The following is a 115,343-nucleotide window of genomic DNA, read 5'->3' as shown; positions in this document are numbered from 1 at the left end:
TTTTCTTGTACCCAAGAGACTTAAGCTAGCAAACTTCTCTCATTACTGCAGTTTTTAACCAACTGACTGGCAGAGCTTTTCTAGTTCAATACCAAAACTGCTTAGCCCTGTATTTTTTAGGGTTAGCCTCGTTTTAGAGGTAAGGAGGGGAATATCTATAAATTTAACATTAGTCCCAATAGCACCAATGAGGCCGTTTTCATTAACAATGCGTACCGACTCTTTTGCATCTCCTTCAGTCGATAGGGTTGCCTCAAGACCTGCTGAAAGTATGTCTAAGTTTTGTTCACGCGCGTTAAGTACTCCAAACATCGCTTTCACTGGCGAGGCATAGGTAGATTTTTTTATCGCCGTTTCAATCTGATGGATCAGTTTGACGAAATTCTTATCGCTAGCCTGATGAGAACGAAGGAACTCATTGAAGAATGCGCGGATCATCAAGGTGGTAGCAGTACCGTTTTTTCCTGCAGATGAGGAATCGACGACATAGAATGCAAGCTTACCGTCTATCATCCACATGTAGTCGATGACAATCGGGCTGGTATCTGCAGATTGGAGTGAATGGTAGGACAACTGCCAATCACCTTGGCGGGACACAGGGTCTGGCATCAGTCCGAGCAGCAAATCGCGCGCACTTTCAGGGTCTTCCAATAATTCGTCAAGATGCCACTTCAGTTCTTCATTCAATGGCTTCTCATCATCATTCCCAACCTGAAACCATTGCTGACTAAAATCGTTGTTCGCGTTCGCCGCTAGCTTGTCATCTTTTAGCACATTCAGGATGGATGACTTAACAGTCATCACGTCTTCAATGGGCTTTATCAGAAAATCTTTCACACCATAGCGAAGAGCCTGCGCCACATCTGACATTCCACCCGTGCCAGAAATTACAATTACTGGCACCATAGGGTATTCACGGCTTATCTCTTCCACAAACTCTAAGCCTGTCATTACGGGCATAGAAAGATCGCTGATGAGGAGATCAGGGATGGCTTCCCGTAGAGATCGAAGTCCCTCGAGACCGTTTTCTGCAGTCCTCACAATACAGCCTTCTTTATTTAGGAAGCCCGCAACAATAGTGCTGAAAACCGGGTCATCCTCAACAATCAGTATCTCTTTGCCTTCAAGCACCACGCTCTCCCCTACTCAACGGATATTGGCCAGCCAAACTGCCTGTATTTTCTGCTCTTAAAGCATAGTTTGGTTTGTAAAAACAAGAATTAATGACCAATAAAAAAGGCAATGCATATCACTATAACTCTGATATACCTTCACTTTTATCCATTACGAAGACGAAAATGCGCACTTTTATATACAGTCATGCAGATACACTACGTGGTCTATTCTACTCTAACTTAATGAAAACAAAGTAAAGATAAGCGATAAAATTTAAAATGTTTTCGATTTAAGACCCACGTTTACTCGCTGCAACCTTTTGGTAATTTCAAATATTAGATGCTTTTGGTAAGTGCAAAGATGCCCGGAATACGGCTCATACAAAGACCAGAGACCGACACCTCAGTTTCACTTACACCTAAAAGAAACAAAAACCCGTATCACATCACATTTTAAGACTCATCAAACGAATGAATAACGATCAAATGTTAATGGTATGTAATTATTTGGTTCTATATTGATTACAATTCAGTCAGGCAGTGACCAAGCATAATAACAGGAGCAATTATGATTCTGGGGCATTTAGTGGGTCTGTATGTTCAGCCAAAAGAAGAATGGAAGAATATAGATAGACTCCATGAAGGGGCATCAAATAGTCTTATTCACGCATTGATTATGGCAATGATACCGCCAGTCTGTGCTTACTATTCAAGTGTTCACATAGGATGGAAGATTGGTGTTGGCGACCCGATATTTATTACAGGTGATAGTGCGCTGATGATTGCAATTGCAATGTACTTTGCGCTCATTATCGGCGTTTGTGCTTTGGCCTACTTGACTCTCTGGATGAGTAGGACATTTGGTTCGTCACCAAGTTATACGCAGGCACTAGAGTTAGCTGCCTACACAGCCACGCCAATATTTATGGTTGGCTTATCCGCACTCTACCCTGTCGTGTGGTTTGTTATGCTCGTTGGCTTAGTAGGTGTCGCGTACTCGGTATACCTCCTGTATACGGGCGTGCCGATTATCATGCACATTCCTGAAGAGCGAGGTTTTATTTACGCCAGTTCAGTAGTCACTTGTGGGTTGGTGTTATTGGTCTCTATTCTCGCTGCTTCTGTCATTCTCTGGAATAGCGGACTGGGGCCAATATTTGTTCAATAACTCTCGAGCTCATACAAAACAAACGCGGCTACTAGCCGCGTTTGTTTTTTGCGAAAACCAACCGTGCGTTAGCTTTCGTTATGAATTTCTAAGTTAGCCAATTCCTGCTGCTGTTCTCGGACAGTCTTAGCATCATCGCTTCTCAAACTTTCCAAGTAATCCAGATAAGACTGATCGATGTCATCTGTCACGTACTGACCACAGAATACCGAGCTTTCAAAACTCGCAATATCGGGGTTACCTTCGCGAACAGCATTCTCAAGATCCTCTAGGTTTTGGAATATCAGACCATCAGCACCAATGATTTTACTGATTTCATCGACATCACGACCATGAGCAATGAGCTCGTTAGCGCTTGGCATATCGATACCGTAGACATTTGGGAAGCGAATTTCAGGAGCCGCAGATGCCATGTAGACTTTCTTCGCACCTGCCTCGCGTGCCATCTCAATGATTTGTTCTGACGTGGTTCCTCGAACAATCGAGTCATCCACCAGCAGTACGTTTTTACCTTTGAATTCAGAACGGATCGCATTGAGCTTGCGGCGAACAGATTTTCTGCGCTGCTGTTGACCAGGCATGATGAAGGTTCGGCCAACATAACGGTTCTTAACAAAACCCTGACGATAAGGCTTGTTGAGGACCTGAGAGATCTCTAGCGCGATATCCATGGACGTTTCTGGAATAGGGATAACGACATCTATATCCATGTCTTCCCATTCTTTGCGAATTTTCGCACCCAACATCTTGCCCATGTTCAGGCGAGCTGCGTAGACAGAAATCTTATCGATGAATGAGTCAGGACGAGAGAAATAGACAAACTCAAAAATGCATGGCGTCAGTGATGGAGAAGCTGCGCACTGGCGAGTGTAAAGCTTACCGTCAAATGTTGCATAGATAGCCTCACCTGGCGCCACGTCGCGGATAAAGTCAAAGCCTACGGCATCCAGAGCTACAGATTCAGACGCAACCATGTACTCTTCCTGTCCATTTTCGTTGACGCGCTTGCCAAGGCACAGAGGACGAATACCATTTGGATCACGGAAGGCGATTAAGCCATGACCGATAACCATAGCAACAGCCGCATAACCACCCGAGACTTGCTCATGTACTGCACTTACTGCTTTGAAGATATCTTCTTCAGTAAGCGGGTGATTCCCTGCTTTGTCTATCTGGTGGGCAAGAACATTAAGAAGTACTTCAGAATCAGACGTCGTGTTGAGGTGACGCTTATCTTGTTGGAAGAGGGATTCTCTGAGGTCGTTAGCGTTGGTTAAGTTACCGTTGTGGGCGAGAGTAATACCGTAAGGAGAATTCACATAAAACGGTTGCGCTTCAGAAGCACTTGAGCTTCCCGCGGTAGGATATCGATTGTGTCCGATTCCCACCGTTCCTTGCAGTCGTTGCATGTGCTTAAGTTGAAAAACATCCTTCACTAGTCCGTTGGCTTTTCTGAGCCGGAAGCGGTTTTCATCAATGGTGACAATACCGGCTGCATCCTGGCCGCGATGCTGTAATACAGTCAAAGCATCATAAATCGATTGATTTACAGGCGTCTGACCTACGATCCCAACAATCCCACACATGTAAACTATTTCCTTTTTAAAGCGTAATGTAACCCGGTGTTAAGCCACCTTGGGTAAAAAGCTGGAGCTCTGCTCCAGATACGAAAAAAACCACTCAATGACTATTCCAAACTTAGGAATAAGTTGCGACTGCTTCCAGTCAACCTGGTTAGGCGCACCCGTAAACGCGTCCAGTGCAAACAGCAATGCTGCCACCACCAGTACACCTCTGATGCCACCGAACACCATACCGAGAAGTCTATCAGTTCCGGAAAGGCCTGTTTTATCAACTAACTGACCAATCACATAATTTACAAGCGCACCGATAATCAATGTGGCAATGAAAAGCGCAGCTATCGCCGCTCCATTTCTTACTACTTCATCCTTGAAGCCGGTAAAGTAGGCTGCCAATTGAGGGTAAAACTGACTGGCAATGAAAAACGCGCCAAACCAAATTACCAGAGACAACACTTCCTTGACGAAGCCTCTAACCACACTGATCAGGCAGAGAAACTGATGACGCCAAGGATAATAAAATCAATCCAATTCATATATTCTTCTTCTATTGGATTTGCGCGCATTCTAACAGAAAAAATGGCGACGCAAACGTTTTCTTAAGGGTTTAAAGGGTTAAATCTGACGAGTTGGCCTTTCAGTCCAGTCAAAGATTCCAGATCAGCGCGCATCCCTTGCAGCTTGTCTTTGGAAAGGTCAGGCCCGACCTCAACACGAGCCAATTGGCCAGCTCGAATATTTCTCGGGTAAATCTGGGCCGGATATCCTTTATTCCTCAGCTTCGAAACTAAATTTTTGGCATTATCAATGTTTCTGAATGTACCTAAACGCAACACCCAAGCTGCATCTGTTAAGCCATTCTGTTCAATAATATTTTGCTTTTCTTCAGTTGTATTTTGATGCTGCTTTTTGAGCGTTTTATTGGGAGCTTCTCCTAACGTCACAGAAGCCATATTATCACTCAGCAGATCATCAGCGTGTTCGTCAAGGTCCTCAACAATGCCGGTATCTGGCTTATTGATTTGCGATGTTGTTATAGATTCATCGATGGGTTGATGAATAGGAATTGCATCAAAGTCTTCCTGAAACTGCTCTTTTTTGCCATCAAGAACATCCGGAAGGAAGATCACACCAAGACAAACCAACACCACGGTGCCAACCAATCGATTTTGGAATTGAGTCGCCACAAATTACTCCGATTCAGCTAAATAAGAGGACACCTGACCAACGGTGTGGAACGAACCGAAGACGATAACTAGATCTCCTTCCCAACCCAAAGATGCAACAGCGGTTTGATAAGCAAGTTCAGGCGTTTCGAATGTTTTTGTTCCTGCAGGTAAATAGGTAACAAGCTCATCTGCAGTCGCGGCTCTGGGACCTTTCAGGCTGGCAGGGAACCACGCATCAACAACGTTTTTCATTTCTGCTAGCGTTGACTCGATATCTTTGTCGTGAAGCATCGCGACAACAGCATGGACTTTACCATTTCGTTTTGCTTTCGCCTTCTCAAGCTGTTTAGCAAGGTACGCCGCAGAATGCGGGTTGTGCGCAACATCCATCAAAACCAAAGGAGACTCACTGACGGTTTCCATTCTGCCCGACAATTTGGCGGCTTTAATGCCTTCAACAATGTGCTCATCAGTAATGTTAAGCTCTGACGCACCAAGAGCCATCAGCGCGGTTGCTGCATTTTGTATCGGAAGTGCAGGCAGTGGTAAATCCTTCAAATCGAACGCACCACACTGCCAGTGCCATACATTCTCTTCTTGTTGATAATCGAACTGGTAACCTACCTGATAAAGCTTTGCATCAATGTCGTCTGCATGAGCTGCAACACTTGCTGGCGGCTCCGGCTGGCCGCAAACAGCGGGTTTGCCAGATCGGAAGATACCTGCTTTCTCAAAGCCGATGACTTCAATGTCATCCCCAAGCCAATCGACATGGTCAATGGCAAGGCTAGTAATCACAGACACATCATGCTCACAGATGTTTGTGGCATCCAAACGCCCACCCAAACCAACTTCAAGCAACACTACATCTAAATCGTGTTGTTTGAACAGCCAGAGTGCTGCGAGAGTGCCAAATTCGAAGAAGCTCAAGCTAGTATCGCCCCGAATGGCTTCAATATTTGAAAACGCTTCGCAGTGGCGTTCATCATCCAACTCTCGACCGTCTATGCGAACACGCTCGTTATACCGGATCAAGTGAGGGGAACTGTACACGCCTGTTTTATACCCAGCCTTTGTCAAAATGGCTTCCAATATCGCACAGGTTGACCCTTTGCCATTTGTGCCAGCCACTGTAATGACAGTCGGCGCGGGTTTGGTGAGTTTGGCATCTTGGGCCACTCGCCCTACCCGGTCTAAGCCAAGATCGATAGCACTGGTATGCAGACTCTCTAAATAGGCTTGCCATTCATTTAATGGTGCAGTCGCACCCGGTGGGTTAGTTCTTAACGAATTGGCATGTGGTGGATTTGTATCAGGCATGTTGTTTTTTATAAGTTCAATAATACTTTAATCATATCAGCTTATAGACAAAGAGCGCCATAAGGCGCTCTTTGTCTGTGACCATGGAAATGCTTAGTTGTCATTATCCAAAGGTTCTGCGGTATTTTCTGCTTCTTCAACTACTTCCCCTTCCAGCGGTTGCTGCACTGGTACAACAAGCGGTGAAGGTTGGTTAGTCAATTTGGCGAGAATACCCGCAAGACGCTGGCGTAATTCACGGCGGTCGACGATCATATCGAGCGTTCCATGCTCCAGCAAAAATTCAGCCGTCTGGAAATCATCGGGGAGTTTCTCGCGAACCGTCTGTTCGACAACAAGGCGGCCAGCAAAACCGATTCGGGCTTTTGGCTCTCCAACGTTAATATCACCCAACATTGCAAGACTTGCCGAAACACCACCATAGGTAGGGTCTGTTAACACAGAAATGTAAGGCAAACCTTTTTCTGACATTTTTTCAAGCGCTGCGCTGGTTTTTGCCATCTGCATAAGAGACATCAAAGACTCTTGCATACGGGCACCACCACTCGCAGAGAAACAGATAAGCGGGCAGTTATCTTCCATTGCTTGCTCTGCTGCACGAACAAAGCGTGCTCCGACAACAGATCCCATTGAACCGAGAATAAACCGAGTGTCGAATGCACAGGTGACAACAGGTAGGCCAAGAAGGTGACCTTTCAGCACAACCATGGCTTCGGTTTCACCAGTAGCCTTTTGCGCCGAGGCCAAACGGTCTTTGTACTTCTTTGTATCTCGGAATTTAAGAGGATCCTGAGGAAGAAGATCTGCTCCCAGTTCTTGAACATTGCCTTCATCAAGAAATGCTTCAAGACGCTGACGTGCATAGAAGGGCATGTGATGGTCACATTTCGGACACACATTCAGGTTACGCTCTAAGTCTGCGTGGTATAGCACCTGCTCGCAGGATGCGCATTTGGTCCAAACTCCCTCTGGGATTGACGCTTTTCGCGTCGAACCAATTTTGCTTTTTGTCAGAATTTTTTCAAGCCAGCTCATGGACTACCTTTTTGTTCTGCACCACTTGCCGTTAGCAAATGGTCTGTAATCTATTAATTCAAACGAGATTAAATCACAACTCAACACGAGTTGGGACTAAAAACTGGTTGTACCTATCCGTGAAGCCCCATAGATTATCATTTTTTCCAGTCTCGTTTCAGAATCTGTTCGAGACTTTTTGCAATCAACATTGAGTGTCTGGCAAAAAGAGTGGGCCCGGAGTTACATTGGGTAAATCAAAGGACTCAGGGTAATCAACCTCAACCAAATAAAGCCCTGCGGCTTTCGCTGTTGCTGCCGCCAAGTTCCGATCTTTGGCATTAAGTAGCCACTTTATCCATTCAGGTTTTTGTTCTCCCCGCCCAACCGCAATGAGGCTACCCGTAATGTTTCTGACCATATGGTGCACGAATGCGTTGGCCTTGATATCGATGATGACAAAATTCCCCTGGCGCGACACATTAAGATGCATCACGTTTCGCCATGGCGATTTTGACTGGCACTGCACAGCCCGAAATGAACTGAAGTCATTTTCACCGAGCAAATACTGACCTGCTTCGTGCATTAGCTTTTCATCAAGGTCGCCATGATAGTGACTAACGCCGTGACGGAATATACCCGGCCGGAAAGCGTGATTGTAAATGATGTAGCGGTAGCGCCTCGCCGTTGCTGTAAATCGGGCATGAAAGTCATCTGGCACTTCTTTTGCCCACCTTACAGCAATATCGTCAGGTAGATTGCTGTTTGTGCCCATGGTCCATGCCTTGAGTGGTCTTGGAGACGTAACATCAAAATGCACAACCTGACCGGTGCCATGAACCCCCGCATCGGTGCGTCCGGCACATTGCACGCCAACAGGTTGATTCGCCACTTTACTCAGTGCTTTTTCCAATTGTTCTTGCACACTTGCCACTTCTCGCTGTCTCTGCCAGCCATAGTAACGCGCGCCATCGTACTCCACACCCAGTGCAATTCTCATGGTCAGGTTCTCTGTGTTACTTTAAAAAAGGGCGACATTATACTCATAACCGTCAACTTGGTCAGCAGCAATAAAAAAACGGCAGTCATGACTGCCGTTTTTTTATTTCAATGAAGCGAAAGTTAATGGAGTTTTTCCATAATTTCCATCGCTTCACTTTTGAGGTTCGAGTCCCCTGATGTCATCACCTTCTCAAGTAATGCCATCGCGCCGTCCACATCGTTCATCTCAAGGTAGGCTTTGGCCAGATCCATGTTATTTGCCGCTTCGCCCGATTTGTCCACATCATAAGGCTCAACTTCATTCAACATATCTGGAAACTCATCTAACCCCACATTGAGATCAATTGGCTTTGAATCTGGGTCTTCCTGCTCTTCGCCATCATCTTTCATTAACTCTTCGATGCTGATGTAAGGGTTATCTTCAGTGGTAGTTTCAAGCAGCTCACTGTGGCCTTCTTCAAGAAGCTGTCGAGATCGTTGTCGAATTCCAAGTCAGTGACGTCTTCACCAAGTATCTGCGGTTGTTCAGACCAGTCTTCCGATTCCAACTCGGGCTCAGGTGTTTGCTCAGTATTCCATACCGCCGATTCATCTTCCGGGATTGGCGGCTCAACATCCTGTAAATCAGGGTCAGACAGCAGCGCATCCATATCCAGACCTGCAACCTGATATTGCTCATCATCCATGTCTGCCACGGATGTCTCTGGTACAGGCACTTCGGCAGTTTGCCCTGTTGTGGCCGTTTGCTCTTGAAAACCACCGTCTAATTCACGTTGTTCTTCAAACGCAGCATGAAGAGCATCTTCTTCAGAGAATTCACCCAGCTGGTTATCATCGAGCGTTTCAAGCCCCTCAGCAGGGACATTGAATGGGCTGTCAGCGACAGAATCTGTCGACGGTTCGGAGAAATCTTCAAGCGAGTCTGCTGTTTCGTCCTCACTACCAAGTTCTGGAGCCTCAACGGCGGAATCTGACATATCAGCTGGCATCGGCATATCGATGGCAGGCATAACATCGGCAAGAGAGTCTGATGCTGGCTGTGGGTTCTGCGTTTCGTCAAGCGCAGCTTGTGGCGAGACCTCTAAGTCAGCATCAAGGGCTGCATCTTCTTCCGAGTATTCTGGTAACTCGGTTAAATCTAAAGGCTCATCACTGGCAGACTGCGGTGAGTCAATTTCCGCTGGTTCACCATTGATGTCAGCCAGTGCTGACGCTTCGTCGTATTCAGGTAGCTGCGTCAGGTCAATATCTGATGGCTCTGACGCACTGGTTTCAATGTCTGTCGACATATCAGACTGGGAGTCAGCCTGTTCGTCGCCAATAAAGTCATTCAGGTCGTCAATAACCTGCGCATCAGAGGCATATGCCTCGTTACTCTGTACTTGAGCAACTGCCGAGTTCGGATCAAGCTGAACAGATTCGGTGTCTAATCCTGATTCCGGCAGTGTTCCAGTTTCTGTCGAAAGGTCACTCTCTATTTGCTGAGCGGGCTCGGGGATTGATTCATGTTCATATGACTCGCTGCCAATGACTGCATCTTCGATAGGCTCACTTGAAAATGCGGCCATATCGTTGGGTTCAGCGACATCAGGGAAGTCCGCGTTCTCTTCCATTGCCGCATCAAAAGAAGCTTCACTCGAGCTAGGATCCTGGCCTTCTGATTGCGGCGGTTCGAGCGTTGAATCACTGCCTAACTCAGGCTCTAACGGTACTTCTGTCTCAGACGGCTCTTGGCCAACATCTGCTGAAGCTTCTTGCGCGGTGTCTGGGGTGAAATCTTCTGGTTCTTCGGTTTCAGCAATGGGTTCCGCGCTGAGCTCAGGCATCTCAACGGGTGCTTCATCAGCACTTTCAGCAAGTTCCGATGTCTCTGGCATAAATTCGCTAGAGGCCGAAAGCTCGTTATCTACGGGTAATTCATCAGACAAGTTTGCTTCGTTATCAGGCCCTTCTAACTCATCATTAACATCCGTCAACGCCTCATTGATAAAAGCTTCATCAGACAGGGCTTCGTTAATCGAAGCGGCATCCCCAACGAATGCTTCCTCATTGTTGTCTGATGTTTCATCGAGAAGTGAATCTATATCCAACACCGAATCTGTTGCAGGCAGATCTAACTCAGCATCAAGCGCTTCAATACCTGACGTCTCAGGCGTAACTACGTCATCTGGAATAACGTCATCACCACCAGCAGAAGGCTCGGAAGTGACATCGGACACCGCATCAGGCATTGAACCGTCCGCCATATCAAATTCAGCAATCTCTTCAACAGGCTGAGCCGAAAAATCAGGCGCATCATCGTCTGCGTCTAAGACAGGAGAAGACGCCAGTGCCTCAAGCTCATCCATAGGATCGAGCTCATCTACTGGCTGATCAAGCGGGTCAGATTCAACATCAATGAGCTCATCCAGCAGAGCGTCTGTGTCACTTAAATCAACATTGATGTCGGTATCAGGTACTGTATCAACGACGTCAGTAAGAAGATCGCTGGCATCAATACTTTGGTCAAGCATGTCCGATTCGTCGAAATTCTCCGCTGAACCATCAAGCATTTCATCAAGCAGCGCGTCACCGCCCACCTCGAGGTCGCTGTCAGGCAGGGAGAGATCGCCAGCGTCATCATGCGAACCTAAGTCGAGTGGTAAACCATTTCCATCAAGATGTTCATTGTCAAGCAGTTCATCAAGCAGCGCATCGGTATCACCAATATCGGAGGCGTCTTCTTGAGCATGAGTCTCTGCTGACAGGGTGTCACTGTCAGTGTCAGACAGTGACGTTTCGAGCTCCGGGTCGGGGGTGCCTCCCATCAGCTCATCAATCAGTGCATCGCTGCCATCTTGCGACATCGGTACTGCAGGTTCTGGCTCCGCACCACTATCCATCAGCTCATCGATTAATGCGTCGCTACCATCTTGCGACATGGGGATTTCAGGTTCGGGTTCCGCCCCCATCAGCTCATCGTTCAGCGCATCGCTGCCATCTTGCGACATAGGGATTTCAGGTTCAGGCTCTGGAGTCCCTCCCATCATTTCATCAATGAGCGCATCACTGCTATCCTGGGACATTGCCACTTCTGGCTCAGAGTCCATCGAGAGGTCGATATCCTGAGTCAGATCGACCTCAGGTTCGCCTTCCATCACATTGTCAAATAGGGCATCGTTAGTCTCAGCCGAAGGCTCTTCTGCTACTGAAGCTGGCTCGTCACCACCTTGAGCGCCATCAAGTAAGGCGTCAATATCCTCTACGTCGCCGTCACCTTCGGTTAGCGATTGCTCCCACATCGCAGCAAGGGCCTCGTCAGGGCTAAGTTCAGCATCTTCCGACGGAGCAGCCATCTCATCGAGAGACTTCTCCATATCTTCAAGACCAATCGCATCATCAGAGCTTGCAGCAACATTCAAATCGGGGTTCATGGCTAAATCAGGATCAGCCATCGCCATATCGAGGTTTTCAGCCACACTGTTATCAGGCTGCTGCATATTCATTTGAGGCATCTCAACTTGCTGCATAGCATCCTGCGCAGGGAATCCATCCTGCATTGGCATGTTGTCGAAGCCCTGCTGTTGCATGTTAGGATCAAAGGCTTGCTGCGCGTTCGGGTCAAACGCTTGCTGTTGATCAGGGAACGCTTGTTGATTATCAAAACCCTGATCCATCATCGGTTGCTGGGCGACCGCCGTTAAATCAAGGCCGTCGTTTTCAAGCACCAGTTCGTCGGTTTCACCCATCGCCATCGGCGAATCGGCAGTCATGCAGGAATATCAAGATCATCAAAGCCATCAGGCTCAGCCACAGGCTGTTCTTCTTTACGACTGCGTCGGAAGAGAATAAAGCCGATGAGTGAGATGACCAAAAGTGCAGGTGTCACCCCAAGAGCAATCAGCACTGCGGGGTTATTAACCAATGATTCCCAAACATCTTCCTGCGCTTCAACTTCTGCCGCGAGCAGTTTCGCTTTGTGATCAGCCAGTAAGGACTGTAGCTCCGTTGTTAACTGATCATCTAACGTGATTTTTTCCCGCAGTGATTTCAGCTCGCCCTGCACCTCGGCCAAACGCACTTTCAGGATATGATTACTTTCGAGCAGACGACCCACTTCCACATCATTGTTATCGACCTGATTCTTCAATGAAGATAAATCTGGTTTAGGTGGCGTAGTAGTCGACGGCTTAAGCGGCTCATCGGTTGGTTTTGGTGCTGCGTCTTCCGATGCGGTCACAGGCTCTTTGGCGGGTTGTTCAGTTTGAGAAGCCTCTGTGGTTTGCTGCTCACTGGCAACATTGGACGTTGCTGGTGCGACTGGTTTTGCCGGTGTGGTCGTTGATATCTGTGGTGTCGCCGCCGGGGCTTCTGGCTTAGAGACTGTTGCAGGTTCAGCCTGCGGTCTATTTACTTGTGCTGTAGCTGGTTGAGCCGTGGCTGTATTGCCCGATAAAGGTGATTGGGCACGCGTTGCCTGTTGACGCTGAGCCAACGCTTTTCTTGCTTTGTCTTCATTAAGTCGCTGTACCACATCTTCCGTCTGTTCACGGCGAATTTCAGAGTTCGTCGGCATGCGCAGAATGGTGCCGGGTATCAGGCTATGAATATTCTGATTTTCGAATGCAGCAGGGTTTAAGCGGAAAATTGCGCCCAGCGTTTGATAGATAGAAACGGAGTTATCGGGTCGATATTGCGTTGCAATAGACCAAAGCGTTGTATTGCCATCTTCAGGCACACTGAATAACGGCCGTTCTGGACTCGCTGTCCTGTTGACCGGCGCGACTCTCGCTTCCTGAGAAAGCGACTCGTTATCTGGGCCTATGATCTTTATGTCAGCAGTTGCGCTAAAGGCGGCAAATAAGAAAAGCGTTAAAATAGAGGAAAACCGCACTTTTTTGCTTTTAAGGCCATATTTTTTAAAACTAAAGGTTCGCTTCATACCAGTAATTAACTCTGCGTCAGATACTGCCTAAAATCCCTTTGGCAGAAATTTGGCGTTTTCTTGATATATATCTTTAACTATATCGGATGGTCGGATGAAAACTGAAATACAAAAAACGAAAACTGTATTTTTGTGATCTTACAACCGTTCACAACGCAAGACGGTTGGAACGGCTGTAAGATAGGCAGGGATTACAAATAGTCGCGAATCAACAGCTCTGCAATTTGTACTGAGTTGGTTGCGGCACCTTTTCGGACATTATCCGCAACAACCCACATGTTGAGTCCATTCGGATGGCTGATGTCATTTCGAACACGCCCGACCATCACATGGTCTTTACCCGTTGCGTCTTTGACCTGGGTCGGGTATTCCTCATTGATGAAGACTTCAATTCCTTCAGTTCTCGAGAGCAATGCCATTGCTTCAGTCGCATCAATAGGTTGCTGGCATTCGATGTGAACCGCTTCAGCATGACCGTAGAAAACAGGCACACGCACACATGTCGGATTAACCGCCACACTGTTATCACCAAGGATTTTTTGAGTTTCCCATACCATCTTCATTTCTTCTTTGGTGTAACCATTATCCATGAACTGGTCGATATGGGGTAAGCAGTTAAACGCGATCTGCTTTTTGTACACACTTGGCTCTGCTTCCTGGCTGTTCAGGAGCTTAACGGTCTGCCCTGCAAGTTCATCAACACCGGATTTTCCGGAGCCAGAGACAGACTGATACGTCGCCACATTAATTCGTTCAATGCCTGCTGCATCGTAGATTGGCTTTAATGCGACCAGCATCTGAATCGTTGAGCAGTTTGGGTTAGCAATGATGTTACGGTTACGAAAGTCAGCGATGGCCTCAGGGTTCACCTCCGGAACAACCAGAGGAATATCGTAGTCATAACGATAGCGCGACGTGTTATCGATGACGATAACACCCTCATCAGCCGCAACAGGCGCCCAACGCTCTGACGCTTCAGAGCCTGCTGAGAACAGAGCAATTTGTACCTGACTCCAGTCAAACGTTTCTACATCCTGTACTCTGACTGATTTACCGTTAAAACGAATGGTCTCGCCAGCGCTTCTCTCGCTAGCCAGCAAGTGAAGGTTGCGAATGGGAAACTTTCGTTCTTCCAGTACCTCAATCATGGTGCGACCAACAGCTCCTGTGGCGCCCAATACTGCGATATCGTATTCCTGTGTCATGCTTGTTCCTCTACCGTAAAGCCTAACTTAGCGAGCGACTCTACCCCAAACGAGGCATGACCTGCTACCGTAATTGCACTGTACTCACGTCGATCGCGATAATTTTTTCTCAGACGGTCAAAAGTTGCTCTGTGTTGTTGAGGGTCAGCCATCTCACGCCGGAACTGACTATCATCGCGACGAATATCATAAACCAGCTGGCAAAGTGCCATCAGATCGCTGTTATCCCAGTGCCTGCTCAGGGAAACTGAAGGTAAAGGCGCGACTGGCAACAGGAATGCCGGATCTGCGCATAGTTCACTTCCTAAAAACCCACAATAGCTATTAAAAATCATTGTCGTGCCGCGGGCTTTCCCCTCGAGACCATACCCTGCAATATGCGGTGTGGCAAAGGCCAGCAAGGGTAATAACGACATATCAACTTCTGGCTCTTGCTCAAAAACATCAAGCACTGCGGTGAGGCTTTGGTTTTGTAGCGCAGCTTTCAACGCATCGTTACTTACGATGGGGCCACGCGCTGCGTTAATCAGTATGCTCCCGGGCTTGAGTCTCACCAGTTGCTCTTCGCCAATCAAGTGATGAGTTTTATGCTGGCCTTCTTTTGTCAACGGCGTGTGCAGCGTGACGACATCGCATTGCTCAAGAATGTCATTCAAAGCAACAAACTCACGATGATCACCTTCCGCTTGTTTGATAGGGTCACAAAGCAGGTGGCGGATACCAAGTGCGCTCAGACAATCTGACAGATAACTGCCCACCTGCCCGGCTCCGACAACGCCAATCGTTCGCTCAGTAAAATCAAAGCCCTGTTCCTGCCCCAATACCATCATGGCACTGAGCACATACTCAGCGACACCAACCTTGTTACAACCCGGGGCAGCCGTAAAGGTAATACCGCGTTCTTGCAGTAATGTTTTATCGACATGATCCATGCCTGCCGTTGCCGTTCCAACGAACTTCAATTTGTTGGCTTTTTCCAACAATACCTCATTCACTTTGGTCACGGAGCGAATCATCAGCGCGTCAACATCAATCAAATCATCCGGTGTGAGGTTTCGCCCTGGTTTTGCAACTACCTCACCCAGTTGACTAAATAGCCCTTGCGCAAATGGCATGTTTTCATCAATCAGTATTTTCAAGTTCCGCTCCATCGCCTTTTTCTTACTGCTGCATAGTTTACGTGTTTGTCGCCAAGTTAAAACGAAAAAACCCGGCCGAAGCCGGGTAAATCCAGGACCTGAATAACCTAAGACCAGCTCTCAATGGTCATAAGCTGTTTTTGTTTGACCCGCCAGATGAGTTCTGACTCGTCTTCCCTGGAAACTGGCGAGGGAATATCTCTCCCTCAGGTCATGCCGCAATGATGCAATGACGTCATCAGACGCTGCTGTATTGCGGCGAAGGCGATAATGCTTCCTTGCCCTTAACCTTCGTATTTTTTGATAACCAGAGTGGCGTTGGTACCACCAAAACCAAAGCTGTTAGACATGACAGTCTTCAGCGACTGCTCGCGGGTCTCTGTGACAATATCCAGACCTTCAGCAGCGTCATCCAGCGTTTCCACGTTAATGCTTGGCGCAATGAAGTCATTATCAAGCATCAATGTTGAGTAGATAGCTTCGTGAACACCCGCCGCACCCAGTGCGTGGCCCGTCATTGCTTTGGTGGCAGAAATCGCGGGGCCATCGTTACCGAAGACTTCTTTGATTGCGCCCAATTCTTTCACGTCGCCGACCGGGGTCGATGTACCATGAGTATTGATGTAATCAACGCCATCAACATTTTGCATCGCCATGTTCATACAACGAATCGCACCTTCACCGGAAGGAGCAACCATATCGAAGCCGTCAGACGTTGCGCCATAGCCGACAATCTCACCGTAAATTTTCGCGCCACGAGCAAGTGCATGCTCAAGCTCTTCCACGACCAACATGCCGCCGCCACCAGAGATGACAAAACCATCACGGTCAGCATCATAAGTACGTGATGCTTGCTCTGGCGATTCGTTGTACTTAGTTGACAACGCACCCATGGCGTCGAACATCATGGTCAATGTCCAGTCCAATTCTTCACCGCCACCGGCGAAGACGATATCTTGTTTACCCAGTTGGATTAGTTCAAGTGCATGGCCAATACAGTGTGCTGATGTCGCACAGGCCGAACTCATGGTGTAGTTAACACCACGAATTTTGAATGGGGTTGCCAGACACGCGGATACTGTTGACGACATGGTACGTGGCACCATGTAAGGCCCTACACGCTTCACGCCTTTTTCTCGCAGTGTGTCTACTGCCAGCGCCTGGTTTACTGAGGATGCGCCGCCTGAACCTGCAACAAGGCCAGTGCGGTCATTTGATACGTGATGTTCTTCCAGACCTGCATCTTCAATTGCTTGTTCCATCGAGAGATATGCAAATCCTGCTGCGTCGCCCATAAAACGCATCTTCTTTCTGTCGATATGCTCGGCAGGATTCAGTTTGAGGTCTCCCCAAACATTGCTTCGTAGTTTCATGTCTGCGAATTGCTGAGAAAACGAAATACCTGATTTCCCCGCCTTTAATGACTCCAGCACTTCTTTCACGTTGTTACCTATGCTGGAAACAATTCCCATACCTGTAATTACGGCTCGTTTCATCATTTTTCCCTACACGTCTAGTTCGCAGTGATAATAGCGGTTTTGCTGTTCTTAAGTGGTCAGCTTTCCTGATAACCGCTACAATTCCCGGCCCGACTTACTGTGATATTTTGAAGGTTTAGCTGTGACTCACCCTCGCATTGAACACGCCCAGATCCATTGGAATGAAGCTGGAACGCCTGTCTCGGATGACTTTGACGATGTCTACTTCTCCAATGCCAACGGTCTGGAAGAAACACGCTACGTGTTCTTGCAGCAGAATCAATTACCTCTTCGCTGGTACCATTTTGATCGTCAACGCTTCGTAATCGCCGAAACTGGTTTTGGTACCGGCCTAAACTTTTTGGCCGTTTGGCAATGGTTTGCACAATTTCGTGCTGAAAACCCAGAAGCGCCCACCCGACAGTTACATTTTGTCAGTTTTGAAAAATATCCAGTTACCGCCGACGATCTTCTAAAAGCTCACGCTTCTTGGCCAGAGCTTGCTGAGTATGCTGCTGAGTTACGCAAACATTACCCCGTCGCTGTGTCTGGCTGTCATCGGTTAGTACTCGCGAACGGCCTCATCACCCTTGACCTTTGGTTTGGCGATATCAAAGACAGTTTGCCGCAAGTCTGGACCACAGATGACGGTATCATTGATTGTTGGTTCCTTGATGGTTTTGCTCCAAGCAAAAACCCAGAAATGTGGAGTAGCTCTCTCTTTCAAGGTATGGCAAGACTGGCACGAAATGATTGTACACTGGCCACATTTACCGCGGCAGGTTTTGTCAGACGAGGCCTGATTGACGCTGGCTTCGAAATGGAAAAAGCCAAAGGCTTTGGTACAAAACGAGACATGCTCACTGGACGCATGGCCGACCGCTCAAAACAAACCATGCAATTGCCTTGGTATCACAGAAAGTCAGCGGTTGAATCAGATGACATTGCCATTATCGGTGGTGGTGTCGCCAGCGCTGCACTTGCCGTTTCACTCGTCAGACGCGGCAAAAAAGTGAGCCTTTATTGTGCTGACGAAGCTGCAGGACATGGTGCATCTGGCAACCGACAAGGCGCTGTTTACCCTCTTCTTAATGGCAGTGATGATGCACTAAGCCGATTTTTTGCTCCTGCATTTTTGTATGCCCGTCAGTTTATTGAACAGGCCTCTGAGAGCGCTTCTTTCGAACATGATTGGTGCGGCGTGACTCAACTGGCTTGGGATGAAAAAAGCGGCGAAAAGCTCGCAAAAATGCTTAAAGGCGAGTTTCCGGAAACGCTGTTGAAGAAGCTTTCTCGCAACGATGTGACTGCAGCAACCGGTGTAAAAACGGGTCATTCCGGGGTCAACTACCCACTTGGTGGTTGGTTGTATCCGCAACAACTGACACAGGCTTTAATTGCCATGGCCCAGGATACAGGCTTGCTTACCTGTTTTTATGGTCAGGAAATATTATCACTATCGCACAGTGACGGTGTTTGGGCACTTCACGCTCAAGAGCAGATTTTCCGCCACCAAACTGTTGTGATCGCCAATGGACAAAAATTTACTACTTACCCGCAAACGCAGCCTATTCCGGCCTACTCGGTAAGAGGGCAAATCAGCCACATAAATACGACACCATCTTTGAGAAAGCTAAAAACCGTGCTGTGTTATGACGGCTACCTGACACCAATGCATCCGGACACAGAAACACACTGCATCGGCGCGACGTATAGCCGCAACGATGAGTCTCTGGAATTCAGAACCCAAGACCAGATTGATAATCGCAAGAGACTCATTAACTGCATCAACGCTGAGTGGCCAAGTGAAGTTGACACCGATCATGGTGCAGGACGAGTAGGAATCCGCTGTGCCAGCCGTGATCACCTTCCTTTTGTAGGTGATGTCTGCAATTTTGAAGAGCTCTGCGAGCAATATAAACACTTACGAGAAGAACAACACTCAGCAGAGCCTGTTGCAACTTATCCCGGTTTATATAGCTTACTTGCGCTCGGCTCAAGAGGATTAACCTCTGCACCTTTACTCGGGGAGTTACTGGCCTCGCAACTATGTGGCGACCCTCTCCCCTTGTCTGTAGACGTGCTTAACGCTCTCCATCCTGGCAGGATGTGGGTAAGGAAATTGCTGAAAGGTAAAACAATAAACTGAGAGCAGAAAGGCGCATAAAGCGCCTTTTTTTAACAGTACATCAGGTTCAGTCAACTTGCTCTTTTAGGCGAAGCCATAGGTTTGAGACCAGTCCTTGGTCGGCAGGGCTCAGCTCGCTAGCATTATCTTTTAAACTCTGTGCAACCCGGATTTGAAGCTCGCTGACAGCATCCATCCCTTCTTGTTCACAATCGGCCGCTGCCAGAGAAATATGTCCACGAAGATACCCGCTGGCAAACAGCTCATCATCCGACGCGGTTTCGACCATAGTATCGATAAGGTCTAGAATTTTCTCTTCGTATTCTTGGATCATCTTGGTTTCAGGCCTCTTGTCTTTCAATAGTATCTGTCGGTATCAAGCAGTGAAGGATTCTGGTGTGAGCGGAGGTATACCATAAAACGCGCGCAGTGCATCTGAAAATGTTTTGGCTCTTTCAGGAATACCAACACTCAAGTATGTCAGTGCCTGCTCACGGACTTTCCCCGTGAACGCTTCTCTATCTGGCTCTACGCCACTGAGGTTGTCACAACTTACCTGAAATGGGAAGCCACAACTGGCAGACAATATCCACTCGATGGCCTGCGGTTTAACCTCTACCTTTTCAAATTCTGCCTGCGTTTTTTCATCACGGCCATCAGGGTGATACCAGTAGCCGTAATCCTCTACGAGTCTGCGTTCGGGACCTGCAATGCACCAGTGAGCTAATTCATGCAGCGCAGAGGCAAAAAAGCCACGAGCAAAAATAATTCGGTGGGCAGAATAGTTTTCATCAGCAGGAAGGTAAATGGGTTCATCACCGCCTAATAACAACTCTGTATTTAGAGAAGACAGAAAGGTTTGATTAAAAACAGATATCAGGTGGCTGTAGTCGTGATTCATTTCGTTATTACGTTTGTTCAGGTAAATGCAAGATTTTGAGCTCTCAATCTTACCTGTAGTTAAGACTTTTGTCCCTCCTAACCGTCGAAATCCGTTTCTAGCTTTTACGAGTTAATGCATGAATTCAATTAATGTATAACGTATTAACATTTCATTGGATGAAGAGGTAAATCGCATTTACACTCGCTCTATCATTAGTGCTTTTAACCAAATTACGAAGAAAAATCATGTTACTGACCACACTTTATATTATCGGGATCACTGCTGAAGCCATGACGGGCGCCCTTGCGGCTGGCCGTAAACACATGGACTGGTTTGGCGTAATGCTGGTTGCCAGCGCAACAGCAATCGGCGGTGGAACAGTTCGTGACATTTTGTTGGGTCACTACCCTCTTGGTTGGGTGGCAAATCCACACTATCTGATGATCACCTGTGCAGCAGGTGTTGTAACAACGTGGATGGCAAGCTGGGTCGCTAAAAACCACAAGTTCTTCATTACCTTAGATGCGCTCGGGCTAATCGTCTTCAGCATCATTGGTAGCCGTATCGCGATGGACATGGGGTTACCACCATTCATCTGCATGGTATCGGCTTTAGTAACTGGCGTGTTTGGTGGTTTGTTGCGTGATTTAATGTGTAGACGTCCGCCCATGGTGCTTCACAAGGAGCTTTATGCCTCTGTGTCTTTCCTTGCTGGCGGAATGTACTGGGGCTTAATGCATTTGGGTATAAACGAACTTATCGCTACCGTCAGTACCTTGGTTGTTGGATTCAGCTTCCGAATGGCTGCGGCTAAATTCGGTTGGAGCCTGCCAATATTTCGTTTCGACGCAGAGCCAGAAGGCAGCCACTAAAGGTTAGGAAACGAACGGACAATAACAACAAAAACTATTACCCATTAAAAAAGCCGCCTAATGAGGGCGGCTTTTTTGCAGATTAGAGGATTTGGTTTTTCTTCCATTCCTCAGCTCTTGCAGCTCTTGCTTCGCGTTTTTTTCTAGCATCGCAAGGCTCAGGGCAATTGCACACTTTTTCAATGCCCAGAGGGCCTAGTCCACCACAGCTTCCGCTGATAGATTTACGTTGAAAAATGTAGCCGACTGCCATACCGGCGATAACTAACAAGAAGATAGAGAATGTCACTAGAAATACAGACATTCATTAACCCTTACTTTGACAAATATTTAGCAAAAGCATCTGAGGCAACTTCGTTGAAACCATCGTCCGTTTTTACAATGAAAAACGCTGCGATATTTTCTTTGTTTGCCAGTTCCAGTGCTTTCTCTGCTCCCAGCACCATAAAGCCAGTAGACAGACCATCAGCCGTCATACAAGACTTGTCCAATACAGTTACAGAAACCAGTCTGTGATTAATTGGGTTAGCCGTTCTTGGATCTATAGCATGTGAATAGCGTACACCATTTTCCTCAAAATAGTTACGATAACTACCAGAGGTGGCCATCGCCATATCACCGGGTGCGATGATTTCCTGTACAGACTGCAGACCTACTGTTGGCTTCTCGATAGCTATTTTCCAAGGCTGGCCTTCCTGATTTACACCTTTGAGCTGTAGCTCACCGCCGATTTCAACCAGATAGTTGTGCGCACCCAGACTCGCCAGATAATCAGCGACTACATCAACACCAAAGCCTTTAGCGATTGAAGATAAGTCTACATACAACTCAGGGATATATTTGGTCAGCGTATTGCCGTTAACAGACAAATGTTCAATACCGCTAATTGCGCGACGCTCAGCAATTTGCTCTTCGCTAGGTACACGGTCAGGACGGCCTTCAGGGCCAAAGCCCCAAAGATTAACCAAAGGACCGACGGTTACGTCCAGCGCACCTTGTGTTACTTTGTTCAGACGCATCGCTTCAGCAACAACCTTCGCTGTATCAGCAGAAACCGTAAATGGTGCTGTCTCACGTGACTGGTTGAACTGGCTCAGTTCAGAGCTCTTGCGGTAAGTAGACATCTGATCGTTGACCAACTCAAGACGCTTGTCTATTTCCGCCTGAATCTCTTCAGCTTTCGGCAGGCTACCGTCATCAGTAAACTTCACTGAATAGTACGTGCCCATGGTTTTACCTTTGAGGTGAACCAATTCAGGTGCTTTCTCACACCCAACAACAGAAAGGGCAAGACCTAAGATCAGGCCTGCTTGCAAAAGGAGTTTCTTCATTTCTATTTCCAGTTTTATGTGACAGACGCCAACGGAACTGCGTTGGATAGCATCCTTGTTATGCCTGCCCTTTTACGAAAAATGGCTGACCCATAAAGGTCAGCCATAACTTGAGATTTTCAGTAACTTACTTAGCCACCGAAGTCATCCAGTAGGATGTTTTCATCTTCAACACCGAGGTCTTTTAGCATGCCTATAACGGCTGCGTTCATCATCGGTGGACCACACATGTAGTACTCACAGTCTTCTGGCGCATCATGATCTTTCAGATAGTTTTCATAAAGCACGTTGTGAATGAAGCCTGTGTAACCATCCCAGTTATCTTCTGGTTGTGGATCAGACAGCGCACAATGCCATACGAAGTTATCGTTTTCAGCTTGTAGACCATCGAAATCTTCTACATAGAACATTTCACGCTTAGAGCGAGCACCGTACCAGAACGACATCTTGCGCGAAGAGTTCAGACGCTTCAGTTGGTCAAAGATGTGCGAGCGCATTGGGGCCATGCCTGCACCACCACCAACGAATACCATTTCAGCATCCGTGTCTTTCGCAAAGAATTCACCAAACGGACCAGAGATTGTCACCTTGTCGCCTTCTTTCAAAGACCAGATGTAAGATGACATGATACCAGGAGCAACATTCGGGTTGTTCGGCGGCGGCGTAGCGATACGCACATTCAGCATGATGATGCCAAACTCTTCTGGGTAGTTCGCCATTGAGTACGCACGGATCGTATGGTCGTTGACCTTAGACTCGTAGCGGAACAAGTTGAACTTCTCCCAGTCTTCACGATATTCCTGCGGAACATCGTAATCCGCATATTTAACGTGGTGAGCTGGCGCTTCAATCTGGATATAACCACCGGCACGGAATGGCACAGATTCGCCATCAGGAATCTGTAGCTTAAGTTCTTTGATGAAGGTAGCTTTGTTGTCGTTGGAGATAACAGAACATTCCCACTTTTTAACACCAAAGATTTCTTCAGGCAGCTGGATTTCCATGTCAGATTTTACGTTTACCTGACAGGCAAGACGTTCGCCTTCACGCGCTTCACCCTTTGAGATGTGGTCAAGCTCAGTTGGCAGGATATCACCGCCACCAGAGCTGATTTTCACGCGACACTGGCCACATGAACCACCACCACCACAGGCTGAAGATACAAAAATCCCTGAACCTGCAAGTGCACTCAGCAGCTTACCGCCAGCTGGCGTGTTGATTGTTTTGTCTGCATCCCCATTGATGAGGATGCTGATGTCACCTGATGGTACAAGCTTGGATTTGGCAAATAAAATCACCAGTACCAATGCCAGTACGATAAGAGTAAACATCACTACACCAAGAATAATGTCCATTGACTATTCCTTAATTCGCGGTTTACCCGACTTACAGTTGAACACCGGAGAAAGACATAAAGCCTAACGCCATCAGACCTACAGTGATGAAGGTGATGCCCAGACCACGAAGGCCAGGAGGAACATCAGAGTACTTCATCTTCTCGCGGATACCCGCAAGCGTAACAATCGCTAGCATCCAACCAATACCAGAACCTACGCCGTAAACGACGGACTCCGCAAAGTTGTAATCGCGTTGTACCATAAAAGATACACCACCGAAGATCGCACAGTTAACTGTGATCAACGGTAGGAAGATACCCAGCGCGTTATAGAGCGGTGGGAAAAAGCGGTCCAGAATCATTTCCAGAATCTGTACCAATGCCGCGATAACACCGATGAAGGTGATAAAGTTCAGGAAGGTCAGGTCAACACCGTCCATCAATGCGTTTTCACGCAGGACGTTGGTGTAAATCAGGTTGTTAACAGGTACCGCAATCGCAAGTACGACAGTAACCGCAACACCCAGACCAAATGCTGTTTTTACCTTCTTAGAAACGGCCAAAAAGGTACACATTCCCAAGAAGAAAGACAGAGCCAGGTTTTCGATAAAAATCGAACGAACCAACAGGCTAATATAATGTTCCATTGTGTCTTACCCCTTCGCTTCGACTTGTTCTGGCTTCACGGAACGGATCACCCAAATCAGAAGACCGATCAGGAAGAACGCCGAAGGTGCAAGCAGCATCAGGCCGTTCGGTTGATACCAACCACCTTCAGATACCAGTGGCATCACTGACATACCGAAGATTTTCCCAGAACCTAACAGTTCACGGAAGAACGCCACACTCAGAAGGACAAAACCGTAACCAAGACCGTTACCAATACCGTCAATGAACGAAGGCAGTGGCGCTGATTTCATTGCATACGCTTCAGCACGCCCCATTACGATACAGTTTGTGATGATGAGGCCAACGAATACTGACAGCTGCTTAGAGATGTCGTAGACATATGCCTTCAACACCTCGTCAACAACGATAACCAGTGATGCGATGATCGCCATCTGAACGATGATACGTACTGAATTAGGAATGTGATTACGAATGGTTGATACAAATAAGTTTGAAAACGCAGTAACGAAAACAACTGCAAGCGTCATAACAAACGCAGTTTCAAGCTTAGTGGTAACCGCCAGAGCTGAACACACACCCAATACTTGCAACGCTATTGGATTGTTGTCGAGAACTGGTGCCCACAGATTCTTTTTAAGTTCTTTAGCTTCAGCCATTGTTCAGGCCTCCATTTCGAACTTTAGTCAAGAAAGGACCAAAGCCGTTTTCGCCCAGCCAGAAATTAAATGTATTCTGAACACCGTCACTGGTCAGCGTTGCGCCAGACAGGCCGTCCACACCGTGGATGTCACCTGATTGTGCGCCGCCTTTAACAACTTTAAGCGCAGGCTTGCCTTGCTCATCAAAAAGTTGCTTACCAACGAATTGTCCACGCCAGCGAGGATTTTCAACTTCACCACCCAGTCCAGGAGTTTCACCCTGCTTGTAGTAGGTGATACCAGCGACCGTGTTGCCATCGGTTTCAACAGCAACGAAGGCGTACATCATCGACCACAGACCGTTACCATGTACAGGCAGGATCACGCGTGAGATATTTCCTTTCTCGTCTTTGACCAGATAAATTTTCGCCAGATTAGCACGGCGAAGGATTTTGGCTTTATCTTGATCAGGTGTTAGAGCAATTGACGTTGATGCATCTTTTGCAGCGATAACTTGATCGTATGACGCAGCATCAACATCGTTGCTGTATTCACCTGTTTTCAAATCGACCAGCTTGGTCTCGATGTACTTGTCAAACATCGCTGTGATGTCTGAGGTATCACCCGGCAGACCAGCAACAGCAATGATGTTGCGCTGAACATCCAGCTTGGCATTTGCTTGCTGCTGCGGACGAAGCACTACTGCAGACATCGATACGATCACTGAGCACACAAGGCTCAGTGCGATTACAACTGTCAGCGTTTTCTTAAAACTATCGTTATTGCTTGACACGAGCCAGTCTCCGTTTGATGTTGCCCTGGATAACCAGGTTGTCGAACAGCGGTGCAAACAGGTTCGCGAACAGGATAGCCAGCATCATACCCTCTGGGTATGCAGGGTTAACCACACGAATCATTACAGCCATTGCACCGATCAAAATGCCATACCACCATTTTGCTTTATTGGTGAATGAAGCTGAGACTGGATCAGTCGCCATGAAGAACATACCGAACGCAAAACCACCCAGAACGAGGTGCCAGTGCCAAGGCATATTGAACATAGGGTTAGTATCTGAACCAATGACATTAAACAAGGTTGCAGTTGCAACGAGGCCAATCAACACACCCAGAACGATACGCCACGAGGCAATACCCAAACCGATGATGAACAACCCACCAATGGCCAATGCCAGGGTTGATGTTTCACCGATTGAACCCGGGATGTTACCAATGAACGCGTCCATCCAAGTGATGGTTTGGCCAGTAACATTGTGGATTAACGAACCTTCGCCGCCTGAAGCCCACTGGCTCAGGGCTGTCGCGCCTGAGTAACCATCGGCTGCAGTCCATACCAAGTCGCCCGAAAGCTGAGCTGGGTATGCGAAGAATAAGAACGCGCGGCCAGCCAGTGCAGGGTTCAGGAAGTTACGGCCCGTGCCACCAAAGATTTCTTTTGCCAGAACAACACCGAAGGTAATACCCAGCGCCGCTTGCCAAAGTGGAAGTGTTGGCGGAACAATCAGTGCAAACAGAATCGACGTAACGAAGAAACCTTCGTTGACTTCGTGCTTTCGCACCATACAGAAAAGGACTTCCCAGAAACCACCAACAATAAACACAGTTGCGTAAATTGGCAGGAAGTAAGTCGCACCGAGCAGCATCTTACTGACCCAACTCGCATCAGCTGCCAGTGAGCCGCCAAGTGCTTGAGTCAACCAGTAGTGCCAGTTACCATCGATGATGGTTGCCAGTTGCTCACCGCTGTATAGGTAGTTCAGCGCCATGACGGCCTGGTTACCTGAGTTGTACATACCCCAGAACATTGCTGGGAAAACCGCCATCCACACCATGATCATGATGCGTTTGAGGTCAATGCTGTCACGTACGTGAGAACCCTGTCGGGTTACCATGCCTGGCGTATAAAGAACGGTCGCCACTGCTTCGTACAGCGCGAACCACTTCTCGTGTTTACCACCAGGCAAAAAGTTAGGCTCGATTTTCTCGATATAATGTTTCAGGCTCATGGTTACCCTTCCTTCTCAATTTGGTCCAGGCACTCACGGAGCATAGGGCCGTACTCGTATTTGCCGGGGCAAACAAAAGTACACAAAGCCAAATCCTCAGGATCCAGTTCCAGCGCGCCTAGTTGAGACATGCTTTCGAGGTCACCAGCGCAAATGTCACGAAGTAACATCGTCGGCTCGATATCCAGAGGCATCACACGTTCGTAGTTGCCGATTGGCACCATAGAACGCTCACTTCCGTTCGTGGTGGTTGTCATGTTGAAAAGCTGGCCTTTAAAGAATTGGCTCAGGTATGCACGGGTGATAGAAAACTTATTCTTACCCGGAGCAATCCAACCAAGCAGTTCTTTTTCACGGCCTTCACTCAAGACAGACACTTGGAGGTGATAACGGCCAAGATATGCGTGAGGACCACCAGCTTGTACACCACTTAGTACGGAACCGGAAATCACTCGGACTTCACCTGGCATCACTTCGTCTTTAATCAGTTGCTCAGTGCATGCACCTGCAATTGTGCGGACAAGGCGAGGGTTATTGACAACAGGACCACCCAGAGAAATAACACGATCGGAGTACAGCTCACCTGTCAGGAACAATTTACCGATCGCGATAACGTCCTGATAGTTCAGATGCCACACTTGTGTGTTCATATCAACTGGGCGCAGGAAATGGATATGAGTACCCACTAAACCTGCAGGGTGCGGACCATTAAAGACCTGCTCTTCAACATTTGGCTGACTACTGCGAGGCAGCGCTGCATCTGCTTTACACACATACACTTTTTTATCAGTCAAACGCGAGATGGTATCAAGTCCTGCAACAAACGCCTCTTGTTGCTCATTGATCACCAATTCTGGATTAGCAGAAAGCGGGTTGGTGTCGACGGCAGTTACAAAAATTGCAGCTGGCTCGGCATCAATGGCTGGCGTTTTAGAGAACGGTCTTGTTCGGAACGATGTCCACAGACCTGAATCGACAAGCTGCTCTACAACTGCTTTGCGGTCAAGCGAAGCGATTTGAGAAGCATCATACTTATTGAAAGTGACTTGCTCGGAGCCTGAAATCTCAATGACAACAGACTGAAGAACACGTTTAGCACCACGGTTAACAGCAACCACAGTACCAGCGGCTGGAGCGGTAAATTTTACGCCTAGGTTCTTTTTGTCTTCAAAAAGTACCTGACCTTTCTTTACAACATCTCCAACACGCGCATGCATCGTAGGACGCATGCCAACGTATTCTTCGCCGAGCAAGGCGACTTTAGTGATGGCAGGACCATCATTTATCACCTGAGCAGGAGTCCCTGAAATTGGGATATCCAAACCCTTTTTAATTGTAATCATACGCACTTGCACTACATTAACGGGAAAAAGAATACTTTTGATTGCGCAGTTTATACACGACCTTGCACTGCCTCTTTGGTCGAAAATTACACCAAAGATTGTAATTTTCTAAACCATGACTGAATGTTTCGACAGTCAATGGCAATTTACAGGGTCGGCATTCTATCACTAACCCAAGAATCGATTCTATGGTATTCGATGTGATAGCAGGCTAATTTCCGGCAACTGCACAAGAAACACCCAACCCAAACCGATAAATTTGAACTAATGCACGTTTTGCTTCCCGCCTTGGATACATTTCAACATCCCAGTTTACGCGCACCCTACTCGTAAAGATGTTCAATATTTATTCGTTATTTTTCATCGAAATAATATTGAATTCTTTTTTTTGAATGTTCATGCACTTTTGAAAGCATAGACCCTAAACCCATACCAGTAGATATATCTACTGCAAAGTGGTGGAAAAAAATGACAACACGCTGAGAATTACAACTTAGAGCCACCTTGGCATTGAGGAGAGTCTGGCGCAGCCCCATTTGCTTCGCGCCATTCACTGTCTGTATAGGTGTGCATCGCAAGTGCGTGAATATCATTTTTCAGTTCATCTGCCAGCACAGTATTGATTGCACGATGGCGAGCGATAAGCCGCTTATTTTCAAACGTTTCACTGACAACAATTACTTTAAAGTGACTTTCCGAGCCTTTCGGAACATTGTGCATGTGACTTTCATTTATCACTTCTAAGTGAGATGGCGAAAATTCATCGGTGAGTTTTTTCTCAATTCTTTGTTGAATAATCATTGCGTTTCCTTTGTTAAAACCTGATGACCGCAATTTGTCGGCAGTGACAAAAGTGACTCATATCACCCTATGTCTTGATATCACAGTTATTGCAGTCTTTATTCGTTCTGCGACAATATACTCCATTATCTCTCGCGCCACACAAGTTAGGCATCATGAATACCGACCTCCAGATCGGCGACAAACATTTCACTTTGCGCCGCTACCCATTACAAAAAAATGAAACCCTGCAGGCATGGGACGCTGCAGACGAATATCTGATTGAACAGGTTTCTGAGTCAGCACTCCCAAAAGGAAAGCATATTGCTATTTTCAATGATGGTTTTGGCGCTCTGACATGTTGGTGCAAGGAGAATGGCTACCGGGTATCACACGTCAGTGACTCAGTGTTGAGTCAGATCAGTTGCAGGGAAAATCTAAAAGTAAACTCACACGACACGTCGGAAACATCTGATGTAGGTTTTCTTTCATCACTATCATCCCTCCCCGATGATATCGACTTAGTACTAATGAAATTACCCAAATACAGTCGATTCTTGGTCTGGCAGTTACAACAACTCGCATTCATTAACCGTCAGCGTTTTGCTGTCATTGCAGGTGCAAAAGCGAAAGATATTCATACTTCGACACTTAAGCTGTTTGAAAAGCACTTGGGCCCAACGATGACATCGCTTGCTAAAAAGAAAGCAAGACTCATTTTCTGCCAGCCAAAAGAAACATCGGCTGAGTTGCCAGGGGCAACCACACAGTTTTCAGTTGATGATTTCCAATTAACGCTTCATAACCACGCTAATGTCTTCTCTTCGGAAAGCCTTGATATCGCCGCCTACCTGATGTTGAAGCACATCCCTGAAAACATTGGTGAAGGCCATATTATTGATTTGGGCTGTGGTAATGGTGTGCTTGCTGTTCAAGCTGCCCTACTCAACCCAAATGCGTCCATCACCGCCGTTGATGAAAGTCACATGGCCGTTGCCTCTGCCGATCTCAATTTACGTAGCCATGGCATTGAAACAACAAGGTTCAAATGTGTTGCGAATAACTGTCTTGATGGCTTTCACAATGACAGTGCGGATCTGATACTCTGTAATCCTCCGTTTCATCAGTTGAATGCAGTAACAGATCATATTGCTTGGCAAATGTTTTGTGATGCTCGACGAGTTCTGAGCCAGAAAGGGCGGCTTTTGGTGATAGGTAACCGTCACCTTGGCTATCATGCTAAATTGAAACGTCTTTTTGGTAATGCTTCCGTCGTGGCGTCTAACAAGAAGTTTGTGATCGTTGAAGCTTACGTGAAATAAATACAAGGATGCCCCATAACATGAAAAAACTTTTTTCTGCGATTGGGCTGACACTCATACTGTCAGCATGTAGTGCTCCACAGGCTCCTCAACTTAATATTGCACCTAAACCTGCGCAAGTCTCTGCATCGCAGGAAAACATGGGTAAAGCAATTGACTTGAGCAGCCGGGATTTACGAACAGCTCAGTATGTTGCTGTTATTGATAACGGTCGTCGCAGTGTCGACCCAATACATGCCACCGCTAACCTCCGTGTCGCTCTGGAAGATGCGTTACGCCAACAACTCAACGCGCAGGGTTTCAAAGTCTCTTCAGGCACCGAAGGTAAACTTCGGATGGACCTGCTGGAAGCCTTGGTGAAAGTTAAACACAATGTGTTCAACCATGAGATGGACAGTCAGGTACAAATTCAGCTGGTTGCTGAAACGGACAAAGGTAAATTCGTAAAACGTTACCGCGGCCAGTCAAAGATTGAAGATGCAGGCAGTGCATCAAATGCTGACATGGAATTGGCACTTAACACACTGTTGGAAGCTGTTCTCAAAGACATTGCTAACGACAAACAACTGACTCAATATATGGACCAGAATTTCTAATGAAGACAATGATAAAAGCGCTGGTGCTTTCTGCAGCTATGCTGCCAGCGGTCGCGCTAGCAGGACAAAAAGTTGAAGTCGAAACCTCTATGGGCCCGTTCACACTAGAACTTAACGATCAAAAAGCGCCCAAGTCGGTTGCTAACTTTATCCGGTATGTCAAAGACGGCAGCTATGTGGGTACACAGTTCCACCGCGTCATCTCAGGTTTTGTCGCTCAGAGCGGTGGATTCGATAAAGATTTCAAACGTCTGCCGAGTTATGAAACTGTAGTCAACGAGTCAACCAATGGGTTGAGCAACGCGACTGGCACGATTGCGATGGCACGTACGCAAGACCCTAACTCTGCAACGCGCCAGTTCTACATTAATTTGAAAGATAATGCCTTCTTGGATGGCAGCGCAGCCAAACCGGGATATACCGTTTTCGGCAAAGTCACTGATGGCTTTGATACCTTCAAGAAAATCGCCAGCGTAAAAACAGGCATTAAAAACGGTATGCGCGACGTACCACAAAAGCCTGTGGTCATTACCTCAGTGAAATTATTGCCATAGAGCTTTTAGCCATAACGATGTTCAACGTTCTAAACCGCCCAAGTGGCGGTTTTTTTCTTCTGATCTTAGTGTCACATTAACTTTTCATCACCACATCACTTCAATCGTCCAGTCGCACGTTTCCAGCTCACACACTCATGGCTTGCGTTTTAGATTCCATAAACCATCCAAAAGCCATGCTGATGATTTCCCCTATGATAAAAGAGAAATAATCGCAGAGGAGAAAAGAAGTGACATCACTGACAACAACACAAAGACAGATTGTTGAATCCGATCTAGGACAATGCATTACTCACGAAAAACTCTTGGGCGAAGGGTGGTCCAATACCGTCAGTTGTATTAACAACAAATGGGTTGCGCGTTTTCCTCATACCCCTGAAAGCACTCAGGTTGCAGTAGAGAAGCAGTTTCTTTATGCCTTTGGCAAGGGCTCTCCAATTAACCTACCAAACCTCAAGCAGACCGAAGGAAACTATTGCCTTTATCCGTTGCTCGACGGTAAGCGATTAAACCTCGAAGAAGCAGCGAAGTTATCTCATCAAGAAAAACAGAAGGCCTGTCATCAACTGGGGGAGTTTCTTTCCTGGTTACATACCTCATCATTCACTGATGAAAACCTATCAACAGCGCCATACGGAGAGGCAGATTTCTATCAAGATCTCTGGCAATACGTCGCAGAAGCGTTACCTTGCGATTTAAGGCTAAAAGCCGAGGCGTATCTAGACAGTTATTTCACCACTGTACCTGATGAGGAGAGAAAGCCAGTTATCTGCCATGGTGATTTGGGACTGAATAACATTCTTTGGGACAACAGCAACGCCATTTCCTCCATTATCGATTTTACTGACCTGTTCCTCTGTGACCCCGCTTATGACTTTAATGCGTTTTACAGCTATTTCGGACAGAAATGGGTAAACATGATGTCGGAAACTTATACGCCGCATATCGGCGATCATTTCTGGCAACGAGTCACCTTCAATAAGCTGCGCAAAGCATTGTTTGTCGTCTACTACGCCCGTCACTTTGGTTATGAGAGCTATATTCCGGGAAGAATTGAAAGTATCAAAGAAAGCCTGTCTCAACAGCTCATCTAACTCTCCTATGCCCCATGCAATGAAGCAATATGCAGCCAAATTTATATTTATTATGGCTGCATAGATGTGAAATCCATCATTGAATCAACAGTCTAGCGCCGAGTCATTTGTTGCGGATATGTTATAAACTTCAAAAAAACACACCTTTATTACACCATTCCTCTCCCTGTTCATGTTTCTGTCGCGCAGCCCATAGTCTTGAAAATAGGTGGCGGTTACGATGAGCAGATAACAAACATAAAATTGCAGGGAGAACATTATGTCTCTGAATACCCCACAAACTTGGTGGGACACGCTTCGTAGTTATGCTGACCGACGACTTCTCTGGGTATTTATGCTGGGCTGTGCCAGCGGCTTTCCTTGGGTGCTAATCGGCTCAAACATGTCAGGCTGGCTTAAAGATGCTGGATTGACCCGCACCGCCATCGGCTTTTTTGGCTCAGTATTCGCTGTGTACGCCATTAACTGGATGTGGGCGCCACTGGTGGACAGGGTCAAAATACCGGTCTTGGCCAATAGCCTTGGCCAGCGTCGTAGCTGGATTTTTGTTACTCAGCTTGTGATGCTCATTTGTACCCTTGGCATTGCCACCACCGATCCGGGCATCAGCTTAGTAATGACATCGGCTTTAGCGTTTGCCATTGCCCTCGCCTCTGCGACACAAGATGTGGCTGTTGATGCTTTTCGTATCGATAGTTTCCGTGAGAGCGAAAGCCATAAAATGCCGCAGGCGGCAGCATGGCAGTCATTGGTTGGTGGACGGGTTACAGTCTCCCGGGGTATGTTGCGTTCATGAATGCCGATACCATTGGCTGGAACGGCGTCTACTTTGGTATGGCAGGCTTTGTCGTGCTGTTGATGATTTTCACCCTGTTTGTCGGCGAGCCTGACACAGACAGGGAAAAACTTCAGTCTGAGGCAAGTAAGCGTTATCAGGACATGATGGGTGATGGTGATGTGACTCCAGCAAAACGATTTGCTGTGTGGTTTGCTGTCACTATCGCGGAGCCCTTCCTCGATTTCTTCCGCCGAAACGGCGTCAAGATAGCCCTAACACTTCTTCTTTTCGTCTTCCTGTTTAAAATTGGTGAAGCTTTCCTCGGTCGAATGTCGGTGGTGTTTTACAAAGAAATTGGCTTCAGTAACGAGCAAATTGGTCACTACTCTAAATTGATTGGCTGGGGGGCAACTGTTGCATTCACCTTGCTGGGGAGCATAGTGAATGTCAGGTATGGCGTTGTCAGGGGTCTACTGATTGGCGGCACAGCAATGGCAGCCAGCAACCTAATGTTTGCATGGATTGCACAGGTTGGTCCGAGTGAAGACCTGTTCCTCGCAACAATTTTGGTCGACAACTTCACAACCGCGTTTTCAACTATCGCCTTCGTGTCTTTCCTCACCTTTTTAACGGGGCGGGCATTTTCCGCCACCCAGTATGCACTGCTTGCGTCCTTGGGAAATTTAGGAAGGACAACCATTGCTTCATTCAGTGGCGCCTTGGTGGACTGGCTGAATGACTGGACGACCTTCTTCGTTTTGACAGCGGTGATGGTTATCCCGAGTCTGCTGATGATCGTTGCCTTGCGCGGACACTTTGCAAAACTGGCGGGTGAAGAGCCGCAAGAAAAGCTGAATACTGAAGAACAGCCCAACAATACCTGACGGTACTCCCCTAAGCTGTGCAATATTCCTTATCAGGTAGACAGCAACAAAAAAAGCCGCATTCAGCGGCTTTTTTTATTGGATGTGTGAAACATTGAAGGCAAATTAAATCTTCGGTGTCTCTGTCACTACATCCGCGTTTTGCGCTCTATGACGCAACAGGTGGTCCATCAGGATGATGGCAACCATAGCTTCAGCGATTGGCACAGCGCGAATACCCACACACGGGTCGTGTCGTCCTTTCGTAACCACATCAACGGTTTCACCATCAACGTTGATAGTCTCACCTGGCACCGTGATGCTTGATGTGGGTTTAAGAGCAAGATGCGCGACAATATCTTGGCCAGATGAAATACCGCCAAGCACACCACCAGCATGATTAGACTTGAAGCCTTCAGGCGAAAGCTCATCACGATGCTCGCTGCCACGCTGATTAACGACATCAAAACCATCGCCAATTTCGACGCCTTTGACTGCATTGATACCCATCAAGGCATAAGCAATATCGGCATCAAGGCGATCAAAAACAGGCTCACCAAGACCGACTGGCACATTTTCCGCAACCACGGTCAGTTTAGCACCAATGGAGTCGCCTTCTTTCTTGAGCTTGCGGATAAGTTCATCAAGCGCATCCAACTTGTTAACATCAGGACAGAAAAACGGGTTTTGTTCCACCTGATCCCAGTCAACCTGATCAATGGTGACATCACCCATTTGCGACAGGTAAGCACGCACTTCAATACCAAACTTTTCTTTAAGGTATTTCTTGGCAATCCCCCCCGCAGCTACACGCATAGCGGTCTCGCGCGCTGACGAACGTCCGCCACCGCGGTAATCGCGGATACCGTATTTTTGGTGATAGGTATAATCAGCATGTCCTGGACGGAAGCGATCGGCAATTTTCGAATAGTCTTTCGAGCGTTGGTCAGTATTTTCAATCATGAGGCCAATTGACGTACCGGTGGTTTTACCGTCAAACACGCCTGAGAGAAATTTCACTTCATCGGCTTCACGGCGCTGCGTGGTGTACTTTGACGTACCCGGACGGCGACGGTCCAAATCGACTTGCAGATCGGCCTCAGAAATCTCGAGTCCTGGAGGACATCCGTCGATAATGCAACCTAGTGCCAAACCGTGGCTTTCTCCGAAGGTGGTTACGCGGAACACTTGTCCGATTGTATTGCCAGCCATTACTTCCCCTGTTTTGCGCTACCCGTCCCTGCAAGCAGCTCTGAAATATCAAAAACTGTCCATTAATGAACCATATTGAGCCGCGATAAGCAAAAAATATTTTTTCTTTAAGAGTAGAAATCGACTGTCAGAAAAGGCGTTAGAAGCAATTTAGATGATTTTATAACGGTTTGATGAGGAAAACGGCGGAAAGCATATGAGAAGGAATAAAGAGCAACAGCGCAAGCTGTTACTCTTAGGAAGTTCAATCAGTCTTTGTAGATCTTGAACTCATCAGCGACACTCATCAGGTCCTGATACGTCATCATGAACACGCCATGACCGCCGTTCTCAAACTCCAACCATGTCAGTGGTAGGTTTGGATATTGTTCATCAACATGGACCATCGAGTTGCCCACTTCGCAGATCAACACGCCCTGCTCAGTTAAGTAATCCGGCGCGTTAGCATAATACGGCGCATCAGTTTGAGACCATCGCTGCCTGCCGCCAAACCTAACTCGGGTTCATGACGGAATTCATCGGGTAGCGCATCCATGTCTTCTTGATCGACATATGGCGGGTTGCTAACAACCAGATCGTATTTGTCTTTCGGCAGATCGCGGAACAAGTCAGAGCGCAGCGGAATAACTTGCTGCTCCATGCCATGATCCTGAATATTGATTTCGGTCACTTCCAGCGCATCCGCAGAAATATCCACCGCATCAACTTCAGCCTCGGGGAAGGCATAGGCACAGGCAATAGCGATGCAGCCGCTTCCCGTACAAAGGTCCATAATACGCTTTGGTTGTGTTTGCAACATAGGCGCAAACTGATTTTGAATCAGCTCACCAATCGGTGAACGAGGCACCAGCACTCTTTCATCAACGAAGAATTCAAGACCACAGAAGTATGCTTTTTTCGTCAGATATGCCACTGGCGTACGTTCGTTAATTCTGCGCACCACACGCTCAACGATACGATGGCGCTCACTGGTCGTCAGGCGTGAGAAACGGGTCTCCGCTGGCACATCAATAGGAAGATAGAGTGTTGGCAGTACCAGTTGGACCGCCTCATCCCATGCATTGTCTGTTCCATGACCATAAAACAAACCCGCAGCGTTAAAGCGGCTTACTGTCCAGCGCAGCATATCCTGAAGTGTCTGTAGTTCGTTAACAACTTCATCGACAAAAATTTTATCCAAGGTGGCCTCCAGTAGCCTTATTTATCACCTTGTACGACACGTTCTGCTGGTAATCATGACTCTTAAACACCAAACCTTCACGTCGAATACCACAACTTTGAGTAAGTTAAGGTACAATGTTCGTATTGGTAGTTGGAATACGTTTTATGAGTAAGAAAAACCCAGCCTCAGAATCTAGTGATGACTTCTCGCTTTTTCGAGAAGAGGTACAAGGCGTCAAAAAACTGCAGCAGGATACCATAAACCCGCCGAGACGCCAGATCACCAAACAAACCAAGGAATCGTCAAGCACGCGTCACGCAGCGGATCACAGCTTTCATTTTTCCGATGAATTCGAACCCTTGCTGAAAGAAGACGGCCCAACACAGTATGCTCGCAGTGATGTCTCTAAATATGAGGTAAAACGGCTGCGGCGTGGTGTTTACGTGCCTGATATCTTCTTGGATATGCATGGCATGACTCAGCAGGAAGCCAAAAGAGAGTTGGGCGCCATGCTGGCAGAGTGCATCAAGGCAAAAATAAGCTGTGCCTGTGTCATGCATGGTATAGGTAAACATATTCTTAAACAGAAAGCCCCTCTGTGGCTGGCTCAGCATCCCGACGTTATGGCTTTTCATCAAGCTCCTCTCGAGTTCGGTGGTGATGGTGCACTGCTGGTATTGGTTGAAGTACCTGAAAAGTAACCGTTAACGAAAAGCCAACTTATAGGTTAAAGCGAGCACTTCCCCTCTTCCCTGCTCGCTTTAAATCTCCATCATCGATGAAATTACCTGTTCGCCTTTTCAGCAATTCACTTTTTGACTCGAAAAATCCAGCCCTTCAACACCCCAACAAACGATAACGCCATGAATATCTGTGTTTTTTGGGCGTACACCGTTAGTCTTGAAGTGTACTCAGAGAATGCTCAGATAATTTTCGGCATCACCAGACAACCTTCCGGATGAGTGAAAGGGAGAAGGCAATGCGAGCCGTTGTGTATACCAAGTATGGCGACCCGAGTGTGTTATCGACACAAGAAGTGGGCAAACCTGCTCCAGCCCCTAATGAACTGCTCGTTGAAGTGCATGCCACAGAAGTGACCAAAGCGGATTGTGAAATGCGCAGTTTCAATTTCCCTACCAAATTGTTTGTCGTTCCACTCAGGCTGGTATTTGGTATCACTAAACCAAAGAAAAATGTTCTCGGGCTTTATTTTGCTGGGGAAGTGGCAGCCGTCGGTAGCGAAGTAACGCGATTTAACGTTGGCGACAAAATATTTGGTAGCTCTCAGTTAAAGCTCGGTGGGTACGCTGAATACCTTTGCGTACCGGAGCACTATACGCTGACAACCCAGCCAAAAAATATATCACACGCAGAATCGGCATCACTTACCCTTGGTGGGCTAAATGCTTTGCACTTTATGAATCTGGCTGACCTGAAAAAAGGCGACCGAATAATGATTATCGGCGCGGGAGGCAGCATTGGGCTCCATGCAGTCCAAATGGCAAAAGCCGCAGGAGCACTTGTCACCGCTGTCGACCATGGTAGAAAAGAGGACATGTTGCGTCAGATTGGTGCTGATGACTTTATTGACTATACCAAGCAGTCGTTCAGTAACAACGCAGAAAAGTATGATGTTATTTTCAACATGATTGTCAGTACGCCATTCAAATCCTGTATCAATATGCTCAACGAAAAGGGGCTCTATCTGATGGGTAACCCGACATTGAGCGATATGATCCAAACCAAGCTCACTAATACGTTTTCAACAAAGCGCGCCAACTTTAGCTTTGCATCAGAGACAGTTACTGAGCTTGAAGCGCTGAGAAATAAAGTCGAATCTGGTGACTAGTCCCCGTTGTTGACAGCATTATGCAGTTTGATGAAGCCTCTGAGGCACATAGAAAAGTCGAGAATGAGACGAGACTGGGAGCAGTGATACTGACACCTTTGCGTCAGAAAGAAACAATAAAGCAGCAAGAGGACAACACTGAATCTCAGCTAGCATAACTCCTCAAGAGCGCTATAGGTGTTTTGATTAGATGGGCAGAGAAAATCTGCCCCGTTTAAACTAAGCTAATTTGCCGTCGGCAGACGATTTGGACTTTGCAACCAAAGTAACCTGCCACGCTCTGTATCAGGGTCGTATTCGACGCATGCCACTGCCGAGGTTGAAAAGACTGGCGGCTGAATCCCCAAAACAAGCTCAGATGTCAGATATCCCACCAAAGGTAAATGCGATACCAACAAAATACTCTCAGGTCGCTCAACGCTTATCTTGGCACGCAAATAATCTGCCACATCTTCACCATCACCATAGGGAGTAATACCCTCATCAGTGACGACGTTAGACGCTGGAGAAATGTATTCCCCCATCACATCCCACGTTTGCTGGGCGCGAACATAGGGGCTAACAATGACAGTATCGAGAGGTTGAGTTAACTGGCCCTGCAGCCATTCAGCAATCATTGCTGTCTGAACGCGTCCATGCTCAGTAAGCGGTCGCTCTTCATCGGTTGCAGCAAAAGGTTTGGCTTCGCCATGGCGAAGAATATAAATCTGCATACGGCTTTCTTAGAATTACAACTAACAGTGCTATGCTATCAGTGAAATACATGATCGTGGAAGGGATTGTTTGCCTGTTTGCTAACCTGTCGTCATAATTGACTGACCACATTTGCCAACCGCTAAGGGTGTCTTGTGCACAAAAGCCCAAATGACCACCGGGAATACCGCATTGTCACGTTGCCAAATGCACTCAAAGTGTTGCTTATCCATGATGATCAAGCGCCACGCAGTGCTGCAGCATTGACTGTCAATGTTGGCCATTTCTGCGATCCCGAAGACAGGGAAGGATTGGCACACTTTCTTGAACATATGCTGTTTCTTGGTACGGAGAAGTACCCGGATGTAGGCGAGTTTCAGTCTTTCATCAGCCGACATGGTGGTAGCAACAATGCGTGGACTGGAACCGAAAACACCACCTTTTTCTTTGATATTCACCACAGCTACTTCGATGAAGCACTAGACCGTTTCGGACAGTTTTTTTCAGCGCCGCTTTTTAACCCCGAAGCTGTCGATAAAGAACGTCAGGCCGTCGATTCTGAGTATCGACTCAAGATACAGGACGACGTCAGGCGTATTTATCAGGTTCAGAAAGAAACCATTAATCCCGCGCATCCATTTTCGAAGTTTTCTGTAGGTAGCATTGATACGCTCGCGGACCGAGAAGGTAAGACCGTCAGAGACGAGCTCATTGCGTTTTATAACACACACTACAGTGCAAACGTGATGACAGCCTCTATCATCAGCCCTCTCTCTCTTGATGAACAGGAAGCTGAAGCCATACGCTGCTTTGCAAGCATACCCAATCATGACCTCGCCGCTTTCCATTCTTCAGAACCTTATGTTCTGCCTGAACAAATTGGCCAGATGGTTATCGTCGAGCCAATGAAAGAAGTGCGTAAACTTACTCTGGCGTTCTCATTGCCGGAAAGTCGCTATTACTACCGTACCAAGCCACTGTCTTACATTGCTCACCTCCTGGGCTATGAAGGGCCGGGTAGCCTGATGTCGCTACTTAAAAATAAGGGGCTAATTAATACCTTGTCTGCGGGCGGTGGCATCAGCGGTTCAAACTTCAGAGAATTCGTTATCAGTGTCAGCCTGACTGAAGCGGGTTTGAACCAAATTGACGATATTGTCAGCTATACCTTTCAGATGATTAACCTCATCCGTCAAAAAGGCCTGTCTGACTGGCGATACGAGGAAAAGAAAGCGGTTCAAGAAATGGCGTTCCAGTTTCAAGAGCCGTCTAGGCCGATGGATACTGTCAGCATCTCGTGATGAATCTTATGCATTATGAGCCGGAAGACGCCTCTATGGCGACTACATGATGGATGGATATGATGAAGACCTCATCACATCGATGCTTAGTCATTTGAACCCAGACAATTTGCGCTTAACCTTGATAGCTCAAGGTTATAATTATGACCGATTTGCCAAATGGTACGACACGCCATATACCATCAGGACATTTTCTGACGAACAGAAAGAAAAATGGCATTCAAACCATATATCACCAACATTGGTTCTGCCTGAGCAAAACCCCTATATTTCCTATCAGTTAAAACCTTTGAACGTTGAATCGCCGGACAAACATTTACCTGAGATGATTCAGGAACTAGCCGGATTTCGTCTTTGGCACTGCCAGGATACTGAGTTTAAGGTGCCCAAAGGCATGATTTTCGTCGCCATAGACAGCCCTCACTCGGTGTCATCAGTCGAGAATATTGTCAAAAGCCGCGTCAGTGTCGAGATGCTGCTGGAATCTATTAATGAGGATGCCTATCAGGCGGAAATAGCAGGCCTGAGTTACAACCTCTATGCGCATCAGGGCGGGTTCACGCTAAAATTGAGTGGCTTTAACGAGAAGCTGCACTTGCTGATGGACTTGATTTTGGAAAAGTTCAGGGACAGAAGCTTTAAACCCGAGCGCTTCGATATTATCAAAACCCAGTTACTTCGCGGATGGCGTAATGCAGCTCAAAACAAACCGATAAGTCAACTGTACAATGCGATGACTGGGATTTTACAGCCAAACAACCCACCTTACGATCAGATGATTGTCGCGCTGGAATCTCTTGAGGTATCGGAGCTTCCTCCATTCATTGAAAAGGTGATGTCAGAGCTTCATGTTGAAATGTTTGTTTATGGCAACTGGCATAAAGAACAAACATTTTCTTTGGCAGAAACCATCAAGGACGCACTTCGTGTTGAAGAACAGACATACGAAGAGTCAACAAGGCCATTGATGCTGCTCGATAAGGCCGGAAGCAAAAGTTTTGAGTTTAATTGTGACCATCAGGACTCTGCGGTATTGGTCTATTTCCAGAGTTTCGAGACGGGTCCGGAAAATATTGCGCTGTACACTTTTGCTCATCATTTGATGTCGTCAGTATTCTTCAATGAACTCAGAACTAAACAGCAGCTGGGCTACATGGTTGGCTCCGGAAATTTACCTCTCAACCGCCACCCCGGATTGATCTTCTATGTTCAGTCACCGTTAGCGGGTCCAGACTTGCTGGTTGAGGCGATAGATGACTTCCTGAATGCCTTCTTCCTTATTCTGCTTGAACTCAGTGATGCTGAGTTTCAAGAGAGTAAACAAGGTCTGATTGCGCAAGTTGAAGAGCCTGATGCTAACCTTCGAGCCCGTGCACAACGCTTTTGGATCAGTATTGGCAATAAAGATACGGAATTCATGCAGCGTCAGAAAGTCGCGGCAAGACTTAAGAAGATGGATCGCTCTGATATGGTCAAATTCATCGTCGAAAAACTGAAACCAAGAACCTCAGACAGACTGATCATGCACAGCTGTGGTCTGCTCATCCTGACCAATGCCTCGTTGATGAAAACGGTGCAATTGTCGATGTGGATGCATTTCGCAAAGGAAGGCTGGAATACGAGTGATCTGCTCCAGTTTATGAAAGCAACATTCAACCAATAGAAAAAGCCCGGCAGCATTGCCGGGCTTTTCATCTCAGAAAACGTATTGAGAGAAACGTCTACTCCGCAAAAGAGTTAGCCGTGGAACGTCTCACCGTTTTCCGCCATTGATTTCAGCTTCTCGCATGGTGCGAAACGCTCACCATACTTATTGGTATGCTGCTCAAGGAGTTCAACCACTTTCTTGATACCCAGATGGTCCATGTAACGGAATGGTCCACCAAGGAACGGAGGGAAACCGATACCAAAGATAGAGCCAATATCACCATCACGCGCTGATGCAACAACACCTTCATCAAGACAGCGCGCCGCCTCGTTAAGCATCATTAATGTGCAACGTATGGCTAAATCTTTACCATCCATCTTCGCTTGCGGTGAGATATTCAGAATGCTGTAAATCTCTTTATCAACAGTCTTCTTCTTGCCGTTGTAGATGTAAACGCCTTTACCGCTCTTACGTCCTTTTCTACCGTCTTCAATCAAAGCGCTGAAAACGTCAGGTGCTTTGAAACGATCACCAAGCTCCGCAGCCAGAATCGGACCAATCTTAGCGCCAACATCGATACCTACCTCATCAAGTAAGGTCACAGGTCCAACAGGGAAGCCAAAGTCGACCAATGAGCTATCAATATGCTCAACAGGCTCTCCTTCAAGCATCGCCATTGCTGATTCGTTCATGTAAGGTGCCAAGATTCGGTTGACATAGAATCCCGCTTTGTCAGCAACAACGATAGGTGTTTTACCCTGTTTACGGGCAAGATTAACCACTGTCGCTACTGTTTCGTCTGAAGTACCTGCATGAGGAATAACCTCAACCAGCGGCATTTTCTCTACTGGGCTGAAGTAGTGCAAGCCAACAATGTTTTCAGGTCGCTTAGCACCTTCGGCAATTTGGTGGATAGGCAGTGATGACGTATTGGTTGCAAAGATCGTGTCTTCGGGCAACTCTTCCTCGATGTCAGCAACCATATTGCGCTTGAGTGTCAAATCTTCAAACACGGCTTCAACAACAACATTGTTTCTGCCCATGCCCTGAAAACTGATGCCAGCACTGATTTGCGACATCTGCTGCTGAACTTGCGCTGACGTCAAAATACGACGTTTACGCTTTTTGTCCAGAAGCTTAAAGTTGTACTGAAGAGCATTCAGTGCACCGTCATTACTGACGTCTTTCACACGAACCGGCAAACCCGCTTTTGTCGCAGAAACGTGCGCAATACCTGCGCCCATCAAGCCACCACCTAAAACATTTACGCCAGTCACTTTACGTGGTTCAGCTTCTGCGCCATTTTCTTTCTTCATCTCAGTGACAGCGAAGAAAAGGCTTCGAAGTGAATCTGAAGCATTTGTCTGAACTAATTCACCGAAACGCTTTGCTTCAAGCGCCAGACCTTTGCTCATTCCGTTCTCAAGGCCATGCTTGATGACTTCAAGAATTGCCTCAGCAGCAGGATAGTTACCACGCGTTTTTTCAAGAGTCTTCTTCGTTGCCTGATCAAAGACAAAGTTTCGGCCCAGTGAGTTCTTCGCCATCGCCCACTCTTTCCAGTCGCCACCTTTACGTTTTGGTTTTGACTTCAGTGCAAGCTCTTCAGCGACATCAAGGAGAACCGATTTAGGTACGCAGTCATCCGCGACACCCATTTTTTTCGCTTTGCTGGCTCTCAATTGTTTACCCGTCAGGATCATATCCAGTGAGTTCGCAACACCAACAAGACGAGGTAAACGTTGAGTACCACCAGAGCCTGGTAACAGACCGAGTTGCACTTCAGGCAGCCCAAGACGCGTTTTGTCATCATCTGACACAATACGGCTGTGGCATGCCAGCGCTAACTCAAGACCCCCGCCCAAACAGGGGCCATGAATTGCAGCAACAACATGCATGGGTAAAGCTTCAAGGCGGGCAAATAGCTCTTGCCCACGACGGGCAATGGTTTCACCCTCTTCAGCCGTTTTACATGCACTCAGCATTCTTACATCCGCGCCGGCAACAAAGTTGTCTGGCTTACCTGAATAAACAACAAGACCTTTCAGTCTTTCCGTGATTCAAGCGCATCAAGTACTTCGCTTACTTCTTCATCGAAAGACGCTTGCAGGGTATTCATCTTTTCACCCGGCACATCCATTTCAAGCCATGCGATTCCATTGTCTGCAAATCGCAACGTAAATGCGGATGTCTTCTCGCTTTGTTGTGCTACTTCTGCCATTACTCAGCCTCCAGGATCATAGCTGCACCCAGACCACCAGCAGCACACGCTGTGTTCAGGGCAAGACCACCACCACGTCTTTGCAGTTCGCGAAGCGTTTGGGTGATCATACGTGCGCCAGTTGCTGCGAATGGGTGACCATAAGCAATCGAACCACCAAGCACGTTAAATTTATCCATATCAACTTCACCAATAGCACTGCTTCGGTTCAGTTCTTCTTTTGCAAACTTATCTGATGCAAACATTTTCAGGTTTGCCAGTGTTTGCGCCGCAAACGCCTCATGCATATCGATCAATGTCAGATCAGACAATGCTATACCTGCGCGATCAAGAGCTAATGGCGTCGCATATGATGGACCCATCAGCATGTCTTTTTCAACTTGCGTTGCACTAAAGGCAAATGAACGGATGTAACCGATAGGCTCATAACCCAATTCTTTTGCGCGGCTTTCACGCATCAACAATACCGCTGCTGCACCGTCAGTCAAAGGCGTGCTGTTAGCAGCCGTTACAGAACCGTGCTTACGGTCGAACGCAGGGCGAAGCTTTGTGTAGCCTCAAGCGTCGAATCCATACGTACATTGTTGTCTTTATCAAACCACTGCTTGTAAGGTGCCGGGAATGCTGTCATCACTTCATCACGTACCAAACCGTCTTCCCATGCTTTTGCAGCCAGAGAATGAGAACGGTGAGCCAGTGCATCTTGATCTTCACGGCTGATGCTGTGTGTCTTCGCCATCTGCTCAGCAGTTTGTCCCATTGACAGACCTGTTGAATACTCAGCAACCGCTGGAGGCACTGGTGCAAGATCTTTTAGCTTCAACTTGCTAAGAAGCTTCAGGCGCTTACTTACCGTCTTCGCTTTTGACAGATCAAGCAGCGTAGATGCCAGCTTTTTCGACACACCGATTGGTACAACAGATGTTGTATCTGCACCACCTGCAACACCGATATCGATAGTACCAGCAACGATACTCTCTGCGACGTTCGCTACAGACTGAAAACTTGTCGCACATGCACGGGTAACGCTGTAAGCGTCAGTATTGATATTCATACCCGTACCCAGAACAATTTCGCGCGCAATGTTTGGTGCTTCTGGCATTTGAAGCACTTGCCCGAATACAACCTGATCAATCAATTTTGGATCGATATCGGTTTTTGTTAACAGCTCGCTGACCGCCATTTTACCCAGGTCAATTGCGGGCACGTCTTTGTAAGCGGTCGTCTGTCGTGCAAACGGGGTTCGCACACCAGAGACAACTGCGATTCTCTCTCCTTGACGTGTGGTCAGATTCTGTCGCTTAGCCATAGCTGCTCCTTAGCTGCTTATAAGAGGTCAGACCACATGATAGTAACCATTTTTTAAACGGAATAAAACATATGTTTGAATTAAGTCTCTTTAGTGAGACACTAAGCGGATTAAGAAATCAGAAATATAATGTTAAGTTAATAAAAAATATAACTTTTATATAAAAACCCAGTAAGAACCCCACACATAAACACCGTGCAAAAACGCTATTAGTTACATATAACTAGAATAGCTAGTTCACTTTATTTGATCTGCTGTTTAATCTATCAGTCTCATTTTTCGTGCCACTTATGGCACTATACCTGTCTCAAAAATGACAGATCATTGTGAGACAGCAACGTGTTTTACTTATCGTGTTGTCGTGAGCACCTTCATGTTCACACACCACACGAAATCCGGTTTTTAATTGGGTTATCAGGGAACCTTAGCGGATGAAAAAAAGATGGCCTTGAACTTTTTTAAAAAGTCACGAAATAAAAAAGCAGAAGACCAGGTCTCTATTGCTATGAATAAGGAAAAGCGATACGAAGCCTTGGTTCGAGTCTGGCATAAAGATTTGTTCAGATACGCTTATTGGCTGACAAAAGACAGAGATGTAGCTGAAGATTTGGTTCAAGAAACTTGCTTGCGCGCGTGGCGCTCAATGGACAGCCTTCTTGATGATAAAGCAGCGAAATCATGGTTAATCACAATTCTCCGCAGAGAAAACGCGCGTCGTTTTGAACGGAAGCAACTTGAGCTGGTGGATATTGATGATCATCAGATAGAGACACCCACTCCCAGCGGGGAGACGAATATCGAGAACCGATGGCTGCACAAGCAGATCATGCGATTGGCGCCTGAATATAGAGAGCCCTTGGTTTTACAAGTAATGGCAGGGTTTAGCGGCGAAGAAATTGCCAGCATTCTCGACCTCAACAAAAATACCGTGATGACGAGGCTATTCCGAGCCAGAAGTCAGCTAAAAGAATTTATGGAACACCAAGAGAGTTCTACAGGGGGGCAGATAAGTGGACGAACTTGAATTTCGTCGGCGTATTCTAGGAAACCCTCAGGACGACAGTCCTGATGTTCTGGAAATGCGTAAGGCGTCACCATCGAATGAGAAACTTGTCCGGGAGCTTGAGCAACTGGATGCGATGATTGATGAAACTTTACGGGTTGATATACCAGAGGATCTGGCAGACAAGATAATCTTTAAACAAAGCAGCGAGCTTGAGCGAGAAAATCGAAAACCCAAGTTTCACATGTCCATCGCAGCTTCTGTTGCCTTCGTTTTCGGTATAGTGCTGGGTCAGTTCAACTGGTCTGAAGCGCCTGCCAACATTGCGCAGCAAGCAACCAGCAATGTCGCAAAGAGCATCAATAGTCTTGGACAGGTTGCCTTGAAGCACTATTATGACGAATCGCCATTTACTAACGTTGCTGACGAGAAAGCAACACTCAAACAAGTAAATCTTAAACTCTCTCCTTTTGGTCAGCAGTTTAAAAATGGTTTTCCGGGAAGAATTACCTATGTAAACCATTGTAACTTTGGCGAACTGGGTCCGGGGTTACATGTTGTCATGCAAACAGACCAGGGCGAATCGATGACCTTCTTTGTTGTCAAAACCATAGGTGAGAACACCGAGCGTTTCTCAGATGACAAGATGAATGTCATCATGAAACAGTCTGATGACAACAGGCTTATTGTGGTCGGTCAAAAGGGGTCTGAGGTTGAAGAGGTCGCAGAAAAGCTAAAACAAAACCTTTACTCGATTATCTAAGACAGCTCACTGTTTTTTGATAGAAAAAACCGCCGATTGGCGGTTTTTATTTTTTACTCGTCAATTTCATCAAGAAACGCTTCGATATCGTCATCATCAAGCGTTTCAATCGCCACATCATTACCTCGAGCTTTGAACTCTTTGTTCTGTAAATAGGCATCACGGACGAACTTATAAGGATCCGGAGAACTGTTTAGCATGGCTTCTTGCTTTGATAGCTCAGCACGTTTCTCCAAGCCATCAACGACCAGCTTCGCGAGAGACTGAGGCAGAGTCAAAAGCGCCAGCGGTGGATAAAGACCATCAACCACCTTACCTCCAGCAATACGCAGCGTTGTAGGCCCATAGCCCGGCACCATAATATAGGCTCCCTGCCCTACACCATAATGACCAGCCGCATCACCAAATTCTCTCTCCGACATTTTGGGTATGTTGGCAGCGGAAGCAATATCAATCAGGCCACCTAACCCGAAAAGCGTATTTATCCAGAAGCGATTGAAGTGGTTAACCGCATCCTGCCCCTCAAGCATGAAAATACTGTTTATCATGCTCGCAGGCTCACCGAGGTTATCGACAAAATTAGAGACGCCTTTGCGCGTCCAGCCTGGGACATATCCTACATAGATAACCGATGCAGGTTTAAGCAAGTAGGGGTCAAGATAATCATAATTGACCGCCCACATGGCTCTGTTAAATCCTTCTAGGGGATCATCAGGGTGCGTTTTTACTTCCAGCCCAGCTTCTTCCTGCGGCGTCTGAACACAACCAGTCAACGCGAGGCACAATCCCAGTAAGACAGTTAAGCGCTTAAAATACACAGTGTTACCCGTATTCTTAAAATAAAAGAGGCCGGCAAAAAGCCAGCCTTTTGGAGGTCATCAGCCAATTATATACAAGTCAGAACCGTTTGTTGATTCTAACTTGAGACTCATCTCCCAGCTTTAGAGGTTCACTTGTGCCGTACCAGTCACCTTTTTTCGTTGTAACGTCACCGTCAGTATCAAGCCTTGCTTTAACCACCACTTCTGACAATGCACTCATTGGTCGAGCGGCTATCATATTGTCCACATCAGACAATGACACAGAAAGTGGAAATACTGGTTTGTCTATCCGTTGAGCCGCATAGGGCATTGGGGCGCCGTCCGCAGAATGCACTGATACGATCAACACTGAGCCATCCGCGATCGTCACATCACTGGACAGGGTAACATTGACTGATACAGACGACGCTGGATTGACACCCAATTTTGTTTTCGCCTGCGCAATACTCATATCCAGCATTCTATGTCTAGGATCGTCTTGAGGCAGGAAAACCTTCATTGCTGACCAGGCTTCAATTGCTTCTTGAAACGCTCCACGCCCAAATCCTTCAAACGCAAGAAGGGAGTACGCTTGTGTATTGGTGGGGTCCTCACCAATGACTGAACGTAATAACTCTCTCGCTTTCTGAAGGTATACATCATCGCCGGTGTACAACATGGCCTGCGCATAGCCAAGCTTCATGGTCATATCCTGAGGCTTGAGCTTGTAAGCCTTCTCCATTGCACCAAGTGCAGTGGCCATATCTCGGTTTGCAATACCCAGCCTTCCCAACAATAACCACCCTGTCGCGTCACTCGGCGTTTGATGGAGCCTTGTTCTCAGCGCGAGCGCGAGATCTTCCATTTCTTGATCTGACAAAGGTTCAGCGTCACTGTTCATTAAACGCTGTGACAATTCGGGTAGCTCCGCCGTTACCTGATGCCAATGGTTAACTTTGTCGCTGTTACCTTTGATGAAATACACACCATAACTCAACCCTATCAGGAGAATCAGACCGGGAACAATCATCCATACTTTGACAGTGTTGTTGTCTGACACACCCCCGGTGTCAGGGATGTCATCAAGCAATGATTTTTTTAGCTCGACCTCTAACTCGCCCTGGTCATTAATTAATCCCTCACGGTTCTCGTCATTCAGTTCACTCATCCTTTCGCGGAAAAACGCTTTATTTAGCTGATCACGGCTGGCAGAAACATCTTGCGTCTTCCCCTTCAAAATAGGAATAACAAAAATAGCGATGGAAAACAGAACGATAACGGCTGTTACTAGCCAAAACCACAACTCGGTCATTACTTCTTGTCCTTCTGGCTTTCTGCTGCATGCTCATCGGCCAGCAAAGTGGTGAGTCTTGCTTCCTCTTCGGTATCTAACCGTTTATCTGTTGTCATTGAGCTCTCTTCACGCCGACGACTTCGCATCACAAGTACAGTGAACCCCAAAAAGATAAATAAGGCAGGTCCCGCCCAGAGAATAAATGTCGAGCGGGTTACCGGAGGATTGTAGGTCACAAAATTTCCGTAGCGAGCAACCATATAGCCGACAATTTCTTTTTCAGATTTGCCCTGCTTGATCATCTCATACACTTTCATACGCAAGTCTTGCGCAAGGCCAGCATTTGAATCAGCAATGTTATTGTTCTGACACTTTGGACACCGCAGCTCTTTACCGAGAGCATGAAAAAGCGCCTCCTGCTCAGGCGTGTCAAAATCATAAACATCCACTGTCGCTGACACAGAAAAGACAAGCAGGACAGAAAGCAGCGAAACTGTTAACCACTTTTTCATGATTGACTCTCCGCGAGCATTTTTTCATACATAGGTTTTAGCGTATCACGCCAGTTTCTATCGTTAACATCACCAACATGGCGATAACGGATGATACCTTGCGCGTCAATCAGGAAGGTTTCTGGCGCACCATACACGCCAAGGTCTAACCCCAACATCCCGCTACCATCAAAGAGCGTTACCAGATAAGGGTTACCAAGATCATTGAGCCAACCGACCGCTTTTAGGCGCTCGTCTTTGTAGTTGAGACCAATGATTTTGACCCCTTGCTGTGCCAACGTATTGAGGAAAGTATGCTCGCTGTAACAGGTTGGGCACCATGTAGCCCATACATTGAGCAGCAAAGGCTTGCCTCTGAAAATACTTTGGTCATAGAGTTTTCCGGGCTCAGCCAGATCTTCAAGACGAAATTCAGGTACAGCCTTTCCAACCAAGACCGATTCCAGTTTTGTCGGGTCGTCTCCTTCAGCATTTCGGCCCAGCTGAACAAAGAAAACAGCCACTAACACCATAAACGCAATCAGCGGTGCGAAAAGTAACGTCCGGTTCATTCATTAGCCTCATTGAGTGCCGCTGATGGCTGAGGCGAAACATCAGCCTTTTTCGTCACTTTTCTAAAACGGTATCGCTTGTCTGAAACCGCTAACGCTCCACCCAAAGACATCAGAATCGCACCTAACCAGATCCACCGAACAAAAGGTTTGTAATAAATACGTACAGCCCAAGCACCATCATCCAGTCGCTCTCCCAGAGCAACATAGAGATCACGGGTGAGACCAGCATCAATGGCAGCCTCAGTCATCATTGAACGCTGGACAGAATAAAACCTTTTTTCGGCACGCAGTTCAGCGATTATTTCACCATCGGAGAAAACCTTGAATACGCCTTCAAAGCCTTCATAGTTGGAGCCATTCTTATCTCGCAGACCAGCAAAGTTAAATTGATATCCCTGAATCTCAACGGTCTCGCCAGGTGCCATGCGGACGTCCCGCTCGATATCATAGTTTTGAACCATGCAATACCGATTACCGTTACCGCCATCCCCAAATGAGCCAATACCATCGCCCAATGCTTCGCCCTAGCTTTCCGACGCCTGTCCAGAAGTCATGCCTGTGCGTAGCACGCTGATAAACCTCGATCCCCTGAAGAATGACAATCCACAGCGCCATGACAGCCCCCGTCGCCGCGAGCGGCATGAAGGTATCACTCACCAACCATACGATACCAATACCAAGTGGCAAGGCAATTAATGCGGTCACTGCCAACTCTTTGCTGAAGCTCGATAGTTTATCGCGCTTCCAACGAATAAGCGGACCAATACCCAGTAAGAAGGCAAATGGCACTGACAACCAGGTGAAAAGCATATTAAAGAAAGGTTCGCCAATAGACACAGAGCCCAGCCCCAACTGCTTGTGTACCAATGGCAGCAAGGTTCCAAGAAGAACAACAATCAAGGCCGCGACGAGAAAGATATTGTTAGCAAGTAAACCATTTTCGCGAGACAACAGCTCGAAATTACCACGCACTCTGACATCTGAGGCCCTGAGTGCGTAGAGCAGCAAAGAGCCACCAATCACGAAGACAAGGAAGCCAAGAATAAACAGCCCGCGCGCCGGATCTGACGCAAAAGCATGGACTGAAACCAATACACCGGAACGCACCAGAAACGTCCCTAACAAGCTGAGTGAGAAGCGGAAATCGCCAGAAGCACTGTCCACGCCTTGAACGTGCCACGCTTCTCAGTCACAGCAAGCGAGTGGATCAGCGCTGTACCCGCAAGCCAAGGCATAAATGAGGCATTTTCTACAGGATCCCAGAACCACCAGCCTCCCCAGCCCAGCTCGTAATAGGCCCACCATGACCCCAGCGCAATACCCAGCGTCAGGAATATCCATGCCGCCATTGTCCATGGTCGAGACCAGCGCGCCCAAGCTGTATCGAGACGCCCAGAAATCAAGGATGCAATGGCGAAAGAAAACGCCACTGAAAAGCCCACGTACCCCATGTAAAGCATAGGAGGGTGAATAATCAGTCCTGGGTCTTGTAACAACGGATTAAGGTCTCTTCCATCGATGGGGAAAATAGGCAATGTTCGCTCAAATGGGTTAGAGGTCAGAATGATAAACAAAAGGAAACCAACCCCTATCATTCCCATTACAGCAAGCACACGGGCAACTGACTCAAGTGGCATATTGCGGCTGAAAATAGCAACCGCCAGTGTCCATGTGGCCTGAATCAGCACCCAGAGCAGTAATGAGCCTTCATGTGCTCCCCAGACCGCCGTTAATCTGTAATACCAGGGTAATGCCGAGTTTGAATTGCTGGCAACGTAAGTAACGGTGAAGTCATTGATATAAAACGCCCACATAAGACTGGCAAATGACAATGACAACATCACGAAAAGCCCGATAGAGAGTGGTCGGGCCGAGCGCATCATTGCCTGATTACCAATGTGAGCACCCCACATTGGATAGAGACTAAGTAATACGGAGAAGGCCAGTGCGACAATCAGGGTGAAATGACCCAGTTCAGCAGTCATAAGTCAGTACCTTTTTTTTGCTCTTCCGTGTAATTCAGCGGTTTATGCGACTTTTTCATCGCTTCAGCCACTTCCGGCGGCATGTATTCCTCATCATGTTTAGCCAATACTTCATGGGCTTTCACCGTTGTCGCATTCACTAATTCTCCCTGCGCGACAATCCCCTGCCCCTCGCGGAATAAGTCAGGCAAAATTCCGTCATAGGTAACTGTCACTTCAGGTCCAACATCTTTCACTTTGAATGACACTTTCAGAGATTGCGGGTCACGTTTCACCGAGCCTTTCACCACCATTCCACCGATGCGCAGACGTTGTCCAACCGATGGTTTTGACCCATCAGCTTTACCTTCAACAAGCTCTGTGGGCGTATAAAAAAGGTCAATATTCTGGGTCAGGGCGTAGAGCATTAATCCAATGGCCGTGCCAACCCCAATAACAAGAGCCAGTGCCAGTGCCAGACGTTTTTTACGTCTCGGGTTCATAGCGTGTTCTCCATGTCTTTGGCTTTCTGAATCCTTTCCTCACGGGCTACATTATTTTTTATACCGCGAAGGAGGCGACGGTGAGTTAGCGCTGATGACAAAACGACGCCCACCATAGAGACAAATGTTATTCCGAAGGCAGCCCACACATAGTAGGCATAACCGCCCATCGCAAGAAAATCTGAGAAAGAATCAAAATGCATGTTAGCTCCTTTCTACCAGTTGCTTCACCCAGGGACGATGAGACTCTCGCTGAATGATATGATTGCGAAGCCCCATCAATGTAGCCCCACCGAAAAACAACGCAAAACCCAGAAGATTCAGCAGCAACGGCCACAGCATTTCTGGCGCAATAGAAGGTTTGGCAAATTTCGTGATAGTGGCTCCCTGATGCAGGGTATTCCACCACTCTACAGAGAAATGAATGATGGGCAAATTGATGACTCCCACCATCGCAAGGATGCCCGCAGCACGTCCTGCGGTTTTGCTATCATCGAATGCGTTGTAAAGCGCTATCACGCCGAGGTAGAGGAAGAGAAGGATCAGCTCTGACGTCAGGCGCGCATCCCATACCCACCAGGCTCCCCACATCGGCTTACCCCAGATGGCACCAGTGACCAGAGCAATAAAGGTGAATACAGCGCCAACAGGTGCCATTGCAGCAGCAGCCCAGTCTGACGTTTTGATTTGCCAGACGGTACCGATGAATGCAGCGATAGCCATAGACATGTATGCCCCCATCGACCAGATAGCCGCAGGGACGTGTATATATATGATCCGGAAGCTGTCACCCTGTTGGTAGTCTGAGGGCGCAAACATCAGCCCCAAAGGGTGCCAACAACAAGCGAAACCACACCGATAACCATAAACCAAGGTAAAAGTGTTGAACAAAGTCTGTAGCTTGCCTCAGGCTTTGCGTAAGGATGTAGCCATTTCCACATTGCAATATCGCTCTAGGTTCAGTTATTTCTTTATGTTAATGAAGACTTACTCTTAACCCCGCAGAAACCGCAAGCGGAGTGAGGGTGACTGATGCCGCTAACATCGCACCAAGAATGGCCAATTGTCCATTGATAGCGAGGCCCATTGCCGCAGCGTCAATCGCTGACGTTGCAAAAATTAATACCGGAATATAAAGCGGCAAGATCAATAAACTGAGTAGTACACCGCCTTTTCTCAGGCCAACGGTGAGTGAAACGCCAATAGCACCGAGAAAACTCAATGTTGGCGTACCCAGCAACAGCGTAAAGAGCACAGCTACATATGTTTGCATATCCAACGATAACAGAATTGCTAATAATGGACTGACAATCAACAGGGGCAGTCCAGTTAATAACCAATGCGCCACAATTTTGGCAAACACCAAAACAGGAAGTGGTTCAGGCATTAACAACATTTGCTCCAGTGAGCCATCAATAAAATCATCTCTGAAGAGTCGTTCAAGGGATAATAATGCAGCCAGTAACGCAGCAACCCAGATAATTCCGGGGGCAATTTCAGCCAGTAGCTGCGGGCCGGGCCCAACGCCTAAAGGAAATAATGTGATAACGATGATAAAAAACCAGATCGGGTTAAGTACATCAGCCTGTCGACGGAGTGCTATCATCAATTCGCGTCGAACCACGGTTAAAATAGCACCAATCATTGAGCCTCCAGTTTGATCTTACGCAAACTATCGCACCCTTCGAACATATCTTGATGGGTTGTAAACAATACAGACCCGCCATTATTTACATGCTTATCAAAAAGGTTTTCCAAAACACGACGACCTTTTTTATCAATGGCTGTCAGAGGCTCGTCCAAAATCCAAAGGGGGGCTTGACTCAGCCAAAGACGCGCAAGCGCGACACGACGGTTTTGTCCTGCAGAGAGTTGGGCAGCAGAGATATCTTCTCTTCCCGCTAACCCAACACAGGCCAGAGCATGAAAGAGTTGTTCTTCATCAGCATGAATATGGTGCAAGCGACAATAAAAAGACAGGTTTTCAAACGCAGTTAATTCACGTTTTACGCCGGTGCTATGACCGAGGTAAAGAAGATCGCTGTGGAATTCATCTCTTTGTTTCTCAATGGCTCTACCCTTCCACAGAACCGAGCCCTTGTCTGCAAGCCCAAGACCAGTCACTATTCTGAGTAGGGTTGTTTTTCCAGCACCATTTTCACCTTCTACCTGAACCAGCTCTCCTTCACTGACAACAAAATTCAGGTTTTCAAACAACACTCTGTCTCCCCGAATGCTGCTTAACTGCCGAACTTCCAACATAAAGACTGCTGCTTCCTGTAAAATAATAAATAGTATGTCCGATAATATCATAGAGGCGATCGCCGCGGTTAGCGACGCCAGTCTTTGCAAGGGATGTGGGCGAAAGATAATGATTGTAGGAAAAACACCCCAATTACAGAGTAACGGAATTGCTGTTGGTAAAGCCATTCAAGAACTGAATAACGTTAACCAGCTAAAGCAAATATTACTGGAAGCAACACTGAGCCCAACAAAAAATAGCAATCCGCAAAGTTTGCAGGTATCAACGTCACTGCCGCGTATTATTTCGTTGCTACAAAACCTCAATCTCTATCCGGCCCTCACAAAGCAATCCTCTCAAGCGCCGAGTAATGTCTCTCAACTGTTTCAAGCGCTGTTGTCTCAACTCACACTCCCGATGCCATCTGAAAATGCTCCGATCAAAAACTGGCTAAAGCAACGCCCTGCGGATAGCACGCTGTCTTCAATGCTCTCTTTGTTAGCCGATACCAATCTCGTAAACGAAGACTCCCCAGCATCACAACTTAAATCGCTACTGATGCTATCTGCAGAAAAAAGAGTGGCAGAGCAACCCCGAGATGGTCAGTTTCACTGGCTTATTCCTCATGCCGATCCGGAAAAGACGCCTGTTGAAGTCAATGTGTCACGCAGAGCAAAAGGAGATAACGACGAGGATGGCACTGATGGCATTGAAATTCGGATAACTCTACCGTTAGAGAGTGGGGAAAGGGTGATCGCTTTGGCTTCTCTTGAACAGCAATCTTTACGCCTTCACTTTACGACCAGTACAGAAAAAGTCGAAAGAAAAATACAAACTAGCTTGCCCTTGTTGGAGCATGTCTTTGCCAGCCACAATATTGCATTGAGTGGTTGTCAGGTATCACGACATACAGAAAGTGACATGTCGGCATCTGAACAAACGCCTTCTTCTGGGCTGAGTATTAAGGTCTGACGGTGAATGAGATGGTAAATAATAAAGAAACATCAACAGATAAAACACGTTTCAACAGAAACTTGCCGCCGCGTGAGAAGAGGACAGCTGTCGCACTTCATTATGATGGTAACAGTGCCCCAAAAATAACAGGGAAAGGGTTTAATCAACTGGCTGAGCAGTTAATTGACGACATGCGCCGTGATGGGAAGCTTATCCATGAAGATGAAGAGCTGGTGAAGTTACTTCAACAGAAAGATGTCGGAGAGGAAATCCCAGAGAATTTATTTCTGGTGATTGCTGAACTTATCGCATTTGCTTGGTATATAGATGGAAAAACCCCTCCACAATGGGAGGGGCGAATGCTGAACAAAAAAGTGTGAGACAAACTATCTAGTTGCCCGCTGACGCCTGATATTCATCAAAAGCTCAGCTTCAGCTTTTGGCAGATCACACTCTTCCATAAGTTCATTAATATCAGCCCCTAAATCAACCATTTTGGTTGCACGGCTGTATAGCCGACCGTCGGGGTCTAACATTTCAATTTCGTTCTGTTTATCAACCAAACCATCGAACTGACCGGATAATTCAGCAAGCTTCTGGCTCATTCCCATGGCACCAGCACGCAGTTCCGTGAATTGATTCGTCAGGTTTTCATGCTGTTTCCGGCTGTTCTTTAGCAATAGCTCCATTGCCTGCATCTTGGTTTCCATTTCTTTCTTGTAGCTGCGGCTTTTGAGTAATACCACAATCGATATCACACATGAAATAGCCAGCAGTACATAGGGCAACCAATACAATGCAATGTCGAGCATCAGAGTCCTTGCACCTCAGACCACTCTTCATCTGTCAGGAGTTTGTTGAGATCAACCAAGATCAGCAGTTTACTCTCACGGTTGCAGACACCGAGGATAAACTTAGAACTCTCGTCAGTACCAACGCTTGGTGTGGTATCGACCTCAGACGCTCGCAGTTCTACAACTTCAGCAACGCTGTCGACCAGAATACCAATCACCTGAGATTCTGTTTCTATCACAATGATGCGCGTGTTCTCGGTGACTTCGCCTTGTGATAGGCCGAAGCGCGAACGCGTATCAATGACAGTAACAACTTGACCACGAAGGTTAATGATACCCAGCACGTATTCCGGTGCACCCGGGACAGGTGCAATCTCGGTATAACGCAGTACTTCTTTAACCTGCATGACATTGATGCCGTAGGTCTCGTCTTCCAGATGGAAGGTCACCCACTGCAGGCCCTCGTCTTTCACTTCTTCTTCGTGGAATTCAGCTACCTGAGACATTTCATTTCCTCTTTACGTGCTGTGCTTCGCTATTTAAGCCAATGCTCGGGCATCTATACCCTGGTTAAACATATCAGTGAGTGCCTCGACGTGAATCAAAACACACATTTTTTCTTTGACCAATCCAGCTAACCACGGCCGCCTTCCGGCTTGCTCACGCCACTGCACTTGCTCTCCATCAAGGGTTTCCGTACCAAGTAGGGTATTGCACGCCAATCCCCACATACTATCCCCAAGGATCACAATATAACTATAGTCATCGCGGTGGCAGTTATCTGTTATTTTTTCGGGCATTACCCATTTGGCCAGATCAACTATATCCAGTTTTTGATCTTTTTCTGTCTGCAGTCCGATGTACCAATCTGGCCTTCCAATAAGGTGGCTACATTCGCCCAGCGAGAGAATACCGCCTAAGTGCGCGAGTGGAACCGCATATTTTACGCCGTGGCATTCGAAAAAGAGAACCTCAAACGAGAAACCTAGATCAACATTTTCCCATGGTTGGTTAGTGTCACCATGATCTCCAGCTTGTGTTTCAGGCTCTGCCTGAGTATCAATGTCAGATGCCTGTATGGTGCTCTCATCAGCATCAGTTTCAATGTCAACGCCAACCACAACTTCAGATTCAACCTCGATTTCAGGTTCAACCAGAATGTCTGACGTATCACTATCAACCTTAACTTCGGTATCGGCAAGTGCTTTAGTTTCTGCAGTGATCTCTTGCTCAAGATCCGCAGAAACCTCGACAATTGGCTCTGATACCTTTAGTTCAGTCTCAACATCGAGCTCTGATTCCGTTACTTCCGAGACTTTGCTTAACAATCGCTCAACATGAGAAAGATCTGGCGCTGAGGGTTTGAATACAGCTTCAGGAAGTATCGGGGCAGGGTTTATGTCCTTAGGCTCAGGAACATATGTTTCAATAATTTCAGGCTGTAAATCATCGGCGGCGACGGAGGCCAGAGAGCCTTGCTCATTCAGTGCATTAACGTCGACCTCGTCATCTGGTCCATCAGAGAGAGGTAATTCTTGCTGGTTAGGATCAACTTCCGGCATATCGACAGGAACAACAGATACGTTGTGCCCCCCGGTTTCATCCAGAAGAGCATCAAAATAATCCTCTATCGCTTGCGCGCTTGATAGCGAAAAATTATTTTTCATCCTGCTCTAAACGCTCTAAGTACCTTAGTAAGGTATGGTAAGCGAAAACTCCCCGGCAATTTTTCGAGTAATAAGACGGTGGCATACTTTTTAGGCTGGCATCACGAAATTTGGTGTCAATCGGCACAGCAGAAGCCCACACATTATCTGGGTACATTGATTTCAACTGCTGCAATGTTTCGAGTGACGCGCGGGTACGTTTGTCATACATAGTAGGAACAACCGTGACCTTGAAGCCTGAAGAACGTGATTTCTGCATGATTTGTAACGTACGCATCATGCGTTCGAGGCCTTTCATTGCTAAAAATTCTGTCTGTACAGGAATGATGATTCGGTGGCTCGCAGCCAGCGCATTGACCATCATCACACCAAGTATTGGCGGACAATCGATCAGCGCATAATCATATTCTTCATCAAGACAGGTTAACGCCTTTTTCAACATCAAACCCATGCCACCTCTGTTTCCCATCGCGCGATCGAGTGTCGCCAGGGACATGTGAGAGGGCATAAGGTCAATGTTTTCATATGCCGTCGACAGCAACAAAGGTTTAACTGTGTCTCTATCTATTCTGGGTAATTGAAATAAATCAAACAGCGAGCCGGGTAATTCATCAGAGTCAAAGCCCAGATAAGTTGTGAGGGAAGCATGTGGATCGGTATCAATCAGCAGAACACGTTTTCCCGCCTGGCTCAACAAGCCAGCTAACGTTACTGTGGTCGTTGTTTTACCAACACCACCTTTTTGGTTAGCAATACTCCAGACTTTCACGCCTGCCCTTATACGAGATTTAATTCGATTTTGATCCGCTCGGCGATGCGATCCAACGGTAAATCTTCTGAAGAGATCCCCTCTTTAGCTACCGCCTGAGGCATTCCATAAACGACACAAGAATCTGCATCTTGGGCCCATATTGTGGACCCTGCAGATTTCAACATTCTTGAGCCTTCACGACCGTCAGCGCCCATCCCTGTCATGATAATTGACAGAACACTGTTCCCATAAATTTTTGCAGCCGAGCCAAAAGTAACATCGACACACGGCTTATAGTTCATTCGATCCCCGCCGTCGACAAGCTTGATGCGGGAAGAACCAGGACGACCGTCAACCATCATTTGCAGGCCACCTGGCGCCAGATAAGCACATCCTGGCCTGATAGATTCACCGTCTTCAGCTTCTTTGACTGTGATTTTACACAGACCGTTCAGCCTCGTTGCAAACGCAGCGGTAAATGTCGCTGGCATATGTTGCACAAGAACAATGGGGATCGGGAAATTCGCAGGTAACGCTGACAACACTTTTTGCAGTGCAACTGGTCCGCCCGTCGATGTCCCTATAGCAAGTAACTGGTATCGCTTGCCAGATGCTTGAAATGAGCCAGCAACCCGTTTCGGTGTCGGCTTGGCTGAATTCAACTTGTCTGTAAGAGGACGTTTGGGTAACGTTGGCTCTTTTCTCGCATCGAGTGCAGGAGACGAAGCCAGAGTTGAGCTTGCAGGGCTGGCACGTCTCATGAAAATACCTTTGCGGGCAATTTCACGCACTCTGTTTTGCAAAAGGCTCACAGCTTCATCACGGTTGCACGCAATGTCCTCGAACTTCTTTGGCAGAAAGTCCAATGCACCCGCATCCAATGCGTCTAGCGTAGCTTTGGCACCCTCATGTGTCAGGGATGAAAACATCAGAATTGGCGTAGGCTGCTGTCTCATGATTTCCCTGACAGACGTTATCCCATCCATGACCGGCATCTCTATGTCCATAGTGATGACATCCGGCTTTAGCTGAACTGTTTTATCTATTGCCTCTCTGCCATTGACAGCACAGTCAATAACTTCGAGGCGAGGGTCTCCGTTAATGATTTCACTCACTCGGCGGCGGAAAAAACTCGAATCGTCCACCACCAGTACTTTAAGTGTCATGTGTTTCCTTCTTTCTAGTGCCGCCCGGCATAGCGCTGAAGCAAGTTTGGCACATCAAGAATCAAGGCAATGTGTCCGTCACTGGTAATCGTTGCTCCAGCCATTCCCGGCGTCCCCTGTAGCAAGGTATCGAGAGGCTTGATAACGACCTCTTCCTGACCAAACAGCGAGTCGACAACAAAGGCAACTGGCTGATGACCGACCTGAATGATAACAACATGACCGTGCTCCTTTCCTGAGGTATCCCAAGGACACAGCCAGTCACGTAAGTAAAACAGAGGTAATGCCCGTTCACGAACAATCAGTGTGAGCTGTCCGTCAACTGTATTTGTTCTCTCCAGATTAAGCGGAATAATCTCGGATACATTTGACAGTGGGAAAGCAAACGGATTGCTTCCGACCCCGACCATTAAGGTTGGCAGTATTGCCAACGTCAAAGGTACCTTGATTTCAATTCGGGTGCCACGCCCAAGCTTAGAGTCAATGTTGATTGTACCGTTAAGCTGGGAAATAGCCGTCTTAACCACGTCCATTCCCACACCACGACCTGAAATATCTGATATCTCGGTCTTGGTTGAGAAACCCGGTGCAAAAATCAGGTTGTAAGCTTCGTTATCAGTCAAACGTGCAGCGGCATCGGCATCAAGTACCCCGCGATTGACCGCGATATCTCGAAGCTTATCTGGATCCATACCGCCACCATCATCTTCGATGGTCAACAGAATATGATCCCCTTCTTGCGACGCTGAGAGAGTGACCGTACCCACTCTTGGCTTATCGTTCGCTTCACGGACGTCTGGCATCTCAATGCCGTGGTCTACCGAGTTCCTGACCAAGTGAACCATTGGATCGGCAAGCGCTTCAACCAAGTTTTTGTCAAGATCAGTCTCTTCGCCACGCATTTCCAACACGATCTCTTTTTTGAGGCTTCGTGCCAAATCACGAACAACGCGTGGGAATCGACCAAACACTTTCTTAACTGGCTGCATCCGCGTTTTCATGACCGAGTTTTGCAAGTCAGTGGTAGTGACATCTAGCTCTGTCACTGCACGTGACATGTTTTCATCACCCAGACTCTGCGCAAGGTTCACCAATCGGTTACGTGCCAATACCAGCTCACCGACCATGTTCATGATTTCATCAAGCGTTGATGTGTTAACACGGACAGTTTGCTCAGCCTGAGGGGCGGCTTTTTTCTCTTCGACAACAGCTGGCGCTTTGGCTGCGGCAACGGGAGGCTTAGCTTCTGGTTTCGGCTCAGGTTTTGGTGCAGGTTTCGGCTTTTCTTCTACTTTGGCTTCTTCTTTCGGTGCGTCTGCAGCGTCGATTTTTGGACCTTGACCTTTACCGTGCAAGTCATCGAGTAGTTTCTCAAATTCGTCATCGGTAATTTCGTCAGAAGAAGGACTCTCTACCGAAGAAGACTGAGGTGCACTCTTATCGTCCGAATTGGCGTCGCCGTCAGATCCATTCAAAGGACCGTTACCAGCACCATGCAATTCATCCAAAAGCTTGTCGAATTCGTCGTCAGTAATATCGCCAGACTCGGCTTTGGTATCAGCGACGACATCAGGCTCACTCTTACCAACAGCAGGCCCTTGGCCTTGACCATGAAGCTGATCCAAGAGTTTATCGAATTCATCATCAGTGATTTCATCAACAGAATCGCCCGCAATCGCATCATCAGCTTCAGCAATAACTTCAGGCTCTGGTTCGGGCTCTGGTTCGGCCTCAGCGGCAGGCGCAGTATCTTCATCTTCAGATGCAGGTTTGCTGTAGCGGTGAAGTGCAGAAATCAATTCAGGATCAGCGGCCGGGACATCAGATTGTTGTTGAACAGCAGCAAACTGTTCGTTGACCGTATCAAGCGCCTGAAGAATGATATCCATCACTTCAGATGTCAGTTCACGGCCACCATTTCTGAGGTTATCAAAAATGTTTTCTGCACCATGACAGGTCTCAACCAGCTCAGTCAGTGATAAGAAACCTGCACCACCTTTAACGGTGTGGAAACCCCGGAAAATCGCGTTGAGAAGATCTCTGTCTTCCGGCGTTTTTTCCAAGTCGACTAACTGTTCCGAAAGCAGTTCAAGTATTTCACCTGCTTCAATCAGGAAGTCCTGCAGGATTTCTTCATCCATATCAAAACTCATATCTCACCCCTAAAACCCAAGGCTGGAGAGCAAATCGTCAACGTCGTCCTGACTTTGCATCACTGCTTTGTCTTGACGCTCTTGTTCGTTAACAATCGGTCCTTCCGCCATAACGGCAGACTCTTCTTTGCTTACACTCTCAACTGAAACAGCTGGGTGCTCACTCTTCTCATCATGTTGATGCATACCAAATGCTGTCAGTATCTCAACAAGCTGATGTTCTACCTCGTGTACCAAATCAATCACGCGACGGATAACCTGTCCGGTCAAATCCTGAAAATCCTGAGCCATCAGGATTTCGTGTAACTGGCTTTGCAGCGTTGTTGTATCACCTTCAACCTGTCCGAGTAGACCGTCGATTTGGTGACACAATTCTTTGAAGCGGTCGAGTTCGATTCTTCCGCTCATTAACGCATTCCATTGAGGGCGAACCTGAGACAGACACGTTGATAAGTTGTCCGCTATCGGAAGCGTTGCTTCAACCGCATCCATGGTGCGGTTGGCCGCTGTCTCAGTTTTCTCAATGACAAAATTTAATCTGTCTTTGGCATCCGGAATTTCACTGGTTGCCAGGTCACTGACTCTTCGATCAAGGCTGAAGTTTGTCAGTGAGTTATGTAATTGCCGTGTCAGTTTTCCGACCTCGTTGAAGAGCGGGTTACTCGCATCATCGACGAGCGACGCAAGCATTGCATTCGCATCTTCCTGCTTCCCATCCTCGAGTAAACTGACCAGCTCTCTCGCTTGGTCGAGTGAAATCATTTACCTATTATCCTTAACTGCAGGAACAGGGATTACATGCGCTCGAAAATCTTGTCCAGTTTCTCTTTGAGCGTTGCAGCAGTGAATGGTTTAACGATATAGCCATTAACACCAGCTTGTGCGGCTTCAACGATTTGCTCTCGTTTAGCCTCAGCAGTGATCATCAAGACTGGCAAATGGCGCAGCGATTCATCGGCACGAATATGCTTGAGCAGCTCAATACCCTGCATGCCCGGCATGTTCCAATCCGTTACGACGAAATCAATCCCACCCTGCTTTAAGATCGGTAAAGCAGTCAAACCGTCATCGGCTTCAACTGTATTGTTAAATCCTAAATCACGAAGAAGATTTTTGACGATACGGCGCATTGTTGAGAAATCATCAACAACGAGGATTTTCATATTAGTGTTCAAAGTTGCCTCCGGTGAGGTCTCTTATTGTTGTAAACTTAATTCGACCAAGCTGATAGCTTGGTTCGTAACCGCTGCATTGCCTGATTTTGAATCTGGCAAACTCGGGATTCGCTAACCCCTATAATGGCACCTATCTCTTTGAGGTTGAGTTCCTCATCGTAATAAAGGGACAGGACCAGTGCTTCCCTCTCTGGTAGTTTCTTGATAGCGTCCGCGAGATGCGATTTAAAGCTACCATCTGAAACTTCCTGAAAAGTTAAATTCTCTTCGTGTTGACCGCCTACGGAATACACTTCTTCGGTAATTCCTAGGTCTTCCATGCCAACTAATCGGCCATTATTTATGTCAGTCTGTGCCTGGTGATACTGCGCCAGTGACATACCTAACCGCTCTGCGATTTCGTTATCTTTGGGGTCGCGACCCAGTTCGTTCTCCAGCACAGCAATCGCTTCGCCAATCTGGCGGTTATTTTTGTGAACTGATCTCGGTACCCAATCTCCCCGACGAATATCGTCGAGCATGGCACCCCGTATACGGATTCCCGCATAAGTTTCAAAACTTGCTCCCTTTGACGGATCATAGTTTTGCTTCGCTTCGATCAGTCCAACCATGCCCGCCTGAATCAAATCTTCTACCTGAACATTGGGCGGCAGGCGCGCAATTATATGATGTGCAATGCGTTTTACCAATGACGAATACTGTGCAATGAGAGCATCCGGCGCGGTTCCAGTTCGATTATAGGTCAATGCTCTATTCACTCTGGACGTCCCCCGGAAGTTCTTCTCTTACCAGCAAACGCTCAACAAAAAATTCCAAATGGCCACTTGGGCTATGTGGTATGGGCCAAGTCAGCGCTTTGCTCGACAATGCAGTAAGTGCATGAGCGGCAGGGCAGCTTGGGTATGCATCCACAACGACTTTTTGTCTTCTTACCGACTGACGTACTCGTTCATCAATTGGAACACATGCTACTAATTCTAGATTAGCATTTAAAAATCTTTCTGTTACCCGGGTTAATTTTGTGAACAAATCTCGCCCTTCGCGGTAACTCCTGACCATATTGGCAACAACTTTGAATCGTGTTACCCCATGTTCCCGGCTCAAAAGCTTGATTAACGCATATGCATCAGTGATTGATGTTGGCTCATCGCAAACAACAATTAACACATCCTGCGCTGCTCGTGAGAAGCTGAGCACCATATCTGATATGCCCGCCGCAGTATCGACCAGCAAGACGTCAATCTCTTCATCCAGTGTGCCAAATGCTCTAATCAAACCGCCATGTTGAGCGGGAGACAATTCCGTCATTCCCTGCATGCCAGATGAAGCAGGAATAATTTTCATACCATGCGGACCTTCGACGATAACGTCCTTAAGATCACATAATCCTTGCATGACATGAGAAAGATTCTTGCCTACGCGAAGTCCAAGTAGCACATCTACGTTGGCAAGGCCAAGGTCTGCATCAAGAACCATGACTTTCTTTCCAGATTTAGCCATGGCTACCGCCATATTAAGCGTAATGTTTGTTTTACCTACACCGCCCTTTCCGCCGGTCACTGTAATGACTTTGGTCCGTGTTGGACTCCTCATACGGCGGAGGCCGCTGGCTTGATCCTGCATGGTGCTCTCAATCATAGAAATCTGCCGAGTTTGACTCTGGTACATCATGGCTCCAGAAAGTGTGCTGTTGCTCATTGTCACTGTCTAAAAGTTCACTGGCCTTAGCGACCAGATACTGCCCACTGGCATGACGGATATCTTCCGGAACCCGCTGACCATCAGCGAGAAAGGTAACCGGAAGCGCATTTTCAATGGTGACACTCAGAAGTTCACCCAGACTTAAGGATTCGTCCAGTTTAGTGAGGACGCATCCAGATAAAGGTATTCGACGGAAATGATCTATGGTTTCCTGTAGCACTTTACGCTGTGCGGTTGCTGGCAGTACCAATAGGCTTCGTATGTGCGATCCGCTATTCTGAATCAGCGTATCTAACTGCTCAGTGAGGCGAATATCCCTTTGGCCCATGCCTGCGGTATCAACAAACACTAAACGGCGATGCCGTAGCTGATACAATATATCGGCCAGTTCGTCTGCATCTTTTGCAATTTTTACCGGACAACCCAAAATTCTTCCGTACGTCGAAAGCTGTTCATGTGCACCGATACGATAGGTATCTGTCGTAACCAGTGCTATTTCTTCAGGGCCGAAGTCCATCGCTGCACGTGCAGCAAGCTTGGCAATAGTCGTCGTTTTACCGACGCCTGTTGGCCCCAGCAGTGCTATCACACCGCCATGTTCTAAAATGTTTCCGTCACTGGTGATCACCTGATCTGTCAACAGCTCAGTGACTGCCGTCCACGCTTCAGCAGCAGGTGTATCTTCAGGGATATATCCCGCAAGCTGGTCAGACAGGAAGGGAGAAAGTCCCATCGCTTCAAGCCGTTTTATCAGCATGGCGCGCAACGGTTCTTTGCGTTCAACTTCCTGCCACATTAGACCGGATAATTGATGTTCAAGAAGATTTCGGATAGAAGCCATTTCTTTTTTCATGGCCTCCATCTCTCCATTATTCCCACCGCCGCGCGTGGATCAGTCAACCCGCCCTCGCGAGGATTTCAGCGCCTCTCAGGCCACCACGCTCCTGCTCTCTTCTCAGAGCAGGGAGACCTTCGCCACGCCCCTGACTTTTCATTTTCTGGCGATACAGACTGTCGAGTTTCTGACTCTTTTCCTGTTGCTGGCGCTCGTAATCGCCACCGAAGGCATGGTTATGATTACGAGTACGCGTCAGACCACCTTGTGGGGACTTTGGTGAAGGAGCATTTTGCGCAGGTGCTTTTTGCCCCGCGCTCTGACCCGCATTTTGCTGACGTGCCAACAAACTTTTTAGGCTATCCGCTGGCGCTGAGTCTTGCTGCTGAAGCGCAGGCTCAGGCTCTCCTTGATAACGGTTCAGCAGTGATGAAAACTTGCTGCTTAAGGAGGCTTGCGCAGGATTTTCATCTTGCTGACGAGAGCGGATATCCACTTTGTCATCGGCAAGACGGCGCTGCTTCTCGCCCATGGCCTGTGCGACCTGCGAGCGAACAGCTTCCTTACGGCTGTCACTGGGTGATGTCTCGGTATCAATTGCAGCGACAATTTCGACGCCACCAGTGACCTTCTTGTTAGACATAATGACAGCATCAGAGCCCAGTGACTCTTTCACTTGGCTTAGCGCTGTTCTCATGTCTTTTGCAAAAAATCGTTTAATCTTCAAATTCTTTGTCTCACATCACTGATTCAAACATCAGTTGCCAACGGCGTTCACTATTCTGATTTGTTTTTCATCCGGTACTTCCTGATAAGACAGAACACGCAGTGCCGGAATCGTATTTTTAACAAACTTAGCCAGCGTCGCTCTCAGTACACCTGATGTCAGCAACACCGCAGGCTCACCCTGGAGTTCTTGTTGCTGAGTCGCTTCTGATAACGACTGTTGCAAGCGTTCTGCAAGTCCCGGTTCAATACCCGTGGACTCACCACCCGCTGCCTGCATTGTTTTATGCAATATCTGTTCCAGCTCAGGAGCCAGAGTAATAACAGGTAATTCTGGTTCTATGCCGTTGATTTCCTGAACAATCATTCGACGTAACGAGATTCTGACAGCGGCAGTCAAAATGTCAGGATCTTGACTCTTCGGCGCGTACTCAGAAAGTGTCTGTACAATCGTCCTGATATCACGGATTGGAATCGCCTCGTTAAGTAGGTTCTGCAGTACTTTTACGATGGCTCCCAGAGTTAACAAATCCGGTATCAAACCTTCCGTCAGGCGTGGGGCTTGTTTACCCAGAAGGTCAATCAGGTTCTGCGCTTCCTCATGCCCCAACAAGCGCTCTGCGTTATTAGTCAGCAACTGGCTAAGGTGAGTCGCCAATACCGTGGCGGAATCAACCACGGTATAACCCAACGCTTGCGCATGTTCACGCTGCTTTTTGTCAATCCAGACAGCATCAAGACCAAACGCCGGGTCTTGGGTTTGCTCGCCGTCAAGCGGGCCAAATACTTGCCCCGGGTTGATTGCCAGCTCCATGTCTGGACGAATATCTGCCGAGCCTGCGGCAACCCCCATCAAGGTAATGCGATAGCTGTTAGGCGGTAACTCAAGGTTGTCACGAATATGAACCGCTGGGATGAGGAAACCAAAGTCCTGTGACAATTTCTTGCGCACCCCTTTTACACGGTCAAGCAGTTCACCGCCCTGATCTCGGTCTACCATGGAAATCAGTCGATAACCGACTTCCAAGCCAATCACATCAACAGGCATCACATCATCCCAAGACAGCTCTTTTGGCTTAGGCGCAACCATGTCGGTAGCAGGTTCAGCTTCATCAGCCTCTTTGGCTTTTTTCTGCTGACGGATTTTCCAATAAGAGAAGCTACCGCAAATAAATGCCAAGAAAAGGAACGGAACGTGTGGCATGCCCGGAACAACACCCATAACGAACAAGATGCCCGTTGCGATTACCAGTGCCTTAGGGTTGTCGATAAGCTGGAAGACAACCTGCTGCCCCATGTCTTCGTCAGTATTCTGACGAGTCACCATGATTGCAGCGCCAATTGACAGCAGTAGCGATGGAATCTGCGCGACCAGACCATCACCAATGGTCAGCAGGGTGTAGATTTCAATCGCTTTCGAGAAACTGACATCGTGTTGAATCATCCCGATGCTGAGGCCACCGAGGATGTTAATGACAAGGATCAGGATGCCGGCGATTGCATCTCCTTTAACAAACTTTGACGCACCGTCCATCGAGCCGTAAAAGTCCGCTTCTTTGGTGACTTCTGAACGACGAAGGCGTGCCTGATCCTGATCAATCAATCCCGCATTCAAGTCAGCATCAATTGCCATTTGCTTTCCGGGTAAAGCATCAAGGGTGAAACGCGCAGATACCTCGGAAATACGCCCGGCACCTTTTGTGACAACCATAAAGTTAATGATCATCAGGATAAGGAAGACGACAAGACCAACAGCATAGTTACCGCCGATAACTACGTTACCGAAGGCATCAATCACCTGACCGGCAGCGCCCGGCCCTTCATGACCATGTAGCAGGACTACACGCGTGGATGCGACGTTCAGCGCAAGTCGCATCAAGGTAGCGATAAGCAGAACGGTAGGGAAAGCAGCAAAGTCTAACGGGCGACGGGTATAGACCGTCACCAGCAGCACAACCAGAGAAAGGGCAATGTTAAAAGAGAACATCAGGTCGAGCAGCATAGGTGGCATTGGCAATACCACCATAGCCAGCGTTGCCAATACGAGGATTGGCGCACCGATGGCTGGCATCCCCCCTTCATATTTGAAAGGGATTTTCTCTTGGACCTTATTGAGTAACGGCAAAGCAGCTTTCATTGTCGTTGTTCTTCGAACTCCATAATCGATTATTGGAGTTATAAGCAAAAAATGAACCAGCTTTTTTTTCGTTGATTTGTCAGTAAGTTGATAGCGAAAGCGATGTCAAACAATCACTAGCGACGTAATTCTGACGGTATTGGCAACATCTCAGATTTGATAGGTTGTGGACGTTTGCCCCGACCCTTCTTGTATTGGTTCATCTGGAAGACGTAAGCCAGTAGCTGCGCAACGGCGGTGAAAAGGCCGTCAGGAATTTGTTGCTCAAGTTCCGTGCTGTAATAGACCGCACGGGCAAGTGGCGGTGCGGGGACAATGGTGATGTCGTATTCAGTGGCGATCTCACGAATTTTCATCGCCGTAAAATCAATACCTTTTGCAACTACAACAGGTGCTCTATCAAGGGAGCTGTCGTAGCGCAGCGCAACCGAATAGTGCTCCGGGTTGGTAATTACAACGTCAGCAGTCGGGATCTCGGCCATCATACGGCGCTGCGCCATTTCACGCTGCAACATACGAATTCGGCCTTTGACTTCTGGCTTACCTTCCGTCTCTTTAAATTCGTCTTTGATTTCCTGTTTGGTCATTTTCAGTTGTTCATTGTGCTGCCAAATCTGGAAAGGAATATCGATAGCAACCACCAACAATAATGACAAACAAATCAACAACACGAAGTTCAGCAACATGTCGAGTGCGTGGTAGAGATTGATTGGGAATGGCTCAATTGTTAGCTGATGAAAATCATTTAGGCTTGACCACATCAAAAAGACAGCCACACCACTGACCAATGTCACTTTAAGAATCGACTTGATCAGCTCAACAAGGCTTTGCTTGCCCAGCATTCGCTTTAAACCACTCAACGGGTTCATCTTTGAAAGCTTTGGCCTCGCCGCTTCCCAAGAAAAACTGACGCCACCAATACCCGCAGCCCCCGCCAGAGCAGCGCCGAATAAGGTGATGAGAATAAGCGCCAACGGCCAGAAAATATGCCAGACCGAGCCAGATAAAATCAGCCATAAGCGATGTACGTCGTAGATTTCTTCGCGCGATAAACTGAACATCTGCTTCATGACATCCATTAAGCCACCGCCAAGATCTTCGCCAAACCACATTAATGACAGAGCGCCGATAACCAGTACCGAAGCAGACGCCAGTTCTCTTGAGCGCGGAACCTGACCTTTCTCCCGCGCCTGCTCACGCCTTCGGGGCGTGGCGTCTTCTGTACGTTCCTGACCGTCACTCTCAGCCACGCATCACGCTCCTTACTGCTCGCAGTTCAAACGGATAAGGTCGCATACCGCATTCACCCCAGTTTGCCAGTGTTGTAGGTACTTCGGCAGAATACCAATGAGGATGTACCAGCTGACAAACAGACCAATCAGCAGTGCAAAGGCAAAACCCAGCGAGAAAATATTCAGCTGAGGTGCCGCACGGGTCATGACACCAAAAGACAAGTTAATTGTCAGCAGGGCGATGACTCCAACCAAAGAAATACTGAGCGCGACACTGAACATAATACCGAACCATTGCGTCATCGCCTGATAATCAAGCGCTGTCAGCGCCGTGCCCACAGGTAAGGTTTTAAAGCTCATCACCACCAGCTTCAGCATCTCTAAGTGTCCGTCAGTAGCCAGAAACAGCATGGTGACGAGGAATAAATAGAGCTGACCAAGCAATGGCGTATTCTGACCATTGGCAGGGTCGACCATGGAAGCAAAACCCAAGCTCGACTGCATACCGAGAATCTGTCCCAGCAAAACAAAGGTCTGAATAACAAACTGGGTCACAGTTCCCATGGCAACACCAATCAGCACTTGCTGCGCAAGCATGACGAAGCCACCGAAAGAGACCAGTTCGATATTATCAGGCATTGCCGGTATGGCTGGCATAACAGCAAACGTGATGGCTAAAGACAGATACAAACGAATCCGCACTGGCACAAAACGGGCACCGAAAAACGTCATCGTCATCAACATGGACGAAATGCGCGTCCATGGCCAAAAGTAGTTGGCCATCCAGTCGAGAATAATCGATGTGGGATATTCCATTTATGCTCTCAGTACAATAACTGGGGCATTTCTTCGATCAATCGGAAGAAATACTCCATCAACAGTCTTGTCATCCAGTGGCCAAAAAACATCAGCGCCAGCAGAGTAACAATAAGCCTTGGCAGGAAACTCAATGTCTGTTCGTTAATCGATGTTGCGGCCTGAAAAATCGCCACAATCAGACCAACCAACAATCCTGGCAGGACAATCGCCGACACCATAATCAATATCAGTTGCAATGAGTCCTGAAATAGCCCGACAAAATGCTCTGGAGTCATGATTCAGCCCTCTATCCAAAGCTTCCGGCAAGGGTAGATAAAATCAGGTTCCACCCATCAACCAGCACAAAGAGCATTAATTTGAACGGTAACGAAACAATCATCGGCGATAGCATCATCATACCCATGGCCATCAATACCGATGCGACGACCAAGTCAATCACCAAAAACGGCAGAAACAGCATAAAACCAATCTGGAAAGCCGTTTTCAATTCTGACGTGATGAAAGCCGGAATTAATACCGTCATCGGAACGTCAGCCGGATCCGTTGCATCGGAGCCTGACATGTTCACGAAGGTCTCCAAATCTTTGACTCGGGTCTGCTTGAGCATGAAATCACGCAGCGGCACCTGAACACGGTCAAATGCTTCTCGGGCGCTGATACTTTCATTCATATAAGGCTGAATCGCATCCGTATTCATTCGGTCAATAACCGGTGACATAATGAAAAACGTCAAAAACATGGCTATACCGATAATCACCTGGTTAGACGGTGTTTGCTGCAAGCCCATCGCCTGACGAAGAATGGCCATCACGACAACAATTCGAGTAAACGACGTCATCAAAATCACAATGGCAGGCAAAAAGCCTAGCGCCGTCATCAGCGCCAGGATCTGTAGGGTTACCGAGTAATCTTCACTGCCATCAGGGTTAACCGTCATGGTCAGTGCCGGAATACCGCCACCTGTGTTTTTCTGCTGGATCATTGACGCATCACCGGACTTCTCAATCGCTGTGACTACCTGTGCGGCCAAATTAGCGTCTTGGTCATCAGCGACCGCTGGCAACGAATACGACCCAAAGACCGTCAAAATTATGACAAGTAAAATATTAAGCGTTTTCATTTTTCTTCAGTATCTGGTTGAGGTGTTTGCTAAAAGATGCAGGAGGCGGTGGTACATCCATCGGTTCGTTGAGCGTTTTCAACAAGGTGATTTGTTGACTGGTTACACCAATCATCACTTGCTCTTTATTCACCTCAACAACCAAAACGCGCTCTTTCTGACCTACCGCTAACTGACTGATAACTCTCATACCTGACTGCCCATTTGGCAGCCCTGGCATCTTAAGTCGCTTTACGATCCAGCTGAGCGCGAGAATCAAACCAATCACCAGCAGCAAAGACACCAATGTGGTACCCAGGTTTAAATCTGCCTGTGGTGCTGCCATCGCGGGTAGCGAAAATGCGGCAAGGAAAAGGATGAGGAGCTTTTTCACCATCTATGAGCCATCCACTGATAAACCGAATAAAACAGGGATAAAGCAAATTTCAGGCCGAAAAAAAGCACCTCATAAATAGAGGTGCTTTTTAATAACGATTTATTGGGTTAGCTGAGCTTTTTGATTCGCTCAGTCTGGCTGATAACATCGGTCAATCGAATACCAAACTTATCATTGACCACAACCACTTCACCGTGGGCAATCAAGGTGCCGTTGACTAACACATCTAATGATTCGCCGGCCAAACGGTCAAGTTCAACACAGAGCCTTGGTTAAGCTGAAGAAGGTTACGAATATTAATATTTGTCCGGCCCACTTCCATCGAGATGGTCACCGGAATATCCATAATGGAATCCAGCTTGCGCTGTTCGTCTTCAGAGATCGTTACCGTTTCATCAGTAAGTTCATCAAGGGGAGCCACCTCGCAGCCGACTCAACTTCTTCCTGTTCGGCAAGGGCTGCAGCCCATTCGTCTTCTACATCACTCATCGCAATTCACCGTATTCGTCATTTCGACTGCCATCATATTTCTCACAGAGATATCTTTAGTCTTCATCTCTGTTTTTTGACTCTTTTTTCTCAAGCAGCATGATGTCGCTTTTCGCGACCTCAGGACGCTTGAGTTTTTCTGTAATCTTTATCGCCATATTTTCATTCGATTGCCCCATCTTCCCTCGGAAGGTCGGCAAATCTTCGATAAACACCGTGCAATGTTCTGGCATTTTCACCGGGATCACATCCCCAGGTTCCATTTCCATCAGTCACGGAGTGACAATTGGGTTTCGAGCAGTTTTGCTGTCAGAAGCACCTCAACACCCATCACTTCCTCTTCCAACGCTGTTGTCCAACGGTGGTCGGTATCGCCCTTATCACTCTGAATACCAGCATCCAGCATTTCGCGGATAGGCTCTACCATCGAGTATGGCAACACTATGTGGAAATCGCCGCCACCACCGTCAAGCTCAATATGGAATGAGCTGACCACGATAACTTCTGTCGGGCTGACAATGTTCGCCATTGCTGGGTTCACTTCCGAATCCAGATAATCGAATTCCACATTCATCACTGGTTCCCAGGCATCAATGTAATCTTCGAAAATCAGCTTCAACAGCATGCGGATAACACGACGCTCTGTGGGCGTAAATTCACGCCCTTCGATACGCGCGTGGTAACGTCCATCCCCTCCGAAGAAGTTCTCGACGAGAATAAATACCAGACGGGCTTCCATCGTTATCAGGGCGGTACCTTTAAGCGGCCGGAAGCGAACCATGTTCAAACTGGTCGGGACAAAAAGGGTATTCTGATATTCACCAAATTTTAGTGTCTGGACACCGTTGATCGAGACTTCAGCCGTCTTGCGCAGCATATTGAATATACTGATCCGCATATGACGGGCAAAGCGCTCATTAATAAGTTCCAGCGTAGGCATTCGCCCACGGACAATCCGATCCTGTGATGAAAAGTCGTAGCTGTTGGCACTGCCACTCTCGGCGGGCACATCAGCTTCTACCTCATCATCCGGCGGATCGCCACCACTGAGGAGAGCATCAATTTCGTCCTGACTGAGTAAGTCGGTCACATCACACCTATTGCATTACAAAACCAGTGAATAACACCCGTTCAACGACGCTTCGCCAATGGCTTTTTCCATCGCATTTTGAACGGATTCTGCCGCCATCTGGCGGACTTCATCCTGTCCTTGTGCTGTTCGCAGTTGCTGTACAGTCGCTTTACCAAATGCTTCCAGTAATGCCGACTCTACCAGCGGTAAATTCTGCTGAACCATAAATTGATGAGACTCACCGCGTACCATCAATTGAATTTCTACCTGTACCAGCCTGTGTGCACTATCTCCGGTCACGTTAAAAATAAATGGCATGTCTAACGTAACATACAGTGCCGGAGCAGGTGGCGCATCAGACACCGCTTTCTCTTGCGATGCTGTCGCTTCAGGTGGCGCTTCGTCACCGCCTGACATCAAAAAGAAGGCTGCACCGCCACCACCCGCCAATAATACGACAGCAGCGATAATGATGATAAGCAGTTTCGATTTACCACCACCACCTTCTTCTTCTGTATTTTCCTGTTCTTCGTCAGCCATTTACTACCTCAATCTACCTACAGAGTGACTAATGGGTTATTTCACCAAGACTTTATGACACGTTTTTGGCTCAGGCGTAGTAATCAACGCCGTCCGATGCAGGTCTAATATACAAATCCCGTACCAAAGTGTTTGCATCTTCCTCTAACTTTACGCCATTGTGACCTGAGTCAGAGGAACCTTTGTTATCACCCTGTTGGCCATCGCCACTAAATGCCTGTCGATTGCCACTGTCTTGTTGTTGAACGCTGGACTGAGAAAGCTGAAGTCCTTGTTGTTGCATCATTTCTCTAAGCCTTGGCATCGTACTCTCTAATGCATCTCTGGCGTGCTGACTGGATACCGTGAACTGAACCGATGCCTGCTGATCGCTGCCCATTGAAAGCTTAATTTGTACACGGCCAAGTTCAGGTGGATCAAGGCGGATATCAACCTGACGTAAATTTTTTGACATCATGATATTCACGCGCTCAGCAAGAGCCGCAGCGGCTTCATTTTGATTGGTACTCAATTGCAGTGGGCTTTGTGCCACGCTGGTGTCGAGTTTTGCTGCAATGGTTGACCCTTGCTGGCCAAATGATGCCGCCAATTGTTGGGCGAGTACTTCAGGTTTTGCCTCAGCCTGCGCCATTTTACCGTCAGCCTGCGCATTAAGCTGCAACTTCGCAAGCTCTGGAGATATTCCCTCTTTCACCGCTTTTTGCAGCTCGCTCTGGCTGAAACCAGACGCCGCTAACACAGCCTGTGATAACTCAGGTTTGGCTTGGGTTGACACTTGGACAGCCTGATCAGCGACAATCTGAGTGGGTTGAGAGAATTGCTTTAGACTGGTGTCTTGTAGTGGCTTGCCTGCGTCAGTTACCTGCTGTGAAGCAATATGCTTCATCATTTCCAGACTTGCCAGTTTTGCGTCAGTACTCGTCACTTTCGTTGATGTATCAAGTGTCGGCTTATCGCTCATCGATAACGCTTTGTTATCTACCTGCTCGCTTTTTGCCACTTGAGTAGACACAACGTTATCGGCAATTTTGAGTTCACTACTGAGTGTTGCAAGCACGGTTTTTTGTTCGTCAGAAAGCATCTCAGGTGATTGTGTAGCAGCCTTTAATGCTTCGAGTTGTTCACTGCTGAGCGAGGCGGCAAGCTCTGGTGACTTTTGGATAAGCGTGATCAGTTGCTGCAGATCAGCTTCTGACAACTCAGCCACTTCGCCATCAATGAGTATCTTTGGATCTATGGCGTCAGAGGCCTCAGGATTGGCTGAACGAAACTGCTCGGCAAGTAACACGCCGGTTTGCGGCAATGTCTTGCCAGTAGGTTCAAACACGATATTTTCATCGTTAACAGGTGCATCAATGAGCTCTCCCTTGCTCGAGGCAGCCATTTTTACATCATCGGAAAGCGCAGCGGAAGAGGCATTTAATCGTTCAAGTAATGCTTTAGAGTCCAACAAGGCTTGTTCTGTTTCCAGATCAACAGGCGCTTCAGCAGCAATGTCTGTCTGGTCACCCTCTGCCGTTTCAGCGTCAGCCTCCATTGAATGGCCTTCGACGGCCGCATCAGACTGAGCTTCATCATTAGTCACGTTTTGACTTTCAGGCTCTTCTGACGATGCGGTTTTCTGAACAGAAGCACTTTCGGTTTTCTCAACCTTTTCAGGCTCCTTAATATCAGAGGCTTATCGTCTGCAACCATATTCGAGTACGTATCTTTAAACGTCTCGCTATCAGTGCGCGTATCAGGCGCCGCCGCTTTACTCTCTGTCGGTGCAGGTGCCGATTTCAGTGAAAGGCCACTAAGAGGAAGTGCTGACTGATTCATATGATTACCATCATCAGTTAATAAGGTCAGATGGCCCGTTTTATCAGGCTCATCAACGCATTTATTGCTTTATTAACTGTTAGATAGCAATTATCAGGCCAAATTGGATTTTTTTTGTAATTGGCGGAAATAGGAGAGAGTGGCAAATTCATCCATTTGTTTTTGTTCTATTTTTTCTGCGCGTTTTTTTTCTTCGTTTTTGCGTTTCTCACACAACCACTCCAACGCACGGTATTTTTCGCGGCAATCGTGCCAGTAGATACGGCAATCTTCGACTTTCTGTTCGAAAGATGTTGCCGCTTGCCGCTGTTTTGCCAATGTTTCATCAAGTTGAACGATAAATCGATTCAAATGCCCGTAGTTACTGGCGGAAAGGCCTTGCTGGCCTCTGGCGGTCATTTGTTTGCAGTAATCGAAGCGGTATTGTTCAATTTGTTCGAGCTGTCGGCGGTAACCTTCCAGCTCTTGCTGAGCGGCAACAAGCGCCAGTTGTGCGTTCTGCTCGTCTGACTTTGCCCTTTCCAACAGAAGATCCATCGCTGAGTCAGCCATTTATTCTTCCTCAGCCCTGAAGTGACGAACGAAGCATGTTGACACACATATCGTATGGCACCACTTCTTTCATCCCTTGCTGCAAATACTGATCAAGCCTTGGCTTGAACGTAAACGCCTGATCGATAGCCTGATCGGTACCCGGCTTATAAGCGCCAATCGATACCAAATCCTGATTTTTCCGGCAAACTGACAGCACTTGCCTAACCGCACGTGCCATCAACATATGCTCTTCATTAACAATGTTTGGCATCACACGACTCACGGAACGTTCAACATCAATAGCGGGATAATGCCCAGCATCAGCCATTTCACGCGACAAAACAATATGTCCATCCAAAATGGCACGCGCCGCATCGGCAATAGGATCTTGTAAATCATCCCCTTCAGTCAGTACGGTAAAAAATGCTGTAATTGAGCCCTGCCCGTCACTGCCGTTTCCTGCTCTCTCAACAAGCGCGGGGAGTTTGGCAAAAACAGAAGGCGGATAACCCTTCGTCGCGGGGGGCTCACCGACAGATAACGCAATTTCACGTTGAGCTTGGGCAAAGCGAGTCAGCGAGTCCATGAGCAATAAGACATCTAATCCCTGATCGCGAAAGTACTCAGCTATGGTCAGCGCCGTCTGGCAACCTTTCAAACGCATCAATGGTGACGAATCAGCCGGAGCGGCAATAACCACTGAACGTGCACGTCCTTCTTCACCAAGAATTTCATCGATAAACTCTTTGACCTCACGGCCCCGCTCACCAATTAGCCCAACCACAACCACCTGCGCTGTCGTTCCGCGGGTCATCATGCCAAGTGTCACTGATTTACCGACACCGGAACCGGCAAAAAGACCGATACGTTGACCTTTACCGACCGTCAATAAACCGTTTATTGATTTAATACCGACATCGAGCGGCGAGTCTATTGGCTTTCTCGCAAGAGGGTTAATCGTATGAGCAGTGAATGATGCTTTCTTTTCAGTGAACAGTTCGCCTTTACCATCAAGTGGGTTACCAACGCCATCAATCACGCGACCCAGTAATTCTGGGCCAACAGCAATGCCTTGTTCGTGCACTAACGGGGTCACTCTCGCGCCCGGTAATACGCCGGTCAATTGTTCACTGGGCATCAGGAAAAGTGTTTCGCCCGAAAAACCAACGACTTCAGCTTCAATATCACCGTGGAGGGTTTCAACACGGCAAAGGCTTCCAACGGACGCCCGGCAGCCAATGGCTTCAAGCGTCAAACCGACGACACGCACCAGTCGCCCTGAGGCGACAGGTCTTGTCACTAGATTAGCGGTTTTGAGCGTGTTGAATCGCTCAGACAGGCTCTGCATTATTGTTCTCTGGCGTCGTTTCTGGCGCAGAAGGTTCAGTATGCTCTTCAACTTGCTCGGCGGACGCGTCCATTACCTCTGACGTTTCAGTGTGAATTTCACTTTCAACAACAGGGGGCTCTCCAACGGGTTCTTTGGGCTCATCAAGTAATACATTCTGATGGTTTCCCGGAGGTGCAGGTACATCAGGGACAGGGTTCTGCCCGCTGAACTGTTCGAGTAAATGTCGAACACGGTCTTCCATACGATAGTCAACAGACGAGTCTTCACAATGCAATTGAATATCACCAACATTCAAAGAAGGCTCTGATACCAATTTCCAGTTTCGTTCTGCGATACCCTGCTCACCGTGGGCATCTTCAACTCTTTCGCGATCTTCAGGGTGCAGATAGACAGAGACTTTTCGCCCCGACACTGGCAATGACTGCACCGCTTCACGCAACGTCGACAAAATAACTTGGGGATTTGTTTGTACTTCAACATCGATAAGGGAACGAGTAAGCATCAAAACCACATCCATCATCTGCTGATGGATACTTTGATCAACCTGCTGTAGGGGATGTGCCAGCTTTTCAATCATTTCGCCAAGCTGCTGGCACTTTTCATCAATCGTTTGCTGACCGTTAGTCAAACCTTCCTGATAGCCGGCTTCTCGACCTTCTTCAAAGCCCGCTTCTCGACCTTCAGCGAAACCGGCTTCACGTCCCTCATCAAAACCAGCCTGACGTCCCTCTTCTCTACCCTCTTCAACGGCAGAAGAGTGAATTTCTTCCAAGTCATCAGCGGTCAGAGGTTTTACGGCGACGTGTGGTTCATTATGCTGAAGATCTTCTTCCTCAATCTCAGGCGCCCAACCGGGATCAAAATTTAACGCGGTTTCACGCGGCGGCGGCTTTTTGTCATGATGATCTGGGAGAGACCAACGACTAAAGGTATCCGAAGGTAGTTCATTAGAGCGAATAAAGCCGCGACGGCGATCATCAGTCATCATTCACTCCAAACAAAAATTAACGATAACAGGCAGCCAGTGGCCGCCTGTTTCTTATAGGAATTCGTCGGCACCGCCGCCACCTAACATGATCTCGCCAGAGTCGGCAAGGCGTCGTGCCACAGACAGGATTTCTTTCTGAGCGGTCTCGACATCGGCCACCCTGATTGGGCCCATGGCTTCCAAATCGTCACGCAGCATTTCTGCAGCACGGGAGGACATGTTGGCAAACATCTTCTCGCGCAACCCTTCTTCCGCACCTTTGAGTGCTTTTTGCAGGGCTTCCTGCGGAACGTCGCGGAGGATAGCCTGAATACCACGATCGTCGACATCGGCCAGATTGTCGAAAACGAACATGAGATCCTGAATCTGGGATGCCATATCTTCGTCGTTCTGCTCGATTTGCTCCATGAGCGCCGCTTCCATGGTTTTGTCCATGTAGTTCATAATATCGGCTGCGGCTTTCAGGCCACCAATCTTGGCCGCTTGCGCGCCAGACTGACCGGCAAACTGTTTTTCCATGATTTCGTTCAGCTCTTTCAATGCGGCAGGCTGCACTTCTTCAAGTGTAGCAATACGCATCACCAAATCTAAGGCATCACGTTCGGCAAACTGTGTCAGTATCTCGGCAGACTGTTCCGGCTCAAGATACGACAGGACGATAGTCTGGATCTGCGGGTGCTCATTCAAAATAATGGAGGCAACCTGACGAGGATCCATCCATTTGAGCGCCTCAAGACCGCGAGAGGCACCACCAGAGATAATTTGATCGACAAGGTTGTTAGCCTTATCTTCACCCAATGCAGCGACCAATGCGTTACGAACAAAGTCTTCACTGCCCATACCGATCGAGGTGTACTGCTGGATCTCTTCGATGAACGAACTGTGAACCGCGGCAACACGCTCCTGGCTAAGATCGGTCAACGACGTCATCGCTTGACCCACTTTCTGAACCTGCTTGGGTTCTAGGTGACGGATAATACTCGCGGCGTCCTGCTCGGTGAGACTGAGAAGCAGTATTGCAGCTTTCTCAATCCCTGAAAGGGTGCCTTCAGCATTTTCATTCTCAGCCATTTTCACTTATCCAGTTTTTAACAACTTGTGCTGCCAGATCTGGCTCATTAGCCACCAATGCACGGACAGCTTTGAGCATATCTTCGTCTTTGTGGAGGTCCGGTAAACCGACACCGGAATCGCCGATAGAGAAGTCCCCACTACCATCAAGATCTGCGCCTATCAGGCCAATATCATCGTCAGGGTTCAATGGCAGGCCATCAGGGCCAAGCATTTCGCCATTCGGCCCCAGCATGCCATCGTCGTCCTGCTCTGGGTACATCAACTTAGTCAATGCAGGGCGAATGAGTACAAGAATGACGACAATAACAATCAGTGCGCCTGCTAACCAGCGTATCCAATCATTAAAGTTCTCATGTTCCCAAATTGGGACATCGCCAATTTCTTCGACTTCTGGTCTGACAAATGGAACAGATATCACTTCAAGCACATCACCACGAGCTTGAGAGAAGCCAACGCCGCCCATCAGCAGACGCCGAATCTTTTCGAGCTCCGCGTCGGCAACCGGGCCAAATGTGGCTTCGCCAGTCTCACTATTGACGCCCTGAACATAATTCACAGCAACAGACACTGTCTGCCTGCTGATGACACCCGTTTGTGAACGTTTGTGGCTAATGGTGGTATCCAGCTCATAGTTACGGGTTGACTCGCGGCTGAGTGAGCCATTCTCGGCATTTTCACCGTTGTTCAGTGTTTTCACGTCCTCAGGAATTGCCGAGTCGGCAGGAGGCTGATTGCTCAATGCCCCCGGAATACCTGCAACGAGGTCGCTGTTATTGTAATCTTCTCGGCTATACTCGCTGCGTGTCGCGGGCGTCGCCGGGTCAAAGCGTTTGCGCGTTTCTTCTGTTTTCGTGAAATCCAGCGTGATATCAACCTGTGAGGTGTAGTTTCCAAGCCCGAGGACCGGAATCAAAATGGCATCAATTTTTTCACGTAATGTCTGTTCTTGCTTACGCTCGAGTTCGTATTCTTTTTGTTGTGCCGCCGAGAGCGGGTCCTGACTACCCGAGCTGAGCAAACGACCATGTTGGTCAGTCACCGTAACCCGATTAGGTTTTAAACCCGGTACGGCCGATGCAACCATATCAACGACGGAATTGACTTCTTCCTGCCCCAGCGTGCTGACATTCCTCAATGAGAGTAATACAGTTGCTGACGCTTCTTCGTTGTGGCGAACAAATACGCTTCGTTTCGGCAACGCAAGAAGAACACGCGCTTTCTTAACATGCTGAATTTTTTCTATTGCCGTTGCCAACTGGCGCTCACGGCTCAGTTTAAGCCGTTCACGTTCAAGTTGTTGAGAGACACCAAAGCCCATATCCTGCAAAAGAATATCATCGCCCTCTTCAGTACGCTGATTGAGGCCGCCCCTGACCATATCAAGCTTGATATCACCGTATTCATTCGCAGGTACCATGATGGTATTGCCATCAAGGCGGTAATCCACTTTCTTGCTGTCAAGGTGATCAAGAATAGGAATAAGATCTTCGGTTTCATACTGACCCAACGGACGAAGCTCTGGCTCTCTGAGCCAGAAGAACATCATGATGATCAGTGAAATGAAGATGGCCAATGCCGTTACTAGGATCAGCTGGCGAGCAAAATCCATCCCGCCTAACACACTGGAGGAATCGTTTGCAGGTGCTACCAACACATCATCACCAACGTCTGCGGCTGCAGGTAATGCTGCCACGGTGTCTGATATTGCCAGATCTGTATTTTGACTTTCTTCTGCCACGGTTTAGATCCCAGGTTAAACAGGCATGTTCATCAGTTCTTTGTAGGCTTCGACAAGCTTATTTCTTGTCTGCACCGTTGCGTCAAAAGCAACGCTGGATTTGTTTCGGGCAATCATGACATCTGACAAACTGACACTGCGGTCTCCCTGATCGAACCTTGTCGTCATATCAGACGATGATTTCTGTAGACCATTAACAGTGTTGATTGCGCTCGATAAAAGTTGACCAAAATCTTGACCGACCTGTTGGCCAGTTGCTGGGCGACTGGTGTTTTGAGCTTCTGCCATTAGGGCTTGCATTTCCTGTTGCATTGCGTTGATTTTCATCTGCCACCTTCGCTGTCAAAATTTTGACTCAATCCCTTGAGACTAGATAAATACTGTGCTTCTTACCATCTAATGCAAAAAGCAAGCCATTATCTTTGCTGTTACTTTATTGGGTGATACCTAGCCCGGTAGTTCGATTCCAGCATCACGCATCTTCGCGAGCTTGTATCTTAAGGTCCTTGGGCTAATACCAAGTTTCTCGGCAACATCTTTTCGGCGCCCTTCACAGGCTTTTAATGCGTCAAGAATAATCGCGAACTCTTGCTCTCGCAATTCACCACCCAACCCTTCTTTCACAGACATTGGCAAGTCCATTGAAGAAGGCTCAGCCTGAACAGTCGTGGTAGGTGCCACGAATGTCGATACCTGCTCCGTCAAACCATTGGCATCTTGCCAATCCAGCCCTTCAAGAAGGATATCCTCAGCCTGAATCTGGTTATTCCCGCACAGAATTAATGCTCGTTGAATAACGTTATCCAATTCCCTGACATTACCGGGCCATGGGTATGACACCAGTTTTTGCGCAGCGCAACTTTTTATATCAGGCACACCCTGTCCCAGTTTCAGGCTGTGACGCTGAGTCAGATGGGTGGCCAGAGGCAGAATATCGCCCTGCCTGTCTTTTAGAGGCAGCCAGCTGATAGGAAAAACATTCAGGCGGTAGTACAAATCCTCACGGAAGTTACCTTGCTCGACGTAATGGCGTAAATCACGGTTGCTGGTTGCCAACACGCGAACATCCAATTGAATGCTTTTACGTCCGCCGAGCCTTTCCACTTCGCGCTCTTGCAGCACACGCAATAGCTTGGCTTGCAGAGACAAATCCATTTCGCTGATTTCATCCAGCAAAATCGTGCCACCCTGCGCCTGTTCAAACTTACCCGGACACGCCTGCACTGCACCGGTAAACGCGCCTTTTTCGTAGCCGAACAGCGTCGCTTCCAACATATTTTCTGGAATTGCTGCACAGTTAATCGCGACAAAGGGGCCGTCATGGCGGGTAGAGTTACAGTGGATATGACGCGCCATCACCTCTTTACCAGAACCACTGGGGCCCAGGATCATCACGTTAGCGTCAGTTTTCGCCACTTTATCGGCTAACGCCATCAAGGCCTTACTTTTTGGATCCGCGACCACTGCATCGACTTTATCGACATGAGGTGGCGCATATCGTCCAATCATGTTGAGGAGCACCTCAGGCGCAAAAGGTTTGGCCATGTAGTCGATGGCGCCTTCTTTCATTGCAGATACTGCATCAGCAATATTGGCATAAGCTGTCATCAATAAGACGGGTAGCTTAGGGTAATTAATTTTCAGGTTACGCAACAACGCAAGTCCATCCATCCCCGCCATTTGAACATCAGAGACAACAATATCGACAGACTCTTTTTTAAGGAGAAGAAGGGCCTCTTCTGCACTGTCTGCCTCAATCCATTGGTATCCTGCCAGAGCCAGCGTATCGACCAGTGCCTCACGCAAGCCTGCGTCGTCTTCTACGATCAGAACTTTGCTCTGTTTCATTGTGTATCTCCTGAAAAATGAACGGGCTGCGCATCTGCGTTTTCAGCCACTGGCAGACAAAGGGTAAAACAGGCTCCCTTTCCCGGCTCAGAATTGACAGTTAACTGTCCTTTGTGGGCATGGCATACCATCTGTACGACGGTCAAACCCAAGCCAGTGCCTTGTTTGCGTGTTGTGAAAAAAGGTTCAAAAATTTGCTCTTGCAGTGCTTTCTCAATCCCCGGGCCATTGTCGGCAACCGAGATTAATACCTTATCGTCGATAGCTCTGACATCGACGACAACCTTGCAGCCTTTGCCAGATATATCAATTGCATTGAGGACAAGGTTTGATAATCCACTTGCCAACGCATTGACGTTGCCTATCAGACAGTGAGATTCATCGAGGCAATTAATCGCAAAGTCGACGTTATGTCCCATGACGGTTGTCTCAACCATAGGCTCGAATTCGTTCAGTAAATCTTCCAACGTGAAGCGATTAATGACTTTGTTATCGCCGCCCTTCGCAAATAGCAGCATGTCATTAACCTGCTTTTCGAGATCATGCAGGCGATCGACAAGCTTCCGCTGAAAGTGCTGGCGAGAATCATCGGTCAGCGACGGTACTGCCAAATTCTCGGCATATAACAGTGCGCTCGACAGCGGGGTGCGAACTTGATGCGCCAAAGACGCCACCATTTTCCCAAGTGACGACAATCGTTGCAGATCGCTGACTCGAGATTGTAGAAGGCGGGTCTCTGTCATGTCGGTGATCAGAATCAGCTGACCCTGTTCAGACGCAGATATGGCGAGTTTTACCTTTCGGCCATCTTTGAGAGACACCTCATGCCCATCATCGTCACGAGGTGAGAAGGCGCGCTGTATAACATCGAACCAACGCTCGCGCTCAAGAGGTTCACCCAACAAACGCAAAGCTTCAGGGTTTGCTTCTGCAATACATCCGCGAGAATCCAGGAGGATAACACCAGCAGGCATAACATCGAGTACCTGCTTGTATCGCTGAGTTTGTTGTTCAAGTGATCCTAACGGCGAATCAATAGCATCCATCTTTCTTCACTAACCACGTTTGGTTTCTGACATGATTAGCTTTAAGCATGGAGTGTGCCAATTTTTAGTCTAAATATATCAAGGGATTAACGGGTGATTCAGATAAAAAAACGAAGTCATTTTTTTGACTTCGTTTTTTTGACGTAAGTATTACGCTTAGGTTTGAATGCAATCAGACAATGTCATCTTTGTTGAGGCCATACTTACGCATTTTCTCAACAAGTGTTGTTCGACGCATACCAAGCATATCAGCAGCCCTCGCAACGACACCCATTTGCGCCTCAAGTGCTTGCCTGATCATATCGATTTCCAGATCAGCAAGCATCTCTTTTAGATTGACACCTTCTGGCGGTAACTCATTCAGTGCTGCCACCGCTTCATCGATAGGGTCTTCTTCGTAGAACATGGCATTCAATGCGTCCCTTTCTTGTTCTTCTTCTGTTTCCAGATAGCCAGAACCAGGCTCAGGAGTAAAGTGAGGGACGTCAGTGTAACGGTAATTTGAAGGAAGACGATTGACGTCGACCATCTGACCCGGATAGAGGATCACGAGACGCTCAATCAGATTGGCTAACTCGCGAATGTTTCCTTGCCAAGCATGCTCCATCAATGAAGACACTGCTCTTGGCGTAAGGTGGACTTTATCCCCACCCTCCGCCTCTAATCTGGCGAGTAACTCCTGCACCAACAGCGGAATGTCTTCGATACGTTCACGCAGTGCTGGCATTTCTATCGGAAAAACATTGAGTCGATAAAACAAATCTTCACGGAATCCACCGTCCTGAATCATTGTCGGCAAGTTACGGTGAGTGGCGGCCACAACCCTCACATTGACGTTGATCGTCTTGCTACCACCAACCCGCTCGAAACAACGCTCCTGAAGCACGCGTAGCAGCTTTACCTGCATCGGCTGAGGCATATCGCCAATTTCGTCAAGAAACAGCGTTCCACCTTCGGCTAACTCAAATCTGCCTTTTCTCGCTGAGATAGCACCTGTAAACGCGCCTTTTTCATGGCCAAAAAGTTCACTTTCCAACAGATCCGGAGGGATCGCCCCGCAGTTAACCGGAACAAACGGTCCTTTACCACGGCTGGAGTGGAAGTGAATATTACGGGCAGCGACTTCTTTTCCTGTTCCTGACTCACCAAGGATCAACACATTTGCATCCGTCGGGGCAACCTGTTCTATCAGGTGACGGACTTCAGTGATCGTATCACTACGGCCAACCATACTTCTAAACAGCGTATTTTTCTGATGAAGCTGAGGGATCTTTATCGCGTTCTTACCGGAGAACTCCTGACAGTGGCGAAGAGCATCAGCCAACTGGGGATAGTTAAGGGGCAACGCCAGCTCACCAACAAAATTCGGCAAACCAGATACTGCACTGGCGTTACAACTAAGCGCGATAACAGGGATATGGTTGTTTATAGACAGGAAATCAGAAATTTGAGCAAGGTGTTCGGGAGCATGAATATGCCCGAGAAAAAAAGTGCCTTCCGCCTGTTTCCAGATGGCTTGATCGAACTCAGCTGACGAGCAGGTAATAAACTGTTCGCCTATGAAATCAAAAATGACACCGAGATCATGACGAAACCGTTCGTCATCATCTACTACAAGAACCTTCGCTAAACATTGCATGAGTGAGTAGTATCTACCTCAAATTCCATTGATTTTTTACGCAACTAATGCCAATTAGCGTTGCACGTCGCGCTATTGTAATTAATGTGCGACATATGGCAACCAAAGACCCACAAAACCTGTGAGCCTAGTGCAATTCAATAGGAATATGTATGAAGTGTGACTCAGGCCCCAACAACATTTCCATCGTGAAATTCAGCAGGAATTTGATCCCACGCTGATTTGATCTCTTTTAAGATCTCGACAACATCGTCGATGGGTTGTTCTTCATTGTCTCTATTCGCGACAGAAATCTGACGGATCATGAAATCATACAAGGCATCAAGGTTTTCTGCGATTTCACCACCATCATCCATAGACAGGCATGTGCGAAGGCTTATGATGATGTCCAGCGCTTTACCGAGACGTTCGCCTTTCACAGAAATGTTACCTGTTTGCATTGCTGCCTTGCCTTGAACAAGGCGTTCAATGGCACCAGCCATCAGCATTTGTACGACCTTGTGTGGCGATGCCTCACTTAGCTGACTGTCTATCGAGACTTTTTTATAGGCTTTAAGGGAGCCTCTCATAATATTCCTCACCGGCTAATGCGTTGATATACCTGTATCGACTTGCGTCCTTTTTGCAACTTAAACATCAGTTGCGACGCCAGACTGTGGTGCTCTTTTATCTTGTCAAAAATCGTCTGACTTCTGGACATTGCGTCTTCCCATACTGTCTTATCAGTAAAGCTCTGGGCTTTTTCAATGTCACCAAGGCAACCTTCTCGTTCTTTCAATAAATATGCCAATCTTTCATGATCAAGACTCTCTTCATTCAGAAGAGAAAGCAGTTGCTCATCAATATGGTTGAGAGCTGACAGTAATGCCATTATTGGTTACCCATTTGTGGCATCATGCTCATCATGGCGGACATTTGATACTGCATCTGCGCCATCGCACTCTCCATGGCCGTGAACTGACTCATGGTTCTTTTTTCTAATTGTTCCATGCGTAAGTCTAATGTGACCTGATCATCATCGAGACGATTTTTTTGTTCATTCAGGCTGTTTTCACGGCTTTTTATCGACCCGGTAAAACTGGTAAACCGGTCGACAGTGTCCTCTAATTTCTTGGCAAAACCATTATTGCCATCAAAAAAGTCACCCAGCTTGCTGAAGTTTTGATCAAGCTGTTTGTCCATGATGGTTGAATCTATTTCCAGACGCCCTTCCATCGTGGTCGTCACACCAAACTCACTGAGTGTTTTCATTGTGTCTGGTGCGCCTTCAATTGGCGAAGAGAAGACCGCACGCAACTGACTGGTTGCGGAACGAATCAGGCTATCACCGACTAACGCACCGCCAGTTCCCGATTCAGGGTCATATTTCGCCACAGACTGGGTGATTTGATAAAAAGCGTTGTAAGAGTCAACAAACTCTTCCATTACCTTTTTTACTGCTGCTTTGTCTTCACTGACAGAAATATTGACAGGGGAGCCATTGCTCAACTCTTTCGCTTCAATTTTCACACCAGGAATAGCACTACTGAAGGTATTGTTGGAGTTTGTGATAGTGGCAAGACCGTCAACAACAATACGGGCATCTTTTGCCGCCTGTACTTCTGTGAGATTGTTCACTGTACCGGGCACATACGCCAAACTATTGAGATCACCCGTGGTGCTTGAATCGACGGTAAGCGTGATCGTGTTGTCCGCGCCTGTCTTCTCGGAACCGAGGATAAGCCGTTCACCGTCATCATCTTTGATGACAGAAGCAGCAATACCGGGGTTGGAAGCGTGTTTATTGATGAGGCTGGCAATATCGGCAAGCGTATTTTCTGTCTCGCCAACATTTAGAGTGATAGATTCCGAACCCAGTTGGAGCGTCAGGCTACCGGAACCAAAGTTTTTGTCTTCTGTAAACGCGTCGGACACCAATTTCTGGGATTGTGCCAACTGCTGTACATCAACGGAATACGACCCTGTCATCGCATCGTGTTCAGCAGAAACAGAAACAGCCTCCGGGTTATCGGAAGCAGAGCTTCTGGCTGCGAACGTATGGTCTTTACGAAATTTAGACATAGTGTCTTTCATCGTATCCAGCGCATCTTTAAGTCGACCATAAGCACTGATATCAGTTTCTATATCATTTTGCTGTTTGGTAATGCGACTTTGTTTTGGGGCACGCTCTGCCTCAACAAGTTGGCTAACCAGATTGTTTATGTCTAAACCACTGACTAAGCCTGATGCACTTAAGCCCATAATTGCCTCTACTTACACTTTTTCCTGAACCAGCCCTCTTGCATGAAGCGAGAGCTGTTGAGCAAGTTCCAGCATTTCTTTCTCAGGTATCTGGCGTATCACATCGCCGGTACTCATTTCGTACACAGTGACAACACTTTTACCAGATGCCTCGTCGAGTCGAAACGACAGGCCCTTGTTGAAGGTAGAGACAAAATCATCTAACCGTGATACCAGCATTTCAAGCTGCTCTTTTTGCAGCTTTTGTGCCTTGCCTAACTGTTCTTTCAGTTGCTCGCTATTGCTAGCAGCTTCTGTCTCAGTAGAGACAGGCACTCGCTGGTTTGCGATTTTAGGTTGCTCTCCATCCACTTTTTTATTAGCAACATTTGTGCCTGTTTGTGGATTGACTTGAGCATTAGATGACAGGGAAACGGATGAATTGTCCATTGCTGTTCACCTCTTCGGTCAGTCATGGTGGGTGATAACCACCCACCATTTCATAACGTTACCTAATTATCCTAGCAGACTCAGTGCCGCCGATGGTGCTTGCTTCGCTTGCGCCAGAATCGAGGTACCAGACTGTTGTAGAATCTGAGACTTGGTGAATTGCGTTGTCTCTTTCGCAAAGTCGACATCTTTGATGCGGCTGTTCGATGCACTCACGTTCTCGTTTACGTTTTGTAAGTTCGAGATAGTGTGAGTCAGGCGGTTTTGCTTCGCACCCAGCTCAGCACGGTGAGAGTCAACATACTTAAGAGCGTTGTCGATAAGACCAACAGCCGTTTGTGCGCCACCCACAGTACTCACGTCAACGTCTTGGATGCTCTCAGCGGTACCCGCGCCGTTAGACATGCCCAGAGATGTTGATAGGTTACCTGTGAAAGTAATCGTCGAGCCAGCTGCAGCAACAATCTCTAGTTCACCGTCTTCGTTAACAGATGCAGAGACAGATTTGTTTGACTGACCGTTGATGTAAGTCGCTACTTCCTCAATGTCGTCACCCGCTTTCGCGTTGATAGTGATACTCTCACCACCATCAATGACCATCTTGAATTCGGTGTTACCAGCAGTGACGGCCCAGCCAGCTGACTGACCATTACCCGCGGTGTGTACCTGACCACCCATTTCTGATTCGTCAGCACGGATGTTCTTGAATTCCATCATGACAGCTTCACCAGCATCCGCACCCACTTGGAATGCACGTGTGCCGAATGTGCCGTTGAGCAGTTTAGAACCACCGAAAGATGTTGTCTCTGCGATACGGTTCAATTCGTCCTGAAGTGCTACCACTTCTTCCTGAATTGACTCACGTTCTTTCGCACCGTTAACACCGTTAGCTGATTGCAGAGACAAGTCACGCATACGTTGCAGGATGCTGGTGGTTTCTTCCATCGCACCTTCTGCTGTCTGTGACATCGAGATGCCGTCGTTTGCGTTTCGTACTGCAACGTCCAGACCGCGGCTTTGCGCTGTCAGACGGTTAGAAATTTGTAAACCCGCAGCATCATCCTTTGCGCTGTTTATGCGCAAGCCCGATGAAAGGCGCTCCATAGAGTTATTCAACGAGTTAGTTGAATTGTTCAAGAAACGCTGAGCGGTCATTGCAGACACATTAGTGTTTACAGTAATAGCCATAACTATTCTCCATTCGTTCTTACTCTGATTTCCGCCCAGCTAATCTAGGGAAAATCAGTACACTTCTTTCTCACCCTGTTTAACGGCAAGGTGGCGAAAACCTTTATCTTTTTTTTAAACTATTTAAAAACTGCAGCGTAAATGAGGTTTTGATCTCAACCTTGATGGTCAAACAGCGAGCACCGAGGTACAGCGATCACATTCATCGCAGCAGGGATAACAAATTAATCGGTAGTGCTTTTGCCTGAACAAGAACAGAGGTACCCGCCTGTTCAAGAATCTGTGCCTTGGTGAAATTGACACTTTCACGGGCAAAGTCTGCATCCATGATTCGGCTATATGAGGCCGACAGGTTTTCCTGCGTCATGGATAAATTATTCATGATGTGATTAAGCCGATTCTGAAATGCCCCAGATTTCGCCCTTTCACTGTCAATGTGCTCAAGTGCGGCATCAATAATGCCGACACCGAGCTGTGCGCCGCCAATCGAGCTGATATCTACATCATCCAGCGTTTTATTTGCGCTCAGAGTTCCCATACCAGCCAGCCCAATAAAGGACAATGAAGTGGCCAAGCCACCACTAATATTAAATGACGTCATACCCGTTTCAGGTGTGAACACCTGCAATTTGCCGTCGCCATCCACAGAGGCTGCCAGCCTTCCGTCCGCTTGACCGTTTATCAAGGTGGCGACTTCTTCGATATCATCGCCAGCCTTTGCATTTATCGTGATATCAAAGGCCTTGCCGGAACTGGGGGTGAAGTTAATTCTTATTGTGGTGGCACTGCCAGACACAGACCAATCAGCCGATGTCCCAGTAGCAGCTGAGTGGTGATAGCCCCCCATGTTACTGTTTTCTGTACGTAAGCTATCAAGCTTCATCAGTACAGCTTCACCCGCTTCTGCGCCAAATTGAATCGCCGCGGACCCAAACGAACCATTGAGCAGCTTCTTACCCGCAAAACTCGTGGTTTCAGCAATTCGATTTATTTCATCTTTGAGCGCCGAAATTTCTTCCTGCATGGCTTCGCGCTCTTTCACGGTATTGGAGCCATTGGTTGACTGCAGGGCTAAATCCCGCATTCGGAATAACATGCTGGTTGCTTCTTCCATCGCGCCATCCACACCTGAGACATTGACAGGCCGTCGTTGCATTTCTCAGCCCAACATCCATTCCCCGTATGTGGCTATTCAGGCGATTGGCTATTTGTAACCCGGCGGCATCATCTTTCGCGCTATTAATCCGCTGTCCGGACGCCAGGCGCTCCATGGCAGTATTCAACATACCGTTTGTCCGGTTCAGGAACCGGTATGCCCGCATAGCCGACATATTGGTCAAGATACTGAATGACATATTGCCTCCAGACAAACTCCAATAGCGTGAGATGCTGTCTCAAGCCGCTCTTGGTTATTGTGTCGGCAAAAAATGTTTTTTCTTTAGAGGGTTATATTTTTGAGGGCAGGTTTATAGGGAAAATAAATAGAGTGAAAAGTGAAGACCGATGCTATTGAAGCCAGTAAAAATGAGTGATTCAGAATGTGAACGGCCATGTGATAAAAAGCCATAAAAAAAGCGGCAATACCATGCCGCTTTTCTCGACTAGCCTCACATTAATTACCCAGTAAGCTAAGTGCAGCCTGCGGCAGTTGTTTCGCCTGAGCAAGAATTGATGTACTGGCCTGCTGCATAATCTGGCCTTTTGTGAGCTGGGTGGTTTCTTTCGCAAAATCCACATCCCGAATACGACTGTTCGACGCTGACACATTCTCTTGAATGCTGGCCAGGTTATTGATCGTATGACTGAGACGGTTTTGCTTAGCACCGAGATCAGCGCGTTGTTTATCGATGTAGTCCAACGCGGAGTCAATGATACTGACACCCAGTTGCGCCCCACCAGACGTGCTGACATCGATACTCTGGGCAGTTACAGCTGTACCTGCGCCCGTGGTGATACCTAGTGAGGATGCAAGGCCACCACCAAACGTCACGTTGCCATCGACATAGGCATCTCGGAAGAAAATCTGTAGTTCGCCATCTTCAGTCACTGACGCGCTGAGCTTACTTTCAGATTTACCGTTGATGTAGGTGGCAACTTCTTCAATATCATCACCGACTTTAGCGTCGATTTTGATCGTTGTTGTCGTGCCTGCTCCAGCATCAAAGGTGATGTTTAGTGTGTTGTTACTCGCCGCAACTGACCACCCAGACGATTTGGCATTCGAGCCTTCAAATGCGACCCCGCCCATTCGACTGTCATCCGCACGGATGCTGGTCATCGTAATGGTCATCGCTTCACCCGCATCAGCACCTATCTGGAATGCTGAGGGGCTGAAGGTTCCATTTAGCAGTTTCCGACCACCAAAAGCGGTGGTTTCTGCTATCCGGTTGAGTTCGTCCTGCAACGCAGTGACTTCTTCCTGTATTGCTTCCCGCTCTAACGTGCTGTTAGTACCGTTCGCGGACTGCAGTGACAAGTCACGCATGCGTTGGAGTATGGTGGTTGATTCCTGCATCGCACCTTCGGCTGTCTGCGCTATCGAAATACCATCATTCGCGTTGCGCATTGCCACATCAAGACCCCGAGTTTGGGTCATGAGTCGGTTTGAAATCTGCAGTCCTGCTGCATCGTCTTTGGCGCTGTTTATACGGCTACCAGAAGATAAGCGTTCCATCGACGTGCTGAGTGCATTAGTCGACTGATTTAGGTAACGCTGCGCAGTCATTGCAGACACGTTGGTGTTAACTGTTACACCCATTTTGCTCTCCTTTGACTTTCGCTTAACTCTGCGAAAACGGCTAGCCCGCATCTACAACTTGAAAACTACACAGCGGGTATTGCCTTTCTGCTCTTAGTTTCTCACCTGCCAAGACAAAAACTTGGACTTGCTCAAAATATATACAAATAGCATGCCAAAAAATTTATCTATTTAAAACCAATAACTTAGGAGAAGTCATTTTAAAAGCGGCAACAATTTTTTTTGATGCTCTCCGCAAAAGCGGCAAAAAGTTGTCCCTACAATAACAGCAATTAAATTCATATTTTACAAGTCGACTCATGAAATTCGACATCAGAATAGTGTGACTTAAAACAAGTTAAAGTGAAAAAAACTCCCGTAATTACAGCGTCGGTACGGTATTTGCTAAAAATAGGACTATAAAGAAAATGTCGCAAAACTACCTGCCTTCGCGCGCACAACAACTTCAGGTAAACACTATGAATGAAACCACCTCTGAGAATGCAATGACTCTCGATCAGGCATTTCAACACGGCGTGTCTTTGTATCAACAAAAGCAACCACTGCAAGCCCGCGAAGTGTTTGAACAAATTCTTCATCATGCACCGGACTCAGTGGCTGTTCTCCAGATACTGTGTGTACTCGACATGGAGGACGGTAAATTTGATGCGGCAATATCTCGTCTTGATGCGGCGCTGGAAGTTGAACCGGAAAATCTCTCAGTCTGGTTTGATAAGGCCAACCTGCTGCACCAGTTAGGCATAACAAAGATGCGCTGCTCATTGTTGAGGTGTTGCAAGAACAGGCACCGGATAATCAAGATATTTTGGCATTGCGGCAAAAGCTGGCCGACGCCACAAGAAATCTCGCAGACAGCCGAAAAACCAAACGACAAATGTCAGACAGTACCATGATCAAACGGCAGGTTATGTCGGATGAAATTGAGCAAACCTTTGCCGTTGCTCTTGAAATGGAGCAAGGCGGCAATTTCCAGCAAGCCGCAGATCTTTACTCCGCAATATTGGCGATAGATGATCGCCATGTGCCCGCCTATCAAGCACTTTCCCAATTGCAGATCGAGCTCGAAAAGCCTGAAGCAGCGAGACAAACTGCATTGCGTGGACTCGACCTTGCCGAATCAGACCTTAGATTGACCGTGTTGCTGGCAAAAGCCGAAATCATGATGGGGCACTACACTGCCGGGCGAGAATATTGCCGAAAAGTGTTAAAAACATCGCCGACCGAACTGACTGCTCAGCGATTGATCATCAATAGCTACGAACATGAGCAAAATTGGATAGAGGTCAATCGGGTCGCGACAGACATGCACCGTGAGCACCCTAATGATCGTCAATTTTTGTCTCAACTCGCCTTTTCGGGTTTTCGCCTACTTCGCGATAAACATAATTTTGTGCCGGAAAGCATCATCAGATGTCAAAAGCTAATGGCAAAGGCCATCAGCAAATCAGAAACCGAACAGCAAAAAGATAAGTTTTTGCCTTGTCTTGCTGAAACCTTCTGGTACGCAGGTGAGCCAAAAAAATCACTCGAAATTCTTGATGATTATCTCAATCGTTACCCTCAGGACATTGAAGCACAATTCAACGCCTGTTTTATTCATAGGACGCTCTATAACTGGGATGCATTTTATGACGCTTTTGAAAAAGGCATCGAATCTGGTGCTCGTCTGAGTTATCGCGGTGACATTGCTCGGTGGGATTTATCGAGACCAAAAAGCGACATCGTATTGGTCGTCCCTGAACAGGGCGTGGGTGATGAAATCGAGTTTTTCCATAATTTAGCGATTGTTGTCGAGAATGCGGCAAAAGTATATGTTGCCTGCGAACCAAGACTGGTGCCAGTGCTTAACATTTCACATCCAGAGGTTATCGCCGTTCCCGTCAAACGTGTCGACCATGAAAGTATGGCCATTCCGGAAGAAGTAAAACGTGATATTACCAGTTGGATTGCGGGTGGCAGCCTTGCGGCCATTGCATACCAATCATCAGGAAAGCACCATTATCAGGCGAGCTATTTTTCACCACCCAACGATCAAGTTGAAAAATGGTCCTCTCATTTCGACGAACTTAAAAAAGCGCACAATAAAAAACACGTAATCGGTCTGAGCTGGCGAAGTGGTCTGGCGGGGGCAAGCCGTAACATTCACTTTTTGTCTGTCGATGATGTGGCCCGATTGGTTGAAGCGTTTCCCGAGGCTTTATTTGTAAATCTTCAATATGACGATTGCAGTAAAGAGATTAGAAAAATCAAAAAACTCAGCGGCGTTGACATTATCCAGCTTGAAGATATCGATCTGCGTGATGATTTTGTGGGTACTGGCGCGCTGATTGAGGCCTGCGATCTGGTGATCACCGCGGCAACGGCAATCTTCCGACTAACCAATGCCATCGGCAAAGAATGTCATCTGTTCTATGGCTGGGATAAAGATTCTGATCATAATGTGCCAGTAAAACTCGAGTGGGAAACGGGCTTCGGCTATTACTACCCACCACTCATCGAAAACAAATATCCTGTTGTCGACAGCATAGTGAAGCATGTTACCGGTCGACTGTCTTCCCAATAAACATGGTGACAAAAAAGAACCCCCGCAATTGCGGGGGTTCTTTTTTTTCTAACGAAGAAAAATGGCGAACTTTTGACTGATATATCTACATATAATTGAACAGACTCAGCGATTTTGCTTTTGAGAAAGCTTGTTGAGATGCCTGCAATGCCAGCATATTTTCATTCAATTCAATGACAGCTTTTGAGTAATCCAAATCTTCCATCGTTCCTAATGAACGGTTGAGATCGACCTTAAAATCTTGATGGGTTTCTTCCTGACGATCCATTGTTTGCAGGCGAATACCCACATCAGAACGGGCTTGGTTTAAATGTTTAAAAGCCCCCGCCAACTGCTCAGTGACCTTGTGCAATTCGGCAGTCGCAGAAGCATCATCCGGCGCTTTGTCTGACATGTCCATCGCATGTTTGAAGGATTCAAACACGCTGAAAGTATCTTGACGAGACAAGTCTATCGAATCACCCGATTCTATATTGCCTTCCACTTGAACCGAGAGTGTTCCCCAGTTCACACCATTTTGAGGATCGTAAACGCCAGCATCAACAGAAACACCATTCTGGAAAAGCTCATAAGTTGTGTTGCCACTGGCATCCGCGCCAAACGATATTTCATAAGCCGCATTGTCACTGTTGTTGGCATTCACTGCCGACGACAACAACAGGGTTGAGTCGTCACCAAGGTCATAGGTCGGATCGTAATTGCCAAATGGATTATCAATATCCATAAAGACTTTGTCACCCGGGTCACTGGTCACGACATCAAGCGATGCTGCAATTTGCGATTTGCGGTGATAACTGTCGCCAACGTAGGTGACGTCACCACTGTTGTTGCGGAAGAAAGGTTGTGCATCAGTGCGAGTGCCTGCAAACAGGTAGTTCCCGGACTCATCTTTTGAGTTAACAAGATTCATGAAGTTATCAAAAATCCCTTTCAACTCTTGCTTATGCGCCTCACGATCATCTTCAGACAATGCACCGTTGATCATCGCCAACGACGTGCGTTTTGCACTGTCCACCAACTGCTCCGCATTGTCGATGGCAATTTCTTCACGAGCCTGACGGTTTCGGGCAAGGTTGATCGAATCCAGATACTGATCAATTTGGGTGTTTTGTTGCTTAAAATTCTGAATATAAATAGAAGAAACCGGATCATCACCCGCTGTCAGCACGCGTTTTCCTGATGCCAGTTGATCTTGATTTTGCTGAATACGGACTTGTTGCTTCATCATGTCATTGGAAACAGACTGATAATTGTGAAAGCTGGAAATACGATTCATCATCACTCAGTCTCCTTAACGTGTTGCACTCAACAATTGCTGAAACGCATCATTCGCCGCTGTCATTATGCGGGATGATGCCATGTAGGCTTGCTGAAATTTCATCATGTTGGCAGCCTCTTCATCAAGGTTGACGCCAGAGACTTCGGCCACTTTACTTTGCGCAGCGTCATGTTCAGTGACCGCCACCGCTCGTTGGTTACCCGCTGATGCTTTTAACATACCAATACGGGTATTCAGCCCTTCGAAAACGTCAATGATGCTGGAGCGGCCTTCATCCATTTGCTTATCGGTTTGCAACGCCTGAAGTTTCAGAAGGTTGCCGTTCTCACCAACAGCTGGGTTCAGGTTAATATCAAAAACATCGTTAGGCATCGCGCCGTTCGTTAACTCGAACTGTGTACCGTTAACCGTTACCGGTGATGATGGCGGATAGGCCGCTGCTGTCAGCAAGGTGTTACCGTCTTTATCCAGCACAGTATATTGAGAAGCATCATTCGAAATCACGACCTGAAACTGGTCCTGCGCACCCACACTGTTTATTTTTACGTCACCACTTCCACTCAGACGGGATTGTGAACTGATAAAACTCTGAGCGGCAATTTTTGCCGGGTCATCCATGGTGATTTCAATTTGTCCAGCTCCTTGGCGAAACGGACGCAAAATTAACGCATCACCCGCACTCATCGGCGAGTCCATCTGAATTTTCAAACCGTCAATTTCGAAACTTGGCGGAACGCCAGTTGGCGTGACAGACTGAGTCTGATCGTCAGGATTGGTAATGCTGTACGCTGCTCCATCAAAACGAAGCTGGTAATCACCGCTACGTGCCACATTGATGTCATCGATGTAAACTTTTACATCGGCGGTAGAAGACGGATTGGCGACAACGCGCGACGCAGCAATTTGATCGCTGTTCATGTCTCGGAACATCAAATCACCGACATTGCCGTAGGCATCAAAACCCTGCTCTTGCAGTTCATTGACCTTAATCGCAAAGCCCGCTGCCACCCGACCCAACTCGTCTCGGGTATCAGGCAGAATTTTGTCACGAAATTCAAAAAGAGCCCCGAGCTTGCCACGTATATCTGACTTATCGATGGTTTTTACCGCATTGCCTTCAACCATCGCAAGGCGACGCTGATGCTGATCAGGGTCACCGGGTACGGTTGTTAACTCACTGGAATGCACACCGGAAACAAGGTTGTGACCACTGCCAATAATGATATTGAAATTACCGCTGTTTCTCGGGCTAACACTGACTTGCGTATATTCAGAGAGTTCGTTAATCAGGCGCTGATGACGGTCGTAAAGGTCGTTATTGGTTGGGTCATTGACCATCGATTGGTGAATATCTGCCAGCTCTTTGCCGATGCCATTGATGCGATCTAAGGTCACATCAATTTCTTCGTTGGTATCACGCTCACGACTGAACAGCACATCGTTAACCTGGTTCAGGCTATTTGACACCATCCGGGCTTTTTCAAGTACCACACTGCGCGCGCCCATATCACCTGGATTATCTGACAGCGTGCGAACGGCACCATAGAATTCGTTCATTTGCTCGGGGACTTTGCCCGCCATGCCTGACATGATGCCGTCAATAAGATTCAGCCTGTCATCGCGTGCTTTGGCATTACCGAGGTTAGACGTTGCCACATGAAGTTGATCAACGGAAAATTGATCAAAGTTGCGTTTTACCGTCTTGGCATAGACACCAGTACCCCACTGATTGCCACCCCAGTAGTAAGGATCACTGGCAGACTGCTCCACAGTCTGGCGACTGTAGCCCTCAGTGTTCACGTTGGAAATGTTGTGACCTGTGGTATTCAGCTGACGCTGTGCCGTCATGACACTTTGCGCGCCGAGATTCAGCAAATCAAAACCCATCCTGCCCCCGGTAATCTCGTTTTAACTTCATTTGCATCAAACAATGATACAAAAACCATGCCATGAAGTACTGCATAAAACAGAGTGTGAAAACGCTGTATTCCGGCTATTGCACCGTAATAACGATAAGAAATTTAAGGGAATTACAATCTTGCGGCTAATTGCAGGCAAAACCTTGCCGTAGCCAGACAGGCAGAATCCCTTCGCGTTATGGAGCGTATCGGCCGCTAGGGTCAGGACTTGACCTTTTAGCAAAAGAAATTATTTGAGCAGGCTTTTTACCTGTTCAAAAACACGCAGAACTTTGTCGGAATAATCCGGGTCAGTCGCGTAACCAGCTTTGTGCAGACCACGGATAAACCCTTCAGGGTTAGATGACTCTTTCAGCGCATCTTTGTAGCGTGGCTGAGTCGTCAGAAAGTCCGCATAGTCATTAAAGCTTTCTTCAAAAGACGGGTATTTACGGAAAGCGGCTTGCTTATTGACTGGGATATCGTTTTCGAACTCGAGTGTCCGTGTTGACACTTTATCGCCATCCCAGCTGCGGTTCGCTTTGATATTGAATAGGTTAAAGCTACTGCCCATCCCATTCTCGATGACTTTTTGACCCCATCCGGTCTCAAGCGCAGCCTGCGCCAGCAGGATAGCAGGGTCAGCGCCCAGTGCACGTCCTGCTTTCATTGCATGCGGCAACATGGTCGTGACGAAGCCTGCTGGCGAAGAGAAACCCCGCTCACGCTCTTTCGGTGGCGCAGACTTGGTATCCGTCGCTTCTTTCGCAGCGACAGTTTCGGTTACTGGCTTATCGTCTTGCTCTTTTTCATTTTCAGCAGGCGCTGCATCGGGCTTAGCAGCGGGAAGCTTCAACCGATCAGAAGCGGTATTCGCACCCACATCCATTGGCTCGCTGCTCTGCAAGCCTGAAAGCTGCTTAACAATCATTTCCGCCAAGCCCAAAGAACCTTGCTGACTCAATGTACTCGACAGTTGTTCATCGGCCATTTGCTGATAGAACTTAGATGTACGATTGTCGGTCAATCCCGAGTCGAAAACCGAGTTTGCATCACGCATAGATTTAAACAGCATTTGCGTGAAGATACTCTCAAATTGGCTTGCCGCCGAGCGCAAGGCATCTTCTTTCCCCTCACCGCTTTGTGCTTGTTGCCTGAGCATATCTAAACTGCTCAGGTCATTGATAAAACTGGTATCGACTGGTGATTTCATACGCTATATCACTATCATCTGACCATCAATTGCACCCGCCTGCTTGAGAGCCTGTAGTATGGCCATCAAGTCTGAAGGCGCTGCGCCAACACTGTTTACTGCTCTTACAAGTTCATCCAGCGTAACACCCGGTTTGAAGTGGAACATACGACCTTCCTGTTCAGTCACTTCAATATTCGAATCGGGGGTGACGACTGTCTCGCCGCCTGCCAGCGGATTAGGCTGACTGACATTAAAATCTTCTTTGATGGTAACCGTCATACCACCATGGGTAATGGCTGCCGGACGTAGTCTCACATTCTGACCAATGACGATGGTTCCGGTGCGGCTGTTCACAATAATCTTTGCAGCCGCCTCAGCCGGATTAAACTCTAAGTTTTCAATCATCGACAAGAAGGCAACGCGCTGACTAATATCTCGTGGGGCACGAACACGCACTGAGGTTGCGTCCATCGCTGCTGCCACATTTGGCCCCAGCAAACCATTGATGGTTTCCGCCATACGCTGAGCAGTGGTGAAATCAGAGTCAAACAGGTTGAACGTCAAGAAATCGCCGCGACCAAATGGATTAGGTACTTCACGCTCAACAGTGGCACCGTCAGTGATTCTTCCTACCGTTGGAGTATTGCCGACAATCTTTGAACCGTCGGCCCCTTCTGCGCTGAAGCCACCCACAATCAGGTTGCCTTGTGCGATGGCGTACGTCTTTCCATCTAACCCTTTGAGAAAAGTCTGCACCAGTGTGCCGCCTCTGAGGCTCTTCGCTGAGCCAATCGACGACACAGTGACGTCAATTTTTTGACCTGACTTTGAAAAGGGGGGTAATTCTGCACTCACGGCAACCGCAGCAACATTTTTTGTCTTGGGTTTGGTGCCGGGAGGCAAGACAATGCCGAAGTTTTTCAGCAATGCCGTAAAGCTTTGATCAGTAAAAGGCGTCGTCTCACCCGTCCCCGCCAAACCGACCACCAGACCGTAACCAACAAGTTGGTTACTTCGCACACCAGCCACCTCAGACACATCTTTGATGCGGGCAGCCTGTGCAGCCGTCACGCTGAACGCAAAGGCGATCAGAAGGCTGTGAATCAGGGTTTTAAAACTATTTTTACGACGACACATAGCGTTTACTTGACCTTAATCTGCAAACCGTTGGGTTACAGAATGACATTGAAGAATCGTGCCAACCATCCCTGCTCTTGCGTATCCTGACGGTCACCGGTTCCAGAATATTGAATTCGGGCATTCGAAATACGGGTTGAAGCCACGGTGTTTTCTGAACTGATATCGTCTGGGCGAATTGTGCCGCTCAAACGGATGTATTCATCCCCAGTGTTTAGCGTCAACCATTTCTCACCACGGATCATTAAGTTGCCATTTGCCAATACATCAATCACTTCGACAGAAATTGAACCAGAGATACTGTTGCTTTGATTGGCATTGCTGGTGCCGGACGTGGTGTTGTTATGTTTCGCCTCGTACGACAGTTCTTTTTCACCCAACAAGAAAGGCTGCCCCTGCACCTTAAGCGGGTCCATGCTCAAATCACTGCTTTTTGTTGCATCCGCACTGGCTGTCTTCTTCGCCTGTGTTTTTTCTTCCAGCATGACAGTCACGATATCGCCAATCTGGTGAGGACGTTTATCGTCGTACATGCTGTGTGTCATATTCACGTCAAACAACGAACCCGTTGCCGTCGCGTAATGTTCAGGCTTACGAGTAGGATGAAGCGGAGACCATGCAGGATCACCTGCCGACGGATCATCACGCTTCTCAGCATATCAACGAGTCCGCCGCTTTGAGGCGCAGGGTCACCCGTCTCTACAGCAGGCTTGGTTGACGTACCCGCGGTAACTTCGTCCAAGACGGGAGGAGTCGCACAGGCTGACACCAAAATTCCCAGAACCGGAATGAGAATGCACTTTTTCATCCTTCACCTACTCCATTACAACTGCTGATTCACGTAGCTCAGCATCTGGTCAACCGATGAAATCACCTTGGAATTCATTTCGTAGACGCGCTGCGCTTCAATCATGTTCACGAGTTCTTCCGTCACGTTAACGTTTGATGTTTCCAACATTGACTGACGAATATCACCAAGACCATCAAGTCCCGGCACACCCTCTTGAGGGTCACCACTTGAGCCGGTCGGTAAGTAAAGGTTCTGACCGATAGGCTCCAAACCGCCCGGGTTGATGAAATCTACAGTGGTGATTTGACCCAGCACCTGATTTGCTTGCTGCCCACGAACACGCACTGATACTTCACCGTCGGTACCGATGGCAATATTGATGGCATCAGGCGGAATCACAATCTCAGGCTGCAGGCGATAACCTGCACCCGACGTCACAAGCGCACCTTCGTCGTTCATGGTGAACTGGCCGTTACGCTGGTAACCGATATTGCCGTCCGGTAGCAGAACCTGGAAGAAGCCATCGCCCTCAATCATCAGATCGAGTGAGTTATTGGTGGTCTGCGCATTACCGTTGCTGTGTACGCGCTGCGTGGCGACAACTTTAGAACCGGCACCCAGCATCAAACCACTCGGTAGTTCGGTGTTCTGCGTTGATTGGCCGCCTGGCTGGTTGATGTTTTGGTAGAAAAGATCCTCAAACACCGCTCGTGACTTTTTAAAGCCAATGGTCGAGGCGTTAGCAGGTTGTTCGAAATTGTCGATATATTAGTCTGTTGAGCGTCCAGACCTGTTTTACTCACCCATAATGCCGGATGCATAGTAACTTCCTCTTACTTAACCCAGACGCAACAGAGAACTGGATGCCTGATCCATTTCCTCTGCCGTTTTCATTAGTTTGACCTGCATTTCGAAATGACGCTGAAGCTCGATGAGGCTTGTCATTTCACCTACTGCATTTACGTTGCTCCCTTCGAGCATGCCCTTTTCAAGCGTAACACCCGCATCTGCAGGGTAAATCTCACCAGGCTGTGTCGAACGGAACAGGCCGTCAGAACCTTTGACCAGTTCCTGGTTGTCGGGCCTGACCAGCTTAATTCTATCTACCACCTGAATCGCTTCAGGCGGTGCACCTTTCGGCAGTACCGATACGGTGCCATCTTTACCAATCTCTATTTTTGACACGGGGAGAGGAATAAATATCGGTGCACCTGATTCACCAGCGACGAGATGACCGCTGGTGTTTTGTAGCAAACCGGTTTCATCCACTTTTAGGTGGCCAGAACGGGTGTAGCTTTCTTGTCCTTGGTTATCAAGAACCGCCATCCAACCATCGCCACGAATCGCCACATCAAGGTCTCGCCCAGTCGTGACGGTAGAGCCTTGCGCTGAGTTGAACCCGGGACGCTCAGTCATACTGAATACTCGGGTTGGAAGCCCTTCGCCGTAGGCTTGCATTGAACGGGCCTGCTCAAGATCAGCACGGAAACCCGTAGTACTGACGTTGGCCAGGTTATTTGCACGCAATTGCATTGCCTGCATGTCTTGTTTAGCGCCGCTCATGGCGAGGAATAATGCGCGATCCATGAAATTCTCCCCTTAGGTTACTTTATCTAAAGCAAGAAGAATGCCAGTTCGTATTTATTGGAATTTTTATAGAAAAGTCTGTGCCAGCGTCGAAGAAGTGTCACTGGGAAGTATCATTGGTGCCAAAAATCTGCCTTCAGGCATAAAATTGCCGCCAGATGGCGGCAATTTTTCGGCATATCAGTCGGTAACCATTAACGAAGTTGCAGTATCGTCTGTTGCATTTGGTTGCCGACTTCAAGCGAACGGGAGTTAGCCTGGAAGTTACGCTGAGCAGTGATAAGGTCCACCAGCTCCTGCGTCATATCGATGTTTGATTGCTCAATCGTACCACTCTTGATTCGACCAAACGCACCTTGCATCCCCTCACCCCACACTGCATCGCCCGATGTGGTGGTAATTTTCCACTGAGTACTGCCCGTTTGGCTAAGGCCCTGCTCGTTAGGGACTCGCACCATAGCAACACGGCCTAGAGCAACATTCTCACCGTTACTGTAAGAGGCCATAATGGTTCCGCGAGTATCAATGTCAACCTTGGCAAGATAACCCGTTGTCGCACCATCTTCAGTAAATTTGCGAAGTTCGAAAGGCGCAGCATATTGCGTAGGCTCATCGTAATTCACCGTTAGCGTCTGAGTATCATCCGCACCGTTCATCGAGATACCAGCACTGTTAAAGGTCTCTGTCACTACCGGGTTGCCGCTGTTGACAGTATTTACCGAACCATCGGTATTGAATGAAACCGTATGACCCGCATGGCCGCTTGAGCTGGTGATGTCGCCACTCGCAACGTCAAGTGGCTGCTCGCCGTTACCGTCAGTCACTGTGTAATATACCGCCCAGGTATTTGGCGCCGCGTTACTCTTGACGTAGTAACTCGTCATTTTGTAAGGCTGACCTAACGAATCGAATACCGTCGACGAGGTCGATTTGTTATATGTTGAAGGATCGTCGTAGTTGAAAGACGCCGCCGTTTTCTCTGCTGCAGCTGCCGGCAGGTTCAGACCCACTTCAAGGTTTTGAGACGATTTAGGTTGACCAAACTGATCAGGTACCTGCAGTGATTTGGGCTCAAAAGACCCTACCTGTTGGGTCTCTTCATCGACGTTATAGCCAAGAAGGAACTGACCATCAGCGTTAACTATGTTGTTGTCTTTATCGAGGTGGAATGAACCGTTACGTGTCAGGTAATTGTCCTGAGCAACCAAAGGATCATCAGTGACCGCGAAAAAGCCAGTACCACTTACACGCAAATCCAGCGGGTTATTGGTATAAATACTGGAACCTTCATGGAATTGCTGCGCAACCAGCGATGTCTGTACACCACCACCTGTCGTCGTTTTGGTGTTTGAGAAAATCGATGCTGAATACACATCACCAAACTCCGCTCTCGACTCTTTAAAGCCATAGCTGTTTGCGTTAGCAATGTTGTTACTGGTTGTATTCATGTCTTTTTGAGCAGCACCCAAACCACTCAGCGCGATATTCAATGACATAGCTAAAACTCCTTTGTCCTTTAACCTTTACTTACCGTACTGACGTCGGCATTACCTACTTCGAGTACTTCAGCAAGTTTCACCGGTGACTCAAAACCAGCAAGGTTTAGCATGACGTTGCCGTCACCGTTACCAAGCAGGACACTGTTTACATTTGCATACGTTGACACTTCAAATTCCTGTGATTTGCCAGCGATAAGGCCACTCACACGAACGTTGTATTTTCCTTCCGGCATGGGATTGCCGTTTTCATCATTGCCATCCCATTCGACTCTGTGGTCGCCTGCCGATTTGGCACCGAGGTCAATCGTCCGTAAAATCTGACCTTGTCCATTTTCGATACGAACCACAGCACCATCAACAGCCTGTGGAAGTTTGACCATCCCGGCTACCCCGCCCGTTGCTTTCTTCATTCCTTCATTACCGGGAACGAGAACATCACGGCCGACCAAAGATGATGCCTGTAATGCCTGATTTGATGTCATCGCGGCATTGAGGCTACCAAACTGCGTATTCATTTTTCCGATACCGTCAACCGTCGCAAACGATGCCATTTGGGCAATCATCTGTCATTACTGACAGGTTTGAACGGATCCTGTTGGGCCAGTTGTTGTGTCAGGAGAGACAGGAAATCTTCCTGTTTAAGGTCTGTCTGTCCAGACACTTTTTCCTGGCCATTTTCCTTGAGTTGCTTTTGTTGCAACTCTTTGAGCTGATCGATGTAGCTGGATGAACCGCTACCAGCACCTTCTATTGGGCTCATGATCTACCCTCTCCTGTTACTCGCCGAGCTGCAGCGTGCGCATCAGCATCTGTTTGCTCGCCTCAGCAACCTGTGCATTGGTCTGATATGAACGTGATGCAGAAATCATGTTCGCCATCTCTTCCATCACATTCACGTTCGGCTTATAGATATAGCCATCAGCATTTGCCATGGGATGGTCGGGCATAAATTCCGCTTCCAAGGGTTTTTGACTCTCAACAATACCCGCCACACGAACAGGAACACTTTCCCCTTGCTGGGAGCGAAAACGGTTCAACTCCGCGGCAAAAACAGGGTGGCGAGCTTTGTACGTTTCATCCGCTGAACTGGTCACCGCATTCGCATTGGCAAGGTTACTTGATGTCGTATTAAGCCTTACCGCTTCTGCGCTCATGGCTGATCCTGTTACATCAAAAACATTAAACAGACTCATCCGTTACTCCCCTTTCAGCGCTTTAGTCATATTTCTAAACTTCGACCCGAGAAAATCCAACGACGCCTGATACTCGAGTGCGTTTTGCATAAACAGGTTACTTTCAACCTGAGCATCAACCGTATTGCCGTCACCGGTATCCGGTTGATTAGGAATTCGATACATTTTTTCACCCGCGACCTGCGATGTGGCAGGGATATGCCGCCCATCAGTCCGGCTCAGGCCAATTTTTGCCCCAGATGTTGCCACAGCAAGTGCCTTTTCAAAGTTCACATCCTGCGCTTTATATCCCGGTGTATTGGCGTTGGCGAGGTTACTGGCCAGCGTCTCTGCACGCTTCGACCTGACTCCAACCGTATACTGGTGAACGCCAAGTGCCTTATCGAATGAAATTGCCATGTGTAACCTCCAAATGCTTCTGAGAGTTATAAAGCAAGTAGAATGCCAAAAAACGAAAATGGTGTGATTGCCTTTTATTTATCTTAATAACAAGGGTTTACTACTTTGATTTATTAAAGAGAGGAAACAGGCATGGATATGAAGAGGCAAAATCAATGCCACAGGCGGCAAGCATTGCAGATTTAGGCTTATGAGCGCTAGTTTGACAGAGCTGGCAAAGAAAAAAGGCCGCTGTGAGCGACCTTTTTAATGCAAAACGAGCGAATAGAGGCTATTTCAGCTTATACACAATGCCGGGATTACAACGAATCATATCAAAGCGATCTGTCAGGCCTGTCAACGACTCTGAGGCGCCCAAAAACAGATATCCCCCCGGATTAAGGCTATCAGCCATCCGGTTTAACACATCAGATTTCATTGCTGGTGAGAAGTAAATCAACACGTTACGACAAAAGATAATATCGAACTTACCCAACAGCTTGTAGTTATCTAACAGGTTTTGCTGACGGAAATTGATGAGACGCTTGGTTTGGTCTTTAATCTTCATCTTGCCGTCGCCGGCATCATCAAAAAACTGCTTCTTACGCGCTTCTGAGAGACCACGGCTTAACGCCAAGTTGTCATACACACCCAGACGGCAGCGATTCAGCATATCTGAAGAAATATCTGTTGCCGTGATATTGGCATCTGAAACCAAGCCGGGACGTTTCAATGCTAATTCTTGAATCGCCATAGCAATCGAATAGGGTTCTTGACCAGATGAACTCGCCGCAGACCAGATTTTCAACTGCTTACCTCGACGAGATACCTCTGGAATAATGGTATTCGATAAGATTTCAAACGGATAAAAGTCGCGAAACCACAACGTCTCGTTAGTTGTCATCGCATCGATCGCTTCTACCGCGAGATCACGATTACGACCAGACACAACGAGCTGAAGCAGCTCAGACATTGAGCCGATTTTATTTCGGGTAAGCAATGGGCCCAGCCGGCTCCTGACTAAATACTGTTTGCTTTCTCCTAATACAATGCCGCATTTGGCTTCGAGGTATTTACAAAAATCTTGGTACTCTTGTTCTGTAATCGCTATGTTTGTCATTTATCGTTTTTTTCTCGCCTTGCTTTGACGACCTGTAAAATGGCAGCACTGAGTTCATCGGGATCAAATTTAGGTATGAATGAATCTGCACCGACCCTCTGAACCATCGCTTCATTAAATACACCACTGAGTGATGAGTGCAATACTACATGAAGATCTTTGAGGCGAGTATCTTTTCGGATCTCGGTTGTCAGTGTATAGCCATCCATTTCTGGCATCTCGATGTCTGAAATTACCAATGCCAAACGATTAATGATGTGCTCATTGTCTGCAATTCCTTTGAGCTGCCTGAGCGCATCTCCGCCGTCTTCCGCTTGCATAACTTCGAAACCCAGCGATTCAACGGTCCGTCTTACCTGACGTCGCGCAACACTGGAGTCATCCGCGATGAGGATTATTTCAGTATTTTCCGTTTCCTCATCCGTGACTTCAGTTTTTTGAGAAAGGATGTCTTCACTGATTTCCTCATTCACAGGCGAGATTCTATTGAGTATTTTTTCGACATCAAGTATCTCGACCAACTCATCGTCAATATCTGTCACAGCAGTGAGAAAATTCTCCTTTCCTGAACCATCTGGAGGCGGAAGGATCTTTTCCCAATGCATATTTACAATTCTTTCAACCGCACCGACAAGAAAGCCTTGTGTGGTTCTGTTGAACTCAGAGATGATCATAAAGCGATTCTCTGGGTCTGGAATCGGCGGGCCACCAGTGGCGAGACTCATGTCGATCACAGAGAACGTTAAGCCTCTGATGTGCGCCATACCTTTTACGAGCGGATGAAGTTTCGGCACCGTAGTCAAGGGAGGGCATTGCAAGACTTCTTTGACCTTGAAAACATTTATACCGTAGCGTTGTTTGGTCATCAGCCTGAACGTAAGCAACTCAAGGCGGTTTTGGCCAACGAGCTGTGTACGTTGGTTTACCGTGTCAAGAATACCCGACATAACTCAACTCCATACTACGCGGTCAGTTAACCCGCACCCATTTTTACATCGCAGTATTTAATGGCCGCGCATGCAATCACATATAATGATAAGGTTTGATGGATTACTAACCACTGAGTAACACATGATACGAATCAAAGTTCTATGGCTATTTTCGTTTATTTGCACATTAAGTTTTAGCTCAAGTATAGCTGCTGCTACGACAAATCAACTTAATGCAGTAAAAGAAGCCGCAGTTGAAGAAGTCAGCCGCACAGTCACTGCGCCCGTCAATGGAAAAATGGTCATACGCGCGGGAAATGTTGACAGCAGAGTCAAACTGACCAATTGCCCTGAACCACTGAAAACACAAATCCCAGGGCGTCAAACAATCAAAACCAGTGCAACAGTCTTGGTAACATGCCTTGCTGACAACTGGCAGCTTTATGTGCCCGTTAAGATTCGCATACTTAGCCCTGTTGTGACAGCAGCAAGGCCGTTAGATCGTGGTGTAGCTTTATCAGCAGCTGATTTAGTCGTTCAAATGGTCGATGTGGGCTTTCAACGCGGTCAAACATACACAGATAAGAGTTCACTGATTGGGTCACGCGTAAAGCGGACGGTTGGCATTGGACAACCGATACAAGGGACAGACATCTGCATGGTTTGCCGCAACGATGAAGTGTATATCAACGCAGCAAGCGGACCGATAAATATCACTGCAAAAGGAACGGCTCTCAGCGATGGAGCACTGGGCGATCGCATAAAAGTCCGAAACAGTAAATCGCGCAGAATTGTAGATGCTACAATTACTGCAGTAGGTGAAGTAAAGGTAAGCTTTTAAAATTACTTCAAAAGAACGCTAAAGTTTTCAGATCGTAGCCGATATATATGGGTGTAAGGCTTTTCCGCCACGTATTTAAAGGCTAATTCGCCAAAAAGGCTCAATCATGGCAGGTACAATAAACCACTTACGTTCGGGGCAACAGTTGGATCAAACCAACAATGCGCAGAACAAGAAAACGCAACAATCGCAAAGTCAGGCGTCGAGCACCTCTGTTGAAAAGAGCGGCTCACACAAACCTGATGCGGTTTCGATCAGCAGCGAAAGCAGAGCTATCGGCGCATTAAACCAACAAATTGCCAGTGAAGGGCAATTCGATGCAGCCAAAGTTGCAGAGATTAAAGCGGCGATTGCAAACGGCTCATACCAAATTGATGCTGATAAGCTGGCATCAAATATGCTTAAGTTTGAAGACGAGTTCCGCGGCAAAGAATAATATCTTATGCAACAGATGAACAACATGTCCTCGTTACAAGATTTGCTTGCAGCGCAACTGCAGGCTATTTGTGATCTTGAAACCCTGCTTGGTGAAGAAACTCAAGCTATCGCTTACAGGAAATCTGATGATATTCAGGCCTGTGCGAAACGAAAGCTCACATTACTGAATCAAATCAAGCAAGGCGATACGTCTATCTCACAATGCTCAGAAATCAGTGAGCCTTCTGATGAGCACCGAGAGAAAATTGACGAAATAAAGAAATTGCTTTCACACTGCCACCAGCTAAACGAAACAAACGGCGACGCACTGAAACGTGCTCACCTAAGCATGCACAAGCTTCGTAATATGTTCCAAGAAGCCGCTGGCCGTTTTGAAATGACCTACGACAGTGAAGGTCAGGCATCAGGAAGTAAAACGCTGGGTACTAACGTTAAGGCATAATTGAGCAGGTTAGAGTTTATAACTCTTATATTGAATCAGACCAGAAAAACAAAAGGCGCGTAATGCGCCTTTTTTGATCTCTCTATTTGCGGGAGAATCAAAACAAAATAGATGTGTTTCTCGGTACCGACTGAACCTCACCAAATTCCATCATCTTCTTCATTTTGCGCAAGTCCAAACGCATCTCTGTGACATAGCTGTCTCCAACCGGATAGCTTGCAATCACTTCTGCGCCTCGAATGATACCGTCGACTTCGCCATTCGCCTTGTCAATGCCCAACCTTTCTTTATCGATTTCCATTTCACCACTGACTCGGAAGCCATAAATTTGCTCAGACAGCTCGCGGTATGCTTCCAACTTTGACGCTTTAATAGCTTTGAAACGCTTCTCTTCCAGTGTTTTTCCATCTTGAGCACTGATTGACGCCGTGCCAACGGCTGTCAGTACTTCCATTGGTGTCATTTGAGACAGTGGCTGACAGGCACTGAGCAGCATTACCGCTGAGAGAGTTAGTATCTTTTTAAACATGACAGCCTCCAACCTTATGGCTTCAATACAATCGTATTTTTCTTCTGGGTGTTTTGATCATCGCGAATAATCACGCCGTCCTGAATACGTACCTTTCTGAGCGTATCCAAATCGCGACCAATTCGATCAGACGGTAAAAAACCTTGCGCAGTTGCAACAACCACTCTGGATCGCATACCAACAATTCTTGCGTTCACCAAAACGCCACCACCTTGGCGAAGCATGGTTCCTGTCAGCACATAGTCTATTTGCTGTGAGGGATTTAAGTCACGCCAGTTACGGCTAATTGTAAAGTCACCGTCAGGTGTCACTTTTATGGCTCCCGTGGTTTTAAAATCAATAACGGTAAAACCACGACGCTGCATTTGATAGATCATACCTTCAGTGACAGAGTTACCCAGCCAGTTTGTTTCTGTCATATTTTCGACATCGACAAAAGAGACAACCGCCATCGGCGTTTTCGCTGTCAAATAATTGTTCGTCTGAAGGAGTTCTTCAGCAACACCATCAAGAAAGTAGTCAATAGTGTGACGCGGTGTTTGCTGTAAAGTAATTGGGCTGCCTGAATACGGTTCTTTACCGTTATATATCGGAGAATAAGCACAGGAAACTGTGGTTAAGCTCAGCAGGAATAAAATCCAGTTCTTCATTTTCTCTGGCTCCGGAATCATTCGGTAGCAGGTGCAGCCACCCATATTAGTGTTGCAACCTTACATTTTTAATCAGCTTTAAAGAGGAACAATCTTTGCATCTATCACCTAAACGCGATATCAACATTCCAAACCTTTAAGGCAGTGTTGAGATACTCAAAGCAATTTTTATACCCATTATGGAATCTCGCAGAAATGTATAAACGAATTGTTCTTTTCCTCATGGTCAGCCTGCTGGGCTTTAGCGCCAGCTCGCATGCAGCATGGTATGAAGTTACTGGTTACAGTGCTCTGTTGAAAAGTAAGTCGGAAGCCAGAACCCGGGCACTCGAAGATGCGGTGTTTCAGGCCATTCAGTTTGCTGGCGGTGATATCACAGGTGTTACCCGGCTGAAGCCTTTTCTCAGTGAACAACGGGACGTTTACCAGTTCACGGGTGACGAAATCAGAGAGATCCAGATTGTTGAGGAGCGCACCTCAACCAAAGCAGTGACAATAACGGCAAGGGTTAGTATCAACCCAACGGCAAAAGCTTGCCACAAAAGTCAGTATCGAAAAAATATCGTCTTGAATCGATTCGGTATCGTCACTCCCCAGCATGCCGCTCTGGGTGGTATTTTCCGTTTTGGTGATGACTTCACTGATCTGCTTCAACGCCAGTTCGACAAACAGTCCCAAAGTTTTGTCGTCAGCGATGTCTCTGATTTGGCCATTAGCCCGGGTAACCCTGTCGTTAACACCATGATTGCTGATGACAATAACGCCCAGTACCTTATTTCTGGCTCAATCACTGATATGACCGCCACACTGGATGAACGAATCTTTCGACGTGACGGTGTTAACCGCCAACTTGCTCTGACCATCGATGTGATTGACGGAAAAACTGGTGATGTCATTTATCAGAATAATTACCGGGATATTGCTGCATGGCCGTTTGAGAACACCAGTAAAGTTGATACCCGAACAGCGAGATTTTGGGCATCGTCATACGGTGAAATGGCAAGGCGGATGAGTCGAAACATTATGTTGGATTTGGAATCAGTGCTTGCTTGCCGCGCAACCTCACCGGAGGTAGTGGCATTCAACGGAGACCAAGGTCAGATTAATGTCGGCCGTGTTCATGGCGTTAAAATGGGTGATAAACTCCAGTTGTGGCACAACGCCTCTTTTATTGATCAATTTGGCAGTAGCAGAAATCAATTCAGAAAAAGTGAGATGACGCTGACGGTGACACGTGTTTACGATCACTCTGCTGAAATCTCTGTCAGTCCAGCAGAATTGGCACGAAGTGTTCAAATTGGCGATTTGGTAACCAAACACGTGAATTAGCGGCTCTTAGCCCTTAATTTCGTGACGGATTTAGGTATACTCAAAAGTAGGTAGTCGTTCTGTCTACCTTTTTGCTCCCATAGCTCAACAGGATAGAGCAGTCGCCTCCTAAGCGATCGATCGGGGTTCGAGTCCCTGTGGGAGCGCCATTCCCTTATTTTTCCTCAAGCCACTTATATCAGTGATCTCAGCATGACACTTCATTTTTCAGCCATAAAAAAGGCTGCAAAATGCAGCCTCATTTATCTGTATCTCTGCAAAAGCAAAAATGGACTTATGCGTTTGCTTCACGCTCAGAAATAAATGCCAGTGCCTTACCGATTCGGCTGGCGACGCGCTCTTTGCCAACCAAATTCATTACTGCATCAACGGACGGTGATTGACCCAGCCCCGTCACTGCAACACGCAATGGCATACCCACTTTACCCATTCCAAGCTCCAGCTCTTCACAGGTATCAGCAATCACTTGGTGCAGGTTTTCGGTATTCCAGTCTTCCAACGCTTCTACTTTGCTCAGTGCCAGCTGCAGTGCTTCTTTTGCTACAGGGCGCAGATGTTTCTTGGCAGCGCCTGCATCAAATGCATCATACTCTTGGTAGAAGTATCGGCTCTGCTCAGCCAATTCAATCAGGGTGTTGCAACGCTCACCGACCAGTTTGATGACATCTGCGATTGCTGGACCTTCGCTGATATCAATCTCTTTCTGGTCCAAGTGCCATTGCAGGTACTCTGCAACGTATGCTGGCTCAGCCGTTTTGATATAGTGATTGTTCAACCAAAGCAGCTTTTCAGTGTTAAATGCTGACGCTGATTTACTGATGGAATCTAAGCTGAACAGATTAATCATTTCTTCCAAAGAGAAAATCTCCTGATCGCCATGAGACCAGCCCAAACGAACAAGGTAGTTCAGCAGCGCCTGAGGAAGGTAACCTTCATCACGGTATTGCATCACACTGACAGCACCATGACGCTTCGAAAGCTTGGCACCATCGTCACCTAAGATCATTGCGCAGTGCGCGAACTCAGGAACAGGCGCACCCAATGCCTCGTAGATGTTAATTTGACGAGGAGTGTTATTGATGTGGTCTTCGCCACGAACAACCTGGGTGATACCCATATCCCAGTCGTCAACCACAACACAGAAATTGTAAGTCGGGCTGCCATCAGTCCGACGGATGATCAAGTCATCGAGTTCGCTGTTAGCAATTTCAATCTTTCCACGAACGTGATCATCAAAGACTACTGTTCCCTCTTTCGGGTTGCGGAAACGGATCACGAACGGGGCATCGTCAGCCACATTGCTGTTAGCTTCGACGATTTTTGGATGGTTAGCATCGTAGCGCGGCTTAACACCCGCCGCCATTTGCTCTTCACGTATCTCATCCAGCAGCTCTTTAGGCGCATAACATTTATATGCTTTGTCTTCTGCCATCATCTGGTCGATAAGCTGGTTGTAACGGTCAAAACGCTTGGTCTGGTAGTAAGGGCCCTCGTCCCAAGTCAACCCAATCCACTCCATTCCCTCAAGGATCGCATCAATGGCTTCCTGAGTAGAGCGTTCAAGATCGGTATCTTCGATACGAAGAACAAATTCACCACCCGTATGTTTGGCATATAACCAAGAGTAAAGTGCGGTGCGAGCACCACCTACATGCAAAAAGCCTGTTGGGCTTGGAGCAAAGCGAGTTTTAACCGTCATTGAGCTGCCTTAATATCAATCGGAATGCTAGCGGGCGTCTGCCCTGATTTTGTGGGCGCTATTGTATCACCCCGCTGCGGATCTACAATTACTACGCGAGTTTACCCTTCACCGAGTAAAAAAACACCTGCAGAGCAGGTGGCTTTGAAACGGCCCCCTAAAACCAGCC

The 115,343-nt window shown here is 47.5% G+C and carries 100 protein-coding genes, 1 tRNA gene and 16 pseudogenes; 23 read left to right on the top strand and 94 right to left on the bottom strand.

What is annotated here, in order from left to right:
- Nucleotides 1-54 precede the first annotated feature (54 nt).
- A complete protein-coding gene (locus CS022_RS12880) occupies nucleotides 55-1,131 on the bottom strand; it encodes a response regulator (RefSeq protein WP_129122619.1) in 1,077 nt (358 codons plus the stop codon).
- A gap of 552 nt (nucleotides 1,132-1,683) precedes the next feature.
- On the opposite strand from CS022_RS12880, the gene CS022_RS12875 reads away from it, so the two are divergent.
- Nucleotides 1,684-2,283, top strand: a complete 600-nt coding sequence (locus tag CS022_RS12875) for a Yip1 family protein (protein ID WP_129122618.1) — start codon at nucleotides 1,684-1,686, stop codon at nucleotides 2,281-2,283.
- Nucleotides 2,284-2,351: 68 nt separating this feature from the next.
- Here CS022_RS12875 and purF read toward each other — a convergent pair whose 3' ends face one another.
- From purF to fabB, 12 genes and pseudogenes are all read right to left on the bottom strand, one after another.
- Nucleotides 2,352-3,869: an amidophosphoribosyltransferase gene (gene purF / locus CS022_RS12870; RefSeq protein WP_129122617.1), complete on the bottom strand. Its 1,518-nt coding sequence runs from the start codon at nucleotides 3,867-3,869 to the stop codon at nucleotides 2,352-2,354.
- A 39-nt stretch (nucleotides 3,870-3,908) separates the two neighbouring features.
- Nucleotides 3,909-4,399 (bottom strand): annotated as a pseudogene (locus CS022_RS12865) (CvpA family protein).
- 63 nt (nucleotides 4,400-4,462) lie between these two features.
- Nucleotides 4,463-5,050 carry an SPOR domain-containing protein gene (locus tag CS022_RS12860; protein WP_129122616.1) on the bottom strand — a complete coding sequence of 196 codons (588 nt, stop codon included), beginning with the start codon at nucleotides 5,048-5,050 and terminating at the stop codon, nucleotides 4,463-4,465.
- Between the two features lie 3 nt (nucleotides 5,051-5,053).
- Nucleotides 5,054-6,352: a bifunctional tetrahydrofolate synthase/dihydrofolate synthase gene (gene folC / locus CS022_RS12855; RefSeq protein ID WP_129122615.1), complete on the bottom strand. Its 1,299-nt coding sequence runs from the start codon at nucleotides 6,350-6,352 to the stop codon at nucleotides 5,054-5,056.
- A gap of 93 nt (nucleotides 6,353-6,445) precedes the next feature.
- A complete protein-coding gene (accD, locus tag CS022_RS12850; RefSeq protein WP_129122614.1) occupies nucleotides 6,446-7,387 on the bottom strand; it encodes an acetyl-CoA carboxylase, carboxyltransferase subunit beta in 942 nt (313 codons plus the stop codon).
- Between the two features lie 184 nt (nucleotides 7,388-7,571).
- Entirely contained in the window at nucleotides 7,572-8,366 is a 795-nt protein-coding gene (gene truA, locus CS022_RS12845; protein WP_129122613.1) for a tRNA pseudouridine(38-40) synthase TruA, read from the bottom strand.
- Between the two features lie 122 nt (nucleotides 8,367-8,488).
- A complete protein-coding gene (locus CS022_RS12840) occupies nucleotides 8,489-8,758 on the bottom strand; it encodes a FimV/HubP family polar landmark protein (RefSeq protein WP_129122612.1) in 270 nt (89 codons plus the stop codon).
- Nucleotides 8,758-12,120 carry a midas domain-containing protein gene (locus CS022_RS12835; RefSeq protein ID WP_129122611.1) on the bottom strand — a complete coding sequence of 1,121 codons (3,363 nt, stop codon included), beginning with the start codon at nucleotides 12,118-12,120 and terminating at the stop codon, nucleotides 8,758-8,760. The genes CS022_RS12840 and CS022_RS12835 overlap by 1 nt, the downstream gene beginning before the upstream one ends.
- Entirely contained in the window at nucleotides 12,117-13,289 is a 1,173-nt protein-coding gene (locus tag CS022_RS12830) for a FimV/HubP family polar landmark protein (RefSeq protein WP_129122610.1), read from the bottom strand. Before CS022_RS12830 ends, CS022_RS12835 begins: the two co-directional genes overlap by 4 nt.
- A gap of 194 nt (nucleotides 13,290-13,483) precedes the next feature.
- The gene (locus CS022_RS12825; RefSeq protein ID WP_129122609.1) at nucleotides 13,484-14,497 is read right to left on the bottom strand and encodes an aspartate-semialdehyde dehydrogenase; all 1,014 of its coding nucleotides are present in this window, start codon (nucleotides 14,495-14,497) and stop codon (nucleotides 13,484-13,486) included.
- Nucleotides 14,494-15,636 (bottom strand): 4-phosphoerythronate dehydrogenase, encoded by a 1,143-nt coding sequence (locus CS022_RS12820; protein WP_129122608.1) that lies wholly within the window; start codon nucleotides 15,634-15,636, stop codon nucleotides 14,494-14,496. Before CS022_RS12820 ends, CS022_RS12825 begins: the two co-directional genes overlap by 4 nt.
- Before the next feature lie 284 nt (nucleotides 15,637-15,920).
- Complete coding sequence (gene fabB / locus CS022_RS12815; RefSeq protein WP_129122607.1) at nucleotides 15,921-17,132, bottom strand: beta-ketoacyl-ACP synthase I; 1,212 nt, start codon at nucleotides 17,130-17,132, stop codon at nucleotides 15,921-15,923.
- A 124-nt stretch (nucleotides 17,133-17,256) separates the two neighbouring features.
- On the opposite strand from fabB, the gene mnmC reads away from it, so the two are divergent.
- Entirely contained in the window at nucleotides 17,257-19,263 is a 2,007-nt protein-coding gene (gene mnmC / locus CS022_RS12810) for a bifunctional tRNA (5-methylaminomethyl-2-thiouridine)(34)-methyltransferase MnmD/FAD-dependent 5-carboxymethylaminomethyl-2-thiouridine(34) oxidoreductase MnmC (RefSeq protein WP_129122606.1), read from the top strand.
- A 46-nt stretch (nucleotides 19,264-19,309) separates the two neighbouring features.
- Here mnmC and CS022_RS12805 read toward each other — a convergent pair whose 3' ends face one another.
- Nucleotides 19,310-19,576, bottom strand: coding sequence for a YfcL family protein (locus CS022_RS12805; protein WP_129122605.1), 267 nt, complete (start codon nucleotides 19,574-19,576; stop codon nucleotides 19,310-19,312).
- A 42-nt stretch (nucleotides 19,577-19,618) separates the two neighbouring features.
- Nucleotides 19,619-20,143 (bottom strand): elongation factor P hydroxylase, encoded by a 525-nt coding sequence (locus CS022_RS12800; protein WP_129122604.1) that lies wholly within the window; start codon nucleotides 20,141-20,143, stop codon nucleotides 19,619-19,621.
- 227 nt (nucleotides 20,144-20,370) lie between these two features.
- Here CS022_RS12800 and CS022_RS12795 point away from each other — a divergent pair, with 227 nt between their 5' ends.
- Nucleotides 20,371-20,997: a trimeric intracellular cation channel family protein gene (locus CS022_RS12795; RefSeq protein WP_129122603.1), complete on the top strand. Its 627-nt coding sequence runs from the start codon at nucleotides 20,371-20,373 to the stop codon at nucleotides 20,995-20,997.
- An 82-nt stretch (nucleotides 20,998-21,079) separates the two neighbouring features.
- Here the strand turns inward: CS022_RS12795 and nqrM are convergent, their stop codons facing one another.
- The 9 genes from nqrM to bolA all read right to left on the bottom strand — a co-directional run bounded on the left by nqrM (nucleotide 21,080) and on the right by bolA (nucleotide 29,100).
- Nucleotides 21,080-21,301, bottom strand: coding sequence for a (Na+)-NQR maturation NqrM (gene nqrM / locus CS022_RS12790; RefSeq protein ID WP_129122602.1), 222 nt, complete (start codon nucleotides 21,299-21,301; stop codon nucleotides 21,080-21,082).
- Nucleotides 21,302-21,311: 10 nt separating this feature from the next.
- A complete protein-coding gene (locus CS022_RS12785; RefSeq protein WP_129122601.1) occupies nucleotides 21,312-22,328 on the bottom strand; it encodes an FAD:protein FMN transferase in 1,017 nt (338 codons plus the stop codon).
- Between the two features lie 131 nt (nucleotides 22,329-22,459).
- Nucleotides 22,460-23,683, bottom strand: coding sequence for an NADH:ubiquinone reductase (Na(+)-transporting) subunit F (nqrF, locus tag CS022_RS12780; protein ID WP_129122600.1), 1,224 nt, complete (start codon nucleotides 23,681-23,683; stop codon nucleotides 22,460-22,462).
- Between the two features lie 31 nt (nucleotides 23,684-23,714).
- On the bottom strand, nucleotides 23,715-24,311 hold the full coding sequence (nqrE, locus tag CS022_RS12775; RefSeq protein WP_129122599.1) for an NADH:ubiquinone reductase (Na(+)-transporting) subunit E: 597 nt from the start codon (nucleotides 24,309-24,311) through the stop codon (nucleotides 23,715-23,717).
- A 6-nt stretch (nucleotides 24,312-24,317) separates the two neighbouring features.
- A complete protein-coding gene (locus CS022_RS12770) occupies nucleotides 24,318-24,950 on the bottom strand; it encodes an NADH:ubiquinone reductase (Na(+)-transporting) subunit D (protein ID WP_129122598.1) in 633 nt (210 codons plus the stop codon).
- Complete coding sequence (locus tag CS022_RS12765; RefSeq protein WP_129122597.1) at nucleotides 24,943-25,725, bottom strand: Na(+)-translocating NADH-quinone reductase subunit C; 783 nt, start codon at nucleotides 25,723-25,725, stop codon at nucleotides 24,943-24,945. Before CS022_RS12765 ends, CS022_RS12770 begins: the two co-directional genes overlap by 8 nt.
- Complete coding sequence (locus CS022_RS12760; protein WP_129122596.1) at nucleotides 25,712-26,956, bottom strand: NADH:ubiquinone reductase (Na(+)-transporting) subunit B; 1,245 nt, start codon at nucleotides 26,954-26,956, stop codon at nucleotides 25,712-25,714. The genes CS022_RS12765 and CS022_RS12760 overlap by 14 nt, the downstream gene beginning before the upstream one ends.
- A 2-nt stretch (nucleotides 26,957-26,958) precedes the next feature.
- Nucleotides 26,959-28,299 (bottom strand): Na(+)-translocating NADH-quinone reductase subunit A, encoded by a 1,341-nt coding sequence (locus CS022_RS12755; protein WP_129122595.1) that lies wholly within the window; start codon nucleotides 28,297-28,299, stop codon nucleotides 26,959-26,961.
- Nucleotides 28,300-28,785: 486 nt separating this feature from the next.
- Nucleotides 28,786-29,100 (bottom strand): transcriptional regulator BolA, encoded by a 315-nt coding sequence (gene bolA, locus CS022_RS12750; protein ID WP_129122594.1) that lies wholly within the window; start codon nucleotides 29,098-29,100, stop codon nucleotides 28,786-28,788.
- A 155-nt stretch (nucleotides 29,101-29,255) separates the two neighbouring features.
- Here bolA and CS022_RS12745 point away from each other — a divergent pair, with 155 nt between their 5' ends.
- The 5 genes and pseudogenes from CS022_RS12745 (at nucleotide 29,256) to CS022_RS12725 (ending at nucleotide 34,307) form a co-directional block, all read left to right on the top strand.
- The gene (locus CS022_RS12745) at nucleotides 29,256-30,401 is read left to right on the top strand and encodes a methyltransferase (RefSeq protein ID WP_129122593.1); all 1,146 of its coding nucleotides are present in this window, start codon (nucleotides 29,256-29,258) and stop codon (nucleotides 30,399-30,401) included.
- A gap of 20 nt (nucleotides 30,402-30,421) precedes the next feature.
- Entirely contained in the window at nucleotides 30,422-30,997 is a 576-nt protein-coding gene (locus CS022_RS12740; protein ID WP_129122592.1) for a YajG family lipoprotein, read from the top strand.
- Between the two features lie 8 nt (nucleotides 30,998-31,005).
- Entirely contained in the window at nucleotides 31,006-31,551 is a 546-nt protein-coding gene (locus CS022_RS12735; protein ID WP_201746274.1) for a peptidylprolyl isomerase, read from the top strand.
- A 230-nt stretch (nucleotides 31,552-31,781) separates the two neighbouring features.
- Complete coding sequence (locus CS022_RS12730; protein ID WP_129122590.1) at nucleotides 31,782-32,645, top strand: aminoglycoside phosphotransferase family protein; 864 nt, start codon at nucleotides 31,782-31,784, stop codon at nucleotides 32,643-32,645.
- A gap of 259 nt (nucleotides 32,646-32,904) precedes the next feature.
- A pseudogene (locus tag CS022_RS12725) lies at nucleotides 32,905-34,307 on the top strand (AmpG family muropeptide MFS transporter).
- Nucleotides 34,308-34,412: 105 nt separating this feature from the next.
- Here the strand turns inward: CS022_RS12725 and aroC are convergent.
- On the bottom strand, nucleotides 34,413-35,498 hold the full coding sequence (gene aroC, locus CS022_RS12720; RefSeq protein ID WP_129122589.1) for a chorismate synthase: 1,086 nt from the start codon (nucleotides 35,496-35,498) through the stop codon (nucleotides 34,413-34,415).
- Between the two features lie 248 nt (nucleotides 35,499-35,746).
- Nucleotides 35,747-36,678, bottom strand: a pseudogene (gene prmB / locus CS022_RS12715) (50S ribosomal protein L3 N(5)-glutamine methyltransferase).
- Between the two features lie 146 nt (nucleotides 36,679-36,824).
- On the opposite strand from prmB, the gene smrB reads away from it, so the two are divergent.
- The 3 genes from smrB to CS022_RS25355 all read left to right on the top strand — a co-directional run bounded on the left by smrB (nucleotide 36,825) and on the right by CS022_RS25355 (nucleotide 38,667).
- Nucleotides 36,825-37,361 (top strand): endonuclease SmrB, encoded by a 537-nt coding sequence (smrB, locus tag CS022_RS12710; RefSeq protein WP_129122588.1) that lies wholly within the window; start codon nucleotides 36,825-36,827, stop codon nucleotides 37,359-37,361.
- 278 nt (nucleotides 37,362-37,639) lie between these two features.
- Nucleotides 37,640-38,509: an NAD(P)-dependent alcohol dehydrogenase gene (locus tag CS022_RS12705; protein ID WP_201746273.1), complete on the top strand. Its 870-nt coding sequence runs from the start codon at nucleotides 37,640-37,642 to the stop codon at nucleotides 38,507-38,509.
- A 20-nt stretch (nucleotides 38,510-38,529) separates the two neighbouring features.
- Nucleotides 38,530-38,667 (top strand): hypothetical protein, encoded by a 138-nt coding sequence (locus tag CS022_RS25355; RefSeq protein ID WP_201746272.1) that lies wholly within the window; start codon nucleotides 38,530-38,532, stop codon nucleotides 38,665-38,667.
- A 66-nt stretch (nucleotides 38,668-38,733) separates the two neighbouring features.
- On the opposite strand, the gene sixA is transcribed toward CS022_RS25355, so the two are convergent.
- Nucleotides 38,734-39,222, bottom strand: a complete 489-nt coding sequence (gene sixA / locus CS022_RS12700) for a phosphohistidine phosphatase SixA (protein ID WP_129122587.1) — start codon at nucleotides 39,220-39,222, stop codon at nucleotides 38,734-38,736.
- Between the two features lie 135 nt (nucleotides 39,223-39,357).
- On the opposite strand from sixA, the pseudogene CS022_RS12695 reads away from it, so the two are divergent.
- Nucleotides 39,358-42,129: pseudogene (locus CS022_RS12695) on the top strand (insulinase family protein).
- 111 nt (nucleotides 42,130-42,240) lie between these two features.
- Here CS022_RS12695 and fadJ read toward each other — a convergent pair.
- Nucleotides 42,241-44,372: pseudogene (gene fadJ, locus CS022_RS12690) on the bottom strand (fatty acid oxidation complex subunit alpha FadJ).
- A pseudogene (fadI, locus tag CS022_RS12685) lies at nucleotides 44,372-45,681 on the bottom strand (acetyl-CoA C-acyltransferase FadI). Before fadI ends, fadJ begins: the two co-directional pseudogenes overlap by 1 nt.
- Before the next feature lie 442 nt (nucleotides 45,682-46,123).
- Between fadI and CS022_RS12680 the strand changes: the two are divergent.
- Together CS022_RS12680 and CS022_RS12675 are read left to right on the top strand one after the other, a co-directional pair.
- A complete protein-coding gene (locus CS022_RS12680) occupies nucleotides 46,124-46,705 on the top strand; it encodes a sigma-70 family RNA polymerase sigma factor (RefSeq protein WP_129122586.1) in 582 nt (193 codons plus the stop codon).
- Complete coding sequence (locus CS022_RS12675; protein ID WP_129122585.1) at nucleotides 46,692-47,447, top strand: DUF3379 family protein; 756 nt, start codon at nucleotides 46,692-46,694, stop codon at nucleotides 47,445-47,447. The genes CS022_RS12680 and CS022_RS12675 overlap by 14 nt, the downstream gene beginning before the upstream one ends.
- Before the next feature lie 53 nt (nucleotides 47,448-47,500).
- Here CS022_RS12675 and CS022_RS12670 read toward each other — a convergent pair whose 3' ends face one another.
- The 11 genes and pseudogenes from CS022_RS12670 to ccmA all read right to left on the bottom strand — a co-directional run bounded on the left by CS022_RS12670 (nucleotide 47,501) and on the right by ccmA (nucleotide 55,336).
- On the bottom strand, nucleotides 47,501-48,265 hold the full coding sequence (locus CS022_RS12670) for an MlaA family lipoprotein (RefSeq protein WP_129122584.1): 765 nt from the start codon (nucleotides 48,263-48,265) through the stop codon (nucleotides 47,501-47,503).
- 79 nt (nucleotides 48,266-48,344) lie between these two features.
- Nucleotides 48,345-49,559 (bottom strand): c-type cytochrome biogenesis protein CcmI, encoded by a 1,215-nt coding sequence (ccmI, locus tag CS022_RS12665; protein ID WP_129122583.1) that lies wholly within the window; start codon nucleotides 49,557-49,559, stop codon nucleotides 48,345-48,347.
- Entirely contained in the window at nucleotides 49,559-50,053 is a 495-nt protein-coding gene (locus CS022_RS12660; RefSeq protein ID WP_129122582.1) for a cytochrome c-type biogenesis protein, read from the bottom strand. Before CS022_RS12660 ends, ccmI begins: the two co-directional genes overlap by 1 nt.
- Nucleotides 50,050-50,604 carry a DsbE family thiol:disulfide interchange protein gene (locus CS022_RS12655; protein WP_129122581.1) on the bottom strand — a complete coding sequence of 185 codons (555 nt, stop codon included), beginning with the start codon at nucleotides 50,602-50,604 and terminating at the stop codon, nucleotides 50,050-50,052. The genes CS022_RS12660 and CS022_RS12655 overlap by 4 nt, the downstream gene beginning before the upstream one ends.
- Nucleotides 50,601-51,630, bottom strand: a pseudogene (locus tag CS022_RS28095) (cytochrome c-type biogenesis CcmF C-terminal domain-containing protein). The gene CS022_RS12655 and the pseudogene CS022_RS28095 overlap by 4 nt, the downstream one beginning before the upstream one ends.
- Nucleotides 51,631-51,725: 95 nt before the next feature.
- Complete coding sequence (locus CS022_RS28090) at nucleotides 51,726-52,592, bottom strand: heme lyase CcmF/NrfE family subunit (protein ID WP_235869490.1); 867 nt, start codon at nucleotides 52,590-52,592, stop codon at nucleotides 51,726-51,728.
- Complete coding sequence (ccmE, locus tag CS022_RS12645) at nucleotides 52,589-53,074, bottom strand: cytochrome c maturation protein CcmE (protein ID WP_129122580.1); 486 nt, start codon at nucleotides 53,072-53,074, stop codon at nucleotides 52,589-52,591. The genes CS022_RS28090 and ccmE overlap by 4 nt, the downstream gene beginning before the upstream one ends.
- A complete protein-coding gene (ccmD, locus tag CS022_RS12640; protein ID WP_129122579.1) occupies nucleotides 53,071-53,277 on the bottom strand; it encodes a heme exporter protein CcmD in 207 nt (68 codons plus the stop codon). Before ccmD ends, ccmE begins: the two co-directional genes overlap by 4 nt.
- A gap of 1 nt (nucleotide 53,278) precedes the next feature.
- Nucleotides 53,279-54,015, bottom strand: a pseudogene (locus CS022_RS12635) (heme ABC transporter permease).
- 35 nt (nucleotides 54,016-54,050) lie between these two features.
- Nucleotides 54,051-54,719: a heme exporter protein CcmB gene (ccmB, locus tag CS022_RS12630; RefSeq protein WP_129122578.1), complete on the bottom strand. Its 669-nt coding sequence runs from the start codon at nucleotides 54,717-54,719 to the stop codon at nucleotides 54,051-54,053.
- Nucleotides 54,716-55,336: a cytochrome c biogenesis heme-transporting ATPase CcmA gene (gene ccmA / locus CS022_RS12625; RefSeq protein ID WP_129122577.1), complete on the bottom strand. Its 621-nt coding sequence runs from the start codon at nucleotides 55,334-55,336 to the stop codon at nucleotides 54,716-54,718. The genes ccmB and ccmA overlap by 4 nt, the downstream gene beginning before the upstream one ends.
- 109 nt (nucleotides 55,337-55,445) lie before the next feature.
- Between ccmA and CS022_RS12620 the strand changes: the two genes are divergently transcribed.
- Nucleotides 55,446-56,288, top strand: coding sequence for a hypothetical protein (locus CS022_RS12620; RefSeq protein WP_129122576.1), 843 nt, complete (start codon nucleotides 55,446-55,448; stop codon nucleotides 56,286-56,288).
- Between the two features lie 11 nt (nucleotides 56,289-56,299).
- Nucleotides 56,300-56,650 (top strand): EscU/YscU/HrcU family type III secretion system export apparatus switch protein, encoded by a 351-nt coding sequence (locus CS022_RS12615; RefSeq protein WP_129122575.1) that lies wholly within the window; start codon nucleotides 56,300-56,302, stop codon nucleotides 56,648-56,650.
- A 6-nt stretch (nucleotides 56,651-56,656) separates the two neighbouring features.
- Here CS022_RS12615 and CS022_RS12610 read toward each other — a convergent pair whose 3' ends face one another.
- From CS022_RS12610 to CS022_RS12425, 38 genes and pseudogenes are all read right to left on the bottom strand, one after another.
- Nucleotides 56,657-57,082, bottom strand: a complete 426-nt coding sequence (locus CS022_RS12610; protein ID WP_129122574.1) for a DUF2802 domain-containing protein — start codon at nucleotides 57,080-57,082, stop codon at nucleotides 56,657-56,659.
- Nucleotides 57,082-57,570, bottom strand: coding sequence for a chemotaxis protein CheW (locus CS022_RS12605; protein WP_129122573.1), 489 nt, complete (start codon nucleotides 57,568-57,570; stop codon nucleotides 57,082-57,084). The genes CS022_RS12610 and CS022_RS12605 overlap by 1 nt, the downstream gene beginning before the upstream one ends.
- A 33-nt stretch (nucleotides 57,571-57,603) precedes the next feature.
- The gene (locus tag CS022_RS12600) at nucleotides 57,604-58,731 is read right to left on the bottom strand and encodes a chemotaxis protein CheW (protein WP_129122572.1); all 1,128 of its coding nucleotides are present in this window, start codon (nucleotides 58,729-58,731) and stop codon (nucleotides 57,604-57,606) included.
- Nucleotides 58,721-59,500 (bottom strand): ParA family protein, encoded by a 780-nt coding sequence (locus CS022_RS12595; RefSeq protein ID WP_129122571.1) that lies wholly within the window; start codon nucleotides 59,498-59,500, stop codon nucleotides 58,721-58,723. Before CS022_RS12595 ends, CS022_RS12600 begins: the two co-directional genes overlap by 11 nt.
- Before the next feature lie 8 nt (nucleotides 59,501-59,508).
- Complete coding sequence (locus CS022_RS12590) at nucleotides 59,509-60,648, bottom strand: protein-glutamate methylesterase/protein-glutamine glutaminase (RefSeq protein WP_129122570.1); 1,140 nt, start codon at nucleotides 60,646-60,648, stop codon at nucleotides 59,509-59,511.
- 14 nt (nucleotides 60,649-60,662) lie between these two features.
- On the bottom strand, nucleotides 60,663-62,801 hold the full coding sequence (locus tag CS022_RS12585; RefSeq protein ID WP_129122569.1) for a chemotaxis protein CheA: 2,139 nt from the start codon (nucleotides 62,799-62,801) through the stop codon (nucleotides 60,663-60,665).
- Between the two features lie 9 nt (nucleotides 62,802-62,810).
- Complete coding sequence (locus tag CS022_RS12580; protein WP_129122568.1) at nucleotides 62,811-63,563, bottom strand: protein phosphatase CheZ; 753 nt, start codon at nucleotides 63,561-63,563, stop codon at nucleotides 62,811-62,813.
- A gap of 32 nt (nucleotides 63,564-63,595) precedes the next feature.
- On the bottom strand, nucleotides 63,596-63,964 hold the full coding sequence (gene cheY, locus CS022_RS12575; protein WP_068904085.1) for a chemotaxis response regulator CheY: 369 nt from the start codon (nucleotides 63,962-63,964) through the stop codon (nucleotides 63,596-63,598).
- A gap of 47 nt (nucleotides 63,965-64,011) precedes the next feature.
- Nucleotides 64,012-64,734 carry an RNA polymerase sigma factor FliA gene (locus tag CS022_RS12570; RefSeq protein WP_129122567.1) on the bottom strand — a complete coding sequence of 241 codons (723 nt, stop codon included), beginning with the start codon at nucleotides 64,732-64,734 and terminating at the stop codon, nucleotides 64,012-64,014.
- Entirely contained in the window at nucleotides 64,727-65,614 is an 888-nt protein-coding gene (locus CS022_RS12565) for a MinD/ParA family protein (protein ID WP_129122566.1), read from the bottom strand. The genes CS022_RS12570 and CS022_RS12565 overlap by 8 nt, the downstream gene beginning before the upstream one ends.
- Nucleotides 65,607-67,239 (bottom strand): annotated as a pseudogene (gene flhF / locus CS022_RS27720) (flagellar biosynthesis protein FlhF). Before flhF ends, CS022_RS12565 begins: the two are co-directional and overlap by 8 nt.
- 30 nt (nucleotides 67,240-67,269) lie before the next feature.
- On the bottom strand, nucleotides 67,270-69,309 hold the full coding sequence (gene flhA, locus CS022_RS12555; RefSeq protein WP_235869491.1) for a flagellar biosynthesis protein FlhA: 2,040 nt from the start codon (nucleotides 69,307-69,309) through the stop codon (nucleotides 67,270-67,272).
- A 182-nt stretch (nucleotides 69,310-69,491) separates the two neighbouring features.
- Nucleotides 69,492-70,625: a flagellar biosynthesis protein FlhB gene (flhB, locus tag CS022_RS12550; RefSeq protein ID WP_129122564.1), complete on the bottom strand. Its 1,134-nt coding sequence runs from the start codon at nucleotides 70,623-70,625 to the stop codon at nucleotides 69,492-69,494.
- A gap of 12 nt (nucleotides 70,626-70,637) precedes the next feature.
- Nucleotides 70,638-71,423 (bottom strand): flagellar biosynthetic protein FliR, encoded by a 786-nt coding sequence (fliR, locus tag CS022_RS12545; RefSeq protein ID WP_129122563.1) that lies wholly within the window; start codon nucleotides 71,421-71,423, stop codon nucleotides 70,638-70,640.
- Nucleotides 71,424-71,431: 8 nt separating this feature from the next.
- Nucleotides 71,432-71,701, bottom strand: a complete 270-nt coding sequence (fliQ, locus tag CS022_RS12540) for a flagellar biosynthesis protein FliQ (protein WP_129122562.1) — start codon at nucleotides 71,699-71,701, stop codon at nucleotides 71,432-71,434.
- A gap of 11 nt (nucleotides 71,702-71,712) precedes the next feature.
- Entirely contained in the window at nucleotides 71,713-72,546 is an 834-nt protein-coding gene (gene fliP / locus CS022_RS12535; protein ID WP_129122561.1) for a flagellar type III secretion system pore protein FliP, read from the bottom strand.
- Nucleotides 72,533-72,922, bottom strand: a complete 390-nt coding sequence (fliO, locus tag CS022_RS12530; RefSeq protein ID WP_129122560.1) for a flagellar biosynthetic protein FliO — start codon at nucleotides 72,920-72,922, stop codon at nucleotides 72,533-72,535. Before fliO ends, fliP begins: the two co-directional genes overlap by 14 nt.
- 107 nt (nucleotides 72,923-73,029) lie before the next feature.
- Nucleotides 73,030-73,411, bottom strand: a pseudogene (gene fliN, locus CS022_RS12525) (flagellar motor switch protein FliN).
- Between the two features lie 56 nt (nucleotides 73,412-73,467).
- Nucleotides 73,468-74,501 (bottom strand): annotated as a pseudogene (gene fliM / locus CS022_RS12520) (flagellar motor switch protein FliM).
- 7 nt (nucleotides 74,502-74,508) lie between these two features.
- A pseudogene (gene fliL, locus CS022_RS12515) lies at nucleotides 74,509-75,023 on the bottom strand (flagellar basal body-associated protein FliL).
- 70 nt (nucleotides 75,024-75,093) lie between these two features.
- Nucleotides 75,094-76,608, bottom strand: coding sequence for a flagellar hook-length control protein FliK (locus CS022_RS12510; RefSeq protein ID WP_129122559.1), 1,515 nt, complete (start codon nucleotides 76,606-76,608; stop codon nucleotides 75,094-75,096).
- Nucleotides 76,605-76,844, bottom strand: a complete 240-nt coding sequence (locus CS022_RS12505) for a hypothetical protein (protein WP_129122558.1) — start codon at nucleotides 76,842-76,844, stop codon at nucleotides 76,605-76,607. The genes CS022_RS12510 and CS022_RS12505 overlap by 4 nt, the downstream gene beginning before the upstream one ends.
- 93 nt (nucleotides 76,845-76,937) lie before the next feature.
- Entirely contained in the window at nucleotides 76,938-77,396 is a 459-nt protein-coding gene (fliJ, locus tag CS022_RS12500) for a flagellar export protein FliJ (RefSeq protein WP_129122557.1), read from the bottom strand.
- 10 nt (nucleotides 77,397-77,406) lie between these two features.
- Complete coding sequence (gene fliI, locus CS022_RS12495) at nucleotides 77,407-78,726, bottom strand: flagellar protein export ATPase FliI (RefSeq protein ID WP_129122556.1); 1,320 nt, start codon at nucleotides 78,724-78,726, stop codon at nucleotides 77,407-77,409.
- Nucleotides 78,710-79,717, bottom strand: coding sequence for a flagellar assembly protein FliH (locus tag CS022_RS12490; protein WP_235869488.1), 1,008 nt, complete (start codon nucleotides 79,715-79,717; stop codon nucleotides 78,710-78,712). Before CS022_RS12490 ends, fliI begins: the two co-directional genes overlap by 17 nt.
- 51 nt (nucleotides 79,718-79,768) lie before the next feature.
- Nucleotides 79,769-80,788: a flagellar motor switch protein FliG gene (gene fliG, locus CS022_RS12485; RefSeq protein WP_129122554.1), complete on the bottom strand. Its 1,020-nt coding sequence runs from the start codon at nucleotides 80,786-80,788 to the stop codon at nucleotides 79,769-79,771.
- A complete protein-coding gene (fliF, locus tag CS022_RS12480; protein WP_129122553.1) occupies nucleotides 80,781-82,529 on the bottom strand; it encodes a flagellar basal-body MS-ring/collar protein FliF in 1,749 nt (582 codons plus the stop codon). Before fliF ends, fliG begins: the two co-directional genes overlap by 8 nt.
- Before the next feature lie 15 nt (nucleotides 82,530-82,544).
- A complete protein-coding gene (gene fliE, locus CS022_RS12475; RefSeq protein ID WP_129122552.1) occupies nucleotides 82,545-82,856 on the bottom strand; it encodes a flagellar hook-basal body complex protein FliE in 312 nt (103 codons plus the stop codon).
- Between the two features lie 120 nt (nucleotides 82,857-82,976).
- Entirely contained in the window at nucleotides 82,977-84,377 is a 1,401-nt protein-coding gene (locus CS022_RS12470) for a sigma-54-dependent transcriptional regulator (protein ID WP_129122551.1), read from the bottom strand.
- A complete protein-coding gene (locus CS022_RS12465) occupies nucleotides 84,374-85,423 on the bottom strand; it encodes a sensor histidine kinase (RefSeq protein WP_129122550.1) in 1,050 nt (349 codons plus the stop codon). The genes CS022_RS12470 and CS022_RS12465 overlap by 4 nt, the downstream gene beginning before the upstream one ends.
- A 172-nt stretch (nucleotides 85,424-85,595) precedes the next feature.
- Nucleotides 85,596-87,062, bottom strand: coding sequence for a sigma-54 dependent transcriptional regulator (locus CS022_RS12460; protein ID WP_129122549.1), 1,467 nt, complete (start codon nucleotides 87,060-87,062; stop codon nucleotides 85,596-85,598).
- Nucleotides 87,063-87,226: 164 nt separating this feature from the next.
- Nucleotides 87,227-87,631, bottom strand: coding sequence for a flagellar export chaperone FliS (fliS, locus tag CS022_RS12455; RefSeq protein WP_129122548.1), 405 nt, complete (start codon nucleotides 87,629-87,631; stop codon nucleotides 87,227-87,229).
- A gap of 8 nt (nucleotides 87,632-87,639) precedes the next feature.
- Nucleotides 87,640-87,933, bottom strand: a complete 294-nt coding sequence (locus tag CS022_RS12450) for a hypothetical protein (RefSeq protein WP_129122547.1) — start codon at nucleotides 87,931-87,933, stop codon at nucleotides 87,640-87,642.
- On the bottom strand, nucleotides 87,933-89,303 hold the full coding sequence (gene fliD / locus CS022_RS12445) for a flagellar filament capping protein FliD (RefSeq protein WP_129122546.1): 1,371 nt from the start codon (nucleotides 89,301-89,303) through the stop codon (nucleotides 87,933-87,935). The genes CS022_RS12450 and fliD overlap by 1 nt, the downstream gene beginning before the upstream one ends.
- Before the next feature lie 12 nt (nucleotides 89,304-89,315).
- On the bottom strand, nucleotides 89,316-89,732 hold the full coding sequence (locus CS022_RS12440) for a flagellar protein FlaG (RefSeq protein WP_129122545.1): 417 nt from the start codon (nucleotides 89,730-89,732) through the stop codon (nucleotides 89,316-89,318).
- A 66-nt stretch (nucleotides 89,733-89,798) separates the two neighbouring features.
- The gene (locus CS022_RS12435) at nucleotides 89,799-90,920 is read right to left on the bottom strand and encodes a flagellin (RefSeq protein WP_129122544.1); all 1,122 of its coding nucleotides are present in this window, start codon (nucleotides 90,918-90,920) and stop codon (nucleotides 89,799-89,801) included.
- 202 nt (nucleotides 90,921-91,122) lie between these two features.
- A pseudogene (locus CS022_RS12430) lies at nucleotides 91,123-92,275 on the bottom strand (flagellin).
- A gap of 257 nt (nucleotides 92,276-92,532) precedes the next feature.
- On the bottom strand, nucleotides 92,533-93,678 hold the full coding sequence (locus CS022_RS12425) for a flagellin (protein ID WP_129122543.1): 1,146 nt from the start codon (nucleotides 93,676-93,678) through the stop codon (nucleotides 92,533-92,535).
- Between the two features lie 458 nt (nucleotides 93,679-94,136).
- On the opposite strand from CS022_RS12425, the gene CS022_RS12420 reads away from it, so the two are divergent.
- Nucleotides 94,137-94,571 (top strand): tetratricopeptide repeat protein, encoded by a 435-nt coding sequence (locus CS022_RS12420; RefSeq protein ID WP_129122542.1) that lies wholly within the window; start codon nucleotides 94,137-94,139, stop codon nucleotides 94,569-94,571.
- Nucleotides 94,568-96,241, top strand: a complete 1,674-nt coding sequence (locus CS022_RS12415; RefSeq protein ID WP_145964513.1) for a tetratricopeptide repeat protein — start codon at nucleotides 94,568-94,570, stop codon at nucleotides 96,239-96,241. Before CS022_RS12420 ends, CS022_RS12415 begins: the two co-directional genes overlap by 4 nt.
- Before the next feature lie 85 nt (nucleotides 96,242-96,326).
- On the opposite strand, the gene flgL is transcribed toward CS022_RS12415, so the two are convergent.
- The 13 genes and pseudogenes from flgL to CS022_RS12350 all read right to left on the bottom strand — a co-directional run bounded on the left by flgL (nucleotide 96,327) and on the right by CS022_RS12350 (nucleotide 109,264).
- Nucleotides 96,327-97,520 (bottom strand): flagellar hook-associated protein FlgL, encoded by a 1,194-nt coding sequence (flgL, locus tag CS022_RS12410; RefSeq protein WP_129122540.1) that lies wholly within the window; start codon nucleotides 97,518-97,520, stop codon nucleotides 96,327-96,329.
- Nucleotides 97,521-97,532: 12 nt separating this feature from the next.
- The gene (gene flgK, locus CS022_RS12405; RefSeq protein ID WP_129122539.1) at nucleotides 97,533-99,407 is read right to left on the bottom strand and encodes a flagellar hook-associated protein FlgK; all 1,875 of its coding nucleotides are present in this window, start codon (nucleotides 99,405-99,407) and stop codon (nucleotides 97,533-97,535) included.
- A 261-nt stretch (nucleotides 99,408-99,668) separates the two neighbouring features.
- Nucleotides 99,669-100,631, bottom strand: coding sequence for a flagellar assembly peptidoglycan hydrolase FlgJ (gene flgJ, locus CS022_RS12400; RefSeq protein ID WP_129122538.1), 963 nt, complete (start codon nucleotides 100,629-100,631; stop codon nucleotides 99,669-99,671).
- Between the two features lie 3 nt (nucleotides 100,632-100,634).
- Nucleotides 100,635-101,750, bottom strand: a complete 1,116-nt coding sequence (locus tag CS022_RS12395) for a flagellar basal body P-ring protein FlgI (RefSeq protein ID WP_129122537.1) — start codon at nucleotides 101,748-101,750, stop codon at nucleotides 100,635-100,637.
- 35 nt (nucleotides 101,751-101,785) lie between these two features.
- Nucleotides 101,786-102,558: pseudogene (locus CS022_RS12390) on the bottom strand (flagellar basal body L-ring protein FlgH).
- Between the two features lie 15 nt (nucleotides 102,559-102,573).
- A pseudogene (gene flgG / locus CS022_RS12385) lies at nucleotides 102,574-103,361 on the bottom strand (flagellar basal-body rod protein FlgG).
- Nucleotides 103,362-103,377: 16 nt separating this feature from the next.
- Nucleotides 103,378-104,127 (bottom strand): flagellar basal-body rod protein FlgF, encoded by a 750-nt coding sequence (gene flgF, locus CS022_RS12380; RefSeq protein WP_129122536.1) that lies wholly within the window; start codon nucleotides 104,125-104,127, stop codon nucleotides 103,378-103,380.
- Between the two features lie 194 nt (nucleotides 104,128-104,321).
- Nucleotides 104,322-105,623 (bottom strand): flagellar hook protein FlgE, encoded by a 1,302-nt coding sequence (gene flgE, locus CS022_RS12375; RefSeq protein WP_129122535.1) that lies wholly within the window; start codon nucleotides 105,621-105,623, stop codon nucleotides 104,322-104,324.
- A gap of 20 nt (nucleotides 105,624-105,643) precedes the next feature.
- A pseudogene (flgD, locus tag CS022_RS12370) lies at nucleotides 105,644-106,386 on the bottom strand (flagellar hook assembly protein FlgD).
- A 16-nt stretch (nucleotides 106,387-106,402) separates the two neighbouring features.
- The gene (flgC, locus tag CS022_RS12365) at nucleotides 106,403-106,819 is read right to left on the bottom strand and encodes a flagellar basal body rod protein FlgC (protein ID WP_129122534.1); all 417 of its coding nucleotides are present in this window, start codon (nucleotides 106,817-106,819) and stop codon (nucleotides 106,403-106,405) included.
- Between the two features lie 3 nt (nucleotides 106,820-106,822).
- Nucleotides 106,823-107,218 carry a flagellar basal body rod protein FlgB gene (gene flgB / locus CS022_RS12360; RefSeq protein WP_129122533.1) on the bottom strand — a complete coding sequence of 132 codons (396 nt, stop codon included), beginning with the start codon at nucleotides 107,216-107,218 and terminating at the stop codon, nucleotides 106,823-106,825.
- A gap of 271 nt (nucleotides 107,219-107,489) precedes the next feature.
- Nucleotides 107,490-108,317 (bottom strand): CheR family methyltransferase, encoded by an 828-nt coding sequence (locus tag CS022_RS12355; RefSeq protein WP_129122532.1) that lies wholly within the window; start codon nucleotides 108,315-108,317, stop codon nucleotides 107,490-107,492.
- Nucleotides 108,314-109,264 carry a chemotaxis protein CheV gene (locus CS022_RS12350; protein ID WP_129122531.1) on the bottom strand — a complete coding sequence of 317 codons (951 nt, stop codon included), beginning with the start codon at nucleotides 109,262-109,264 and terminating at the stop codon, nucleotides 108,314-108,316. Before CS022_RS12350 ends, CS022_RS12355 begins: the two co-directional genes overlap by 4 nt.
- Before the next feature lie 124 nt (nucleotides 109,265-109,388).
- Here CS022_RS12350 and flgA point away from each other — a divergent pair, with 124 nt between their 5' ends.
- The 3 genes from flgA (at nucleotide 109,389) to CS022_RS12335 (ending at nucleotide 110,967) form a co-directional block, all read left to right on the top strand.
- A complete protein-coding gene (gene flgA, locus CS022_RS12345; RefSeq protein ID WP_129122530.1) occupies nucleotides 109,389-110,087 on the top strand; it encodes a flagellar basal body P-ring formation chaperone FlgA in 699 nt (232 codons plus the stop codon).
- 106 nt (nucleotides 110,088-110,193) lie between these two features.
- Nucleotides 110,194-110,523 (top strand): flagellar biosynthesis anti-sigma factor FlgM, encoded by a 330-nt coding sequence (gene flgM, locus CS022_RS12340; RefSeq protein WP_129122529.1) that lies wholly within the window; start codon nucleotides 110,194-110,196, stop codon nucleotides 110,521-110,523.
- Between the two features lie 24 nt (nucleotides 110,524-110,547).
- Entirely contained in the window at nucleotides 110,548-110,967 is a 420-nt protein-coding gene (locus CS022_RS12335; RefSeq protein WP_235869487.1) for a flagella synthesis protein FlgN, read from the top strand.
- A 97-nt stretch (nucleotides 110,968-111,064) separates the two neighbouring features.
- Here CS022_RS12335 and CS022_RS12330 read toward each other — a convergent pair whose 3' ends face one another.
- The gene (locus tag CS022_RS12330) at nucleotides 111,065-111,496 is read right to left on the bottom strand and encodes an LPP20 family lipoprotein (RefSeq protein WP_129122528.1); all 432 of its coding nucleotides are present in this window, start codon (nucleotides 111,494-111,496) and stop codon (nucleotides 111,065-111,067) included.
- A 14-nt stretch (nucleotides 111,497-111,510) separates the two neighbouring features.
- Complete coding sequence (locus CS022_RS12325) at nucleotides 111,511-112,146, bottom strand: FlgO family outer membrane protein (RefSeq protein ID WP_129122527.1); 636 nt, start codon at nucleotides 112,144-112,146, stop codon at nucleotides 111,511-111,513.
- A 195-nt stretch (nucleotides 112,147-112,341) separates the two neighbouring features.
- Here CS022_RS12325 and CS022_RS12320 point away from each other — a divergent pair, with 195 nt between their 5' ends.
- Together CS022_RS12320 and CS022_RS12315 are read left to right on the top strand one after the other, a co-directional pair.
- On the top strand, nucleotides 112,342-113,475 hold the full coding sequence (locus tag CS022_RS12320) for a flagella assembly protein FlgT (protein ID WP_129122526.1): 1,134 nt from the start codon (nucleotides 112,342-112,344) through the stop codon (nucleotides 113,473-113,475).
- Between the two features lie 73 nt (nucleotides 113,476-113,548).
- A tRNA-Arg gene (locus CS022_RS12315) sits at nucleotides 113,549-113,624 on the top strand.
- Between the two features lie 125 nt (nucleotides 113,625-113,749).
- On the opposite strand, the gene gltX is transcribed toward CS022_RS12315, so the two are convergent.
- Nucleotides 113,750-115,174, bottom strand: a complete 1,425-nt coding sequence (gene gltX / locus CS022_RS12310) for a glutamate--tRNA ligase (protein WP_129122525.1) — start codon at nucleotides 115,172-115,174, stop codon at nucleotides 113,750-113,752.
- Nucleotides 115,175-115,343: the final 169 nt, after the last annotated feature.

It is taken from the genome of Veronia nyctiphanis (assembly GCF_004116385.1).
GTDB classification, from domain to species: domain Bacteria; phylum Pseudomonadota; class Gammaproteobacteria; order Enterobacterales; family Vibrionaceae; genus Veronia; species Veronia nyctiphanis.
Note: the sequence above shows the minus strand (reverse complement) of the source record. Positions and strands in the feature narration are given on the sequence as shown.

Excerpts from the sequence above, each read along its gene's own strand:
- CS022_RS12415 (WP_145964513.1), top strand. The coding sequence starts at position 94,568 with ATGATCAAACGGCAGGTTATGTCGGATGAAATTGAGCAAACCTTTGCC.
- CS022_RS12425 (WP_129122543.1), bottom strand. The coding sequence starts at position 93,678 with ATGGGTGTAACAGTTAACACCAACGTGTCTGCAATGACTGCGCAGCGT.
- CS022_RS12585 (WP_129122569.1), bottom strand. The coding sequence starts at position 62,801 with ATGAGTTTTGATATGGATGAAGAAATCCTGCAGGACTTCCTGATTGAA.
- CS022_RS12875 (WP_129122618.1), top strand. The coding sequence starts at position 1,684 with ATGATTCTGGGGCATTTAGTGGGTCTGTATGTTCAGCCAAAAGAAGAA.
- CS022_RS12335 (WP_235869487.1), top strand. The coding sequence starts at position 110,548 with ATGTCCTCGTTACAAGATTTGCTTGCAGCGCAACTGCAGGCTATTTGT.
- CS022_RS12655 (WP_129122581.1), bottom strand. The coding sequence starts at position 50,604 with ATGAACCGGACGTTACTTTTCGCACCGCTGATTGCGTTTATGGTGTTA.
- flgC (WP_129122534.1), bottom strand. The coding sequence starts at position 106,819 with ATGAGTCTGTTTAATGTTTTTGATGTAACAGGATCAGCCATGAGCGCA.
- CS022_RS25355 (WP_201746272.1), top strand. The coding sequence starts at position 38,530 with ATGCAGTTTGATGAAGCCTCTGAGGCACATAGAAAAGTCGAGAATGAG.
- sixA (WP_129122587.1), bottom strand. The coding sequence starts at position 39,222 with ATGCAGATTTATATTCTTCGCCATGGCGAAGCCAAACCTTTTGCTGCA.
- CS022_RS12355 (WP_129122532.1), bottom strand. The coding sequence starts at position 108,317 with ATGACAAACATAGCGATTACAGAACAAGAGTACCAAGATTTTTGTAAA.
- bolA (WP_129122594.1), bottom strand. The coding sequence starts at position 29,100 with ATGATTATTCAACAAAGAATTGAGAAAAAACTCACCGATGAATTTTCG.
- aroC (WP_129122589.1), bottom strand. The coding sequence starts at position 35,498 with ATGGCTGGCAATACAATCGGACAAGTGTTCCGCGTAACCACCTTCGGA.
- nqrM (WP_129122602.1), bottom strand. The coding sequence starts at position 21,301 with ATGTCTGTATTTCTAGTGACATTCTCTATCTTCTTGTTAGTTATCGCC.
- CS022_RS12735 (WP_201746274.1), top strand. The coding sequence starts at position 31,006 with ATGATAAAAGCGCTGGTGCTTTCTGCAGCTATGCTGCCAGCGGTCGCG.
- CS022_RS12620 (WP_129122576.1), top strand. The coding sequence starts at position 55,446 with ATGATTGTAGGAAAAACACCCCAATTACAGAGTAACGGAATTGCTGTT.
- purF (WP_129122617.1), bottom strand. The coding sequence starts at position 3,869 with ATGTGTGGGATTGTTGGGATCGTAGGTCAGACGCCTGTAAATCAATCG.
- CS022_RS12755 (WP_129122595.1), bottom strand. The coding sequence starts at position 28,299 with ATGATTACAATTAAAAAGGGTTTGGATATCCCAATTTCAGGGACTCCT.
- CS022_RS12805 (WP_129122605.1), bottom strand. The coding sequence starts at position 19,576 with ATGATCCAAGAATACGAAGAGAAAATTCTAGACCTTATCGATACTATG.
- fliO (WP_129122560.1), bottom strand. The coding sequence starts at position 72,922 with ATGGTGAAAAAGCTCCTCATCCTTTTCCTTGCCGCATTTTCGCTACCC.
- CS022_RS12705 (WP_201746273.1), top strand. The coding sequence starts at position 37,640 with ATGCGAGCCGTTGTGTATACCAAGTATGGCGACCCGAGTGTGTTATCG.
- CS022_RS12580 (WP_129122568.1), bottom strand. The coding sequence starts at position 63,563 with ATGATTTCACTCGACCAAGCGAGAGAGCTGGTCAGTTTACTCGAGGAT.
- folC (WP_129122615.1), bottom strand. The coding sequence starts at position 6,352 with ATGCCTGATACAAATCCACCACATGCCAATTCGTTAAGAACTAACCCA.
- flgJ (WP_129122538.1), bottom strand. The coding sequence starts at position 100,631 with ATGAAATCACCAGTCGATACCAGTTTTATCAATGACCTGAGCAGTTTA.
- CS022_RS12760 (WP_129122596.1), bottom strand. The coding sequence starts at position 26,956 with ATGAGCCTGAAACATTATATCGAGAAAATCGAGCCTAACTTTTTGCCT.
- CS022_RS12830 (WP_129122610.1), bottom strand. The coding sequence starts at position 13,289 with ATGAAGCGAACCTTTAGTTTTAAAAAATATGGCCTTAAAAGCAAAAAA.
- flhA (WP_235869491.1), bottom strand. The coding sequence starts at position 69,309 with ATGCCAGCCATCGGTGCGCCAATCCTCGTATTGGCAACGCTGGCTATG.
- flgK (WP_129122539.1), bottom strand. The coding sequence starts at position 99,407 with ATGGGTTTTGATTTGCTGAATCTCGGCGCGCAAAGTGTCATGACGGCA.
- nqrE (WP_129122599.1), bottom strand. The coding sequence starts at position 24,311 with ATGGAACATTATATTAGCCTGTTGGTTCGTTCGATTTTTATCGAAAAC.
- flgB (WP_129122533.1), bottom strand. The coding sequence starts at position 107,218 with ATGGCAATTTCATTCGATAAGGCACTTGGCGTTCACCAGTATACGGTT.
- truA (WP_129122613.1), bottom strand. The coding sequence starts at position 8,366 with ATGAGAATTGCACTGGGTGTGGAGTACGATGGCGCGCGTTACTATGGC.
- fliQ (WP_129122562.1), bottom strand. The coding sequence starts at position 71,701 with ATGACTCCAGAGCATTTTGTCGGGCTATTTCAGGACTCATTGCAACTG.
- CS022_RS12450 (WP_129122547.1), bottom strand. The coding sequence starts at position 87,933 with ATGGCATTACTGTCAGCTCTCAACCATATTGATGAGCAACTGCTTTCT.
- CS022_RS12740 (WP_129122592.1), top strand. The coding sequence starts at position 30,422 with ATGAAAAAACTTTTTTCTGCGATTGGGCTGACACTCATACTGTCAGCA.
- fliS (WP_129122548.1), bottom strand. The coding sequence starts at position 87,631 with ATGAGAGGCTCCCTTAAAGCCTATAAAAAAGTCTCGATAGACAGTCAG.
- ccmB (WP_129122578.1), bottom strand. The coding sequence starts at position 54,719 with ATGATTGGTGCTATTTTAACCGTGGTTCGACGCGAATTGATGATAGCA.
- CS022_RS12605 (WP_129122573.1), bottom strand. The coding sequence starts at position 57,570 with ATGTCTCAGGTAGCTGAATTCCACGAAGAAGAAGTGAAAGACGAGGGC.
- ccmA (WP_129122577.1), bottom strand. The coding sequence starts at position 55,336 with ATGTTGGAAGTTCGGCAGTTAAGCAGCATTCGGGGAGACAGAGTGTTG.
- ccmE (WP_129122580.1), bottom strand. The coding sequence starts at position 53,074 with ATGAACCCGAGACGTAAAAAACGTCTGGCACTGGCACTGGCTCTTGTT.
- CS022_RS12835 (WP_129122611.1), bottom strand. The coding sequence starts at position 12,120 with ATGACTGCCGATTCGCCGATGGCGATGGGTGAAACCGACGAACTGGTG.
- CS022_RS12600 (WP_129122572.1), bottom strand. The coding sequence starts at position 58,731 with ATGAAAAATAATTTTTCGCTATCAAGCGCGCAAGCGATAGAGGATTAT.
- flgM (WP_129122529.1), top strand. The coding sequence starts at position 110,194 with ATGGCAGGTACAATAAACCACTTACGTTCGGGGCAACAGTTGGATCAA.
- CS022_RS12825 (WP_129122609.1), bottom strand. The coding sequence starts at position 14,497 with ATGACACAGGAATACGATATCGCAGTATTGGGCGCCACAGGAGCTGTT.
- CS022_RS12785 (WP_129122601.1), bottom strand. The coding sequence starts at position 22,328 with ATGAAGAAACTCCTTTTGCAAGCAGGCCTGATCTTAGGTCTTGCCCTT.
- CS022_RS12490 (WP_235869488.1), bottom strand. The coding sequence starts at position 79,717 with ATGATGACTGATGATCGCCGTCGCGGCTTTATTCGCTCTAATGAACTA.
- ccmI (WP_129122583.1), bottom strand. The coding sequence starts at position 49,559 with ATGACCGAGTTGTGGTTTTGGCTAGTAACAGCCGTTATCGTTCTGTTT.
- CS022_RS12320 (WP_129122526.1), top strand. The coding sequence starts at position 112,342 with ATGTATAAACGAATTGTTCTTTTCCTCATGGTCAGCCTGCTGGGCTTT.
- fliD (WP_129122546.1), bottom strand. The coding sequence starts at position 89,303 with ATGGGCTTAAGTGCATCAGGCTTAGTCAGTGGTTTAGACATAAACAAT.
- CS022_RS12505 (WP_129122558.1), bottom strand. The coding sequence starts at position 76,844 with ATGAATCAGTCAGCACTTCCTCTTAGTGGCCTTTCACTGAAATCGGCA.
- CS022_RS12465 (WP_129122550.1), bottom strand. The coding sequence starts at position 85,423 with ATGGATGCTATTGATTCGCCGTTAGGATCACTTGAACAACAAACTCAG.
- fliG (WP_129122554.1), bottom strand. The coding sequence starts at position 80,788 with ATGGCTGAGAATGAAAATGCTGAAGGCACCCTTTCAGGGATTGAGAAA.
- CS022_RS12350 (WP_129122531.1), bottom strand. The coding sequence starts at position 109,264 with ATGTCGGGTATTCTTGACACGGTAAACCAACGTACACAGCTCGTTGGC.
- flgE (WP_129122535.1), bottom strand. The coding sequence starts at position 105,623 with ATGTCATTGAATATCGCGCTGAGTGGTTTGGGTGCTGCTCAAAAAGAC.
- accD (WP_129122614.1), bottom strand. The coding sequence starts at position 7,387 with ATGAGCTGGCTTGAAAAAATTCTGACAAAAAGCAAAATTGGTTCGACG.
- CS022_RS12615 (WP_129122575.1), top strand. The coding sequence starts at position 56,300 with ATGGTAAATAATAAAGAAACATCAACAGATAAAACACGTTTCAACAGA.
- flgA (WP_129122530.1), top strand. The coding sequence starts at position 109,389 with ATGATACGAATCAAAGTTCTATGGCTATTTTCGTTTATTTGCACATTA.
- fliR (WP_129122563.1), bottom strand. The coding sequence starts at position 71,423 with ATGGAATATCCCACATCGATTATTCTCGACTGGATGGCCAACTACTTT.
- CS022_RS12610 (WP_129122574.1), bottom strand. The coding sequence starts at position 57,082 with ATGCTCGACATTGCATTGTATTGGTTGCCCTATGTACTGCTGGCTATT.
- flgF (WP_129122536.1), bottom strand. The coding sequence starts at position 104,127 with ATGGATCGCGCATTATTCCTCGCCATGAGCGGCGCTAAACAAGACATG.
- smrB (WP_129122588.1), top strand. The coding sequence starts at position 36,825 with ATGAGTAAGAAAAACCCAGCCTCAGAATCTAGTGATGACTTCTCGCTT.
- CS022_RS12795 (WP_129122603.1), top strand. The coding sequence starts at position 20,371 with ATGTTACTGACCACACTTTATATTATCGGGATCACTGCTGAAGCCATG.
- CS022_RS12800 (WP_129122604.1), bottom strand. The coding sequence starts at position 20,143 with ATGAATCACGACTACAGCCACCTGATATCTGTTTTTAATCAAACCTTT.
- fliJ (WP_129122557.1), bottom strand. The coding sequence starts at position 77,396 with ATGGCTGACTCAGCGATGGATCTTCTGTTGGAAAGGGCAAAGTCAGAC.
- CS022_RS12395 (WP_129122537.1), bottom strand. The coding sequence starts at position 101,750 with ATGTGTCGTCGTAAAAATAGTTTTAAAACCCTGATTCACAGCCTTCTG.
- CS022_RS12420 (WP_129122542.1), top strand. The coding sequence starts at position 94,137 with ATGAATGAAACCACCTCTGAGAATGCAATGACTCTCGATCAGGCATTT.
- CS022_RS12330 (WP_129122528.1), bottom strand. The coding sequence starts at position 111,496 with ATGTTTAAAAAGATACTAACTCTCTCAGCGGTAATGCTGCTCAGTGCC.
- fabB (WP_129122607.1), bottom strand. The coding sequence starts at position 17,132 with ATGAAACGAGCCGTAATTACAGGTATGGGAATTGTTTCCAGCATAGGT.
- CS022_RS12460 (WP_129122549.1), bottom strand. The coding sequence starts at position 87,062 with ATGCAATGTTTAGCGAAGGTTCTTGTAGTAGATGATGACGAACGGTTT.
- CS022_RS12745 (WP_129122593.1), top strand. The coding sequence starts at position 29,256 with ATGAATACCGACCTCCAGATCGGCGACAAACATTTCACTTTGCGCCGC.
- CS022_RS12840 (WP_129122612.1), bottom strand. The coding sequence starts at position 8,758 with ATGAAAGATGATGGCGAAGAGCAGGAAGACCCAGATTCAAAGCCAATT.
- CS022_RS12770 (WP_129122598.1), bottom strand. The coding sequence starts at position 24,950 with ATGGCTGAAGCTAAAGAACTTAAAAAGAATCTGTGGGCACCAGTTCTC.
- gltX (WP_129122525.1), bottom strand. The coding sequence starts at position 115,174 with ATGACGGTTAAAACTCGCTTTGCTCCAAGCCCAACAGGCTTTTTGCAT.
- CS022_RS12325 (WP_129122527.1), bottom strand. The coding sequence starts at position 112,146 with ATGAAGAACTGGATTTTATTCCTGCTGAGCTTAACCACAGTTTCCTGT.
- CS022_RS12590 (WP_129122570.1), bottom strand. The coding sequence starts at position 60,648 with ATGACACTTAAAGTACTGGTGGTGGACGATTCGAGTTTTTTCCGCCGC.
- CS022_RS12680 (WP_129122586.1), top strand. The coding sequence starts at position 46,124 with ATGGCCTTGAACTTTTTTAAAAAGTCACGAAATAAAAAAGCAGAAGAC.
- fliP (WP_129122561.1), bottom strand. The coding sequence starts at position 72,546 with ATGAAAACGCTTAATATTTTACTTGTCATAATTTTGACGGTCTTTGGG.
- fliE (WP_129122552.1), bottom strand. The coding sequence starts at position 82,856 with ATGAAAATCAACGCAATGCAACAGGAAATGCAAGCCCTAATGGCAGAA.
- CS022_RS12660 (WP_129122582.1), bottom strand. The coding sequence starts at position 50,053 with ATGAAAAAGTGGTTAACAGTTTCGCTGCTTTCTGTCCTGCTTGTCTTT.
- cheY (WP_068904085.1), bottom strand. The coding sequence starts at position 63,964 with ATGAAAATCCTCGTTGTTGATGATTTCTCAACAATGCGCCGTATCGTC.
- flgL (WP_129122540.1), bottom strand. The coding sequence starts at position 97,520 with ATGATGAATCGTATTTCCAGCTTTCACAATTATCAGTCTGTTTCCAAT.
- CS022_RS12470 (WP_129122551.1), bottom strand. The coding sequence starts at position 84,377 with ATGAAACAGAGCAAAGTTCTGATCGTAGAAGACGACGCAGGCTTGCGT.
- nqrF (WP_129122600.1), bottom strand. The coding sequence starts at position 23,683 with ATGGACATTATTCTTGGTGTAGTGATGTTTACTCTTATCGTACTGGCA.
- CS022_RS28090 (WP_235869490.1), bottom strand. The coding sequence starts at position 52,592 with ATGACTGCTGAACTGGGTCATTTCACCCTGATTGTCGCACTGGCCTTC.
- CS022_RS12440 (WP_129122545.1), bottom strand. The coding sequence starts at position 89,732 with ATGGACAATTCATCCGTTTCCCTGTCATCTAATGCTCAAGTCAATCCA.
- ccmD (WP_129122579.1), bottom strand. The coding sequence starts at position 53,277 with ATGCATTTTGATTCTTTCTCAGATTTTCTTGCGATGGGCGGTTATGCC.
- fliI (WP_129122556.1), bottom strand. The coding sequence starts at position 78,726 with ATGCAGAGCCTGTCTGAGCGATTCAACACGCTCAAAACCGCTAATCTA.
- CS022_RS12565 (WP_129122566.1), bottom strand. The coding sequence starts at position 65,614 with ATGATTGAGAGCACCATGCAGGATCAAGCCAGCGGCCTCCGCCGTATG.
- CS022_RS12435 (WP_129122544.1), bottom strand. The coding sequence starts at position 90,920 with ATGGCTATTACTGTAAACACTAATGTGTCTGCAATGACCGCTCAGCGT.